The organism is Arabiibacter massiliensis (assembly GCF_902386925.1).
GTDB lineage: Bacteria > Actinomycetota > Coriobacteriia > Coriobacteriales > Eggerthellaceae > Arabiibacter > Arabiibacter massiliensis.
Genome location: NZ_LR698996.1, coordinates 2,290,246 through 2,387,222, shown reverse-complemented (window position 1 = coordinate 2,387,222; position 96,977 = coordinate 2,290,246). Strand labels below are relative to the sequence as shown.

Below are 96,977 nucleotides of genomic sequence, written 5' to 3'. Positions count from 1 at the left end.
CCCGCCGTCAACCGGCACCCCCCCCCCCGGCGCCCCCCAGGGGCGGGTCGCTCGCGTCCCTTTAAAAGATGACCAAAAGGGTTATGGAAAGATTTTGCGGCTGTGGCGCTCTGCGAGCGGGTTTTAGCCCCTCCGACGCCTCAAGCTCAAGCGTTTGCCCAGGTCGGCAAATTCGCTATCGTCCCCGCGCTGCCACAGCCGACGATTCTTGCCAGTTCGCGCCCGCCGCCTCTCGGCACACAGCGTGCGAAGGCGCTTCGTGCTATGATGCTCGACTATGGCCCGCCTTCTCCAACATACCGCGCGCCCGCTGTGGGCGTACAAGGGGTTCCTCCTGTTGGCGGCGGCTATTTGGGGCCTCGGCACGGTCGTGATCAAATCGACGGTGGACGCGTTCCCGCCCGCGTGGCTCGTGGGCGTGCGCTTCACCGGCGCGGGTCTCGTCCTGGGCATCGCGATGCTGCCCCGCTTCCGGCGCGCGCTCGACGCCGACCACCTGAAGAAGGGCTCGATCCTGGGCGTGTGGCTGTTCCTGACGTACTGGGCGAACTCCACGGGCCTCACCGACACCACGGCCTCCAACAGCTCGTTCCTCACGTCGCTGTACTGCGTGATCATCCCCTTCCTCGGCTGGGCTCTGCGCGGCGCGCGGCCGACGCGCTTCAACGTGGCGGCGGCGGTCGTGTGCGTGGCGGGCATCGGATGCGTGTCGTTCGCGGGCTCGACCGGGTTCTCGCTGCGCTTCGGCGACCTGATCACGCTGCTGTCCGCCGTCTTCGTCAGCTTCCACGTGCTGTACACGGCGAAATACGCGCGCGGGCGCGACATGACGCTGCTCACCGTCGTCCAGTTCTTCGTGGCCGGGACGCTGGGCTTCGCGGCCGGGTTCGTGTTCGAGCCGATGCCCGACTTCCCCAACCTGGGCGCCGACACATGGATGAGCCTAGTGTACCTGGCCGTGTTCGCCTCGTGCATCGCGCTGCTGCTGCAGAACGTGGCGGTGGCGCACGTGGATCCCGCGCCGGCCGCGCTGTTCCTGGCCACGGAGTCGGTGTTCGGCGTGACGTTTTCCATCCTGTTTCTGGGCGAGGCGCTCACCGGGCCCTTGTTCGCCGGGTTCGCGCTCATCTTCGCTGGCATCGTGATCAGCGAGTACCTGCCCATCCGCGCCGAACGCAAGCGCGCCGCCGCGGCGCTCGACGAGCCCGACGAGGCGCGGGAAACATGAGGCGCGGGCAGAGGGAAGCCGCATCGAGAAGGAGAGTTCCATGAGAGACACCATAGCCGCCTTCGATGGCCGTATCGCCAAGGTGCAGGGCCCCGCGCGCAGCGGCAAGACCGAGGCGCTCGTCCGCCGCTGCGCGCGCCTCGTTCGCGAGGGCACCGACCCTGCCGCCATCCTCGTGGAGGTGTCGAACGCCGTCGCCGCTCAGGCCTTCCGCCGTCGGCTGCGCCGTGCGCTCGGACCCGACCTGGAGCAGGCAGCCGCCCAGGTGCATGTGGAAACCGCGCTCGACACATGCGCGGCCGTACTGGACGATCCGGCTGCGCGCGAGGCCACGGGCCACATCCCGCGCCTGCTGAACAGCGCCGAATACGCGTTCTTCCTCGAGGACATGAAGGCGCTCGGCCAGCCCGTCCGCCGTCTGCGTGCGACGCTCGACCTCCTCTACCGCCAGATGGCCGACCTCGTGCCGCGCGGCGAATGGCATCTTGACGATGAGGGGAAGGCCGTGCTCGCGCATGGGGAGCGCGTGCTCACGTTGCGCGGCGCGATGCTCGCGCAGGAGGCGCCCGCGCTGTGCGCCCTGTTCCTGGAAAGCGAGGCCGGCTCCGCGGCGCGCGGGAGCTTCGCGCACGTGCTGTGCGACGACTTCCAGAACCTGAGTCGCGCCGAGCAGGCCTGCCTGCGCCTGCTGGCCGGCGAGCAGCTCATCGTGGCCGGCAACCCCAACGAGCAGCAGATCCTCCGTTCCGGCTTCCCCAGCCGCGAGGGGTTCACGCAGTTCGAGGCCGCGCACCCCGACGCGGAGGTCTTCACGCTCGAAGGCGCGTTCGGCAACCCGAGCGTTATCGCCTTCGCCGATGCGCTGTGCGAACACGGCGACATGGATCCCTCGTTCAAAGCCGGCGCGGCGCACGCGGCCGCGGACGAAGGCGGCGCGGGCGTGCAGTGCATCAAGTGGGCCACGCCGGAGGACGAGATCGACGGCATCGCCAAGTACCTGCGCGCGGTGCTCGATACCGAGGATGACCTGCGCGAAAGCCGCACTTGCGTCCTTGTGCCCAACAAGCGCTGGGCCCTCATGGCGGAGAAGGCGCTCAGACGGCGCGGCTTCTCCGTGAGCGCGGCCGGGGCGCTCTCCGGCCTGGGCGGCGACCCGCGCGAGAGCGCGCGGGCGCGGGCGCTCGTGGCGTTCACCAGGCTGAACCTGCTGGCCGACCCGTGCGACATGGTGGCCTGGCGCAGCTGGTGCGGCTTCGACAGCCCCCTCGTGAACAGCGATGCCTGGGCGGGCCTGCAGGACTTCGCCGAGGAGCGCGCCCTTTCGCTCTACGACGCGCTGGCGCAGGCGGGCACGGCGAGCGAAGAGCCGTTCCCGCGCGCGGCCGTGCTCGCCGAGCGCTGGCGGGCAGGCCAGGACTTCATCGCGCAAAACGCCGGACGCAAGGGCTTCAGCCTGCTGCGCGCCATCGGGGCCGACGGGCTGCCCGAGTTCGAAGAGGCCGCGCGCGCGTTCGTCGGCGACGAGGACGCCGCCGCGCTTCTGCGCATGGAGCGCGCGCAGGTAACCGATCCCGCCATGCCCGAGGACGCCCACGTGCTGCATGTGGCCACATTCGGCGCGCTCGTGGGCGTCGAATACGACAACGTCTTCGTCGTGGGGGCCGTCGACGGCCTCATGCCCCGCCGCGCCGCGTTCGAGGCGGCCGACGAGGAGGAGCGCGAGCGCGCCATGAACGAGGAGCGCCGCCTGTTCTGCAACGGCGTGGCGAAGGCGGGCAAACGCCTGGTCGTCTCCCATTTCAATAGAGCTCCGCTCGAGCTTGCCGAGCGCGCCAAGATGCAGGTGTCGCGCGTGAGGACCGAGGGCGGCAGTCGCATGGCCGTGGTGCGGCCCGTCTGCTTCCTCGCCGAAGCCGGCGACGCCTGTCCCGGCACGGTGGGCGGCCAGGCTCTTCTCGCCGAGCTCGGCCTGGCCTGACGCCCCCGCGTCCTCCTTTGAAAATTTTTCTTCAGGGGCCTTCTCAAAAGCGGTCAATGCCGTAGGATGATCCCCGATCGATTGACCGCCCGGTCAATCGGAAGGAGGGTCATGGACCGCATGCAGGGCAACCTGGAGAAGTTCGAGAACCTGCCCGAGGAGCGGCAGGAGGCCGTGGTGCGCGCCGCCGTGGAGGCGTTCGGCCGCTTCGACTACAAGAGCGCCTCCACCGAGGACATCGCGCGCAAGGCGGGCATCTCGAAGGGGCTTCTGTTCTTCTACTTCAAGAACAAGCAGCAGCTCTACCTCTACCTCACGAACCGCCTGATGGACAAGGTGGAGGCCCTGGTCGTCGACGAGGGATTCTACCGGATAGACGACTTCTTCGAGCTGTTCAAATACGCGGCCCACAGCAAGCGCGCGGCGCTGGACAAGTTCCCGTACCTGATGGAGTTCTCGGTACGCGCGTTCTACGCCCAGCACAGGGACATCAAGCAGCTCATGGAAAGCTGGACGCAGCGCCAGATAGACGCCATGTTCGCGCGCTACTTCCGGAACGTGGACTTCAGCCGGTTCCGCGACGACGTGGACCCGAAGCACGTGGTGAACATGATCGTGTGGATGGCCGACGGCTACATGCACCAGCAGCTGGCGCTCGGGCGGCGCATCGATCTGGACGAGCTTCTGGACGAGTTCGACCGCTGGTGCGTCATGTTCAAGGCATATGCCTACAAGGAGGAATACCGATGACTATGGCAGAAGGTCCCGTCATCGAGCTTTCGGGGCTCACGAAGGACTACGGGCGCGGGCGCGGCGTGTTCGACGTGTCGTTTGCCGTGCGGCGCGGCGAGGTGTTCGGCTTTCTCGGGTCGAACGGCGCGGGCAAGACGGTGACCATGCGCAACCTCATGGGTTTCATCAGGCCCGACGCGGGCGCGGTCCGCATCGAGGGGCTCGACTGCTTCGCCGAGCGGGCGCGCATCCAGCGGGGGCTGGGGTACCTGCCGGGCGAGATCGCCTGCATGGACGAGATGACGGGCACGGCCTTCCTCGAGTTCATGGCGCGCATGAAGGGCCTGCGCGACCGCAGCCGCATGCGCGAGCTGGTGGACTACTTCGAGCTGGACGCCGCGCGGCGCATCCGCAAGATGTCGAAGGGCACCAAGCAGAAGGTGGGCCTGGTGTGCGCGTTCATGGCGCGGCCCGACATCCTGCTGCTCGACGAGCCCACGAGCGGCCTCGACCCGCTCATGCAGAGCCGCTTCATCGACCTCGTGCTGGCCGAGAAAGAGCGCGGGGCCACCATCATGCTGTCGTCGCACCTCTTCGAAGAGGTGGAGCGCACGTGCGACCGTGTGGCGTTCATCCGCGCGGGGAGGCTCGCGGCCGTGGAGGACATGGACGACGTGCGGCGCTCGCGCAAGCGCGTGTTCACCGCGACGTTCGCCGACGCCGCCGCGTGCGGGCGCTACCGCGCGGCGCATCCGGGCGCGGCCGCCGCGGGCGAGGCGGCGGTGGAGGTGAGCGTGGCGGGATCGATGGATGCGTTCGTGAAGGACCTGGCCGCCTACCCCGTGGCCGACCTGGCCGCCCGCGAGCAATCGCTCGAGGAGCTGTTCATGCATCTGTACGGGGCCGACTCGTCGGAGAAGGGAGGCTCCCATGAATAAAACCTTGTTCGCGAAGGAGCTGCGCGCGAACCTGTTCGTGTTCACCGTCGTGTTCGCGGTGCTCGTCATGTACATCGCCGTGATCGTGAGCATGTTCGACCCCGAGCTGGGGCGGAGCCTGGACATGATGATGGCCAGCATGCCCGAGCTGTTCGCGGCGTTCGGCATGGCGGAGCAGGCCACCACGCTCACCGACTTCATGCTGAACTACCTGTACGGCTTCCTGCTCACCATCTTCCCGTTCGTGCTGATCGTGATCATGGCGAACAAGCTGATGGTGCGCTACCTGGATCGCGGCACCATGTCGTATCTGCTGGCCACGCCCAACAGCCGCACGCGCATCGCGGCCACACTCGCCGCTGTGATGGTGACGCTGCTGGCGGCGTTGGCGGTGCTGACCACGCTGGCCGAGGTGGGCTGCGCCGAGCTCATGTTCCCGGGAGACCTCGACGCCGAGGGCATCGTGCGCGCCAACGTGGGGGTGCTTGCGCTCTGGGTGTTCCTGGCGGGGATGTGCTTCCTTTCGGCCTGCCTGTTCGCGAACGCGAGCGCCGCTCTGTGGGTGGGCGGCGGCGCGGGCATCCTATTCTTCCTCATGCAGATGGTGTCGCAGGTCGGCGACAAGTTCGAGTTCCTGGAAAACGTGAACCCGCTCACGCTGTTCGACTACTACGGCCTGGCCGCGAACGAAAGCGGAGCCGTCGCCGGCGCGGCGGCGCTCGCAGCGCTCGGCCTCGCCCTGTTCGCCGCCGCTATAGCCGTCTTCGCCCGCCGCAACCTGAGCATCTAGCCGCAAATGTCCCAAACGGGGACAGTCCCCATTCGGGACATTTTGGCATAAAAGGGGACAGTCCCCTTTTATGCCATTTTGACGTCTCTGAACATGCCGGCCTCGACGGTCGCGACGAGGGAGAACGTCTTGTCGTTTTCGGGCGCTTCCCCTGGCCGCGCGTAGGTGAACGTCAGGACGGTTTCGCCGGAGCCTTCGGGCTCGTACGTGAAGATGGCCAGGCCGACGCCTTCGCCCTCAGGCGCCTTGCCGCTCAGGTAGTCCCCGGCCACGCCTTCGACGAACTTGACCGTCGCCCCATCCGCTTCGCACTCCCATTGATAGCCGCCGGCGACATCGGCTTCCAGCTGGACCTCGAGGCGCTTATCCGAGAACCGCGCGTAGCCGCCGTCGGTCACCTCGAAGGCGTCCCCCTTCCCCGACGCGCAGCCGGCCGCGATCAACGCCGCAACCGCCAGACACAAGCCAACCAATGCAAGACGCATAAGCTTCTTCATCGCCCGCCCCTTTCTCCGTGGCTCTTCGGTCCATTGTACACGCCGATCGCTCCCCAGACCCGGGCCAGGCAACAATTTCGGCGTTTCCGGAAAATAGTCGTTGACAGCATCGGGACTTACCGGCATAATAACTTTTGCTGTTTCCACGTGCGCCGTTACCTCAGCTGGATAGAGGGACTGACTACGAATCAGTACGTCGGGGGTTCGAATCCCTCACGGCGCACCATTTCAGCACTTTCATTCCGCAACGACTGGCAGCAGCACGTGCGGATTTTTTATTGGCCGTAAGGAAAGGGACTTTGTTGAAGGTTCGAAAATCGAAGCCTCACAGTAAGTAGTCCTCCTTCGGCTCCCCTGAGTCGGCGGTCGAAGGATGGCTGCGCCGCTCAGTAAGGGAATCATCATGCTGTATCTCTCTCAAATGATGGGCAAGCCCGTCATCGACTCAACCGGCGAGAAGGTCGGTACGATCTCCGATCTTGCCATCTCCACCGGCGAAGTGTTCCCCCGCATCACCAGCCTGGCCTTCCAAGGGCCGGGCAAAGTGCCGTTTATGATCTCGTGGCGCAAGTACGTCGACGAATTCGACGAGGACGGCATCAGGCTCAACGGCCCCGCGCACGACATCCGCTTCAGCTACCTGCAGCCCGAGGAGATCCTGCTCGCGCGCGATCTGCTGAACCGCCAGATCGTCGACACGCAGGGCATGAAGGTCGTGCGCGTAAACGACCTCAAGCTCTCCGTCTCCGGCTCGCAACTGCGCCTGCTGGGCGCCGAGGTGGGCGCGCGCGGCATCCTGCGCGGCCTGGCCCCGTGGCTCGAACGCGCTGTCGTGGCCGTGGCGAAGGCGTTCAACAAGAAGATCGACGAGCAGATCATCGCCTGGAACTACATGGACCTGCTCGACCGCGACCTCTCCGAGGTGCAACTCTCCGTCACCCACAAGCGCCTCGACGAGCTGCATCCCGCCGACGTGGCCGACATCCTCGAGCAGCTCGACCCCCAGCAGCGCGCCAACGTGTTCCAGCACCTCGACGACGCGCAGGCCACCGAGGCCATCTCGGAGATGGAAGACGAGTACCAGGCCGACTTCATCGAGGATCTCGACGACGCCCGCGCCGCCGGACTCTTGGGCAACATGGACCCGGACGACGCGGCCGACATCGTGCGCGACCTGTCCTACGAGAAGGCCGAGACGCTGCTGCGCCTCATGGGCATGGAGGACGCCACCGAGATCCGCCGTCTGCTGGGCTACAAGGATGGCACGGCCGGCGGCATGATGACCACGCAGTTCGTGGCCGTGCACGCCGACGACACCGTGGGCGAGACCATCGAGGTGCTGCGCGAGCTGGACGAGGACCACCCCACCGTGCACTACGTGTACGTGCTCGACGAGTACGACGAGTTCGTGGGCGTGCTGAGCCTGCGCACCCTCGTGCTCACCGACGACGCGAAGCCCGTGTCCGAGGTGATGTACGACGACGTGATCTCCGTCGCGCCTGACGAGACGGAAGAGGACGTGGCCGCCGACATCTTCAAGTACGACCTGCCCGCCATGCCCGTGGTGGATGAGCACAACATGCTGCTGGGCATCGTCACGGTCGACGACGCCTGGGACGCCATCGAGGAGGACGTGAGCGGCGACAAGACGAAGCTCACCGTGCTCAAGGGCGTGGGAATCGCCGTGGCCGCCGTGCTGTTCCTCGCGCTGTACACGCTCGTGCTGTTCCAGATCATCGGCTATTCCTGGAGGTAGCCATGACGCCCAAGAACCGCACCGAGCGCACGACCGCCCCCCGCGAGTGGGGCAAGTTCCAAATGGGCCGCATCGAGAACGCGAAGCGCGCGGGATCGCCCGAGGCCCCGGCCGCCGAGTTAGTGGAAGCGCCCGCGGCCCCCGCCGACGCCGAAGAGGGCGCGCTCGCCGTCGCGCCCGAGAAGAAGCCGCCGAGCAAGCTGTGGCTTTTGCTGGCGGCGCTCGGACCCGGCATCGTCACGGCCATGGCCGGCAACGACGCCGGCGGCATCTCCACCTACTCCACCGTGGGCGCGAAGTTCGGCTTCGCCACGCTGTGGGTGATCCCCGTCATGTGCGTGCTGCTCATCGTGGTGCAGATGACGGCGGCGCGCATGGGCGCGGTCACCGGCAAGGGGTTCGCCGCGCTCATCCGCGAGCGCTTCGGCATCCGGCTGACGGCGCTCGCCATGCTGGCCCTGCTCATCGGCAACGTGGCCACCACGTTCTCCGAGTTCGCGGGCATCGCGAGCGGCATGGAGATGTTCGGCGTATCGAAGTACCTTTCCGTGCCCGTGGCGGCCGTGGCCGTGTGGCTGCTCATCGTGGGCGGCAGCTACAAGCGCGTGGAGAAGGTGTTCCTGGCGCTGTCGCTCGTGTTCGTCACGTACGTGGTGGCCGCGTTCATGGCGCAGCCGAACTGGGGCGACGCGCTGCAGAGCACCGTCATCCCGCGCATCGTGCAGGACCAGAGCTTCGTGTCGCTCGTCATCGCCATGATAGGCACCACCATCGCGCCGTGGATGATGTTCTTCAACCAGAGCAACGTGGTGGAGAAGGGCGTGGGCGTGAAGGACTTCTTCTCGCAGAAGGTGGACGTGGTGGCCGGCACCATCGCCGCGTGCCTCGTGGCCTGGTTCATCATCGTGACCACCGGCGCCGTGCTGTTCCCGCAGGGCATCGAGATCGAGTCGGCGGCCGACGCGGCGCGCGCCCTGGCCCCGTTCGCTGGACACTATGCCGAGGCGCTGTTCGCCATCGGGCTGATAGCCGCGTCGTTTCTGGCCGCGTGCGTGCTGCCGCTGACCACGGCCTTCGTCATCTGCGAGGCGTTCGGCTGGGAGGCGGGCGTGTCGTTCAAATGGAAGGAAGCGCCGCTGTTCAAGAGCATCTTCACGTTCGTGATCGCGTTCTCGGCCGTGGTGGTGCTCGTGCCCAACATCGACCTCATGGGCGTGATGCTGACGGCGCAGTTCGTGAACGGCCTCGTGCTGCCGGTGCTGCTGGTGTTCATGGCCATCATCGCCGCGGACAAGCGGGTGATGGGCGCGTTCAAGTCGCGCCTGGTGTCGCGCGTGCTCATCTGGCTGACCGTGGGCATCGTCACCGTGCTGACTGCGGCGCTCTTGGTCATGCAGGTGCTCGGCATCGGCTAGGAAAGTGCCGGGCAATGGCGCGCTCGCGCCGTAGGGCAAGCAAGCCGCGACGGCCGGCAGCGCGGGCTAGCTGGCCTCCACCAGGCGGCGGCTCTCGTTCTCCAGGCGCTCGGAGAGGAACTTGCGGCTGTTGTCGCCGTTGCGCGCGCAATCCAGCAGCATCTGCACCGAGAGGCTGGCCAGATACGCGTCCATGCTCTCCTCGATGAGGTCGTAGGTCTCCTTGATGCCCTGCACCATGGCGCCGCCTTTGCGGGCGCTGCGCTTGGCGCGCGTGGACTGCTTTGCATCGTCGTCGAGCGCTTCCATGATCTCGAGCACGTTGATGTCGTTGGGGTCCTTGGCCAGCCGGTAGCCGCCGTGCTTGCCCGGGCGCGCCTCGATGATGCCCGCGTTGCGCAAAAGCTGGGCCAGCTGGATGAGGTAGTCGCGGGGGATGGACATGTCCTCGGCGATATCCTTCGAGGAGCACGTGGTTCCTTGCGCGGCCAGGTACAGGATGGCGCGCATACCGTAATCGGTCGATGCCTTGAGTTGCACTGCTGTCTCCTAACTCGATGGCGTACCGGGGCGCGAAACGGGCCGCTCGGTAAGCGATCTGATTATTCGCGTTCGCTTGTCATGCTGCCTTGATAAGGCGAAACGGCGCTCAATGCGCGGCGTCGTTTCGTCCGCGCGGCGCTTGTCGGCGCTGCGCGGCGATCCAAGGCGAACCCGAGTGTACCCAATGCGATTCGATTATATCAAGGTCAAAGATGGGTTTGCAGGTTAAATCGCATTGAAGCGGTTACGTTTGCGCTATCTGCACACACCGTGCACACCATCATGGAATCGCGGCGTTACATCGATGTTATACTGCGGTGCATGGAAGAGAAAACCGCCCTGAGAGAACAGGTGCTCGCCCGCCGCGACGCCATCCCCAACCACGAGCGCGCCCGGCGCAGCGCTGCCGCATGCCGCCGGCTGGAAGAGCTGGTCGAAGCCGCGTGCGCGCAGGATGCGCCCGCTGTGGCCGTGTACGCCGCCATGCGCAGCGAGGTGGACCTGGGCGCGTTCATCGATGCCCTGTGCGTGCGGGGCTGGCGGGCATGCTTCCCCTGCATGGTGCGCGATGCGGAAGGCGCGCCCGCGCGCATGGCCTTCTACCAGGTGCCGGCAGAGCGGCTCGAGCGGGCGCGGGAGGAGTTCCTCGACAAGCCCCTGCGCTGCCATGTCTGCGGCGAGCTGGAGGACGCGGGATACGAACCCGTCGCGCCCGAGGAACTGGACGCGGTGGCGGTGCCGCTCGTGGCGTTCGACGACGCGGGCCGGCGGCTGGGCTACGGAGGCGGCAACTACGACCGGCTGCTGCCGCGCGTACGCCCCGACGCGCTGGTCGTGGGCGTGGCGTTCGAGGAGCAACGGGTGGAGGCCGTCCCGTGCGAGCCGCACGACATGCCGCTTCCCCGCGTGGTGCGCGCCTAAGCGCACGAGGGCCGCGGCGTTCGCATGCCGCGGCCCCTCATTGGAGACCCCTGCGCGCTCCGTGCTACTTCACGGCTCCGTACTTCGACTTGTTGAGCACCAGCACGGCACCCACCATGAGCACGACGCCCACGACGAGCGAGATCCACGGGTTGCCCGTGAACCCGGCGATCACGTACCCCACCAGGCACACCACGGCAACGGCCGACGCGTAGGGCAGCTGCGTGGCCACGTGGCGCAGGTGGTTGCACTGCGCGCCGGCCGACGACAAGATGGTGGTGTCCGATATGGGCGACACGTGGTCGCCGTACACCGCGCCGCCGAGCGTGGCGCCGATGGCTACGAGGAACAGCGGGCTGTCGGCGGGGAAGACGCCGATCACGATGGGCAGGATGAGCGCAATGGTGCCCCACGACGTTCCCATGGCGAAGCCGATGAACGCGGCCACCACGAAGATGACGGCCGGCAGCAGTGCCAGCCCCACGCCGATGCTGTTCAGGAAGCCGCTCACGAACTCGCCCGTGCCCAGGAGGTAGCGGCACGTGCCGCCCAGGCTCCACGCCAGCACGAGGATCATGATGGCGCCCACCATGGAGCGCACGCCTTCCGAGATGCCCTCCATGTAGCCCGACAGCGTCATGAGCTTGCGCGGCAGGAACATGAAGGCGGCCACCACGAGCGACACGCACACGCCGATGCACAGGCCGAACACGGGATTCTCTCCCACGGCGGTGGCGAAGTCGACGCCTTGGAAGAAGCCGCCGGCGTACAGCATCCCTAAGATGGAGAAGATGATGAGCACCACGATGGGCACGATGAGGTCGAACACGCGGCCCTTCTCGGAAATGGCGATGCCCTTGAACTCGTCGACGGCCGCTTGGGCCGCCTCGTCCAGCTCGTCGCGTTCGGCGACGACCGTCTCCATGCCCAGCGGCGAGTCGGCGGCGAGGTCCTCGTCGGTGAGGCCGACGGTGGCCATGGCCTCGAGCGCGCTATCCTTCGGCGGGATGCGCAGCTTGATGCCCGTGTCCTGGAACTCGGCCTCGGCCGTGCGCATGGGGCCGAAGTCCTTGTTCGTGGCGCACATGAAGAACACGAACACGATGGTGAGCAGGGCGTAGAAGTTGTACGGGATGGACTGCACGAACGTGGTGAAGCCGCCCTCGCCCAGGTAGCCGCCCACGGCCACGGCCCATGACGACACCGGCGCGATGATGCAGATGGGCGCTGCGGTGGAGTCGATGATCCAGGCCAGCTTCTCGTGGCTGATCTTGAAGCGGTCGGTGACCGGGCGCATGACCGCGCCCACCGTGAGGCAGTTGAAGTAGTCGTCCACGAAGATGATGATGCCGAGCACCGCGGTGAGGATCTGCGCCATCTTCGCGTTCTTGATGTGGGTGGACACCCATTCGCCGTACGCGCGCGAGCCGCCCGCGCCGGCTATGACCACCACGAGGGCTCCGAGCAGCGCGAGGAACAGAAGCAGCGCGGCGTTGCCGGCCATCTGCTCGGCCATCATCTGCGGCACCATGGTGAACGAGTCCACCAACTGCTCGAATCCGGGGCCGTTCAGGTTGAACTGGTAGATCACCATACCGGCGAACACGCCGATGGCGAGCGAGGAGTACACCTCCTTCGTGATGAGCGCCAGCCCCAGCGCCAGAATGGGGGGAATGATGGACCACACCCCCGTGCTGATAAGGTCGAACCCTTCCATATGCGTCCCCCTTCTCTCAAGCGGAACGCATTCGCCCGGAGGTCCGGCAAGGACGCCCGCGCGGATGCGCAACGATTGCCCTAGTATACGGTACGCAGCGCGGTGCGGAAGCGGAATTGCATGCGTTTTTGTCGGCGAACCCGCGCAGTCGGCAGACGCGCCGGACGATTTTCGCTCCGAAAACACGCCTCGTGCGCTGAGGCATGTTTTCGGAGCGAAAATGAGGTTCGCGAAAGCCGGGCGGAGAACCCGTTAGTGCCCGATGAGCCAGAGGACAACCGGCGCGAGCCAGAGCAGGAAGATGACCACGAACGGCCAGCGGTGGGCGTTGCTCACGGCCACGAACTCGCGGATGAAGGCCGTCGACCAGAAGTAGCGCGCCGTCTTGGAGCCCACGCCATCGGCGGAAAGGCCGATCTTGTGGGCGTACTCGGCGGTGCGGAACACGTGGTAGTCGCTGGTCACAACTGCGGCGCGGTACTGCCCCGCGCCCGAGCGCGCGTCCATGATGGCCTTGGAGTTGCGCAGGTTCTCCATGGTGGTGGTGGAGCGATCCTCCTCGATGACGGCGTCAGCGGGCACGCCGCGTTCCTCCACGAGGTAGGCCTTCATAGCGGCCGACTCCGGCACCCGCTCGTCGGGACCCTGGCCGCCCGACGCGATGATGAGCGCGCGCCGCGCGCCGGCTTCCCACAGCTCCACGCCTTTGTCGAGTCGGCCCGCCAAGAGCGGCGTGGGCTTCGTGCCCGACAGGCCCGCGCCGTGCACGACGATGTAATCGTAATCGCAGCGCTTCGGCAGCCGGCGGTACAGCCAGGAATACAGCAGAAGCGCCGCGAACGTGAACGCCAGGTACGACCCCTCCATCACGGCCAGCAGAGCGAGCGCGACGAGCGGGACGGGAGCCTGCACGAGCACGAGCAGCGGCGCACCCACGCACACGGCCACGATGGCCAGCGCAAACAGCCCCGGAAGCAGATGCGCGAGCGAAAGGCCCTCGCGGCGCACCACCACGAACGTGTTCGCTATGAGGAACACCACGAGCGCCACCGTGCCGAACGGTATGGCCGCGAATCCCAGCAGGACGAGCCACGGCAGCTCGAACTGGACGGACAGCCCCCACAGCGCGAACAGGCAGAACGCGAGGAAGTACAGCGCATTGCGGAACTGGCGCGGCTCCTTGCGATAGTTGCGCAGGAAGAGCCACCCGAACACGATAGCGGGAAAGTATATGAGGACGAGCTGGAGGATCATGCGATCGCTTTCTACGGCTTGCAGGTACCGGAACAGTATAGCGTTCGCCGTCGAGCCGTCACCGAACTGTTCCCTTCCGCGCGCACGACCAGCAAAGCAAATGAAAAGCAAATGGCGAGCAAGTGAGAAGCACGTGAGCGGCGGCGCGAAACCCCTACGCGCCTTCCGCTTCCAGCTCCTGCTCATACTCGCGGTCGATGGCGCCTTCCACATGCGGCGGGTCCACCTCGAACTCCACGCGCTTGGTGAACAGGCTCACCACCGGCACGATGGCCAGCGACAGCACCATGGCCAGGGCACCGCAGTTGATGGGGCTCGCGATGAGCGGCGTGCCCACGAAGCCGGCGATCATGTTCCCCGTGGTCAAGCCCACGCCCACGATGAAACTGGCCCACACGGCCGGCCGCGACACGCGCTTGGAGAACAGCCCCCAGAAGAACGGGCCGAGGAACGAGCCGGCCAGCGCGCCCCAGCTGATGGACATGAGCTGCGCGATGAACGTGATGGACGAGTTGTACTGCACGAGCGCGAGCACCGCCGAGATCACGATGAACACCACCAGCAGCACGCGCATGTAGCTGAGCTGCTTCTTCTCGCTCATGTTCTTCACCAGGTTGTCCTTGATGAGGTCGAGCGTGAGCGTGGACGACGACGTGAGCACGAGCGACGACAGCGTGGACATCGACGCGCTCAGCACCAGCACTATGACGATGCCGATGAGCAGGTCGGGCAGCGTGGACAGCATGGTGGGGATGATGGAGTCGTACACCGGCGTGCCGGCCGCCGTCATTTCCACCTGGCCGCCGTAGAGCCGCCCGAAGCCGCCGAGGAAGTAGCTGCCGCCGGCCACGATCATGGCGAACACCGTGGAGATGATGGCACCCTGCTTGATGGCCGGGCCGCTCTTGATGGCGTAGAACTTCTGCACCATCTGCGGCAGGCCCCACGTGCCCAAACTGGTGAGGATGATGACGCCCAAGAGGTCGGGCAGGTTCGGCCCGAAGAAGCTCACGAACGGGCCGGCCATTTCCGAGCCCTCGGCCGGGATGAGCGAGAGCGTGGTGATGGCCTCGGTGAAGCCGCCGTTGTTCACCAGCACCGCCACGATAACGGCTACGATGCCCAGCAGCATGACGATGCCCTGGATGAAGTCGTTCATCACGGTGGCCATATAGCCGCCCAGCACCACATAGATGCAGGTGATCACGGCCATGCCGATGACGCACCACTCGTAGGGCAGCCCGAACGCCATGCCGAACAGCCGCGACAGGCCGTTGTAGACGCTCGCGGTGTAGGGGATGAGGAACACGAAGATGATGGCCGCGGCCGCGATGCGCAAACCCTTCGACTGGAAGCGCGCGCCGAAGAACTCGGGCATCGTGGACGCGCCCAGGCGGTGCGTCATCTCGCGCGTGCGCGGACCGAGCACCCACCAGGCAAGCAGGCTGCCGAGGATGGCGTTGCCGATGCCGATCCACGTGGCGGCGATGCCGTACTTCCAGCCGAACTGCCCCGCGTAGCCCACGAAGATGACGGCGGAGAAGTAGCTCGTGCCGAACGCGAACGCCGAGAGCCACGGCCCCACGTTGCGCCCGCCCAGGATGAAGCCGTCGACGGTGCCGGTGTGTCGTCGGCAGTAGATGCCCACACCCACCGCCACGCCCACGAAGATGAGCACCATGAGTATTTTTTCGATCATTGGAGTGTTCCTATCGTCTCATGCGGGCCGCTTCGCCCGCGTGTTCGCTTCCCTTGGAGTCCGGGCCGCCCTCCCCCGTACGTTTCACGTGAAACACTTGTCGCAATGTCCTGCGATTTGAGAACAAATGTTTCACGTGAAACATCGCACGGAAGAAGGGCCCGCGCGGTGGCGCACATGACCTTGCCGGCTGCGGACGCTCGACCGGGATTCGGCACGAGCGCAGCACCACGGGCAAACCCATGTGCTAAAGGTATCGATAGGAATAATAGGAGATGGCGCGGCAGGTTCCGCTGCCCTGCTGCGCAGCCGTGCGCTGCGAGGGCGCGGGTGCGAGGCATTCGGAAGCGCGCGGCGCGAAGGCGCGGCACGTGGCGGCGACGGCCAGCTCGAGGCGCCAGCGCTCGTCGACGACGATATGTCCCTTCGCAGAATGCATGCGCATACTCTACCACAGTGGAGCGCTTCCCCATGCGAAAAAGTGGGCGCCCCAGCCCTTTTATCCCACTGGTGGACAAATGTTTCACGTGAAACATCCTGCGAGCGAGGACCGCTCAACGCGGAAGAGCGCAAGAAGCCGGAGAAGGGACCGGCTCCTTGCGCTCGACTAGCGCCTACTCGCCAGCCAAGGCGCTGCGGGCTGCTATGCGCCCGAACACGCTGCACTCTCCCACATTGCCCGATCCTACGTAAAGATGACCCCAGATCGAGCCGAATTCGCCTGCCGAATACAAATGAGGAATTGGATTGCCGAAAGGATCGAGAATGCGAGCTTTCGCATCACGCACAGGCCCACCATCGGTGTTGAGCACGGCGGGGGCACATAGCATGGCGTAATAGGGTGCTTGCGAGATGGGCTGCAACGTTTCTGCAGGACGGAAGAACGCTTCATCCTCCCCCTGATCGCAATAGCGGTTCCACAAAGCAACCGTACGCGTCAGCTCCTCGGTCGGCACCTCGATGAGGGAAGCCAGCTCTTCGATGGAGTCGGCGGCAACGGCCCAACCATCCGCCACCACGTCCTGAGACACCTCCGGGTCCATTGCTCCGGCCTCAAGACCGTTCTGGTCGAAAACGAACCACGCCTTTTCGGGCATGGGAAGGTGCGTCCAGTTGCCGCCCCATTGAGTGATGCCGTGACGATAGCCTACGTTGCACGACATGTCGGAATCAGGCTTTGCCAACGCTTCGGCATCCTCGAGTCCGGCAAACAAACCGTATGCCCCGCACCCATCGAAGTCCTGGTAAAAGCGCCGCCCGTTTACGCCGACAGTAATGCCCCAACGCTTATTCGAATAGTTCCATATCTTGCTGATATGCCGCTTGTTCTCCAAATCGCGGCATGCCATCCAAAATTGAGCACCGCCGTGCATATGCCACATGTCGGCCCCGACTTTCATGCAAGCGCGATGCCCGTCACCCGTGTTTGCCTGGCCGCATATAGGCTTCACGCCTCGCACGCCCGTATGAGTGTACATGAGATCCGAATCGTTCTCGAATCCGCCCGTGCACATAATGACGCCTCGGCTCGCCTTGTAGCTCTTGCCCGCTGCCACTACGCCGACCACGATTCCATCAGCATCTTGAACCAGCGATTCCAAAGGAGTGGACGTCTTGTAATCCACCACATCGGCATATTGATCGATGACTTGCTCCAAAAACTCATGGATATGACCGGCGCCCCCAGCCTTGCCGGTGAATCCGAACGACGTGACGCAGTCATCGTTGGGCAGCTCGGGATACTCTCCGAGCTTAGCGGCATCCGGCTTCCACTCGCCTATGCGCATATCCCCTTCGTTCGCCCCGAGGCCCTTTATCCATGGCAAGCTCTCCGTTAAGCCATCCACGTACGCCTCTATCACGTCTTCGGGCGTGGCTGACCCGATGAGTTCTTTAATGTATACGAGCAACTCATCAGGATGCTCTGTGTACATTTGCATGCCCAAGCAGAACGGGCTGTTGCCGTTAGGGGCCGCGTCCTTCTCCAGCAGCAGGCACGTCGCGCCGTCGCCCTCGGTTGCAACCGTTGCGGCAGCGACCAAACCGGCTATCCCCGCGCCACACACCACTACGTCGTACTCTTTATCCCACGTCACGTCTTCCGCCGATGCCCTAGAGCCGATATCGGCTGAAGCGCTCTCATCCTTCGCTTGCGGCGCGCACCCCGTCACCGCCATCGCAGCTGAAGCGACAGCGAATACGCCTGCCCCTTTTAAGAACGTCCTTCGATCTTGCATGCATTCACCCATGATCTCCTCCTTTTGCGCCAGTCGCTTGAAAGCACCGACGCCTCCGTGCCTTCGCCTACGATGCGAAGCAGAAAGGCTCTTGTTCCGCCTCCCGCTCTTGCTACAAACCATGCCCCCGCAAGGGCGCAAGGCAATCGTACGAAACGGGCGAACAAGTCGTACATTACGGGTGATTTTTGAAAAAGGCCGGGTGAAGCGCCCCCTTCGCTATTGACGGACGGTATCTGCCAAACGAAAAAAGCTATAATGCGCTGAAAGGAGGAGTCATGAGCAACGAGGACAACGAGCAAATCCGGCGCTCTTCGACGCCGTCGAATTGGTTTGCCTGCAGTGGAGTTTGGCTCTTGTTCACATGGATCGTGCTGGCAAACACATACCGAAGCTCAGAGGCCGTCTCCTCGCCCCGTATTTTGTACATCGCGTTGACCATTTCGCTCTTGACCATCGCCGCAGTCGCTGTTTTCTCATCGCGCATCCGTTCACCCCGCGTCACCGCGTCCTTGTCATCCCGAAAGCGCCTGGTCGACTGCGGAGCAGCGGGGCTCATGGTCGTCGCCGGTTTCTGCTTGGCCTCCATGCACCACCTTGGTCTTGCGTCTGGCACGTTGAGGAACGTCGCCCTCGCGACAGGAGGCATCGGGCTCGGTTGGCTCTACATGCGCTGGGCGGAATTCTACACATTCCTCAATGTTCGCACCATGGCGGTATTCCTTTTCGCAGGAAGTATCCTCTGGGTGGTTGCTCAAGTCTGTTTTGAGCTTTCGCCCGACGCCGTGCGGTCCGTCGGCACGGTAACGTTGCCGTGCTTTGCCTTGCTCGTGCTTTGGCGGTCATTCGCAACCCTTGACCTGCGAAAAGCGTCCGCCAAGCCCAATCCCACGACAGGCTTGCGCGGTTTCTGGAAAGCATGGACATCCATCGTCGCAGTGAGCCTCATCACCGCCATGCTCATCGGCTCGCTGCCGAACGACCCGGAGGCATCGACGCTCTGGAGGCGCGTCCTTACCGTTGCGCTCATCGCCATCACCATGTGGGTTGTCCTCGATCCGCATCACAGCGTGGAGTTCTCTTCCGTATGGCGCGTGGTTTTCTTCGTGCTCGCCATAAGCCTGACCATGCTCATCGTCGACCAAGAATTGACTGCCGTCTCCTCGTTTCTCCGCTCATCGTGGCAACTGCTCATTCCGATAACTTGGCTGACCGTTTGCGACATAGCTCGACATACCACTCTCAACGTATATGTGGTTTTGGGTGCGGGCTTTGTCTCTTACTCCCTTCCCACCGCGCTAGGAGGAACCCTTTTCCATCAGCTCGCTGCCATCGTGAACCCTGTGACGATTTTCGCGCTTATGCTGTTCATTCTTTTCGCAGTTCTCGCATTGTGCTTGAGCACGCGAGACCCCGACACACTCCGCATTTTCGACGAATTGAAAGGCCAAGCGACGCCCATGCAAGAATTCGCGACTATCGATAGGCGATGCGAGCGGCTAGGAGAAAGCCGCAGCCTTACGCAACGCGAGATCGAGATACTCAAGATGCTTGGCAAAGGAAGGTCGCGTGCGTACATCGCCGAAACCCTGTTCATATCCGAGAACACGGTGAAGACTCACGTCGGCCACGTGTACTCCAAGCTCGGAGTGCACAGCAAACACGAGCTGCATATGCTGATCGATGGCGGTTTGGAACTCGTTTGAATCGTGAATGCTTCGGGCCTGAAGTACGAGCATCCGCTTCAGTCCCGAAGCGCGGCCCTTCGGCGTCGGGAAGTCCGCGGGCCGGAGGCCTGCGGGGCCCTAGTACCGGCTGTCGAAGATGCGCTTGGTTTTCTTCTCGCTTCGCGGGAGCTCGCCCATGGGGACGCCGAGGGCGTCGGGGGTGCAGCCGCACTTCGCCTTGAAGATGAGGGCCAGCTCCTCCTGGGCGCGTTCCTTCTCCTCGCCTTCCAGCGGGGTCTCGAACAGCACGGTGAGCACGTCCTTGCCGCTGATGTTCTCGATCATCACCTGGTATTCCGAGCTCGTGCCGTCGGTGGCGGCGATGACCTCCTCCACCTGCGCGGGGAAGATGTTGCAGCCCTTCACCTTGAACATGTCGTCGGTGCGGCCCGTCAGCGTGTCGATGCGCGGATGGCGGCAGCCGAAGCCGCAGGTGCAGTCGCCGGGGATGATGCGCGTGAGGTCGTGCGTGCGGTAGCGGATGAGCGGCGCGCCCTGCTTCCGCAGCGTGGTGAGCACGAGCTCGCCCACTTCGCCGTCGGGCAGCGGGGCGCCGGTGGCGGGGTCCACCACTTCCACGTACACGTAGTCGTCCCACACGTGCATGCCGTGATGCGCGCTGCACGAGATGCCGATGCCGGGGCCGTACACCTCGGTCAGGCCGTAGATGTCGAAGATCTCCACGCCCAGCTCGCCGGCGATGCGCGCGCGCATCTTGTCGCCCCAGCGCTCGGAGCCGATGACGCCCTTGCGCAGGCAGAGCTTGTCGCGGATGCCGCGCTCGGCGATCTCCTCCGCCAGCAAAAGCGCGTAGGAGCTGGTGGCGCAGAGCACCGTGGACTTGAGGTCCTGCATCATGCGCAGCTGCTTCTCGGTGTTGCCGGGGCCCATGGGGATGGCCATGGCGCCCAGCCGCTCGGCGCCCAGCTGGAAGCCGATGCCGGCCGTCCAGAGGCCGTAACCGGGCGTTATCTGGATGCGGTCGGTGTTGGTGATGCCCGCCGTCTCGTAGCAGCGCGCGAACTGGATGGCCCAGTCGGTCACGTCCTGCTGCGTGTAGGGGATGATGACCGGCGTGCCCGTGGTGCCGCTGGAGCTGTGGATGCGTACGATGTCCTCGTCCGGCACGGCCTGCAGGCCCAGCGGGTAGGCGTTGCGCAGGTCGTCCTTCTCGGAGAACGGCAGACGCTCGAAGTCCTCCTGCGTCTGCACGTCGACAAGGTCGATGCCCTCGAACTTGGCGGCGTAGAAAGGCGAGCGGTCTTTCAGCGTTTTGAACTGCTCTTTGATGAGCGCGAACTGGTCAGAGGTGAGCTGCATGGGGGTTCCTCGTTTCGTTGGATGGCTGGCGAAATTGCAGGAATGGCTTCAAGCCCGCGCGCAGCGGGTCTTGAAGCTAGCGCCATCGACCAGCCGCAACGCCCGCTGCGGCTGTGGGGAAGAGGATGTCGTTCTCGCGTGCCATGCGTCCATTCTAGGCGAACGCATGGCGATTGCAAAGTTGTTTTATTCGAGCGCGTTTCAAATGCAATCCGGTTTCAGAGGCAAATTGCATCCGGTTTCAGAGGATGAATGACTCGCGCTCGCCGCCGCGATAGCGCGGGCGCCTTCCTCGTATGCGGCTCTATCGGCGACGGCTGCCGGCCGGGCGGGCTTAACTTTTAATGACGATTGCGTAAAGGCGGGCACGCCCACACGGGGTTTATGGCAAGATGGAGCATTGCATAGTCATATGCGGGGACACACGACAGCGCATGTCGCACCCGGAATCCGAGGCAGGGCGCGCGCATAGCAATAAGGAGCAGCAATGGGCTTTCTTTCGAGGTTCGAGGGCAAGATGGAGGACACGTTCGAGGGCGCGGCCGATCGCATGGCCAACGCCCCCATCTCGCCCGTCCAGATTGCCAAGAAGGCCGAGAAGCAGATGAAGCGCGAGAAGATGGTGGGCGCGGGCAAGCAGTTCGCCCCCACGCTGTACACCGTGCTGGTCAACCCGGACGATGACCGCCGCCTGTTCGGCTACTACCCCACGCTGGCCGGCGAGACGGAGACGTACCTGGCCGCGAAGGCGTCCGAGCAGGGGCTCGTCATGGACGGTCAGCCGCTCGTGCGCTTCATCGTGGACGAGGGCCTGAAGCACGGGAAGTTCGACGTCATCGCCGAGGCCGTGGCGGCGCCTATCATCGCGCAGCTGCGCCAGGAGGAGATGCAGCGCTACGGCCTGGCCGTTCCCCACGGCAACTCCGGCTACGTCACGCCCGTCCCCGCGCCCGCCCCGGCCCCCGCGCCGGCACCCGCGTACGACCCCTATGCGGCTCCGGCGTAGGTTGTAGTCGTACGCCGGCACCCGCGTACGACCCCTATGCGGCTCCGGCGTACGACTACAACCAGGGCTTCGACGACTACGGCGGATTCGACGACTACGTCCAGCCCGCCCCGGCCTACGGCGGCTACGACCAGGCGGAGGATCCGGCCTATCTCCCGATGGAGGAGCTCGACCGGCCCATCGACTTCGACAGCTACTCCTACGAGCCGCCCGCGCCTACGCCTACCCCGGCCCCGGCCGTTGCGCCCATGCCCGCGCCGGCTGCGGCCCCCGTCGCCGCCGACACCGTCGTGTTCGCCGCAGGCGCTCAGGCCGCCGCGCCGGTTCCCGCCCAGGCGGCGGTGCGCGCGCGCCTCGTGGACACCACCAACAACCGCGCCTACGACCTGGCTGCCTCGCGCCTGATCATCGGCCGCGAGTCGAAGAACGACATCGCCGTGAAGGACATCAACGCCTCGCGCACGCACGCCGAGCTGCGCCGCGACCCGCGCGGCCTCTGGGTGCTCACGGACCTCGGCTCCACCAACGGCACCTTCGTGAACGGGCGTGAGATCTCCTCCCAGCCCCTCGCCGACGGCGACCAGATCGTCATCGGCGTGACGAACTTCCTGTTCACGCAGGCGTAAGCGGAATCGGAAGGACATCCTCGTGATCGACGTCGTGCTGCTCATCGTCCGCCTGCTGTTCGTCGCGCTGCTCTACCTGTTCCTGTTCGCCATCATGAAGACGGGCGTGGGGCTCGTGCGCGGCCAGCGCAAGAAGGAGCGCACGTGGAACCTGTCGGTGGAGCGCGGGCCGAAGGAGCTGCGCGGCGTGTCCATCGTGGTGCGCGGGCCCGTCATCGTGGGCCGCAATCCCGGTGCCGACATCGTGGTGGGCGCGGGCTACGTGTCCGGCCGCCACGCGCGCTTTTCCCTGATGGGGCAGAACCTGTTCGTCGAAGACCTCGGCTCCACCAACGGCACCGCCGTGAACGGCCAGATCATCGGCGAGCCGGTGGCCCTGCGCAGCAATGACGTGGTCAACGTGGGCGACGTCGCCATCCGCGTGAGGTTCGCCTGATGGCCGCCGATCGCGCCTACAAGTCGACGCCCCGCACGCGCAAGGGCGCGCTCACCTCGTTCGGCAGCCGCACCGACATCGGCTGTCTGCGCGACCACAACGAGGACAGCCTCATCGTCACGCCGCCGCTGTTCGCCGTCGCCGACGGCATGGGCGGCCACGCCGCGGGCGAGGTGGCCAGCGAGATAGCCGTGAACGTGCTCTCCGAGCTGGCCCCCGCGCACCCCGACGGCGAGGCGCTCGCGCACGCCGTGGAGGAGGCCAACCGCGCCATCATCAGGGCCGCGCACGAGGGACTCGGCCGCGAAGGCATGGGCACCACCATGACGGCGGCCATGCTGGAAGGCGAGCGCTTGGTGATCGCGCAGGTGGGCGACTCGCGCGCGTACCTTCTGCACCAGGGCAAGCTCCAGCAGCTCACGCGCGACCACAGCCTCATGGCCGACATGATAGAGGCGGGCCAGCTCACGCCCGAGGAGGCGCGCACGCACCCCAACCGCTCGGTGATCACGCGCGCGCTCGGCAGCGACCTGCGCCTGCACCCCGACATCTACGAGATCAACGTGGAGACGGGCGATAGGCTGCTCGTGTGCTCCGACGGCCTGTCGGGCATGGTGATGGACCAGGACATCGAGAACATCCTCTGCCGCATCCACGACCCGCAGCGATGCGCGTCGCAGCTGGTGAACGAGGCCATCGCCAACGGCGGCCACGACAACGTCACCGTCATCGTGGCGGACGTCACCGGGTTCGCCGAGGCGCGTCGCAAGAAGATGGCGCGCAAGACGAAGATCTCCATCGCCATCGTGCTCGTGCTGTTCGCCGCCATCGTGGCGGGCGCGGCCTGGGGTTCGAAAACCTATCTGGACACGGTGGCCTACCTGGCCGACGACAACGGCAAGGTGGCCATCTACCGCGGCATGCCGGGGTCGCTGTTCGGGCTGTCGTTCTCCTCGCTCGAGCGCACCACCGACGTGCCCGTCGACCAGCTGCAGCCCGGCGTGGCGAACCGCCTGGCCTCAGGTATCCGCGTGGACGACGTGGCGGCCGCCGAAGCGCTCGTCAAGGAGTACGAGGCCGAGGTGGCCGCGAAGCAGGGCGGTGACGCGTGACGCGGCGCAACATAGAGCTCGTCCTGCTGTGCGTGGCCGCGCCGCTCGTGGCGCTCTTGTTCGCCATGCTCGCCATCAACGAGGGGCAGGCGCTCAACGTGAACACGCTCGGGGTGCCTGCGGGCATCTTCGGCGCGTTCGTCATCGCGCACCTGGCCGCGCGCAAGTTCGCGCCGGGGGCCGACCCCGCGCTTCTGCCCATCGCGTTCGCGCTGTCGGGCATCGGCATCGCGTTCGTCACGCGGCTCGCGCCCGACCTGGCCGTCAACCAGCTGTTGTGGCTGTTCGTGGGCGTGGCCTGCATGATCCTCGTGCTCGTGATGTTCCGCAACCTCGACAAGGTGGCCAACTACAAGTACACGCTCATGATCGTGGGCTTTTTGCTGCTGCTCTCGCCGCTCATCCCGGGCCTCGGCCAGGAGATCTACGGCAGCCGCATCTGGCTTGGCATCGGCAAGTTCTCGTTCCAGCCGGGCGAGATCGCCAAGATCGTCATCGTGCTGTTCCTGGCGGGCTACCTCGCGCAGAACCGCGAGCTGCTCTCCGTGTTCACGTGGCGCGTGGGCCCGTTCAACCTACCCGACGTGCGCACGCTGCTGCCGCTCATCCTCATGTGGGGCGTCGCGCTCGTCATCGTGGTGTTCGAGAAGGACCTCGGCAGCGCGCTCGTGTTCTTCTTCGTGTTCCTCATCATGCTCTACATCGCCACAGGGAAGAAGTTCTACCTGGTCATCGGCCTCGGGCTCATCGCCATCGGCGCCGTGGGGGCGTTCCTCGCGTTCGACCACGTGCAGGTGCGCGTGAACACCTGGCTCGACCCCTTCGCCGACGCGCAGAACACGGGCTATCAGCTCACGCAGGCCATCTACTCCATCGCCGACGGCGACCTGTTCGGCGTGGGGCTGGGACGCGGCCTGGCCGAGCAGATCCCCGTCGTGGAGAGCGACTTCATCTTCGCCGACATCGCCGAGGAGGTCGGCCTTCTGGGCGCGGCCGGCGTGCTGCTGCTGTTCCTGTGCTTCGCCATCCGCGGCTTCGTGACCGCAGCGCGCGCGAAAAGCGACGTCAGCTCGTTCGTGGCCGTGGGCCTCACGTCCATCGTGGTGCTGCAGGCGTTCATCATCGTGGGCGGCATCACGCGCGTCATCCCGCTCACGGGCATCACGCTGCCCTTCATCAGCCAGGGCGGCTCCTCGCTTCTGGCCAGCTTCATCATCGTGGGCTTCCTCTTGCGCTGCGGCGACGAGGGCACGGGCGTGGGCGCGGAGATGGCGAGCGCCACCACCTCGCTGCACTCCAACAGCGTGCTCGGCCGCATCTCGCTCGGCAAGCGCCTGACCAGCGGCATGCGCATCTTCGCCGTGCTGTTCGCCGTGCTGGTGGCCAACCTCACGCTCATCATGGTGGTGCAGGCCGACTACTACCAGAACATGCCCGGCAACAACCACTCCATCGCCAAGGAGGCGCGCACCGAGCGCGGCACCATCTCCACCTACGACGGCACGGTGCTCGCGCAGAGCGTCATGGGCGACGATGGCTCCTACGAGCGCGTCTACCCCGCCGGCGACCTGGCCAGCCACATCGTGGGCTACGCGTCGCCGCGCTTCGGCACGTCGGGCATCGAGCAGGCGTACAACGACACCCTCAAGGGCCAGCAGAACTTCGCGTCGTGGACCGACGTGGTCAACTCGCTCGCCGGCATCGGCGGCGCGGGCAACGACGTCACGCTCACGCTGAATTCCAAGATCCAGCAGGCGGCGCAGGACGCGCTGGCCGGACGCACGGGCGCGTGCGTGGTCATGGACCCCGACACCGGCGCCATCCTGGGCATGGCCTCGTCGCCCACCTACGACGCGGCCGACTTCGAGCAGGTCATCGAGCAGGCCAACGCCAACCCCGATGACTCCACGCTCATCAACCGCGCCGTGCACGCCCTCTACGCGCCCGGCTCCACGTTCAAGATGGTGACGCTGGCCACCGCGCTCGAGGACGGCGTGGCAACCGAGGACACCGTGTTCTCCTCGCCCGGCACGCTGGAGATCGGCAACGCCGAGGTGAGCAACTTCGACGGCAACGACTACGGCGACATCACGCTCGCCCGCGCCACCGAGCTCTCGTCCAACACCGCGTTCGCCCAGCTCGGCGACGAGATGGGTGCCGAGAAGCTGGTGGCGGGCGCCAACGCGTTCGGCTTCGACAAGGAAATCGACTTCGCGCTGGGGCTCTACACCTCGCTCATGCCCGACCCCAAGGACATGACCACGTGGGAGACGGCCTGGGCCGCCGCCGGCGAGAATGTGGGCGAGAACGAGACGCCCGCCCTGGCTCCTATACACATCTGACGCTGCCGACGACGCCGTCAGGGTCACCAACAGCGCATACAGGTATCATGGAGGCCAAAGTTAACAAGAAAGTAGAGTAAGGGACAAGAGATGCGGCAGAGGGATAAGGCAGATAGACAAGAGTGGAGGCGAAGACTTAGAAGACAGTACTAAAAGTAAAAACGAATGTACAAAGTTATTCTTTTTTTTTTTTCAAGCAGAAGACGGCATACGAGATAGGAGTCCGTCTCGTGGGCTCGGCCATCGCCAACGACGGCGTCATCATGCAGCCCTACCTGGTGGACGGCATCTACAACGCCAACGGCGAGCGCAGCTTCACCGCCCAGCCGTCGAAGCTCATGCAGGCCGTGAGCGCCACTGTCGCCGGCCGTGTGCGCGACGTGCTGGTGGGCGTGGTGAACAACGGCACGGGCACCGACGCCGCCATCGAAGGCGTGCAGGTGGCCGGCAAGACCGGCACGGCCGAAAAGGTGGACTCCAACGACAGCTGGTTCGTAGGCATGGCGCCCGCCGAGGATCCGCGCGTGGTGGTGTCCCTCATCATCGAGGACGGCGAAGAGGGCGTGGGTTCGCAGAAAGCGCAGAATGTGTTGAAAACGGCCTTGCAAGTGCAGGGGCTTTTGTAAGTAAGGTATGCTGGTGGCTCGTATATCGACCTTGACACGACATACGGCCCCGCATGTAGCCTAAAGGAGCAGAAACGTGACCGGAAGCATGATAGGCAGGGTGTTCAACAACCGCTACCAGATCACCGAGCGCATCGGCATCGGCGGCATGGCGGAGGTGTACCGCGCCCAGGACAACGTGCTCGGCCGCCTCGTGGCCGTCAAGGTGATGCTGCCGCAGTACGCAGCCGACCCCAACTTCACCGCCCGCTTCAAGCAGGAGGCCGCCGCGGCCGCCAACCTGCAGAGCCCCTACATCGTGAACGTGTACGACTGGGGCCAGGACGAGGGCACGTACTACATCGTCATGGAGTTCGTGCGCGGCAGCGACCTCAAGACCGCCATCATCGAGCGCGGCTCCATCAACCAGCGCAAGGTGGCCGAGATCGGCTCGCAGGTGTGCCAGGCGCTTTCCGTGGCGCACGGGCTTGACATCATCCACCGCGACATCAAGCCGCAGAACATCATGGTGCAGCCCGACGGCAACGTGAAGGTGATGGACTTCGGCATCGCGCGGGCGAAGAACTCCGTCATGACGCAGACCTCCTCGGTGCTGGGCACGGCGCACTATATCTCGCCCGAGCAGGCGCAGGGCAAGGACCTCACCGCCGCGAGCGACATCTACTCGCTGGGCATCGTGCTGTACGAGTCCGCCACCGGGCGTCTGCCCTTCGACGGCCCCGACGCCGTGAGCGTGGCCATGAAGCAGGTGAACGAGCTGCCGGTGCCGCCGCGCGAGATCAACCCCGACATCGATCCGGCGTTCGAGGCCATCATCATGAAGGCCATGGCCAAGAACCCCTTCGAGCGCTTCGCCACCGCCAAGGACATGCGCCTCGCGCTCAACGACTACCTGGCCGGACGCCCCGTCAACCTGGGAGACGGCTTCACCAGCGCCGAGACGCGCGTCATGGGCGGCGTGGTGCCCCCCATCGGGCCCGCGGTGGCCGACGGCACGGCCGTCATGCCCGCCATGGGCGGTATGAAGCCGGCTCAGGGCAGCGGCGGCACGCGGGCGTACCGCTCCGACGACACCGCCCCGAAAGGCCCCAACAAGAAGACCATCGCCATCGTGGTGGCCCTGCTCGCAGCCCTACTCGCCGTGGGCGGCATCGCGTTCGCGCTCATGAGCGGCGCGGGCGCCTCGGGAGACCCCGTTCCCAACGTGGTGGGCAAGACGGCGGACGAGGCCGCCCAGCTGCTCGCGGACGCCGGATTCGAAGTGGGCACCGTGGAGAAGGTGTTCGACGACAAGGTGGAAGCCGACAAGGTGATCAGCCAGGATCCGAAGGCCGGGGACAAGCGCGAGAAGGGGACGAAGGTCAACCTCAAGGTGTCGCAAGGCGCCCAGGAGGTGGAGATCTCGGTACCCGACCTCACCAACATGACCGCCGACCAGGCGAAGAAGGAGCTCACGGCCAACGGCCTCAAGTACGTCGAGGGCGAGCCGGGCAACTCCGACTCCATCGCCAAGGACCACGTGTACAAGCAGGATCCCGCCGCCGGCACGAAGGTGCAGAAAGACGCGACGGTGACCGTGTACCTCTCGCTCGGCGACGGCGGCATCGAGGTTCCCAACGTGGTGGGCAAGTCGCTCGGCGAAGCCGTGACCATCATCAACAACGCCGGCTTCTACGTGGACGAGAACTACGAGTACCGCTTCGACGACAAGGTGCCCGAAGACCAGGTGATCTCGCAGTCACCGAGCGCCGGCGAGAAGCTCAAGCAGGACGGTACCGTGCACCTCGTGGTGAGCAAGGGCAAGGAGAAGTCCACGTTCTCGGTTGCGATCAACTCCAACGGCGGCGGGTCGGTTTCCTCCGACGTCACCTCCGTCGAAGAGGGCGGCCAGGTGATCATCAAGATCAAGCCCGACGACGGCTACGAGGTGGCCTCGGCGCGCGGCCTTGACGACGTTCCCTCCAACGGCGGAACGTTCACGCTGACGAACGTCTCGAGCAACATCAGCATCACCGTCACGTTCCAGCAGAAGCCCACCCCCACGCCCACGCCCACGCCCGATCCCGGGCCGACCGAGCCGGGAACGACGACCTCCTGATGCGATCGAGAAGCGCCCGCCAGTACGGGCGCTTCTTCGTTTCTGCCGCGGCCGTGCGCTCGCCGTTTGTAGTATTGGCGAGCATCGGGGCGCTTCGCTTCTCGCGGTGGTATGATGGACGATGTATCTGCTCAACATGCCCCAGGCCATCAAGGAGGTACCGCATGTCGGAGCCCGCCATCGCACTTTCCCGACGCACGTTCACCGGCGCAGCCGTCGTGAGCGCCATCGCCGCCCTCGCCTTCCCCGCTTCCGCGTTCGGCACGACCGCCGCTGAGAAGCAGGCCGAGGCCGACGCCGTCCGCAACCAGCTGATCGGCTTGCAGGCCGAGCTCGAGACGGCGGAGGGCAACTACCATCTGGCCCTCACCGAGCAGGAGGCGGCCCAAGAGGCCATGGCGGCCGAGCAGGTCAAGATCGACGAGACGTCCGCGCAGATCGCCTCGCTGCAAGAGCGGCTGGGAGCGCGTGCTCGCGGCATGTACCGCACCGGCTCGGCGACGTTCTTCGACTTCGTGCTGGGTGCCGCGTCGTTCGCGGAGTTCACCCAGAACTGGGACATCCTCAACCGCGTCAACGAGAGCGACGCCGCCCTCGTGGCCGAGACGAAGACGCTGCGCGAGGAGCTTGAGGCGTCGAAGGAGGAGTACGCAAAGCAGGAGGGCATCGCCGCTGCGAAGGCCGAGGAGGCGAAGGCCGTCCAAGAGGAGCATGCGGCGAAGGTGGCCCAGGCGAGCGCGCTCATGGAGTCGCTCGACGCCGAGGCGCGCGAGCTGCTGGAGCAGGAGCAGGCCGCTGCGGCGGCTGCGGCTGCGGCCCAGCGCGAGGCCGAGGAGCAGGCGGCGCGCGAGCGCGAGGCGCAGAACGCCCCGACGGGCGGCAACGGCGGCGGCGATACGCCCGACGTCCCCACGGGCAACGGCGTGGAGGTTCCCTCGCAGGGGTCCGTCGTGAGCTACGCGATGTCGCGCATCGGCTGCCCGTACATCTTGGGAGCGGCCGGTCCGGATGCGTTCGACTGCTCGGGCCTGGTGTGCTGGGCGTACGCGCAGGTGGGAGTCTCGCTTCCGCACTACACCGAGGATCTGCGCGCCGTCGCGCGCCAGGTGGTAAGCGTCGCCGAGGCGCGTCCGGGCGATGTGCTGTACCGGCCCGGCCACGTGGGCATCGCCGTGGGCAGCGGCGGCGTACCGTACGTGCACGCGCCCACCCCGGGAGCATACGTGCGCGACACCGACTCCATCGGGTGGTCCGAGTTCACCTGCGCGCTGCGCTTCTAGCAACGACGTTCGCCGCGCGGGCGCGGAGCCTGTGCTACAATATCGTCCGCGCCTCCGTAGCTCAGGGGACAGAGCACCGCTCTCCTAAAGCGGGTGCCGGCGGTTCGAATCCGCCCGGGGGCACCAGAGTAATACCAGGTCAGAGCGCATTTTGCTCTGACCTTTTTCTTTGCGTAGTGGCGTTGAGGCACCGCTTTGGGTCAAAAGGTGTTTTATAAAGAAGTCGCGAAGCGCTGCAAATGAGCCTTGGTCCCGAAACCGCACAACAAGATAGGTTCGCGACATGTTGAGTTTAGGGTGCGCGCATACTGCGAAAGCCTGCGCTCCTCCCGCTTCCCTTTGGCATCCGGTGCTGGCGACGCTATCTTCACCCCGAGTTTCTGTAAGTAATCCTCATCCATCGTTTGAACGATATGCGCTACAATCGCCACGAAATAGACGGATATGTCTACCTTATCGTATGATTGCCAAAGGGATGCCCGTACGATAACGAAGGCGGCAGGAAGAATCATGAATATATTTCCAAGGAGCCGCGTGCGCCCGTCTGCGGTCGAGCGCGGCGGGCCCCAATGCTCCGACCCGGCGGGGAAGCCTGATACGGCGTGTACCGTCTGCCGCGCGGAATTATGGCCCCGCTTTCGGCGGTGGGTACCGGCTTTTCATCGAGGCACTTAACAGCTACTTCGACCGCAAAGCAACTATCGAGAAGCTTGCAAAGGGTGCGCACCTCGAAGCGTGAGCGACCGGCAGCGACGGTTTCCCATCTTTTCCACTGGCTGTGGGATGCGCCTTGAAGCCTCTCTGCGAAAAGCCAAATGATGGTGCCAGGTTAACCGACATGAAAGGTGGGTTGTATGCATTGTCCAAAATGCCACATTGAAAACGACGAATCAGCCCGGTTCTGCTCTCAATGCGGAAGCTCTTTGACGGCTTCGGTTTGGGATAGCGAGCGCCAGGCGGCAGATCGGCGCGCGGAAATTGCAAACGAGATATTCAAAATATGGTCTCAATTTGAATGCCAGAAGCAAAACTACGACAAGATGACCGAGCTAGATCAAAATATCGACTACTGCAAGCGGAAAAATTCCAAAGTTTGGCCGCTTTTGGTATCGATCATCTGGGCCGCGATCTACTTGTATTTGGCTCAGTTTAGCACCAGCATTCCCAGCGGCGATTCTACGGTAGCATCTGCGTATATGAGTTTTGTTGCAACAGGGTTTTTGACAAGCATCGCCCTTCTGCCGCTCGTGATCGTTGTTGTCTTAAAAATAACGAGATCTTACGCGATCAAAAGGGACTCGAAGAAAATGGGCGAGCTGTACGACGACGTTTACAAACATTACTTAACCGTAAAGGGCAATCCCTTTGCTTTTGAGTACAGCGATCCATACAGCCTTTTCGCCCTTTACGAAATCGTACGGTTAGGGAAGGCCGATACGGCAAAAGAGGCGGTCAACGTCTTGGAGCAATCTCGTTATCAATCAGCGATGCTGAATATAGGAGGCCAAACCCTTGAGGCGGCCCAGGGTGCCAAGAATGCCGCTATAGCAGCAGCGATGTTTTCAGGGATAGGAGCTTTCAGGCGCTAGCATACCCTACCCCTAGGCATTACGACCCTCTCGCGTGCGTCGAGCTCTACGGAGACAGGCACGTGTGCTGGTCTGGATGCAGCTCGCAGCCAACGCGATGAATGGGAGGATAGATCATGAAGCGCCGATATTCCGTTCGGGCGTCGAAGGGCGGGGAACCGCTCCGCCTCGTCCTGCGAATCTCCGACGATGGCATGAGCGTGCGCGGGCGCGGCTTCGCCCGAAAGTTCGAGAACCCGAGCGTGAGAGTCGTGCGGAAGCTGGGCCGCAGCAGGAGCCTGTTCCGGGTCGATCAGAAGCCCGCCTGGTGGATCGTCAGCATCGCTGGCGGCTTGTTTGCGTAGAGGGCGGCGCGCTCTGAATGTTTCACGTGAAACATTCGCGTTCTACCTGGGGCGATAAGGGAAGACAGTCCTACTGGTACTCGCGGTGGGCACCGCCCACCAACATGAGCTTCACGCTGGTGCCGCTGCCCAGCTCGCTTTCCACGTCCATGTACGTGCCGGGGCCGAAGTAGCCGCGGATGCGGTCGTGCACGTTCTTCACCGCGATGCCCAGGCCCGACGACGACTCGGGATGCAGGATGTTGTTGCGCGCCTCCTCGGTCATGCCCACGCCGTCGTCGGTGACGCGGATAACCACGTTGTTGCCCTCCACCTCGCCCGTCACGGAGATGGTCAGCTTGCCCTCGGACGGCATGGCGTGGCGCACGGCGTTCTCGACGAGCGGCTGGATGAGGAACGGCGGGATGAGCATGTCGTCGACGCGCGGATCGATGTCCACCTCCATGGCCACGCGATCAGAGCCGAAGCGCGCCACCTCGAACGTGAAGTAGCGCTTCGTCTGCTCCATCTCGCGCGCGAACAGGATGAGGTCGGCCGAATCCTCCAGCGTGCGGCGGTAGAACACGGCGAACTCGCGCAGAAGCTTGCGCGCCGTCTCGGGATCGGTGCGGATGAGCGAGGCGATGGTGTTGATGGTGTTGAACAGGAAATGCGGGTTGATCTGGCTTTGGAGCATCTTCAACTCCATGCGCGTGGCGAGCTTCGTCTGCTCCTCGAGCGCGGAGGCCGCCATCTGCGTGGAAAGCAGCTGCCCGAAGCCCTCGGCGATGGACTTCTGCGTCTCGCTGATGTGGTTGGCGCGGCGGTAGTAGAACTTGAGGGTGCCGGCCACGGCGCGGCCGACGAACAGCGGCACGATGATGGCCGCCTTGATGTTGGACGACTCGCGCGGGAAACCGATGTCCTCGGGAGTGAACAGGATGCGCATGTTGCCGTCGGCGATGGTGGCGTGCGTGGCATGCGTGCGGATGTCGCTGCCCGCCGGGTTCTCGGCCTCCTCGAAGCCGGCGTATCCGAGGATCTGCTCCTTGTCGGTGATGGCCACGGCGATGGCCGCCGTCGAAGGCAGCAGCAGTCCGCAGATCTTCTGCGCGGCCTTGCTGTCCAGGCCTTCGCTCATGCAGGCGAGCGTCTGGCTGGCCAGCTTGAGCATGGCGTTCGACTGGCGCGCGCGCACCGAGTCGGGGTCCATGAGCAGCCGGATGACCACCACGATGGACAGCGTGAACACGGCTCCCGCGCAGAACAGCACCGCCAGGTTGCGGTCGGGCACGACGATGTTCCACACGAGCACGAGCCCCGAGAGCACCGTGACGGTGAACGTGAACATCTCGATCGTGAAGAAGCGCGGCCGGGCCGCCCGCGACTCGTTCCTCTCCTCCTGCATGATACCTCCCCGCTGGGCGTGGCGCCCGGTCTGCCGACGCGCGGTTCGCGGCGAGCCGCGGCGCGTGCGAATTCACGGCTACAGTATACCGAATTCGTTGAGCACGAGCAGGGCGGCGGCCACCAAGAGGAAGCCTCCGAAGATGAAGCGGAGCATGCGCTCGGGAACGATGCGCACGAGGCGCGCCCCGATGACCGCGCCGGGAATGGATCCCACTACCACGGCGATGCCGGCGGAGAAGTTGATGTTGCCGAGCAGCGCCTGCTCGACGGCCCCGGGGATGGCGAGGATCATGACCGCGATGAGCGACGTGCCCGACGCCTGGCGCATGGCGATGCCCACGAACGACAGCATGAGCGGCACCATGATGAAGCCGCCGCCCACGCCGACGTAGCCCGAGGCGAGTCCCGCCACGAGGCCGATCGCCACGCCGATGAGCAGCTGGCGGCGCGTGAGCTTGGTCGGAGCGGTATCGGCGGGCTCGGCGACGGCAGCGGAGGCGGAGGCGTCCTTCGGCTTCGACTTCATCTTGAACGCCTTGCCGAGCATCTTCACCGCCGACCAGCCGATGATAAGGGCCGCCGCCAGCATGATGGCCCAGGCGGGCGAGATCTGTGCGAGCCACACCCCCACCGGCGACGTGAGCGCGCCGCCCAGGCCCGCCGCGATGCCGAGCGAGGGCACGCAGGTCTTGTGCCGGATGTGGGACACGGCTCCGGAGACGGACGTGGGGATGATAGCGAACAGCGACGTGGCCGTGGAAACGACCGGACTCATCCCGAACGCAAGCCGGAAGATGGGCACCATGATGGTGCCGCCGCCCACGCCGAGCAGGCCCGACAGGATGCCGATTCCCACGCCGGCGACCGCCGGCAGCACGAAGAGCGTGAACACGTCCATGGGAGCAGATCCTTCCTTCCCGTGCAAAATCAATGCGCGGGACGCTTCCGTCCCGCGCGGTTGAGTCCACTGTAGTCGAACGCCGCTTCCCCGGCACGACGCGTCGGCAAGCGTCACGCAGGCGTTTCTGCGCGGAAGCACGGTGCCGCTCACCGGGCTATTCGGCGATGTTGAGCCTGATCTCGCTCGTCACGCCGGGGTCGATACCCGCCGCGCCCGCCGCCTGCGCCGCGCTCAGCCGGTCGGCGCCCATGGCGGCCTGGCGCTGCGCGGCCGACTGCATGAGGGCCGTGCGCAGGATCTGGTCGTTCTCCATGCGCGCCATGAGCTCGGGCCACACGAACTGGAACTCGAAATACTTCGCGCAGTTGCGCTGCGCGTACGTGGTGGCCTCGCCCGTGGCCGCCTTCGCGGCCTTGCGGTACGCCTTCTTGTCAGGGCGCGCGAGGCTGCGCAGAAACGCCGTCAAGCGGATACGCTTCGTGATGCCCGGCTCGAGGAACGGGCCCGGATACGGCTCGAGCGACGACGGCTTCACCTGCAGAAGGTCGATCTGCGTGCGGCTGTACTCCATCTTGCGGTACTCGTAGAGCCAGCGGAAGATGTCCTGGCGGAAGCGCGTGCCCTCGCTCTCGGTCTCGGGCGGGAGGTGGCGCAGGCTCCACTGGTTGTCGAGCCAGATGTCGGAGCCGTACATGCGCAGGTCGAGCATGTAGTCGAGGTCTTCGCCGCGCGCGATCCACGGGTCGAACGACAGGCGCTTGAACGCCTCCTTGTGCAGCGCGAGGCAGCCGCCGCACACGTGGTTCGACCGCGACAGGCGCGGGCCGCGCATCGACTTCGCGATCATCTTGTTGAACGCGCGGCCCTGCTGCCAGAAATGGTTGTACCACTTGTCCTGGCTCTTCGACAGGTACGAGCCCTCGGAGTTGAAGTAGAAGCCGGTCTTGGCCAGGATGGGGATGCCCTTCTTCGTGAGCTTGCCCAGGCCGTACATGGCCTTCTGCAGGAAGTCCGCGTCGTCGACCACCTCGTCATCGTCGAGGAACACCACCGAGTCGAAGCCGAGCACGTCGGCCATCACGAGGCCGAGGTTGCGCATCGCGCCGTAGCCGGACAGGCCGATCTCCTTCTGCAGCTTTCCCAGGCCCAGCTGCTCCATGCGCTGCTGGATGAGCGCGAGTTCCGACGCGCCCACCACGAGCGTGTTGAGCGTCGGGTAGCGCGAGGCGATGCTCTGCACTTTCTCGGCCGCCTGGCCCTCGATGGAGGGCTCGCTCACCACGAGCACGACGACCTGGCCGAGGCCGCGCACCTTCTGCAGGGAGGCGAGCAGGCGCGGCAGCTCACCGGGCTGCGAGATGGGCGTCGCATGGTCATAGGTGGTGAGCACGCTGCCGCCGTCTTTGCGTCGGCGCGCCGACACGAATGTGGGGATGACGATAACCGGGTTCAATGCACGTCCTTCATTCGGAGGCGGCCCGCAGGCGCGCCTTGTCTCATCCTGTGCAACCCCGTATTGTAGCCCTTTTGATGTGGTCGCCTCCCGCCCTCCACGTAAACAGCGAAGCGCGCGGATTTCGCCCGGCAACAGGCCTTACTCCGCGCGCACGGCCGGCGTGCGGACCACGCCGAAGCGCTTGAGGGCCGTGAGCAGCGGGAGGCCGAGCGCGTACATGACCAGCGCCTCGCCGAGGCCGGTGGCCACGACGCCGAACAGGTACATGGGAATGTACAGCCCGTCGAGCGCGATCGTGGTGAACGGGATGGTGTAGTAGCCGAGGCCCTGCAGCAGGATGGGCAGGTACGCGGGCACGATGAGCGCGTTGGCGATGACGGGGCCGAGCAGCGCCAGCTTGGGACGCTCGCGCATCTTCCAGCACCAGAGCGCGCCGAGGAACGTGGCCAGGCTGCCGAACACCACGTCGAGCAGGCCGAGCGCACCAGTGCCGTTGATGGCGAGCGCGATGAGGTTGGCGATGACGCAGCCCGCGGTGAGGCCCGGCACCGCTGCGGGGGTGAGCACCGCGAGCACGCACACCGCCTCCGAGATGCGGAACTGTACCGGCCCCCACGCCAGCCCCTGCAGCGCGAGGAGCGCGATGAGCGTGGCGGCCGCGTACACGGCCGCGATCATGCCCGCCTGGGCGACGTACGTCGTCTTCTTGTTCATGGGTATTCTCCTGTCTCCGCACGGCGTGGCCGCGGGCTTTGGGCAGCTAGTAATCCGCGAATGCAGGGCCCAACGATGCAAACGCGCAGTCTCCGCAGTATAGTGAGTCAAAGGAACGGGGTCAATGCCTCATCTCGCGCCGATCTTCGCTCCGAAAACACGCCTCACGCGCTGGAGCGTGTTTTCGGAGCGAAGATCGGCGCCTCGGCCGTCGTCAGGCGAGGGCCGCCTCGGGCACGTGATGACGGTCGATCACGGCGCGGCGCACGCGCAGCACGGCGTACCCCAGGAACACGACCGAGTACACGGCCACTCCCGTCTGCGCCGGCGCGCCGCCGAGCAACGCGGAGGGCAGCAACAGCAGAAGCAGGTGGACGTACACGAGCGCCCAGAACGGGTACGCCAGCTTCTGCACGCGCTTCCACGTCTCCTTCGCCATACGCTTCTTCACCACGTTGAACGAGGTCACGCCCAGCACCACGAGGAGCGCCAGCAAGGCGAGCGCCACGCCCAACGAAACGGCCACGTTGGTCTGCGGGAGGCCGGAGGACAGGCTGGTCAGATACGACGACAGGTAGAACGCCATGTGCCCGAGTGACAGCAGCCACGCGATGATGGAGAGCTCGGCGCGGATGGGGCGCAGGTACGTCGCCACGCGCGAATCGCGCTGGAACACGCCGATGTACATGACCACCGCGAACAGGGCCGTGGCCAGCGTGCACTTATGCAGCGTGAGGAACAGGATGTCGTACACCAGCGGCGGCAACCCGACGTACGTTCCCACCACGAACGCCACGTCCAGGACGATGGCCAGCGCGTAGAACGCCAGCGGACACGCCTTGATGGGCCGCTTGCACGCGAACGCGAACGCCACGGCGCCCAGCAACACCAGAACCAACTTCATGAAAGCACCCCCATAGCCGTCATCCCCAATGCGGCGAGCGCCCGATACGGGCCGTCGTCCGCAAGCTCCTGCGTACGCCGCATGAACGAGGGCAGCCACGCCCGCGCATGCTCCTCCTCGAACATGCGGATGCGCTCTGTCCACGCGGCCACGCTTTCGCCTTCACCGCAGTGTAGCGCATCGGCAAGCCGTGCGTACAGGTAGGAGAGGAATTCGAGCTCCTCGAACACGCTGTCGCAGGGCTCCTTGCGGTTGTTCTTCGCCTGGACGCCAGCTTCGCGCATCTGACGCTCGACGTCCAGCGTGACCGGCGTGCGGAACAGGGCGGGAACGCCGGGGAGACCACGCTCTTTATGGAGGAACGCGCTCTCGTAGGGGAAGATGGGCGCGCGCCCGCCCGGAGCGAGGTGGAGGCGCGTGTACGTCCGGCGCATCGCGTGGAGCAGCTCGTCCGGGCCGGCATCGGGCCAGGCGCGCAGGCCGTCAGCGGCAGCACGGGCAGACGCCTCGTCGCAGCCGGCGTCCACGAGGCAGGCGAGCGCGTCGTCAGCCAGCGAGCCGTCCATCAGGCCCTCCACGAGCCGCTCGTCAGGATACGCGAACGCGCACGACAGCAGCTCGCACAGGTCGGCCCTGCCCACGGCCCTTCTCACTTCGTCGATGCGCTCCATGCGCCCTCCCCTCGAAAGAGGCGGCGGCTGAGCGAGCCGCCGCCCTCCATGAATCTACTGCAGGTAGTACACGCTCGGCTTCGTGCCGGCCTCCTCGCGGAGGAACATCGTCTCGCGGCCCTCGATGGCCTTCGACACGTCCGACTCCGGGTCGTCGAGGTCGCCCCAGTAGCGCGCGCGGCCCGGGCACAGCTGCATGCACGCCGGCACCTCGCCGCGGTCGATGAGGTTCTTGCAGAACGTGCACTTCTCCACCGTGCCCGCCTTGTGCGGCGGCGCGTCGTACTCGCCCACCACCACATCAAGATAGTATTCCGGCGACGTGATGAGCGTGCGCACGCCCTCGTACGGGCACGCCTTGATGCACGACTCGCACCCGATGCACAGCTCGCTGTCCACCGACACGATGCCGGTGTCCGCGTCCTTGGAAGTGGCGCCAGTGGGGCACACGTCGAGGCACGCCGGCTCCGCGCAATGCTGGCATTGCACGGGAAGGAAGGAGAGCGTGCAGTTGGGGAATTCGCCACCAGCGTTGTCGTTCGCCATCGCACCACGCACTGCCGCGATTCCTAACGTATCGCGGTTGCTATCGTTTTTCGTATACACAACGTTATAGACGATGCCTTTCGGCAAATTGTTCGCCACCTTGCATGCCGCCTCGCAGGCGTGGCATCCAAAGCATCGATTGATATCTATCGCCATTCCATACCGAGCCATCTGCACCACCTACGCTTTCTCAATCGCAACCGCGACATCGTTAAAAGCCTGATTCGCGCAAACTTGATTGTATTGGTTCGTGGACAAAGCCGCGAAATGCCCTTCAATGAACTCCGTCTCGCGATAGCTTCGAGGACTTCCGACTATTCCGCGAGGATAGCCGGAACTTAACGTCGCGCGCATCACGACCGAGCCCCGATCGTTAAACAACTTCACCCGATCCCCTTCCAAAATTCCTAGCTCCTCAGCATCCGCAGGATTCATCCTAACGATCGGCTCGGGATCGTATTCTTTCAGGTAACCGACGTCGTACCATTGGCTGTGGGTTCGTGTGCGCATATGCTCGGAAATACAGTGGAAGGGATACTTTGCGCGAACGGCGCTCGCTTTGTCAGCCTCAAGTGTCGGCTCCCAATACAGACATATCTCTTTACTGAAATCAATCTCCTGGCCAACATTGTAAGCAGGCATAACGCTCTCCTTGTAAAGGCTCGCCCTACCTGTCGAAGTGAGGAAATGTCCACCCTCGAACGAAACATAAGTTTCACCCGGCATGAAGCGAACCGCACGCTCCTCCTTTAGTCGATTAACAGTCAGGCCCAAGGCCTTAGCCCCTTCGTTATTGAGACCCATGGAGATGTATTCTTCTTCGTTGAAGTCGAAGAAAGCCTCGTAACCCATTTTTTCGGCCAGCAGCTTGAAGATAGCGAAATCGCTCTTCGATTCAAACTGGGGTTCAATTGCTTTTTCCTGCCAGACGAAGTAGGGATGCGTGTGGCAATTGGTATGCATGTCGATTACTTCAAACCAATGGGCCACAGGCAATAGGATGTCTGCATATTGAGCCGTCTCCGTCATGGTAACATCGGCAACAACAATGAACTCAAGCTTCTTCAGCAACTCGACCGTTTTTGCGTGGTCTGCCCATACCGTCGCAGGATTCGTCGTAGCGATGTAGACGCTTTTTATCACAGCAACCTCTTCGCCGTATTTCCCGCTTTCCAGAATGCCGAGAATACTATTGGCTCCATAGGCCGGCCCCGCTCCCTGAGCAAGATTGCCCGCGGTGTCCATCGGTGCTGCTGACACCATAAAGTCGATGCAGTTGTTCGGCAGCACGCAGATTGGCCCACATGCGGCACCGGGCTTTCCAACGTTTCCGGTTATGGCCGAAATAGCATACATCGGCCAATAGTTGTAATGACCGTTGATGTAATGGTCGGCCCCCAGCTGCACGTACGTGTTGACCGGACCATCCTCAACATACACCCGAGTCAACTCACGGATATCCTCCGCCGATACGCCACATACTGAAGATGCCTTTTCGGCAGACCATACAGCCACATTATTCGCCGCATTCGCCCAAACGGTCTGGACAGCTATCCCATCAACCGATTTGATGTCTTTGTAGCCGGGCTTTATCGCACTTTCGAGAGCAACTGCTTTACTCGCCTCTTCATCCCAAACTGCAAAGGGGTCAATAACCGTCGGCTCTCCAGTCAGGGGATCGACACCCTGCTCGGGCTCCACGCCAAGATCGCTCATACGCAGAAAAGCACCATCCTCTTTGATCAGCAAAGGCGCTTCCGTGTGTGCGCGGACGAATTCTTCATCTTCGAGATTGCCTGAGATAATTTCGTTTAGGATGGCCATAGCCAGAACACCGTCTGTCGCTGGATTGATGGGAATGTACCAGTCTGCCTTTGCAGCAGTCGAGTTAAAGACCGGGTCTATGACTATGAATTTCGTACCATTTTCCTTGGCATCCATCATAAAGTGAACAATCTGCGGTTGGGAAACAGTCGGATTAGATGCCCAGTTGATAATGGTTTTGGAATTGACGTAGTCAGTCGGTTCATTATTCGCTTGAGCTTCGGTCATACCTCCGAATATCTTTGTTGCAGCAAAACCTTGAGCTGCATCGATGTCACCCTTGATAGAGGAGAAGCCCATTACAGCACCGAAACGTGGCATGATGCCGGCAAATCCCCCGCCTGTGCACGTGCCGAAATTTCCAGAGTTCATCCATGTAGCAATGGCGTGGGTGCCATATTCGTCGATAATGGCATTCCATTTTTGACAATCTCATCAATCGCCTCGTCCCAGCTTATACGTTCGAACTCGCCCAGGCCCCGCTCAGCCCCCTCGACGCGACGCATGGGATACTGCAGTCGGTCTGCGCTGTATACGCGAGCCGGCTGTGTCAACCCCTTGGAACAGATGCGATTGTACTCCTTATTGGGAAAGTCCCCCGCTGACGTACGCACAACCTGACCATCTCTTACATGAATATTGAGCAAGCACCCGCCAAAGCAGTTTGATCGGCATACTCCAGTAAAGATTTGCTCTTCGGGGACTTCTTGCTGCTTGGGGTCGGTCGCCTCGAGGTTCTCCGTCTTCGGGCTGCAGCCGACGAGTGCGCCGGCGGCGGTCAGGGCAGCTGCGCCCTTGATGAAGCTTCGACGCGTGAAACCGTGCGTCCTTTGTTCAGCCATGCCTTCTCCTCTCGTTCAGATGGCCGTCAAGGCCGATCGATCCTCGCATGTGCGGAGGAGCGGGAGGGAGGGGTCGCGCGCCCTCCGCCGATGCGAGTGGAGAAGCCTCGTCTCCCCTTGGCTTCTCACTGGCTCCACTCTACGAAGTTCGAGGGGTTATTGCGATAAATCGACCATAAGTTTCGGGTTAAAAAGTCCTTAACCGGAGATTAATGACGTGATTGATCAGCGGTTTTCTCAAGACAGGTTATCTATATCTTCCAACCACCTATTCACTTCGCCAACGGCGTCCTCCATCGACAAATCCAGTCGAGAAGTCGCCGCAGCGGAAGCATAATCGGCGTTCCAATGCGAATAGGCAATCACTCTGACAGGCCATGTTCGAATCGGCTTGTTCAATATGCGGGCTTCTTTCGCCCTCGACGAGAAGATGTCCAAAATCGCTGATCGCACATCGAGATTGGAGGGCGAACCAGTCGCTTCTGCAAGACGCTTCAAAAGGACGAGATCAACCACGTCGCGCGGTCGTTCATTGCGAAACGCAGGAGGATCGTGGGGATCGGTACATGCGTGAACTTTCTGGGCGATCTGATAGCTGAGAGCCATACCAACCAGAAAATCAGGCGTTGGCAAACCAAATCCTGCGAGATTCGGAGCGCCCAAAAGCTCTTGAGAGGATGCAGCTCTGCCCTCATCGGGCGATATTTCGACTTTAACACGCCGCCACACATCTCCGTGAAGCGACAGGATCATTTCGAATCTGAGAGGTTTCACCACTCGGGTCGACACCCGTATAACCTCGGCGGGCGTTCGATAAAATGCCACCGGCCCCCAAGGTATCTTCAACTCCGCATCGAGATCACGCAGGAATTCCTCGAGCTCGCCTTGTACGATGCCATCGAGATCTTTTGTAGCTCGCGCATCCAAACCTAGTCGATGCTGAAGGAGGGTTCCTCCCTTCAGCGAGAATCTGTCTCCCGTTGCAGAGATGACCTGCTGCAGCTTCGCCGTTGCAACCGTCGAAGCAACAAGCCAAGCAAGCCTACCACCCTGGCCGATTCCAAATTCGTTCTCCGCATGAGCGATCCACGAATCCAAAACTCGTACCGAGCGAGGCTCTTTGCTCTTCGGTTTAAGTGCGCCCAGTAGTTCACTCAGATTAGCTCTCGTGCCACCAGCTCCCACATCATCGGTATCTCCCATCAAGCTCCCCCTCCAGAATTCGCGCTTCTTCTGCTGTTAGTAGGCGGCTGCGCTCGCCGTTTTCAATCGCCTGCCGAATCAAGTACGTTGGCACGTCCGCAACGATGCACTGCTCTATCGCACAAGGCAATGTGACGATGGGGATACGATGCCACCAAGCCTTTTGGCTGGCATCAATGTCCTGACGGTGAAGCACGTATCCCTCGCCGCCCGCCTTTGCAATTCGGCGACCCTTACCCACTGTCACATGAATCTTCGTCGGGTTTATGTCGCACACTTCGTAAGCATCGAGGGCGGTATCGTGGCTCAAAACCGCTTCCGGTGCCCCCGTCCACAATATGACGCGCATGAATGCATCAAGGCGTGTTTCCGGCACCTGCGGGACGCGATACAGCCCATGGGCCACGCGCTCTAAACGCCCGCGCTTCGTCAAGGCCGCAAGAGAATGCCGGGTGACCCCTTCGTCTTCCGCCTGAGCGGTTGTGACGTAGCCATACTGGTCGATGGCGACCTCTCTCAGCTTTTCAGTGTCAGTAATCATTGCGAACATGCAAAAATGTTAACATAGTGTTCACTTTTTTGCAATCGATATAGCGGCGTCAAAAACTTAACACGGTGTGAATGTTTTGACGAACTCGCCAGCTAGCGCTGCGGGGGATCCTTCGACTCGCTTCGCTCGCTCAGGATGACAAAGGGCTCTCCACGCGGTCGGCCATTTTGTAGCCTACTCGCTGCACGGTGAGCAGGTACTTCGGCTCGCTGGGGTTCTCCTCTATCTTCTCGCGGATCTTGCGCACGAACACGGTGATGTTGTTGGTGGGCTTGCAGTCGGCGTCGGACTCGCCCCAGATGTACTCCTGAATCTGGCTGCGCGTGAACACCTTGCCGGGATGCGCCGCCAGAAACGCCACGATTTCGAACTCCTTGGTGGTGAGCTGCACGGGCCTGCCCTTCACGCGCACCTCGTACTCGCCGAAGCGCACCTCCAAGTCACCGATGCGCGCCACGCCCTCGCGGTTGCGCGAGCGCGCGAAATCCACGGTGTCCTTGTGGCGGCGGATGTTCGCCTCGATGCGCAGCAGAAGCTCGGTGGCGTCGAAGGGCTTCGTCACGTAGTCGTCGCCGCCGGCGCGAAAGCCGATGCTCTTGTCCACGATGTCGCACTTCGCCGAGAGGAAGATCACCGGGATGCGCCTTCCCTCCTCGCGGATGCGGGCGCACAGGTCGAAGCCGTTCGTGCCCGGCAGCATCACGTCGAGCAGCAGCAGGTCGGGCTTCTCGCGCGCGAGCAGCTCCATGCCCGCCTCGGCGTCGCGCGCGCCCAGGTACGCGTAGCCGCTCGGCTCAAGCAGCTTCTCGATGGCCTGGTGCAAGTTGGCCTCGTCGTCAATCAGCAGAACCTTATACATCGTCATCCCCCACGATCGCTTCCTTCGGCACGGCGATGCGGAACACGCTTCCCTCGCCGAGCTCGCTTTCCACCGTCACCTCGAACCCCTGCACGTCGGCGTACTCGCGCACGAGCGCGAGCCCCAGCCCGCTGCCGTTGTACTTGCGCGTCGATGTGCTGTCCACCTGCACGAACCGCTCGAAGATGCGCTCCTGATCCTCGGGCGCGATGCCGATGCCGTCGTCGGCCATGGACATCGTCACCGCGCGCGCCTCGGCATCGTATGACACGCTCAGCTCCACCGCGCCGCCGTCGGGCGTGAACTTGATGGCGTTGCTGGCCAGGTTCTCCAGCATGCGCACCGTCTTCTCGAAGTCGCCGTACACGAGCGGCACGTCGGAGGCCACCTTCGTGCGGAACGCCACCGCGTACTTCTGCGCGAGCGGCGCCATGGTGCTCCGCACGGACGCCGCCACATCGCCCAGATCCATCGGCTCGCGGGCCGTCTTGATGACGCCGGCGTCCGAGCGCGCGATGTCCAGCATGTCGTTGATCATCGTGAGCAGGATCTGGCTGTTCTTCTCGATCTCCTCCCACGAACGGCGGTCGCCCTCGTTCGCCGGGTCGCACGCTTCGCGCGAGATCTGGGCGAACGTGATGATGGAGGTGAGCGGCGTGCGCAGCTCGTGGTTCACCATGGACAGGAGGTCGGACTTGAACTGCGTCTCCTGCGCCAGGTCGGCGTTGAGCTTCTCCAGCGTGTCGCGCTGCTGCTCCAGAAGCGCGTTAGCCTCCTGCAGATCGCTCGTGCGCGCCGCCACCTGCGATTCCAGGTGCTCGTACACGTCGTGCAGCTTGCCGGCCATATCGTTGAAGCCGGCGATGAGGCGCCGCACCTCCTTAGCCGCGCGCCCTTCCCGCAGCGACGCGCCCAGACGGCCTTCGCGCATCTCGCCGAACGCCCCGTGCAGCCCGTGCAGCGGCCGCAGCACGAACACCGTGGTCGCGATGTACACGATGGAGCCGATGATGACGGTGAGCATGAGGAAGAACGCGATGTCGCGCACCACGTTGTCGAACACGGCTTGGCGCTGCTGGTCGACGGGGATGACGATGCTGATTGCCCCGCCCACCGACTCGAGCGTCCAGCCCTCCTTCGGCTTGCCCGTGATGTCCAGCTCGCCCGCCGGCTCGCCGTGGCATTCAAGGCAGCTCTCGTCCACCTCGAGCGCCTGCAGGTAGCGGAACCGCTCCTGCCCCTCGTAGGGGGCGATGCCGTAATGCTCGGTGACCGAGGAGTCGGCGTAGAACCGGTTGAGGGCCTCTTCCTCGAACTCGTCGGGGATGTCCTGCTCGCTGCGCGGGTTGAAGTTCGTGTAGCGGATGGCGTAGTCGCTGCCCGCCGAGAACAGCCGCCCCACGCTCTTGCCCACCACGGCGCAGTGCAGCCCCTTGAACTCGAACCCGCCTGCGTCTGAATTGTTGATGACGCTCTGCGAGTTGTCCATGAACTGCCACACGGCGTCCATCTCGCGGGCGAACGTGCGCGCCTCCTCCAGCAGCGCCGCCTCGGTCTGCTTCTGCTGCGAGTGCACATCGAACAGGGCGAATGCGAAGAACGACACGACGAAGGCCACCGTCAAGGCGGCCAGGTAGATGGTCTTCAGGCTGAACGAGTGCTTCCCCATGCGCGCCCCCTGCCCCTCTCCCCGTTGCGGTTGCGTCATCCGGGAACCATCGTAGCACAAGGGAGCGGCGCGCTAGCGCTTCTTGCTGGTGCCGCGGGGGATCCTTCGACTCGCTTCGCTCGCTCAGGATGACAAACTGCGCGCTAGCGCTTCTTGCGGGGCTTGGATTTCTTGCGGGAGTCGCTCGCTTTCTCGCCGCGCATGCGGCGGGCTTCCTCGCGGCGCTCGCGCAGATCGTGCGTCTCCTGCTTGAGGGCCTGGTAAGACGCATAGCGCTCCTCGCCGAGGTCGCCGGCTTCCACGGCGGCGCGCACAGCGCATCCGGGCTCGTCCACATGGCGGCAGTCGCGGAAGCGGCATTGCTCGGCCAGCTCCTCCACGTCGGAAAACGCGGCGCCGATGCCCGCGTCGGCCTCCCAGAGGCCCAGGCCCCGCACGCCCGGCATATCCACGATGAAGCCCCCGCCCGGCACGGACACCATCTCGCGGCTCACGGTGGTGTGGCGGCCCTTGCCGTCCTCGCGCACGGGCGTCGTCTCCTGCACGGCCGCTCCCACCAGCATGTTCACCATGCTCGACTTCCCCACGCCGCTCTTGCCGATAAGCACGGCCACCGTCCCCTCGGGCACCAGCTGGCGCACGGCCTCGATGCTGGCGGGGTCGTTCTCCGACACCACGAGGGTCTGCACGTCCGGGCCCACGAGCGCGCGCACGCGGTCGCGCACCTCGGCCACATGCTCCTCGTCCTCCGCGAGGTCGGCCTTCGTCAGCACCACGGTCACCTCGGCGCCCGTCTCGTAGGCCAGCACCAGCTCGCGCTCCAGGCGGCGCACGTTGACATCGGCCAGCGGTTGCGCCACGAGGACGCGGTCGAAGTTGGCGGCCAGCACCTGCGGCAGCGCTCGCTCGGTGGGATCCTTGCGCACGAACGCGCGCGTGCGCGGCCGGATGCCGTCGATGATGCCCTTGTCGTGCCCCTCCGGAACCGCCACGTCCACGAAGTCGCCGATGACCGCGCGCACCTCCTCGCCCTTCACCAGCGCCGTGGCGTGCTCGCAGCGCACGAGCGCGCCCGACTCCGTGCGCACGAGGGGATACCCCCGGTCAAGCTTGACAACCCGGCCTTTCTGCAAGCGCGGTCCCCTTTCCTAACGCTGCCGCTCGCGCAGCCAGTAGAACACCCCGAGCATGATAAGCCCCACCGCCACCGCCGCGATGCCGGGGACGAAGTCGTTGAAATCGAACACGTCCTCGCGATGCTCGCCGGGCGCGACCGCCGTCACCACCTCGGCGTGGAGGTCGGAGAGCCCCTCATGGTCGGGGCAGACGAGATGGAACGTCCCGCGCACTTGCAGCGTGGTGCCGCGCGTGCCGTACTTGCCGAACGCGTCGATTTTCGCGGCCTGCTCGGCGGTCATGTACACCGAGAGCGTGGACGAGTCGCCCTCGGCCGACAGCGTGATCCACCGGTGGCGGTTGCCCAGCCCCGAGCGGATGCTGTCGCCGACGGCTTCGCCCACCACCTGCACCGTCTGGTTGTCGTAGTAGGTGTCCGCGCTGCTCAGATCGGATATGGACGTGTCGTAGATGAACGAGCTGTCGGGCAGCTGCTGGGTGTTCACCGCGTTGTCGTCCTGCGCGGCGGGCTGATCGACGGGCTCGTCGGCGAACACCGTCGGCGCGAGCGCCAGCCCGGCCGCCAACGCGGCCGCGACAAGCGCGGCACGGGCGAAGCGGGGCGCTATGCGTGCGAATAGCCAGGTCATCCCTTCGACACCCGCCTTTTCAGATTGAGTGACACGATGATCTCCACCACGAGCGCGATAAGCGTCACGAACTCCAGACGGCCGGCCCACATCTGCAGGATGTAGAACACCTCCAGCGTCACGGGCATGCCGGACGTCGCGAGCGTCGAGACGATGCCGCCGTTGCTGGCCATCGACACCGACTCGAAGATGGCCGGCGCCGCCTCGAACCCGTGCGCGATGCCCACGAGGGCGCCCACCGCGTACGTGATGACGTACAGGACGAACACCGTCATGGCCTCTTTCACGATCTCGGGCGAGAGGATGCGCCGCCCCACGTGGTTGTACGCCACGACCACGCGGGCCGTGTCGGGAGCGAGCGCCTGCTTGATGGTGGACACCATGGACTTCGCGATGAGGCCCATGCGGTTGAACTTGATGCCGCCCGAGGTGGACCCGCCGCTGCCGCCCACCGCCATGAGCATGGCCAGCACCAGAAACGCGCCCGACCCGAGCAGCGTGGTCAGCTGGTTGGTGGTGATGTTCTGGAAGCCGGTGGTGGAGAACGCCGAGATCACCATGAACAGGCCGCGCCGCAGCATGGTGGGAAGGTTGGAGAACTCGCCGCTTGCGCTGAGCGAGGCCGCGAACACGCACGTCACCACCGCGAGCCACACGACCATCGTGCGGATCTCGAGGTCGCGGAAGAAGATGGCGACGCGGCCCTTCCACACCTCGGAGTGCAGCACGAAGTTGATGGAGCCCATGAGCATGAGCAGCATGAGCACCACCTCGACGGGGAAGGAGTGGTAGTACATGACGCTTTGGCTCATGGGCGTGAAGCCGCCGGTGGTGAAGCCCGAGATGGCGAGCCACAGGGCGTGCAGCACGGCGCGCAGCGGCTCCATGCCGAGGAAGAGGCACAGCCCCGTGAGGACGAGCGCGACGATGAGGATGAAACCCATGGCTATCTTCGCGATGAACTGGGTGGTCTGCACGACGTTGGGCACCACGTGCTCGCTGCGCCCCTCGGACATGTACAGGCTCGCGCCGGCGCGCTTGCCGAACAGGCCGAACGACAGCGCCACCACGATGAGTCCCAAACCGCCGATGAGGTGGGTCATGAACCGCCACATGTTGTCGGCGTTCGACAGGTGGTCGAGGTCGAGGATGACGCTCGCGCCCGTCGTGGTCATGCCCGACACGCCGTCGAACAGCGCGTCAAGGTAGGTGGCGTAGTGCCCGGAGAGATGCAGGGGCACGGCGGCGACGAAGGCGAGCACGATCCAGGCGAGACCGGTGACGGCGAGCGCCTGCTGCCTGTTGAGGCGGCCCGGCTCGACGCGCAAGAAGCGCAGGGCCGACCCCACGATGAGGGAGATGCCGATGGTCAGAAGGTAATGGCCGGCCGGCCTCCACTCGCCGCAAGCGACGGCCGTCACGAACGGCACGACGAGGGCGAACGTGGAGAACAGCACGAGCACGCCGAGGTAATGGCCGATGACCCGCACATCGTACAATGTGAACCGCTGCCACATGGATGCGCCCTACCCCTGTCCCGCGCCGGCCGAAGCGGCGTTTTCGACGATCGGACTCAACCCAGCACGACCCTCACGATGATGATGAGCGCCCACAGCGCCAGCAGGAAGCACCCCAGCGAGAGCAGCACGATGCCGAACCCCATGAGCGGAGCCTCGAGCGACTGTCGGATGTTCTGCGGCTTTTTTCGCATGCGGGTATTCTAGTACAAACGGCCGTTCTCCGATACGGGCGGCTTGTCAACACTCCAGAAGTCCCCAACCCGGCGCGCGGGGGCGAGGGCGCGGGGGCAGAGGCGCGCTCGCCGCAGACCGACCGAGGCAGCCGCTCGGCCCCTTCGATGGTTTCTCCCCAATGAAACTTTCCCCACGTCGTCACGAAAGAGCCGCGCGCACGGTATAATCCCCTCCATCTTGCTTGCTGCAAGGCCGCGACGTCGAGGAGAAAACGCCGCGAGGGGGATCGGCCTGCGGGCGACGCCGCAGGGGAGAAAGGACAATCATGGCTCCGGAAAACGACATCGACTATTCGTTGTCGCGCGTACCTGATGAAGCGAAACAGCCGTTCTGGCGGATTCTTTTCATCAGGATCGGCGCGATCTGCTGCGTGTCCCAGCTCATGCTGGGCGCGGCGCTCGGCTACGGCCTGACGTTCTGGGACGCCTTCTTGGCCACCATGCTCGGCTCGGTGCTGCTGCAGGTGGTCAGCTGGGCGCTCGGCACGGCGGCCGCGAAGGAGGGCCTGTCCACCAGCCTGCTCTCGCGCTGGGCGGGCTTCGGCAAGGTGGGCTCGGCGCTGTTCGGCGGCGTGGTGGCCATCTCGATGGTGGGCTGGTTCGGCGTGCAGAACGCCGTGTTCGGCGAGGGCATGACCAGCATCGTCCCGTTCACGGACTTCCTCGGCGCGTTCGAGTACCCCGTGTGGGCCATCATCACCGGCCTCGGCATCACGCTTCTGGTGGTGTTCGGCATCAAGGCCATCGCGAACTTCGCCACCGTGTTCGTGCCGCTGTTCGTGATCGTTGTCGTGGTGGCCGCGGCCATCATCCTGCAGGACCACACCATCACCGAGCTTCTGACCACCGCCCCTCCGGGACCGGCGCTCACGCTGGGCGCGGCCACCACGATGGTGGCGGGCGGCTTCATCGCCGGCGCCATCTGCACGCCCGACTACGCGCGCTTCCTGAAGAACGGCACGCAGGTGTTCTGGATGACGCTCATCGGCACGTTCGTGGGCGAGCTGGGCATGAACCTGCTGGCCGTGCTGCTGGCGCACGCCATGGGCACCGAGAACGTGGTCGACATCATGATGGGCACCTCGGGCGTCATCGGCGTCATCATCGTGGTGGCCTCCACGGTGAAGCTCAACGACATCAACCTGTACTCGTCGTCGCTCGGCCTGGCCACGATGATCAACGCGCTGTTCAACAAGAAGCTCAGCCGCAACGCGCTCGTGTGGGCGCTCGGCATCGTGGGCACGGCCCTGTCGGTGATCGGCATCATCAACTACTTCGTGGGATTCCTCTCGCTGCTCGGCGTGGCCATCCCGCCCGTCGCGGGCATCATGGTGGTTGACTACTTCGTGCTGAAGCGCAGCCGCGCGGCGCTCGACGAGTCGCGCGCCAAGGGCATGCTGCCCGCCACTGTGGAGAAGCTGAACCCGCTCGCCATCGTGAGCTGGATCGCCGGCTTCGCGGTGGGCGAGATCACCAGCATCATGAACATCGGCATCCCCGGCCTGAACTCGCTCATCCTGGCCGGCGTGCTGTACTGGGTGATCATGAAGGCGTACGCCGCCATGAAGAAGATGGACATCGTCGCCTTCGCTGAGACGGACCAGGTGCTCTAGCGCATCTGCCCGACCCGTTCGCCATCCGAGCCCCCGCTGTTTCACGTGAAACACCGGGGGCTTTTTCGTTGGCGTGCCTTATGGAAGCCTTGCTGCCACGTAACGTTGCCTCGAGCTTCTCGGCTTGTCGGGAATCGTCATACGCAACCGCCCCTCCTGAACCGCAGGCATGATGTACACGCGAGTTGCATAGGGGGTGGACGCAAGCCCGAGGAACTCGGCTATTTCCGCACGGGAGCGCGGCACGGAGCAAAACGCCGCGAGATCGGGCTCTTTCTCGGTGTCGTCGGCTTTCGCCTGCGCGGCAGGCGCTTTGCGCAACACGACCGTGAACGAATCGTGCGTGTCGACGAACTCCGGCTGCGGAAGGCCGGCTTGACGCATGAGTCTGAGAACGGTCGGAATGCCCGAATAGCGATTCTCCGTTAAACCGAGCGTTTCCATCGCGGTTGCGAGAGCGGGATTGCGCGTGTCGGGCTGCACCTTGCCCAGCTGATCGACGCGCAACCGTCCATACAATCCTCCGGGATTGCTCACTTCGATGCGGTCGGCGAACATCCTGATTTGGATAGGCATGCCTTCGGTGTGCACGCTGTAATCGCGATGGACAAGAGCGTTGAGCACGATTTCCCTGATCGCTTCCACAGGATATTCCGGGATATCCTGACGCTCGCCAGTGGCGGGATCGATGACCGTCTTCGTCTTCATGTTGCCCCTCACGAAGACAAGCGATTCCTTCAACATGTCGGGGATCGTCCCCTCGATGCGCCGGTTGTCGATGAAGCGCTCTCCTTCGGGCCCTGTCTCGCCCATCTCTTCTCCGGGGATCGAAACGGCGACGATGCAGAGCTGGGGAATGAACGCCTGCGGATACAGCCCGAACATCCACTCGGCATACAGCGAAACGCCCCCGTCGCGCGTCACGCCCATCAAATCGAGGATGCGATCCCGATCCAACTTGCCAAGATTCGGCTTGTTGCGCTTGAGCTTCACCAGATATTCTTCAAGCAGACCTTCGTCGAGGGAAGCGAGGTCGGCGTTCGGGACGACACGAATATCATCCTGGTATTTCTTCCGGAAGGATTCGTAGCTGTATATCTCATATTCCGTCATAAGCTCATCCGCTTCGCCAACGCGCTTGTACGATCCCTTCGTTTTGCCCTTGCCCTTGTAATAGCAGGGTCGGTCGGACAGATCGAGCGCCGGAATCTCGGCAGAGACGACGTACGAATCGCCAACCTTGCACACGCTGAACAACGGTCGCACGACGGGATCCATCTGGTTGCATTGCTCGGTCACGCTTTTCTGCAAATCCTGCACGTCGTACACTCCGACGCACTTATATGCGTTCGTCTCATCGAGCCCGAAGACGATGACGCCTCCCTCGTCTTGGTTCGAGAATGAAGACAAGGTGTCGAACAGGCGCTTCGGACAGCCGTCATGCGCCTTTTTGACTTCAACAGTTTGCATCTCCGCTTGCATTTCTTGAATGTTCGCTACCAGATGTTGGAGATCCGTTTCAAGCATGCAAACTCCCCCTCAAGTAAAAGTACGATACTCGTACAGTAAAAGTACAATACTGAAGCTAAAAGTACAATACTCGAAAGCGAAAGTACAAAACTCGATGAAAAAGTGTGATTCTTTCAAGTTGAAGTACAAAGTTTGCTTCAAAAGTACAATGTTGAAAAGCCGATGTACAAAGTTTCGCACCATCGACTTGCAAGAAAGCTCCCGCTGTTTCACGTGAAACAGCGGGAGCTTTCTTGTTGCGCACAAGTTTGGGCGCGGCTTTGTGCACGGGCTGGGCAGAAGTATCGCCGTCGGCTTCCTATACTGTCGGCATCGCCAATGCGAGGGGGAAGCAAGGGGAAGGCTCGGTGGAGTGCTTCCGCGTCGACGCGGCGGGACGCATGAAGGTGATCGACCGCTACAAGGCCGGCTCGTTCTTCGGGTTCCACATCCTGCGCGACAACTGCCTGCCCATGACGTCGGCGCGCTGCTGCGAGGACTGCTGCGTCCTGGCCATCCCCAAGGAGTCGTTCTTCAAGCTGCTGCACGGCTGCCCCGAGTTCGCCGACCGCACGGTACGCTACCTGTTCGGGCTGCTCTCGATGCAGACGAAGGAGGTGCTGAACTCGTCGTTCTACGCGACGAGCCAGCGCGTGCCGATGCTTTTGGCCGAGCTCGTGCAGGAGCGGCAAGGCGACGGCGATCCCGCGCTTTTGCCGTACAGCAACGTCGCGCTGGCCGACATGCTGGGCATCAGCCGCAATTCCGTGTCGACCGCGCTTTCGCGCCTGCATGCCCAAGGCGTCATCGAGAAGCGGCGCAACTGCATCCACGTCCTGGACGTGGAGAAGCTCGAAGCAATAGCTCGAATGGCATAAAAGGGGACTGTCCCCTTTTATGCCATTATGGGAGAAGCACCAGGTCGTAGAGGTCGGGGCGGCGGTCGCGCAGGTAGGGGCTGCGCTGGCGGAGGGCCGTCACGTCGTCGAGGTCGAGCTCCACGTGCAGCACGCCTTCGGCCTCCTCCTCAAGCTCGGCTATCACGTGGCCGCGCGGGTTGCACACCTTCGTGTGACCGGGCATGACCAGGTCGTCCTCCACGCCGTAGCGGTTGACGGCCGCCAGGAACACGGTGTTCTCGAGCGCGCGGGCAGGCGCGTTCACGTCCCAGATGTCCATGTCCTCGGCGCACCAGGCCGACGGGCACACGAGGATGTCGGCGCCCTGCAGCGCGAGCATGCGCGACACCTCCGGGAAGCCCAGGTCGTAGCAGATGAGCACGCCGACGCGCCCGAAGTCGGTGTCGAACACGAGAGTGTCGTTGCCGGAGCGGAAGTAGAAGCGCTCGAGCGCCCAGAGGTGCTGCTTGTCGTAGGTGCCGATCAGCCGGCCCTCGCGGTCGATGACCACGGCGCTGTTGAACGCCACGCCCGCAAGCTCGTAGGTGAGCGCGAGGCCCGCCACCACGTAGCAGCCGGCCTCGCGAGCGGCAGCTTGCAGCGCGGTCACCGTGGGGCCGTCGATGGGCTCGGCCAGCTCGGGCACGCGCGGGCCCACGACGTTCAGCTGGTAGCCCGTCGAGAACAGCTCGGGCAGCACCACGAGGTCGGCCCCCTGCGCACCCGCCTCGACGATCATGCGGCACGCCTTCTCGGCGTTCGCCGCCGGGTCGCACATCGTGCTCTCGAACTGGATGAGCGCCAGGTGGGCGGTTCGCTTTTCTTCGGTCATGAGTTGCCTCCCTTACAATTTGAGATCGCCGACGGCCTTCACGCGGATGCAGAGCGCGTCGCCCAGGTAGGCCATGGGGATGTCCTCGACGTCCACCACCTCCACGGTGGCGGGGTCGGCGCCGGCCTCGATGGCCTCGTCGCAGGCGCGCTGCTTCGACTCGGAGAGCGCCTGGTCGCGCGGCGTCTCGGTCAGCGAGAACACCTTCGCTATCTGGCCCGACACCTGCGCGATGGCCGAGCCCACGGCGTTCGCCACGCCGAAGTTCTCCGGACGCAGCACCTCGCCGGCACCTTCCAACGTCTCGGGAGCCAGGATGGATCCGCCGCCCACGAGGATGACGGTCACGTCGCCGGCCGAGGTCTTCATCGCGTCCACCGCGTCCTCGATGATGCGCGTGATCTCGGCGTAGGCCGCGTCCACAAGCGCGGGATCGAGGCCAGCCACCAGCGCGGGATCGCCCACGCCCTCGGCCAGTCCCTTCGCCACCACGATGTCGGTGGCCGTGAGCGTGTCGCCGCCGAAGCAGAGCGCCTTGCTTGTGACCAGGTAGCCCACGCTGTCGGGCCCCACGGTCACGCGGCCGTCGTCGAGCTGCCGCACGATGGAGCCGCCGCCGAGGCCCACGCTCACCAGGTCGGGCATGCGGAAGTTCGTGCGCACGTCGCCGATCTCCACGGCCACCATGCTCTCGCGCGGGAAGCCGTGCGCCAGCACGCCCACGTCGGTGGTGGTGCCGCCGATATCCACGACCACGGCGTCCTTCTCCTTCGTGAGAAACGACGCGCCGCGGATGGAGTTGGTGGGCCCGCACGCGATGGTGAAGATGGGATAGCGCTTCGCGTAGTCCACGGACATGAGCGTGCCGTCGTTCTGCCCCAGGTAGACGGCCACGTCGGTCAGCCCCTCGGCCGCGAGCGCCGCCTCGAAGCTGTCGGCCGTCGTGCGCGCCACGTCGTAGAGCGCCGCGTTCAGGATGGAGGCGTTCTCACGCTCGAGGAACCCGAGCGAGCCGATCTCCGACGACAGCGTGACGGGGAAGCCCTCGCCCAGCTCCTCGCGCAGGATGGCGGCGGCGCGCTTCTCGTGCGCATCGGACACCGGCGAGAACACGCTGGTCACCGCCACGGACTCGAAGCCCTCCTCGCGTACGATGCGTGCGACCTCGCGGATCTCGTCCTCGGAAAGCGGGCTGATCTCGCGGCCGTCGAACTCGTTGCCGCCGTGCACCAGGAAATCCTGCACGCGCATGGCGTCTTTCAGCTCGTCGGGCCAGTCGGCCATGCAGCTGACGGCGGTCGTGGCCGGCGCGCCCACGCGCACGGCCGCCACCTTGTTGAGGCGCTTGCGCTCCACGATGGCGTTCGTGCAGTGTGTGGTGCCCAGCATGGCGAACCCGATGTTCTTGGCGGCCTCGTCGGCTCCCACCTGCGTGATCACCTCGTGCATGGCGGCCTTGATGCCGCCCATCACGTCCTCGGTGGTGGGGCTCTTCGTGGCGGCCACCAGCTTGAGGTCGCCGTCGATGATCACGGCGTCGGTGTTCGTGCCGCCCACGTCGATGCCAAGACGCCAGATGCGAGTGGACGCCTTCGCGGCAGCGCGCTTTTTTTCCTGCTTCTTCGCAGCTTTCTGCTCAGCCTTCTTCAGCTGCTTTTTCGAGAGCTTCTTGTCCTTCTTGCTCATCGCGCGTTCACCTCCGCTGCCGCCATGCGCTCCTCCACCGGGATGTAGTCCACGTCGTAGCCGAACGCGCGCGGGCCCACCACGGCCAGGCCCTGCGGCGTGCGCCACTGCGGCGCGCAGGGCATGCCCACCACCACGACGCGCGCGCCGTATTTCAGGCCCTCGGTGGTCACGGGCGCGCCGGATTCCATGTCCAGCGACATGATGAGGTCGGGCGCGGTGGTCACCGGCTCGCCATCGCGCAGCGCGATGAGGTTCTCGTTCTGGAACTCGATGACCAGTTCGCTGCCCTTGTCCTGGTCAAGGCCGCTTACCACGGCGCGGCCGCGCACGAACATGCCGTCGGTCTTGCGCTCGACGTCCATCACCTTGCCGCGGAACAGGCGGAAGCCGCGCGTCACGCCCAGCACCGCGTCGATGGGGTCGGCGTGCTGCTCGCGCGCCTCGCGCAACGTGCGGCCGATCTCCTCGCACAGCGTCGGCGTGTCGGGGATGCAGAAATCCTTGAGCTGACGCCCGGTGCAAGGATACGACGCGAGGATGGTGTAGCCGCCCATCACCGACGTGGCCTGGCGCGCGATGCGCTCGAGCCACTTGTCGTCGATGCCGCGCACCGTCACCGTGTTGCCCTTCTCGTCGGCGAGCACGGCCGGCTGGCCCTTCACGCCGTTGATGCCGAGCGTGGTCATCTGCAGCTCGGGGAACGCGCGGCCCATGAGGTCGCAGTCCACCACGGGGATGCGACGCGTGGCCGCCAGGATGAACGGGATGGTGGAGTTCACGCCGCCCGCCTCCACGGCGTAGATGGCGTAGGGCTCCTGGCCCAGCTCGCGCACCAGCTCGTCGTAGGTGGCCATGGGCTCAAGGCCGCTGCAGATCTTCTCCACCATGATGGTGGGGGCGCCCATCATCTGCGACACGCACACCATCGCGTCGTCGGGAACCTCGTCGGGCGAGATGAGCTCCACCTCGCCGTACTTCCTGATGGCCTCGATGGCCATGAGCTTGCCGACGTAGGGGTCGCCGCCCCCACCCGCGCCGAGGACCGTCGCGCCGAGCGCCATGTCCTCGATCTCTTTGATGCCGATCATCCTTCTCATGATGAGTAGACCTTTCCGCTGTGGTTGCCGCTTGCCGCTATTATGACGTATCGCGCCCAGATCGAACACGGGGCATTCATCATTACATCTATCATTTAACTTTCTTTACATCATTTCACTTTTCTCTTCATCATTACAGCATCTCGCGTTATGATGCTGCCATGCACAGCCCGGCCCTTCATGCGAAACCACGCCGAAAGGATGCGGATTGGACTTGACGACTCGCTTCGATCTCGCTCGCCACGTGGCCCTCATGCGCTCCGCCGGAACCGACTTGCAAACCTGCGAGGTCAAAAGCGCCGAGAAGGAGTTCCCGAAGGACTGCATCCCCACCCTCTCCGCGTTCTCGAACGGCTCAGGCGGAATACTCCTTCTTGGGCTCTCAGAACGGGAGGGGTTCGCGCCTGTCCCCACGTTTGATCCGAGCCGCATGCAAGACGCTTTGGCCGATGCGTGCTCGAACAAGCTCATACCGCCCGTTCGCCCGGAGATCGCCTTCGAAGAGTTCGAGGAGAAGCCGGTGCTCGTCGCCAAGATCCCCGAATTGCCGCCGCGAGACAAACCGTGCTACGTCGCCTCCAAAGGCCTGTACGAAGGATCCTTCATCCGCACGGGCGACGGCGACCGGAAGATGAGCCATTACGAGATAAACCGTCTCCTCGAGGAGCGCGCCCAGCCGCGCCATGACGTGCGAATCGTGCAGGAGGCGGTCGTGGACGATCTGGATCGATCGCTCGTGGAGCCCCTGCTGAAAAAGGAGCGCTTTCTCCACCCGCGCGTGTTCGAAAAGTACGACGACCTCGCCATACTCGTGAGCCTTCGCGTGATCGCTGAGGACGACGGCGGCACACCTCGCCCCACCCTCGCGGGGCTTCTCGCGCTGGGAGAGTACCCGCAGAAGTATTTCCCCCGGCTGAACGTGTCGTTCGCGTCATATCCCGGAACGACGAAGGCTTCGACTTTCACGGGGCAGCGCTTCCTCGACTCGGCTGATTTCGTCGGGCCCATTCCCTTCATGATCGCCGACGCGGTTGCCGCCGTGGCAAGGAACATGCGGACGGCGTCGTTCGTGGAGGGAGCGTTTCGCGAAGACGTGCCCGACTATCCTCTCGAGGCGGTGCGCGAGGCGGTGGCCAACGCGCTCATGCACCGCGACTACTCCCCCGAGTCATGGGGAACGCAGGTGCAGGTGAACATGTTCGCCGACAGGTTGGAGGTTCTCAGCCCGGGGGGATTGTACGGCACCGTGACGGTGGATACGCTCGGAACGCTCGGCGTCTCCTCGACGAGGAACGAGTTCCTTTCGAAGATCCTTGGAAGCACGCCGTACCCGCACCCGCTTGGCAACGCCCAGTACGTCGTCGAGAACAAGGGGACGGGGTTCATCGAGATACGCTCGCAGCTGGCGGCCGCCGGCATGGAGCCTCCGCAGGTGTTCGACCGGCCCGGCTCGTTCTCTCTTGTTTTCAAAAAGCGCCCGGCGGCTTCGATCGAACGGCATGACTCCCCTCAAAAGGACGCCGAGCAGGCTATCCTGAACATGGCCAGGGAAAATGGATCAATCAGCGCCAAAGAGGCTGAAGCTGCGCTGCGCCTTTCCCGGGTCACCGTGCTGAAGCATATCAATCGCCTGATCGAAGAGGGCGTGCTTGAATCTTCGGAGCCGGCCACCAGCAAGAAGAGACGTTATCGGCTTTCGAATACGTAGGCAGTATCGCGATAGGAGTAAGAACCATGATCCTCAAGCAACTGATCGACTTGTACGACCTGTTGGACTCGCCGGGCGCGAGTGGGCGGGCGGCCGTGGACTACCTGCGCGGCATCGATCCCGACTGCGACGCGGAGACGTACGTGTTGGAAGGACCCAAGGGCTCGACCGACATGGTGCGCGTGCGCATTCCGGGCGAGCGCGGGCGCTCGACCGGCGGCGACGCACCGACGATCGCGCTTTTGGGGCGCCTCGGGGGCTTGGGCGCGCGACCCGAGCGCATCGGCTTCGTGTCGGACGGCGACGGCGCGCTCACGGTGCTGGCCTGCGCGGCGAAGCTGCTGTCGATGCACGCGCGCGGCGACGTGCTGGCGGGCGACGTGGTGCTGTCCACGCACGTGTGCCCGCACGCGCCGACGTCGCCACACGAGCCGGTGCCCTTCATGGGCTCGCCCGTGGCCACGGCGGACGTCAACCGCGAAGAGGTGGGCGGCGCCGACGTGCTAGACGCGGTACTCGTGGTGGATACGACGAAGGGCAACCGCATCATGAACGAGCGCGGCTTCATGATCTCGCCCACGGTGAAGCAGGGCTGCATCCTGCGCGTGAGCGACGACCTGGTGGGCCTCGTGGAGATCGCGACCGGCCGCCGCGCGCGCACGTTCCCGCTGTCGATGGCCGACATCACGCCCTACGGCAACGGCCTGTACCATCTGAACTCGATCCTGCAGCCGTGCACGGCCACCGACGCTCCCGTCGTGGGCGTGGCCATCACCACGGAGACGGCGGTGCCGGGCTGCGCGACCGGGGCGACGCACCTGGGCGATTTGGACGAGGCCGGGTCGTTCATGATCGAGGCGGCGAAGGCGTTCGGTGAAGGGAAGTGCTCGTTCTTCGACGCCGACGAATACGCCCGCTTCGTGGAGCGCTACGGCACCATGGCCCACCTCCAGACGATGGGCGAGCTGCCCGCAGAAGATCCGCAGGCGTAAGCCTTTGTCATCCTGAGCGGAGCGGCGGGGCGGCCCACCCTCTTGTCATCCTGAGCGGAGCGGCGAAGCCGCGAAGTCGAAGGATCCCGCGCGGTGCCAACCGTCAAATGTTTCACGTGAAACACTCGACTCTGACCAGCAATTATGAACTGAAAGGACTCGCGACGATGAACTTGGACGAGCGGGCGCGCACCATCATCGAGACGAACCTCGGCCTCGGCGAAGACGAGACGCTGCTCGTGGTCACTGACGATGCCACGCGCGAGGTGGGCGAGCTGTTCTACCGCGCCGCGCGCTCGCTCGGCCGACGCGCGCTCATCCTGCAGATGCCCGTGGGCCGCGTCGCGGGCGAGGAGCCGCCGGCCGCCGTGGCCGCCGCGATGCGCGAGGCCGACGTCGCGCTCTGCCCCACCGCCCAGTCCGTCACGCACACGAACGCGCGCATCGAGGCCGCGAAGTCCGGCACCCGCGTGGTCACCATGCCCGGCGTGACCATGGACATGCTGCGCGAAGGCGCTGCCTGCGCCGACTACGCCGAAGTTGAGCGCCGCACGCGCGAGCTCACCGAGCGCTTGACTCGGGCGCGCACGGCCCGCATCGAGAAGGACGGCCACATGCTGGAGCTTTCGCTCGACGGCCGCGCGGGCGTGGCGAGCCCCGGCATCTACCGCGAGCCGGGCGCGAGCGGCAACTTCCCCTCGGGCGAGGCCTATATCGCGCCGCTCGAAACCGAGGCCAACGGCAGCGTCGTCATCGACGGCTCGATGGTGGGCATCGGCACCCTGGCCGAGCCGCTAGTCGCCGTCATCGAGCGCGGCCGCCTCGTGCGCATGGAGGGCGCCGACGCGAACGGCCCCTACGCCGAGCAGCTCGCCGTGCTGTTCGAGCGACCTGAGAACGGAACCGTCGCCGAGCTCGGCATCGGCACGAACGAGGCTGCCAAGCTCTGCGGCATCATCCTCGAGGACGAGAAGCTCTACGGCACCGTGCACGTGGCCTTCGGCACCAACACCTCGTTCGGCGGCGTCACGAAAGCCGACTGCCACCTCGACGGCATCATCCTCCGCCCCACCCTCTACCTCGACGACCACCTCGTCATCCGCGACGGTGAGTTCGCCTAACGCGAAAGCGGCCCGCCGGGGTGGCGGGCCGCTGGTTCGCGGGCGTTTTGTCACAAAAGGGGACTGTCCCCTTTTGTGACATTATTTCTCGCCGTCTGTCAGGAGGTCGTCGATGGGGAAGGCGTCCAATTCGAGCGGGGCCTCCACGGTGCACTCGTAGTTGCCATCCTGGTCGATGCCGATGAGGACGTGGCTGCGGTCGCGCAGCTGGCCCTCCACCACCTTCTGGGCGATGCGGTCTACGATCTCGCGCTGGATGAGGCGCTTCAGCGGACGCGCGCCGAAGATGGGGTCGTAGCCGTCGATGGACAGGTGCTCCATCGCGGCCGGCGTCACGTCGAGCGTGATGCGGCGGTCGGCCAGGCGGTCGCGCACCTCCTCCAGCTGCAAATCCACGATGGGCTCGATGTTCGTCATGTTGAGCGCGTTGAACACCACCACGTCGTCGATGCGGTTGATGAACTCGGGGCGGAACGTCGCCCGTAGCGCGCCGTCGATGGCCTGCTTCATGGCCTTCTCGTCGTTGTGCTCGGCGAACTCGCGGATGAACTGCGAGCCGACGTTGCTCGTCATGATGATGATGGCGTTCTTGAACGACACCACGCGGCCCTGGCCGTCGGTCAGGCGGCCGTCGTCGAGCACCTGCAAGAGGATGTTGAATACGTCCGGGTGCGCTTTCTCTATCTCGTCGAGCAGCACCACGGAATACGGCTTGCGGCGCACGGCCTCGGTGAGCTGGCCGCCCTCGTCGTAGCCGACGTACCCCGGAGGCGCGCCGATGAGGCGCTGTACGGAAAACTTCTCCATGTACTCGGACATGTCGATGCGCACCATGGCCTTCTCGCTGTCGAACAGGTACTCGGCCAGGGCCTTGGCAAGCTCCGTCTTGCCCACGCCGGTGGGGCCCAGGAACAGGAACGATCCGATGGGCTGGTTCGGGTCGGACAGGCCCGCGCGGTTGCGGCGGATGGCACCGGCCACGGCCGACACGGCCTCGTCCTGGCCCACCACGCGCTCGTGCAGCTTCTCCTCCAGGTCCACGAGCTTGGCCATCTCGCCCTGCATCATCTTCTGCACGGGGATGCCGGTCCAGGCGCTCACCACCTCGGCGATCTCGTCGTCGGACACCTCCTCCTTCAGGATGGCGCCGTCTTGCTGCTTCACGTTGAGAGCTTCCTCGGCCTCGTGCAGGCGGCGCTGCAGGTCGGGGATGCGGGCGTAGCGGATCTCGGAAGCCTTCACCAGGTCGCCCTCGCGGGTGGCGCGCTCTTCTTCCAGCTGGGCGCCTTCGAGCTGCGCTTTGAGTTCCTGCACGTGAACGATAACGTCCTTCTCGTTCTGCCACTCGGCCTTGCGCTTGTCCAGATCCTCCTGCGCGGCGGCTATCTCGCGACGCAGCGCTTCCAGGCGCTCCTTGGAGGCGTCGTCCGTCTCCTTCATGAGGGCCTGCTCCTCGATCTGCATCTGCGTGAGCTTGCGGTCGGCCGCGTCCACCTCCTCAGGCATGGAGTCGATCTCGATGCGCAGGCGGCTGGCGGCCTCGTCCATGAGGTCGATGGCCTTGTCGGGCAGGAAGCGATCGGAGATGTAGCGGTTCGAGAGCTCGGCCGCAGCCACGATGGCGGCGTCGGTGATGCGCACGCCGTGGTGGATCTCGTACTTCTCCTTCAGGCCGCGCAGGATGGCGATGGTGTCCTCCACCGTTGGCTCGGTGACCAGCACCGGTTGGAAGCGGCGCTCCAGCGCGGCGTCCTTCTCGATGTACTTGCGGTACTCGTCGAGCGTGGTGGCGCCGATGGCGTGCAGCTCGCCGCGCGCCAGGGCGGGCTTGAGCATGTTGCCGGCATCCATGGAGCTGTCGCCGGTGGAGCCCGCGCCCACGATGGTGTGCAGCTCGTCGATAAACAGGATGATCTGCCCCTCCGACTGCTTCACCTCGCGCAGCACGGCCTTCAAGCGGTCCTCGAACTCGCCGCGGTACTTGGCACCCGCCAGCATCGCGGGCAGGTCGAGCGCGATGATGTCGCGGTCCTTCAGCGACGAGGGGACGTCGCCAGCCACGATGCGCTGGGCGAGGCCCTCCACGATGGCCGTCTTGCCGGTGCCGGGCTCGCCGATGAGCACGGGGTTGTTCTTCGTGCGGCGGGAAAGCACCTGGATGGTGCGGCGGATTTCCTCCGAGCGGCCGATCACCGGGTCCAGCTTGCCCTCGCGGGCCTGCTGCGTGAGGTTCTGGCCGTACTGCTCCAAGGCCTCGAACTGGGTTTTCTCCTGCGGATCAGTCACGCGGGTATCGCCGCGCAGCTCTTCGTAGGCGGCCTCGATGGTCTTGCGCGTCACGCCGGCCACGGTGAGGATCTTGCCCGCGGCGCCCTTATCCTCGGACAGCGCGATGAGCAGGTGCTCGCTCGTGGCGTAGCTGTCGCCCAGCTTCTCGGCGATCTTCACGGCGTTGTCGATGAGCCCCAGCAAGGCCGGGCCGGGCACGCCGCTCATCATCATGGGGCCGCTCGCGCTCACCTTGGGCATGCGCGCTATCTCGGCATCGACGTTGGCCAGCAGCTGGAACGGCTCGGCGCCGATGCGCTTTATGATGGCCGACAGGTTGTTCTCCTTCGACTCAAGCAGGGCCTTCAGCATGTGGATGGGCTCCGCTTGGGACGATTCGTTCTCGGAGGCGATGGTGATGGTCTGCTGCAGTGCCTCCTGCGCGGTCAGGGCCAGTTTGTTCAAGTTGCCCATGTTCATTACAGGTACCTCCTCATTATATGATCGAAAAGATCATCAAATGTTTCACGTGAAACATCGGGGCGCAATGCGCGGTCGCCCTCCTACGGCAGGCGTCGCAGGGCCGAGGGCAGGTCGGACACGCGGACAAGCGCGTTTACGCTCTCGCGCGTTTCCAGCTCGTGCACGCGGTCGGCCAGCCGACGCACCCGCTTGTGCAGGTCGTCCAGCTCCGAGTCGCGCTCGTCCAGCCGCCCCTGCAAGTCGAGGATGCGGATGACGCCGGCCAGGTTGATGCCCTCGCCCGTGAGCTCGTTGATAAGCTCCAGGCGCTCGATGTCGGCCTGCGAGTACATGCGCGTGTTGCCGCTCGTACGCTGGGGCGACACGAGGCCCTTCTGCTCGTAGGCGCGCAGCGTCTGGGGATGCACGCCGGCCAGCTGGGCGGCCACGCTTATCATGTACAGCGGGCGGTTGCGGTCGTTGCGGTCGCTCATCACCAGCTCCTCACGTCGTTGTCGGCGGTGGCGGCCAGGTAATCCTCCATGGCCTTCTTCTGGCCTTCGTTCATCACCTTGGGAACGACCACCTTGACGGTTATCTTGAGGTCGCCGCTGCCGTCGCCTTTCACCTTCGGCGCGCCCTTGCCCTTGACGGACAGGACGGTGCCGTCCTGCGTTCCCTTCGGCACCTTCACGCGCACCTTCGTGCCGTCGGGCGCGGGCACCACCACGCTGGCGCCCAGAGCCGCTTCGGCCACGCTCACCGGCACGTCCATGAGCACGTCGGCTCCCTTGCGGGTGTAGTGCGGATGCTCGTCGATCTTCGTCGTGATGAGGAGGTCGCCCGCCTCGCCGCCGTTCTCGCCGGGGCCGCCCTTGCCCTTGAAGCGCAGACGCCCGCCGTCAACGGCACCCGCCGGTATCTTCACCGTGAGCGTCTCGGACTCGCCGCGGCCGGGCACGCGCACGGTCACGCGCTTCTCAGCGCCCTTGAAGGCCTCGTCGAACGTCACGTTCAGCGTCACGTTCATATCCTGGCCCTTGCGCGGCCGCGGCTGGCGCGCGCCGCCTCCGAAGCCGCCACCTCCGCCGAAGTCCCATTCGGTGCCGAAGGCGCCTTCGCCGCGGCGGATGCTCTCCAGGATGTCGGCCCAGCTGCCGAAGCCGCCCGCGCCACCTCCGCCGAAGATGTCACCGACGTTCACGGAGCCGCCGCCCCAGCCCTGGGGGATCTGGTTCTCGTTCGCCGTGCCGTACTGGTCGTAGAGCTTGCGCTTCTTGTCGTCAGAGAGCACTTCGTAGGCTTCGTTGAGCTCCTTGAACTTGGCTTCGTCGCCGCCCGCGTCGGGATGGTGCGTGCGCGCGAGCTTGCGGAATGCTTTCTTTATCTCGTCGGCCGTTGCCGTGCGTGGAACGCCGAGCGTCTTATAATAGTCGGGAGTCGCCGCCATGCGCCCCACCTCCTTCTCGCGTTGCTCTTCTACGCGAAAGCGGGCCGTGTGCCCGCCCGCCTTCGTCGATTGCCTTTACTTTTCCTTCGCCTCTTGATCAGGCGCTTTTTCCCGTTTCGGGCCGCCGGTGCTGACGGTGACCATGGCGGGTCGCAAGACCTTCGTTCCCATCTTGTAACCTTTCTGGTACACGTCGGCCACCGTCTCGTCGGGAACGCTCGGGTCGTCCACCGTGGCGACGGCCTGCGCCTCGAGCGCATCGAACGCCTCGCCCTTCGGGTCGATCACCTCGACGCCGCCGGTGGTGAGCGTGTTGACGAGCTTGGAGTGCACCGCCTTCACGCCGTCGAACAAGCCGGCCTCGCCGTTGTTCGTGGCATAGTCGATAGTGCGCTCGAAGTCGTCGATCACCGGGAGCAGGCTCGTGACCAGCTTCTCGGTCGCGCGCGCTTTCTCAAGCTCGCGCTGCTCGGACGTGCGTCGGCGATACGTATCCCACTCGGCGTGCAGGCGCAGGTACTTGTCCTGCCACTCCTTCGCCTCGGCCTGGGCCTGGGCCACCAGCTCGTCGGCCGCCGGGGCGGCGTCTTCGGGCTCGCCTTCGAGCGGCTGCTCATCGGCGGGGGCGTCGCCCGCGGCCGACCCCTGGGGGTCTGTCTCTTTTTCACATCTGACGGTGCCGCCGCAGGCGTGGGGGGGGGTGGTCGGGGGTGGGGGGCGGGGTGCAAAGCGACAGGGCCCAGCAACACCACCATCAAAGCCATCGCAGCGCAGCTGAACAAAGACAACCGGCGCTTCTACGTCACCGGCATCGACAAGAAGCGGCGCTACGACGACCTGTCGCCTGGCTTCGACTGGCTGGCCAACGCAGCGTAGGGGGAGGGGGGTTGGGCGCTGCCGCCCGTGTCAGCGGTGGGAGCCTGCGGCCGGTCCTCGCCAGCCGCAGGACGTGCGTCGTCGATGGGGATCTTCTTCGCCTCGCCTTGAGCCGCGCGCTCCGGCGTGGGTTTGCTCGGCTGGGCCATGGCTATTACTTCCCTTCCTTGTTGTCGTCCTCGTCAACCACTTCGTAGTCGGCCTCGATGGTGTCGTCGGCCGGAGCCGTCTCGGCGGCTGCCGCGCCGGCACCGGCGGCCGCGCCCTCGGTGGAGTACACGACCTCGGCCAGCTTGTAGCCCGCCTGCTGCATCTTCTCGGTGGCCGTCTTAATGGCGTCGATGTCGGAGCCCTCCAGCGCGCTCTTCGCCTCGGCGATGGCGTCCTGTGCGGCGCTCTTCACGTCGGACGGGGCCTTGTCGCCCACCTCGGCAAGCGTCTGCTCGGTGGCGTTCACCAGCGCGTCGCAGTTGTTGCGAATCTCGACCTCTTCCTTGCGCTTCTTGTCCTCTTCAGCGTGCGCCTCGGCGTCCTTCACCATGCGCTCCACCTCGTCGTCGTTGAGCGCCGTGGAGCCGGAGATAGTGATCTGCTGCTGCTTGCCGGTGCCCAGGTCCTTCGCCGACACGTTCACGATGCCATTGGCGTCGATGTCGAAGGTGACCTCGATCTGCGGCACGCCGCGGCGCGCGGCCGGGATGCCGGAGAGCTGGAACTTGCCGAGCGTCTTGTTGTCGTGGGCCATCTGGCGCTCGCCCTGCAGGACGTGCACCTCGACCGACGTCTGGTTGTCGGCAGCAGTGGAGTAGATCTCCGTCTTGCGGGTGGGGATGGTGGTGTTGCGGTCGATCATCTTGGTCATGACGCCGCCCATCGTCTCCACGCCGAGCGACAGCGGGGTCACGTCGAGCAGCAGGATGCCCTCGACGTCGCCGGACAGCACACCGCCCTGGACGGCCGCGCCCATGGCCACCACCTCGTCGGGGTTCACGGACATGTTCGGTTCCTTGCCGGTGAGCTTCTTCACCAGGTCCTGCACGGCGGGCATACGGGTGGAGCCGCCCACGAGGATGACCTCGTCGATGTCGCCCGTCTTGAGGCCCGCGTCCTTGAGCGCCTGCTCAACGGGATGCTTCACGCGATCGAGCAGGTCCTTCGTGATGCGCTCGAACTCGGCGCGCGTCAGCGTGTAGTCGAGGTGCTTCGGGCCGGAGGCGTCGGCCGTGATGAACGGCAGGTTGATGTTGGCCTGCGTGGTGGAGGAGAGCTCCATCTTCGCCTTCTCGGCGGCTTCCTTCAGGCGCTGGAGGGCCATCTTGTCCTTGCGCAGGTCGATGCCGTTCTCGGCCTGGAACTTGTCGGCCAGCCAGTCGATGATGCGCTGATCCCAGTCGTCGCCGCCCAGGTGGTTGTCGCCCGCGGTGGACGCGACCTCGAACACGCCGTCGCCGAGCTCCAAAATGGACACGTCGAACGTGCCGCCGCCCAGGTCGAACACGAGGATCTTCTGGTCCTTGTTCGTCTTGTCCAGGCCGTAGGCCAGCGCCGCCGCCGTGGGCTCGTTGATGATACGCAGCACCTCGAGGCCCGCGATCTTGCCGGCGTCCTTGGTGGCCTGGCGCTGCGAGTCGTTGAAGTACGCGGGCACCGTGATGACGGCCTGCGTCACCGGGCCGCCCAGCTGCTTCTCGGCGTCGTTCTTCAGCTTCTGCAGCACCATGGCGGAAATCTCTTCGGGCGTGTAGTCCTTGCCGTCGATGTCCACCACCGCGCGGCCGTCCTTGCCCTTCTGCAGCTTGTAGCTCACGGTCTTGCGCTCTTCGGGCGTCTCGTCGTAGGAGCGGCCGATGAAGCGCTTGACGGAGGAGACGGTGTTCTCGGGGTTGGTGACGGCCTGGTTCTTCGCGGCCTTGCCGACGACGCGCTCGCCGTCCTTGCGGAAGCCCTCGACGGACGGCGTGGTGCGGTCGCCCTCCGCGTTCACGAGGATTTCGGGCTCGGAGCCCTCCATGACGGCCATGGCGGAGTTCGTCGTGCCCAAGTCGATGCCCAGAATCTTAGCCATTATCAGTTCCTCTCTTTCGGAGTTGTTACCTGGTTCGTTGCGCCGGAGTCGTTCGTCGTTGGAGAGACCGGATCCGCCTCACGCATGCGGACTCAATCTCTTTTCGATGTTTTGGAATATATAATCTAAGTCTCATGCTGTCAAGTTAGTTACCAAACTGTCATACAAGTAATGTCAACGAACGCAACTATAGAGAGGGAGGGGCGGCGCGGAGTGTGCGCGGGGCATCCGTTACGCCTTCTGCACGGGGCCGTTGAGCAGGCGAAGCCCCCACGAGAACGCAAAGCGCCCCCGCCTTCTCAGCCGGAAGGCAGGGGCGCTGTTTCGCTCGATGGCGTTTTGCGCGTGCGCGTTAGTCCTCGACGACCTCGGGGATGGCGCCCATGGGGCACTCCTCGACGCAGTCGCCGCACGCGATGCAGGCGTCCTCGTTCACGACCTCGGCCGTGCCGCCCACGACCTCGAGGACCTCTTGCGGGCAGGCGTCAACGCAAATGCCGCAGCCGATGCACTCGTCGGCTTCGATAACCGGGTGAGACATAACAAACTCCTTCTCGTCCAAAAGCATGCCGACGATCCGCGCCGGGCGCTTCCCCAAAAACTTTCTGCCCGCAAGATACCATTGTTCCCGTCGATTGCAATATGAAACGGCGAAATTCTCAGGGTGCGGCAGAAAATCCCTTTCGCCCGCCAAACGCGCCGGGTGCCCTTAGCAGATGCGCGGCAGCTGCTCGCCCACGAGCATGTCGAGGATGCGCGTGCCGCCGAACGCCGTGCGCAGGAACACCTTGGGGCCGCGCTCGGGCTGGGCGGCCACTACCTCGCCGATGATAGCCGCATCGGCGCCGTAGCGGTTCGCGCGCATGGCGGCCAGCGCGGCATCGGCCTCCTCAGGCGCCACGACGCACACCATCTTGCCCTCGTTGGCCACCTGCAAAGGATCGTAGCCGAGCATCTCGCACGCGCCGAGCACGGCCGGCTTCACGGGAACGGCGTCCTCCTCCACGGTGATGTCGGTGCCCGACTGGGCGGCCAGCTCGTTCAGCGTGGAGGCCAGGCCGCCGCGCGTGGGATCGCGGAAGCAGCGGGTGTGGGGGGCGGCCGCTAGCACCTCGGCGATGAGGTGGTTGAGCGGCGCGGCGTCGCTTTCCAGGTCGGCCGAGAACGACAGCGACTCGCGGCAGCTCATGATGGTGATGCCATGGTCGCCCAGCGTGCCCGTGACCAGCACCTTGTCGCCGGGTTTGCACTGCGCGCCGCCCAGCTCCACGCCGGGTGCCAGCACTCCCACGCCGCTCGTGTTGATGAACACGCCGTCGCCGTGGCCGCGGTTCACCACCTTCGTGTCGCCGGTGACCAGGTGCACGCCCGCCTCGCGCGCGCATTCGGCCATGGAGGCGCAGATGCGCTTGAGGTCGTCGATGGGAAAGCCCTCTTCCAAGATGAAGCCCACGCTCAGGTAGCGGGGCGTCGCGCCGCTCGTGGCCACGTCGTTTACCGTGCCGCACACGGCCAGCCGTCCGATGTCGCCGCCCGGGAAGAAGTGCGGCGTTACCACGAAGCTATCGGTGGAGAACGCCAGCCGCTCGCCCGGTGCCGGCGCGGGCAGCACCGCTGCGTCGTCGCCGCGCAGAAGCTCGTCACCCGCGTAGGCCGCGAAGAACACGTCGTCGATGATGCGCTTCATCATCGTCCCGCCGCTGCCGTGCCCCAACATGACCGTGGTGTCCATAAAAAGCCTTTCCATTCCGTCATCCTGAGCGACCGAAGGGAGTCGAAGGATCCCGTGCGAGGCCAACAGATGCATTTTCAGCTGACGCCGCGCGGGGTCCTTCGACTCCGGCGCTACGCGCCTGCGCTCAGGATGACATACCTATATATGCTGTCCGGTGGTGGTGACCACGAGGCGGCCGTTCTTCACGCCCTTCGTCCCCAGGATGAGGTTCGCGATGTCCTGCACGAGGCCCGTCTCGCCGCGCAGCACGATGACCTCGAGGCAGTGGTGCGCGTCGAGGTGCACGTGCATGGACGAGATGATGAAGCCGAAGTATTCGTGCTGGATGGCGTGCAGCTTCTCCTGCAGGTCGCCCGCATGGTGGTCGAACACGATGGTGAGCGTGCCCACCACCTCCACGCCGGGTGTGGCGCACTCGTCCTCGACCAGGGCATCGCGCACGAGGTCGCGGACGACCTCGCTGCGATTCTTCGCCAGGCCGCGGCGGGCCACCAGCTGGTCGAAGCGGACGAGCAGGTCCTCGGGCATAGCGACCGAGAAGCGCATGAGGTCGTTGCTCATGGGCGCCCCGCGCTACACCAGGCTGACGGTGACGTTCGAGCTTGCGCTGGCGTCGTCTTCGAGCGCGTCCTTCGCCTCGTCGAGCGCGGCGCGCACCTCGTCGAGCAGCGCCTGGGCGGCGTGCAGCTTCTCGGACACCGTGGCGAACCCGGCGTCGCCCGCCTGGTGCGCCAGGTTGTGGGCCCAGCGACGCTCGAGTTTCACGTGGTCGTCTATCTGCTCGATCATCTGCTCGAACTGGCCGGTGTTGACTCCATTCGTGCACATACGCGGTCCTTTCAACCGATTCTTGCTATTATTACGGTTATACGGCTAACCGCGACCGACCGCAAGGGACAGTGTGAAAAATTCCGCAAAAGGTAACATGTACGAGGTGGCGCTCGACGAGGCATGGGAGCTGTTCGGCGAGCAGCTGAGCGGCGCGCGCTCGGCGCTTGTGTGCGTGCTGAGCGAGAGCCCGCTGGACGAGCGAAGCCGGGAGGCGCTCAACAGCTCGGCGGAGGCGCTCGGCTACGGACGCGCCGCCTGCACGTTCGCCGTCGTGGAAGGGCTGGATGAACAGGCGCTCTTCTTGCTGATGGAGGGGCTTGACCCGCTGTGCCTGGTGGCCGCCGACCAGGGAGCCGCGCGCATGCTCGGCCGCGCCTACCGCTGCGACGTGCCGCCGGGCAAGCCGTCCCGCGTGTTCGGCCGCACGTGCGTGGCGTTCAAATCGTTCCCGAAGATGCTCGAGGACGCCCAGGACAAGCAGGTCGCCTGGGCCCTCCTCAAGAAGCTCCCGAAGTTCCCCGAGCGCTGAAAAATGGCATAAAAGGGGACAGTCCCCTTTTATGCCAAAACCACTTCGGCGGCGGCGTCAAGGAGGGCGCGCACCTCGTCCATCGTCTCGGCCTCGGCGTAGATGCGGACGAGGGGCTCGGTGCCGGAGGGGCGCATCATCACCCATGCGTCGCCTTCGAGGTAGAACTTCACGCCGTCGCGACGGTCGACGTCCACCACGCGCTTGCCGCAGATCTCGTCGGCCTCGTAAGCGGGCACGATGTTCGCGCGGAAGTTCGCCATCTGCTCGTCGGTGATGGTGAGGCCCTGGCGCTCGAACTCCAGCTTGCCCACCTTCTCGAACATATCGTCCACCAGCTGGCCCAGGCTCATGCCGCGCTGCGCCATGGTCTCGCACAGCAGAAGCGCCATCAGCAGGCCGTCGCGCTCCATCACGTGCGTGGGGATGCCGATGCCGCCGGATTCCTCGCCGCCGAGCATCACGTCGCCCTTCTCCATCTCGGCGTAGATCCACTTGAAGCCCACCGGCGTGCTGGTGAGCTCGAGGCCCAGGCGCTTGCACTGGCGCGCGAGCATGGCCGACGCGGTGATGGTGGACACCACGCGGCCGCGCTGGCCCTTGTCTTCGGCCAGGTGAGACACCAGCAGCGTGATGATGCGGTGCGGGTTCACGAAGTTGCCGTGCTCGTCCACCGCGCCGATGCGGTCGGCGTCGCCGTCGTTGATGAAGCCGGCGTCGAAGCCGAGCTCCGGCACCTTGGCGATGCAGCGGTCGACCCAGGGCGGGATGGGCTCGGGGTGCAGGCCGTCGAACGTGGGATCCTCGGCGTTGTTGATCTCGCACACCTCCACGCCCAGGTCGCGCAGCAGGTTCGCCAGGTAGAGGCGGCCGGCGCCGTAGAGCGGGTCCACCACCACGCGCAGGTTGGCGTTGCGGATGGCGTCGGCATCCACGCGCTCCTTCAAAGTGGCGAGGTAGGGCGTCATGAGGTCCGCGACCTCGTAGGAGCCGCGCGCATCGGTGGGCGCGTCGGGCAGCACGGCCTCCACGCGGTCGGTGAACTCCTTGCCCGCCGCGCCGCCATCGTCCATGCGCAGCTTCACGCCCAGGTATTCGGCCGGGTTGTGGCTGCTCGTGAGCATGATGCCGCCCACCGCGTCGGCGTCCTGCGCCACCGACCAGCACAGCGTCGGCGTGGGGCAGTAGTCCTGCGTCAGCTTCACGCGAAAGCCGTGCGCGGCGGCCACTTCGGCGGCCAGCTGGGCGTAGGCGTGCGCGTCCTGGCGGCAGTCGTGCCCCACGTAGAGCGTGCCGGGAGCGTCGGCCGCGCGCCCGGCAGCCGCAGCGTCCTCCTTGAAGATGCGGGCTGCCGCGTCCACGACGCGCACCAGGTTGTCGTTCGTGAAATCCTCGCCGATGATGGCGCGCCACCCGTCGGTTCCGAAATGAATGTCTGCCACGGTATTCCTTTCCGTCCGATGCCGCGCAAGCGGCCGTCCGTGAGTTGCCTGCTCCGTATTATAGTCAATGGCGAGCGATACCCCCACATTGACGCAAAAGCGGCAAACGCCCGAGAGGGGCCCCGATGTTTCACGTGAAACATTCGTTCTGACCCTCTCTTTAACGCACAATCGGCACCTCGGGGGGGGGAGGGGGAGCACGCGAATCGGGGCTGTCCGACACGAAAATCCTCGACGTGAAAGGATTTCAGCGATCCGCGCGTGCGTCGGGGTTCCGCGACCTGGGAAGACGCCGAGGGTCACAGCTCCGGTGAGCCGGTAGCCGCCCATTTTCGCCTTCGAGCCTTTCACGTCGGGGATTTTCGTGCGGAAGCGGTGCTATTCGCATGCACCCCCCCCCCCGGACGCTCAATTGTATGCTGAAACATTTGTACCATATTCGCATGTTATTGCGACAAGTGTTTCACGTGAAACATTTTGCCCGCCGAGCGGTGGGTGGCGTGCGCGGACGGGGAAGGTGTGAAGGCGGGTGGCGGCGGGTGGTGTGTGCGGGCGAGGAAGGTGCGAAGGCGCGGCGCAAGCGGGCTGAAAACGAGCACAGGCCGCGGGGGAGGCGGCCTGTACTCGGACGAGTGAAACGAGGAGAAACCTTTGGAGTCGGTTCGTTTCCACGTCTGAGATACTACCGTCTTGATTATTCTTTGTCAAGGATAATTTTCGCAACCGGCCGTCAGCGCGCCGGTGAGACGCGCGTTCCACGATGCGGGACGCCTGGCATGTGACTTTTACAACCTCGCACGCGATGGCCCGCTCGGGCTGCTACTATTACTGCAACGGCTTCAGGAGCCAGCGGGCGGGAACGCGCCTGCGGGAGAGGAGATTATTCATGGCGAACAAGAGCCTTGCTAAGGATCACGCGGACACCTGCGTGCTCGTGACGGGCGGTGCCGGGTTCATCGGCAGCCATACGGTGGTCGAGCTGCTGGGACAGGGATACCGCGTGGTGGTGGTGGACGACCTCAGCAACTCGAGCGAGGCGGCGCTCGAGCGCGTGCGCAAGATCGCGGGCATCGAACCCGACGACAACCGCCTCGTGTTCTACGAGGAGAACATCCTCGACCGCGCGGCGCTCGCGCGCATCTTCCAGGCGCACGACATCGACGCCATCATCCACTTCGCCGGCTTCAAAGCCGTGGGCGAGAGCGTGCAGAAGCCGCTCGAGTACTACTGGAACAACCTGGCCGGCACCCTCGTGCTGTGCGACGTGGCGCGCGATCACGGCGTGAAGAACCTCGTGTTCTCGTCGAGCGCCACCGTGTACGGCGAGCCGGAGCGCGTGCCCATCGACGAGAACTGCCCCAAGCACGACGCCACGAACCCCTACGGCTGGACGAAATCCATGCTTGAGCAGGTGCTCACCGACGTGTACGTGGGCGATGACGAGTGGAACATCGTGCTGCTGCGCTACTTCAATCCCATCGGCGCGCACGAAAGCGGCCTGATCGGCGAGGATCCCAAGGGCATCCCGAACAACCTGCTGCCCTACGTGGCGCAGGTGGCCGTGGGCAAGCTCGAGCGCGTGGGCGTGTTCGGCGACGACTACCCCACCCACGACGGCACCGGCGTGCGCGACTACATCCATGTGGTGGACCTCGCGCGCGGCCATGTGGCGGCGCTCGATTGGATGGGCGGCAAGTCGGGCACGGAAGGCGCTCCCCTCTCGCTCGGAGAGATAGCCGGCAAGCCCGCCGCCGACGGCACGCGCCGCGGCGTGGGCATCTTCAACCTGGGCACCGGCACCGGCTCGAGCGTGCTCGACGTGGTGCATGCCTTCGAGCGCGCCTGCGGCAAGGAGCTTCCCTACCAGATCAAGCCGCGCCGCGCAGGCGACGTGGCCGTGAACTTCGCCGCCTGCGACAAGGCGCGCACGGAGCTGGGCTGGACGGCGCTGTACGACCTGGACCGCATGTGCGCCGACGGCTGGCGCTGGCAGTCCACGAACCCGGACGGCTACGCCACCGCGTAGGGCGTTCGGCCACCCCGAGAATCGAAAGGGCCCCGGCAGGTTTTCTGCCGGGGCCCTTCTTCGTTCGCAGCGCCTTGTCAGGCGGCAGCTTCGGCGCCGCCCATGCCGCCCGTTCCGGGATCGACGTAGCCCGGGTCGACATAGCCTCCGTCAGAGGTGCCCGGGTCGACGTACCCGGGATCGTAGTTCGGGTCGTAATCAGGATCGTAGTTCGGATCGTAATTCGGATCGTACCCGGGGTCCACGGAACCGTTGTCGATCGGTTCCTCGTAGTAGGTGCCCCCGTTGCCTGCGGAGCCGCCTGACGACCCTTGGCCGCCCGATCCGCTGTACTGCGGATCGACGTACCCGGTCGCGACGACCTCGCTCGGATCGCCGCCCGCCTCCATCACCTTCATCATCTCCTTGGTCGCGACGGGATCGTTCAGCACGTACGACACGCCGTCGATGAGCTCGGGAGCGATGGTCGAAGGAAGCATGGCCGAGTAGATGGTCAGATCCCCCTCGTCCTTGAACTGCTGCGCGAGCGCGATGATGTCGTTGACGGAGAGGTCGGTGGTCACCGCCTTGGCCGCCCCTTGGATGACCCCGGGAAGCTCGGTGACCGGCAGCGCGAGCACCTTCTCCGCCAGCGCCATGATGAGCTTGCGCTGGTTGGCGGTGCGCGTGAAGTCGCCGTCCACGTACGCGCGGCTGCGGGCGAACACGAGCGCCGCCTCGCCGTCGAGATGCTGCTCGCCCTCCTCGATGACGATGCTGCCCGCATCCGGATCGTCTATGCGCTCGTCCACCACCACGTCGACGCCGCCCACCGCGTCGACGAGCTCGACGAGCTCCTCGAAGTTGACCTCGGCGTAGTGGGCTATCTCGATGTTGCATAGCTCCTTCGCCTCGCGGATGGTGGCGGCCGCCCCGCCGTAGTTGTACGCCGCGTTGAACTTGGCGCGGCCCACGTTGTCGATCTCGATCATGGTGTCGCGTGGAATGGATACCATGGACGCAAGGTTCTGCGTGGGATCGACGCGCACGACGATGTTGGTGTCGGACCGCGCGCCTTCGGCCGAGTTGTCCTCGCGGCGGTCGGAACCGATGAGCATCATATAGAACGGCTCCGTGAAGCTCTTCGTCTGCACCGGCGCGAGCGCGTCGGCGATGGCTCCCAGCTCCTCCTCGGTCTTCGTGCCTCGATTGAGCTGGTCGTTGATGGAATTGAACCATAGCGCGAACGCCGAGCCGCCGCCAATGGCCACCACGAGCACGGCCGCGACCACGCCGAGCGCGATCTTCTTTCCGCGGCTCATCCGCTTGGCTGACGCCTGCGAGTAGTTCGGGTTGGCGCGGGAGTATTGGCTCGCGGCCGTCTGACGGCTGTATGCCGAGTTCGCGCTGCGGCCCTGGCTGTTGGGCGTGTAGGCCGAGCGGTACGCCGAAGGGTCAGCATTGCTGTTGCGGGAGAACTGCGCGGCGGTGCTGCGCGAGGCTATGCGGCCGGACTGCGCGGCGCGGGCGGAACGGACGGCGCGGGCGGACTGGGGAGCTCGTGAGGAGCGGGCCGCGGGACGGTTCGTTCGAGAGTTTCTTGACGTCATATGTTCTCCTCGCAGCCTACCTGCAACAACGTTGCACAAGGTCGCACGCATAGAGTTCTCGCATACGAATTCATTGTAACATCGATGGGCGGCCACCATAAAATGGGCACGGCCTGGGTATAAAGCGCACATTTTCGGTTGGTTGCAAAAGTAGCTGCAACACTGCATGAGTTATCGCAACAGTTGCGGTTTCACGTGCAAAACAGGGGGAATCGCGTTGCGCTTGCCCTTGCAATCGGCGCCGATCCGCCTCAGACCGCCCTTTGCCCCACAGCATCTCGAGAGGATTCGGGCGCGCTCGCGCAGGCCCCCGCCTCGGAAAGTGCAGAGGAAAGCGCAACGCGCGGGGCCTTGGAATCTAGGATATGTTTACGCGCACTGCTTCCCGGGCTTTATCGAAGCGCGGCGGGCTACTGCTCCACCGCGTGGGCCATCAGATACGGTTTCAGCACGACCTCGTCGGCGGGCACCCGCTCGTAGCCCAGCTCGTCGAAAAGCACCCTGGGGATCAGCCCCTCGGCGACCTCGAAGGGGCACTTGCCCGACGCGCGGGCGAGCGGGTAGGAGTTCACGTGGCTCGCGCACACCGCCACGTCCCACACGCTGAGCGCGTCGAAGTCGCTGCGGTGCTTGGGCAGGATTCGCCTGAGGCGCTCGTGGTTGCGCTCCGCCTGGGCCTTCTGGTTGGACTGCATCGCGTCGCAGTAGAACACCCGGGCCCGGCGCGCGCCCTCCACCAGGCACGAGCGCTCCACGCCGGCCCAGTCGTCGAACTCGACCCCTCGGTCGAAGAGGAGGATTCCGAAGATCTCCTCGAAAGCCGCAGGCGAGCCCAAGGCGCGCTCTATGACGTCGAGCCATGCGACGACCGCCGCGGGGTCGCCATGGCGCTTCTTCAGGTAGAATTGGAAGGAGCGGGCGACGACGTGCAGGCTCAAAATATCCGTGGCGTTTCCCTGATACCCCTCCACCGAGTCGCCCTGCACGACGCGGACGCGCTCGGCGAGGGCGAGCTCGAGGAAGTCGGCGTAGGCGCGCCCCGCGCGGTCCACCCTCTCGCGGGGCGCGTCGGCGTCCCCGCCCTTCCCATTCGGCTTCCGGCGCGGGAGCAGGCGCGCCTTGCGCGGCATGTCGAGGCTCGTCAGGCCGACCTCTCCTTTCGCCTGGTAGTTGTAGGCGCTGCGCACGCACACCGGCAGCTCGGCCGCATGCGCGGCCCAGATCGCCTCGAAGCTCTGCCCCTGCTTGGAGAGGGGGACGACGATGGCGTTCATCGCGTCGAGCTCCTCTTGCGAGATGCAGATGCCGCTCCTCGACGCGCTCAGCGTCCCGCGGTACGCCGCGTGGGCGTCGCCCGCGTCGTAGGAGCACTTGGGGTAGGCGCACCACCCGCGCTTCGGGCAGCCCTCGGGGCAGACGTAGGGCCACTTCTGCGTGGTCGGGCACATCTTGGGCTCGAAGTCCGGGCACGCAAGGACGCACGGGCGCGTCTTGCACCTCTTGCATGCCGTGAGCGCGGTCGAGCACCTCTTGCAGGCGGTGCCGCTCGCCTGGCACGACTGGCTTTTGGCGCACCTCGCGGAGGCGTTCTCGCCCCTCGACATCTTCCTCTGCCTCACGGTCCTGTGCGCCCTGGCCTCGCGGGTCACGGTCGAGGGGCTGACGTCGATCCTCTTGGCGATAGCCCTCGCCGAGTCGCGGCTGCGGATCCCCTCCTCGATCACCTCCCTGTTCTCCTTCGTGAGATGCCTTCCCTTCGATTCAGGCATCGCCTCCTCCTTCCCGCCCGGGAAACCTGCACGGGAAAGATTGTAGAAGAGAAGGGAAAAGCCCCTTTCAGCGGCAGGCCTTACGACCTACGCGCTGAAAGGGGCTCCAGGCTTCGCCTGCAAGAGCAAGCGCAACAGCGTTGCGTTTAAAAATTCAACCTACCAGCGCACATTTTCAGAAAAGGCATTGAAACGTATCCGTGCGGTTACAGGCTTCGCCGCGCGCAACGCTAGGCTATCTGCCATGGAGCTCGGACGTGGACATACCGGCGTTGACGAGGGCAACCTCGATCGGCACCGCTGCGCCCCGATCCTCGCCGAGAACGTCAAGCGCCTTCGCAAGGAGGCGAAGATCAACAAGAAGAGGTTCGCCCTGATGGTGGGCATCGGGCGGCCGTTCCTCAACAAGATAGAGGACGGCACCGCCAATCCGCGCCTCGACGTCATCGTGCGCATCGCCGACGCCCTCGAGAAGCGCCCCGAGGAGCTGCTGGTCAGACAGGACGAGCAGCGTCCGAAGCCGCTTGCCGAGTCCCGTTCGCCCGAGGCGCGGCACGCGAGGCTGTTCTAGCCCCTGCCCCGCTTCGCAAGGCCGTTCAACCCGAGATACGCCAGCCCCGAGCCCAAGCTCGCCCCTAAGGTGTCGACGAGCCAGTCCGCCGGGTCGCACATGCGGCCGGGCACGAACAGCTGGTGGAACTCGTCGGTAACGCCATAGAGGCTCGCGCAGGCGATGGCCGCGAGGCATGCGCGGCCCAGCGGCATGTGGCGGCGCAGAGCGTTGGCCAGAAGCGCCCCGAACACCGTGTACTCGCAGAAATGCGCGATCGACGACAGGACGTCGACATCGGGGCCGAGCAGCTGCGCCTGAACGTCCTTCATCGCCTGGTAGATGCCCGAGAAGAACCCGAGCCCCTCGTTGAGGCCGGTGTCGGTGTTCGACGACATGAAGAAGATGAAGACCGCCCACAGGGCGACGAGCGCCCATGATGCGGCGACGGTTCGGCGGGAAGCCTGAGTATGTTCCATGGTGAAGAGTCCTTACGATGCGTGCGGCCGTGCGCGTGGTTGTCGGATGAAACTATTCCACAAAACCGCACGTCCGAAGGCGCTTCGCATAATTAATCCGCATAATCCCCCACCTGTACCGGCTTCGCCCCACGCAGAACGGCATATTCCACTGTGCTGTGGAGATACTGAGCCTCGGCTGGTTCGTCGAGGGCAGGACCCCGTGGAGCGCCTGTTGGCGAGAGATGAAAAAACTGGTGGAGGGGGGTGTCGTAGTCGCCCAAGGCTCCACGAGCGATCGATGACGGCTGCAGGCCTGTTTCACGTGAAACATTTGGCGAATTTTTCTTGCGGTTCGCACGGGTAGAATTGTTACGCTATAATTCGTTCTCATGCGGGTGTCGCCAAGTGGTAAGGCCCGAGCTTCCCAAGCTCGTATTCGCGGGTTCGAGTCCCGTCACCCGCTCCACCGCACCCAACGATCCAAGCTTCGGCTTGGATTTTTCATTTGAGGGAAAGGAAGCGCCATGGGGGAATCGCACGCGCCGAAGCTCGAGGCGTTCGTGTTCGACCTCGACGGAACGCTGCTCGACACCCTGCCCGACCTCGTGCTCCTCACCAACGCGGTGCTGCGCGAGTGCGGCTATCCCGAGCGCACGTCCGCCGAGATCCTCAGCTTCGTCGGCAACGGGGTGAAGGCGCTCATGTACCAGGCCGTTCCCGAGGATGCCGACGCCGCCGACGTCGAGGCGGCCATGCGCCGATGGAAGGAGCTCTACCCGGCCTACGGCCACAAGCTCACGAAGGCCTACGACGGCATCCCCGAGACCGTGGCCGAGCTCAAGCGGCGCGGGGCGCGGCTCGGCGTGCTGTCCAACAAGTTCGACGGCGCGGTGCGCGAGGTCATCGGCTCCTACCTGCCCGGCCTGTTCGAGGTCGCGCACGGCGAATGCGCCGAATTTCCGCGCAAGCCCGATCCGGCGGGCCTGCTGCGCACCATCGATGAGCTCGGCGCCACGCCGGCCACCACGGCCTACGTGGGCGATTCCGCCGGCGACATCGCGGTGTCGCGCAACGCGGGCGCCTTCGCCATAGCCGTCGCCTGGGGCTATCACGAGAAGGGCCGCCTTGCGGAAGCGCGGCCCGACGCCCTCATCGGGCGAGCGGGCGAGCTGCTGCGCTTCGCGCCGAGCGCATAAGAAACGGCCCCGAGCGCGTCGCCCGGGGCCGTCGTCTTCTCTGCGTTGAAGAGAGGGTTACTTCGCAGCGCCGATGCGGCAGATGGTGGTCCCGCAGTCGGGGCACTTGCCCTTCGTGATGGGCTTGCCGTTCTTCGTCGTGCTCTCGACCGGGTCCTTCATGATCTTCTTGGCCTTGCACTTCACGCAGTATGCTTCGATAGACATGGCTGCAAAAACACCTCTCTGTCCTGTTCCTGAGCGAGGCGCGAAGGCCCCGCGGCTTTTGAGCGCACGCTGGGCGACGGCCCTGCGCACGGAGTTCCCATTATACGCCAGGGTCAAAATGCGCCCCCGGCGATGCCTGCGAGCGACTAGATATTCTTCAACAACTCCATAACAAAGTCGGCGTTGGCGGTGAGCGTCTCCTCGTCGATGTTCTCAAGCACGTCGTTGGCCTGGGCGAAGAAGGCGGGTTTGCCGCCGTCCATGCCCACCAGGTGCATCGCCTGGTACCCATGCCTGATGGCGCACGACGCGGCGCTGTTCATCCAGGGAAGCTGCGCGGCGCCCACGTCCAGCCCGGTGGCCTGCGACGCCTTCTTCACGTAGCGCTTCATGCGCGATGAGGTTTTGACCGAACGGTACTCGCCCTCGCGCTCGATCATGCACAGCTCGCCCGCGCCGAGCGCGTCGAGGTCTACGATGATGGAGCCGCGCAGATCCTGCTGATGCTCGGTGAGGAACGCCCTCATGCCGCCGTTCTGGGAAAGCTCCGAGCCCAAGGCGACGAACCAGACCTCCGTGTTGATATCGGGGTTGCGGAATTGGTACACGTGCTTGAGCTCCTCCGGAACGCCCGGCTCGGCCCAATCGCCCGTGGCCGCTTCGGATTCCTCGGCAAGGGCCGCCGAATCCATATCCGCGCGCTCCATGCGGCGCGGCGAGAACGCCCCGCCGTTCCACGGGCGGCGGCCGGTCGCGTCATGGTCGACAGGTGCGTCATCGTAATAGTAGTCCTCGTCGTCGTAGCCGTCGGCCGCGGCGAAATCCATCCGCGTCGTCGCGCCGGGGTCGAGCGACTCCCCCTCCTCGTCGCGGAAGCTCTCCCAGCCGCCGCGCTCGGCGCCGACGGAGCGGGCGTCGAACGTCTCGTCCACATCGAGCCACTCCTGCGGCGTCGGCTCCTCCTCATCCTTCTTGCGGCGGAACCGGTCGAACAGGCGATGGACGCGCGACTTGGGCATCTCGACGTAGCCGGGGCCCGCGAAGGCGCCCGTTTCGGTGAAGTTCTCGTCGTAAGCCGAATCGTCGGCGTCGTCGACGTAGATGTCGCTCGGGTCGATGTTCTGCAGAAGCTCGTCGCCAACCGGAGCGAACGTCCCCGTCGCACCGGCGGGCGCGAACGACCCTGCGGCGCTCACGTTGGACGGACGGGCGTCCGCGGGCGCGTCGGACCGGGGCAGGGAGCCGGAAAGGGACGGCAGCATGGATTGGAGCGCCGCCTTCCTGCCGCCGTCGGACGGTGCGGCGGAGGCCTCCCCCTCCGCGCCCGCAGCGGACGCTTCGGCACCGGCCGCCCCGCCAAGGTCGATCGCGGGAAGCATGGTGAGCAGGCTCTTCGCCGCCGTCTTGCCCGAAGTCTCCACTTCGGCCAGGGGCGCGCGCTGCTTGGGGAGCTCCGTTATGGGCGCGAGCTTGCCGGAGAGCCCGATGTCGGGCAGCACGATGGGCCGGCGGCGCGCCGCCTCGGCGGCTTCCGTCGGCACGGCGCCGGACGGCACCGAGCCGTCGAGCGGGTAATCGATGCGCCCGCTGTCGCCGATGGGGACGCCCGTGACGTCGACGCGCCTGTCCGTCCGGCGCGCGTCCGCAAAGGCCGACTGGGCCTCTTCCTGCACCTTGCGCGGATCGAGGAACGCAGGCAGCGAGGGCTCTCCCATGGGCGGGACGTCGTCGAGGCCCAGGGAGCTCACGTCGAGCGGCGGCATCGCCGTCGTGGAAGACGGATCGGCCGGAGCCTCCGGCTCGGGAGCGGCGGCGTCGGACTGCGGGGCCGAATCGTCGGCGGCTTCTTCGGCGGGCGGGGCCCATTGCGGTGCCTTCACCTCGCGGATCTCCTCGCGGCCCGTGTCGAGCGAGCGCTCGAGATCCTCTTCGACGATCCTGTTCGCCTCGGCGAAATGCCCGGCGCTCTCGGTCACCGCGGCGTCGAGCGCGCTCGCGTAGCGCGAACGCTGCACGGGCTTGTCGGCGTTGCGCGGCTTCTTCGCCTTCTCCTGCGCCTTCTTGAACCAGTCGGGCACCCCGTCCGCCCCTTCGTCGGGCTGGGTCGCGGGCCGATACGCCTCCATGACACCGGCGGCGACGGAGACGGCGGATTCGGCCGCTTCCTTCGCTAGCCCGGCTGCCGCCGCCTCGGCGTTGGCGAGGGCGGCTTGCATGGTCTCGGGAGGAAGGGTGCTCAGGGCCTCGCGCGTCTCGTCGTGGAGCTCGCGCAGATCTTCCTCCGTCGGCTCGGGAAGGGGCTGCTCCTTCACCTGCACGAGGTTCTGCGCGATGTCGCTCGCATATGTCCCGCTCACCGGCTTGCCGGAAAGCGCGGCGATGGCGGCTTTCGCGGCGGCGAGACGCGCCTCCGGCGACTGGGGGGCGGGCTCGGGAGGCTTCACGTTGGCGGCCTCGTACACGAGCTGCGCGCCTTCGGGAACGAGCCCCGCGGCGCGGGCCGCCTCCTCGCCGTGGACGGCCGCTTCGCTTCGCTCGGCAAGCTCGGCCTCGCTCACGCGGCCTCGGCCGACGCGGCGCGCCATCTCCAGCAGCACCGCAGTGCCGGCGGCGTTGCAGTTGGCCCCTTCGTTGTACGCCGCTAGCTTGTGCAAAAGCGCGACGACCAGCGGCAGCGCTGCGAACACGAGCGCGATGACGGTGAGCGCGTTCAGGACGACGGCCACCGCCCCTTCGGCGTTGAGGAACACCACGTTGCGCAGGATGAGCAGGAAGGGCAAAAGCACCATCGCCCCGAGCGTGCCCCAGTTCAAGATGGGCAGCACGGGCAGAAGGGGCTGCGCGAGCTCGGAGCGGACCTTGCCGCTGTCGTAGCGCGCGACCACGATCACCTTGCGGCGGCGCGTCCCCCCCGCTTCGGCCGAGTACCCGGGCTCGTATTTGGCGACGACGTTCTGGCTCACGCCCCGCGCGAAGGCCTTCGAGAGCACCGGGCGGTCGAGCGCCTCGGCCGCGAAAAGCGCGCCGGCGATCAATGCGACCACGATGGCGGCCACGCCGACCACGGGCAAGAACAGGGACACCAGGGTGAAGACGAGGGTGAGCGCGCAGCAGATGACCTTCGGCATCTCGGAGCCCGGGGCCCCGCTGAAGTCCTCGATGACGGCCGAGAGGCCCGCATCCTTCTGCATCTGCTCGGTGATGTACAGCGCGGCCTGCTGTTCTTCCTCGGTCCCCGCAGGCCGGGGCCCGATCTCCTGCGACAGGTAGGCGACGTGGTCTAGTATTTCAGGCATACGCTTTGCCTTTCGTTCCTTGGCGATTCTACAAGGCATACTGGATGCAAGTATACGCTATTTGATCTCCGTACCCAAATAATCACGAATAAAAGCGTCTGCCGCGCCCGCCTGTAAACGCGCTGTTGAATAGGCCTTAGCGAGATCCTCGACCGTTGTTTCGTACGCCTCGCGCACCACGCTCGCGGGGTCGGGGGCAAGCTCCTTCGCAAGCGCCGCCGCCTCGGCGTCGGCGACGTTGTACGCGTCGTTCTGCGCGGCGGCCTCCTCCTTGTCCTTCGCGAGGATGGCGTCGTCCGACGCGACGGCGTGGCCGAGCGCCTCCTGCCGTTTCGCGATGTAGCCGGCGTACCCTCCGAAATCCGCCGCGGGATAGGCAGCCTGCGCCTCGGCGAAGGCGGCCTCGGCCTCGGTGAAGGCGGCGAGGGACTCGTTCGTCACGTCCTTGGAGGCCTGCACGTTCTCGGGCGTCGTGTCGGCGACGAGCGCGGCGGCCTTACGGGCCAGCTCGTCTGCGCGGATGACCTGGTCCCATGCGGCTTCGGCCATAGCCATGGCCGCCTGCGCCTCGTCGGCGGCCGTGAGTATCTGCATCCCCTGGTCCGCCAGCGTGCGGCGCGCCGTAACCGCCGTCACCGCCTGCGTGGCGGCCTCCTTGTCCTCTGCCTGCCGCAGCTCGACCAAGGCCGCGCGCGCCCTTTCATCGGCGGCCGCCAGCTTGTCCTCCACGGAGGGAAGGCTCTCCTCGACGGCGGCGCGCTTGTCCGCCGACCCCTCTCCGAAAGGATCGGACACCGCCTCGTTGAGGTCGAACAGGATGCTGTCCGTGTCGGCTATCAGGCGCAACGCCTCGTCGAGCGTCGCGACGTTGCTCTGCTGGACCTGGTGCTCATGGTACAGGTAGCCCGCACCCGCCACGATGAGCGCCACCGTGGCCACGGCCACCACGCCCACGGCCGCTATCCTGCTCAAGCGGCGGCGTGCTTTCCGGCGCGCTATCTCCTCCTCGGGGGACCTCTTCGGCTTCGCAGGGGCGGGCAGCGCGGGCGCCGGCCGCTCCTGCGCAGGTTTCGCCGAGCTGATCGGGACTTTCGGCGGGGCGGGCGCCGGATCCTCGACGGAAATGAAATCCCCGGTCGACAGCGGCAGGCCGCTCTCCTTGGTCGGAGTTCCCGCGGGCTTCTTCCTGCGCCCCGGCAGCGTGAACAGCGAAATTCGGCCGAAGCGCGGCAGGCTGTCCTTCTGGTCGTCGCCATCCAGGGCGTTCTTGGCCGCGTCGAGGACGCTGAACGATATCTCGTTCGACGTTCCCACCGTATGCCGTTTTATATGCGCGGCATGCGTCAGCTTGTCGTCCCGTTTCGCCATGGGCAGCCTGCTCGCGCGCTCAGCGCCCGTTGGCGCGGGCCAGTTCCTCGGCGATGGCCGCTGCGGGCATCACCTTGATCGTCCTGCTGGGCAGCGAATTGAGGAATGACTTGCCGTACCCCTTCGTGACCAGCCGTTTGTCCGCGAGGATGAGCACGCCGGTGTCGTCGGCCTTCCGGATGAGGCGGCCTGCGGCCTGCTTCGTCTCCAGCACGGCGGCCGGTAGGACGTAGCGCCGCCACGCCTGGTCGTCGCGCGCGGCGCGCTCGCACGACAGCGGGTCGGTGGGCTTCGCGAACGGCAGCTTGGGGATAACGACGCCCTTGAGCGTGGCGCCCGGCGCGTCGAAGCCTTCCCAGAAGCTTTTGAGCGCGAAGAGCGACAGGTGCTCGTCCGCGAGGAAGTCGTCGCGCAGGCCCTTCACCGACACGCCCCATTTTTGGCAGACGACGCGCAGGTCATCGGCCTTGAGCTGGGGCTGCACGGTTTCGAAGCACTTCTCCATCTCGCGGCGGTTCGTGAACAGCGTGAGCATCGAGCCCTGTTGCGCGCGGTGCACGTCCACGAGCAGGCGCTGCAGCGCCTCCAGATAGCGCGGGTCGTTCGGCTCGGGCATGTCGTCGGCCACGTATACCGTCATGTGCCCGTCGAAGTCGTAGCTCGAGTCAAGGCGGCACGCCCGGCACGTCGAGAATTCCGAGGCGTTGAGGCCGAGCGCCCCCTCGAATGCGTCGAAGCGGTCATCCACCGCCAGGGTGGCGGAGGCGAACACCACCGAATGGGTTCGCGCGAACAGCGTCTCGTTCATGGCCGCGCCGACGTTGACGAGCAGGGCCTCCAGCTTCTCGGTGACGCGGTCCTTCTTGCGGTTGAGCGTCGCCGCGTAGGCGTAGGCGTCGTCGGCGGTGACGAGGATGACCTCCGCCGCGCGCAGCTGGTCCTTCAGCTCCATGGCGATGGAGGCGATCTCACGCTGGATCTCGGCCGCGCCGTCGACTTCCTCCAGGTAGCCCACGAGCTCCTGGCAGACGCTCACCAGCTTCTCCGCCTTGTCGGACATGAAGCAGCCCAGCTCTTTCACCTGGGAAAACGTCGCGCTTCTCCGAATATCCTCATTGATCCACAGCTCGACCGTCTCGTAGCCCTTGCCCTTTTTGTTCTGGTCGAAGAAGAGCAGATCCTTCATATGCGCGACGAATTCGCGCGCCGCCTCGGCGTAGGCCGCGCCGGCGACGCGGGCCTTGGCCGTGAGCGCGTAGAACAGCGTGGACCCCTCCTCGGCTCCGGGGATCACCACCCGGCGCTCCGCCCTGACGAACACGTTGCGCGACGCCTCGTCGGCGCTCACGCGGTTCGCCAGCCGCACGATGTCCTCGGCCGAAAGCGCGAGCGAGAACGCGCGGCGCGCCTCGGCCTCCGCGCCATGGGCCTCGTCGACCGTCCAATAACGTATCGGAGGGAGCAGGCCGCCGTCAGCTGCGAGATCGCAGAACAGCAGGCTGTGGTTCGTCACCACGATGTCGGCGGCCTCCGCACGGCGCCGCGCCCCGTGGACGAAGCAGGTTGTCCCGAAATAGGGACACTTTCGGCGCAGGCAGTCATGACTCGTCGTGGTGACCATGCGGCGGGGAAGCAGCCGGTAGTCTATCTTCAGGCTGTCCATGTCATCGTATTCGGTTTGCTCCACGAACGAGAGCAGCGCGGCGAGCGCCGGAGCCTGGGTCTGCTCCGTGCCGCCCACGAGCCGCATCTGCGGCCCTTCCTCGACGAGCCGGCCGATCTTGCGCAGACACGGATAGTGTGAGAACCCCTTGAGCGGTGCGTACGTGAGCGGCGGCCGTGCCGGGTCCTGGGCGCGAAGGGCGTCCGAGAGCGCCGGAAGCTCGTGATACACCAGCTGGTCGAGCAGGGCGTTCGTCTTCGTCGCCACGCCGACGGCGATGTTGTTCGCCTGGGCCGTCAGCGCGGATGGGACCAGGTACGCCATCGATTTGCCCACGCCCGTGCCCGCCTCCACCATGAGGTTCTCCGAGCCCGCGAAGGCGCAGCGCACCGCCTCGGCCATGTCGAGCTGCTCCTGACGGGGCTCGAACCGGTCGTACAGCGAGCCCACCAGCCCCTGGTCCGAGAACGCCTCGGCTATCTGCTCCACCGAGGGGAACACGAGCGACCTCGCCGGATCGGCGGCGATATCGTCCGCGTCGATCTTCGCGGCGTGTTCCACCTTTCCCAGGCGATCGCGCCGCAGCCCGCGCAGCGAGAACTGCAGATCGTTGGGACGCACGCCTTGCGAGAATGTTTCACGTGAAACATTCTCGTCTTTCGCGAACAACGCCTCCGTCAACTCGGCGCTGCGCTCGTACGCGCGTGCGAACTGATCGAACACCACCTGGGTCGGCCATTGGTCCGGCGTCGCCATCCGCGCGATCTCGCGCACGAGCGCCGGGGGCATCGCCGCCACGCCCGCCAGAAGGATGCGGAAGACGGCGCAGGTCGCCTCGACGTCGGCATCCGCGCGATGCGTCGAGAGGGGCGCGCCGAACGCGCGCACCAGGTCGAGCAGACGGTGGGACTTCAGACGCGGCACGGCGATGCGCGCCAGATCAAGCGAGTCGATCCACGTGTTCTCCAGCAGAGGGTACCCGCTCGGATGGCGCGTAGTGAACGTGCGGTCGAACTCGGCGTTGTGCGCCACCACCTTGGCGTCGCCCACGAATGCGACCAGGTCGGCGAGCGCCTGCTCGGGCGAAGGCGCGTCGGCCACGTCCTCGTCGTGTATGTCGGTGAGATGGGCCACGTCCTCGGGGATGGGCTTGCCGGGATTCACGAACGTGACGAACCACTCGACGATCTCCCCGCGCTCCATACGCGCGGCGGCGATCTGCGTCAGCTCGTCATGGTTGAACGAGAAGCCGGTGGTCTCGGTGTCCAGAACCACGATATTGCGATCGAGGTCGCCGAAATCGGTGCTCGCGGCCCGTGACGGAAGCGACGCGTATCGGGCTCGCACGGCTTCGGGCGTTCCATCGCTTATGAAACTTTGCAGGGCATCCTGCGTGGGCGCATGTTGTTTATCCATACCGTTCAGCCTATCATCTATCATAGAATGTTACAAATTGAAAACGCGGCAATCACATGCTCATCATGCATGACTGGAGGAGATCAGATGCAGGCAGAACGGTACTTCGGCACGTACGCGCGATTCGAGACCGCATCGAAGAAGGACGCCGCGCCTTTGCTCGGCGCCGACAACCTGATCGGCGACGAATTCGACATCGTCTTCCAAACCGAAGGCGGGACGGCCTCCGCGTGGATGAAGAACCGTTTCGGGGCCCTGATCGGCTTTTTCGATCCGTCCGTCACCCGCCAGCTGCAGCTCCTCTCCGCCCGGGGGTGGAAGTTGAAGGCCCTGCTTTCCTTCGTCGCCTACACCGACAGCCCCGATCCGGGCTTCTATTGGGGAGAAGCGGCCCTGATCTGCTACGATCCTCAGTGGGACAAGGAGTTCTCCCTGTATGCGAGCACTCTCGGCAAGCGCATGGGCGACGGCATCCGACCCGACGTCGAGCTCGGCGAGCAGGGCGTTGACCAGGTCATTGAGAGCGAAGGCGCGTGGACTCCCAAAAAAACATGCCCGCTTCCCGAGAAGAAAGCGGGCACGGTTATCCTCAAGAACCGTCGGAAGCTCTCGGAGAACCTCATCGAGCAAGGCCGGAAGGGGAACAAGGGCTGCTACTTCGTTAGCTGGGCGTTCCTCCTCGCACTCGTCGCCGGTGCGCTGTTCGCGTTGAAGTCCTGCGGGGCGTTCTAAGCGAAACTCCCGGAATGTTTCACGTGAAACATTCGGATCAGCCTTCGAGCGCGTATCCCACCAGTCTCGTGCAGAGCTCCGGGAAGGAGATGCCGGCGGCACGCGCCGCGTCGGGCAGCAGCGACGTGCCCGTCATGCCGGGGATGGTGTTCGTCTCGAGAACCCAGCAGGAGCCGTCCTCCTCCAAAATCAGATCCGTCCGGGAGACGCCGCGGCAGGAGAGCGCACGATGCGCGCGGATCGCAAGATCCTGCACAAGCCGCGTCGTCTCGTCGGGAAGCGGCGCGGGGCAGATATGCTGCGACCCGCCGGGAGCGTACTTCGACTCGTAGTCGTAGAACTCGCTTTTCGGCACGATCTCGATGATGGGGAGCGCTTCGAGCTCTTCGTTGCCGATGACCGCCACGGTGAGCTCGGTTCCTTTGATGTAGCGCTCAATGAGGGCCTCGCGGTCGATCTCGAATACCTTGCCAATCGCCGCCGCGACCTCGTCGGCGCCTTCGACGATATACACCCCGAGCGCGCTTCCTTCCGTCGCCGGCTTCACCACGCAATGCTCGCCCAGCTTCTCGACGATCTCGTCCACATCGTGAGAATCGCCCACGCGCAACGTCACCGACGGAGGAGTGGGGATGCCATCCCGCTCGTAGTAGAGCTTCGACTTCACCTTATCCATCGCCAAGGCGCTCGCCCACACGCCCGAGCCGATATAGGGCAGGCCGATCGTCTCGAGCAGCCCCTGCACCGTCCCGTCTTCGCCGTATTTACCGTGCAGACACAGGAACGCTACGTCGAAGGGGCCGTCGATGAGCGTTTTCAAGTCCTCCTTGCATGCGGGATCGAGCGACACGACGTCGAATCCCGCCTCTTCAAGGGCCTCGCGCGCGCCTTCCCCCGAGGCGAGCGACACCGCGCGCTCCCCGCTCTTTCCGCCTGCAAGCAGCGCGATTCGACATTTCCGAGGATCGAAGCTCTCAGACATGCACCCTTCTTTCATCAGCTTTGACACGATTCGAGCAGTATAGCAAACCAGGATGCCGGCGCACGACGTTTGAAGCGTAGCGCCGGAATGTTTCACGTGAAACATGTATAATAGCCGTATGAATAAACCAATCAAATCATATTCCCTCCCTGAGCTGCAAGACGTCGTGAAAAGCCTCGGGCAACCGGTGTTCAGGGCCGGGCAGCTCTCACAATGGCTCTACGTGCATCATGTCGACTCGTATGGCAAGATGACGAACCTTCCCGCCGGCCTGCGCGAGGAGCTTGCGAAAGAGCATCCCCTCCATACCGCGCGAATCGTCGAGCGGCGGGTGTCCGACGACGGCACGCGGAAGTACCTCGTCGAATTCCACGACGGCGTGTGCGTGGAGACCGTCGCCATTCCCTCGCGGGGAGAGGATCGCCTGACCGTATGCTTCTCCACCCAGGCCGGATGCCCTATGCAGTGCGCTTTTTGCGCCACCGGGCAAGAGGGCCTCGAGCGGAGCCTCGTTCCCGGGGAGATCGTCGACCAAGTGCTGATAGCGCAGGAGGATATGGGTAAGCGCGTCACGAACGTCGTAGGAATGGGACAAGGCGAGCCGTTCCTGAATTACGACAACACGCTGGCAGCGCTGCGCATCCTCAACGACGGCAAGGGCCTGGCCATCGGCGCGCGGCACATCAGCGTGTCGACGTGCGGGATCATCCCCGCTATCGAGCGATTCTCGCAGGAACCCGAGCAATTCACCTTGGCGGTGTCGCTGCATGCGGCGCGACAGCCCGTGCGCGACCTTCTGATGCCGAAGGCGTCGCGTTATCAGCTCAACGAGCTCAAAAAGGCCCTTCTCTCGTACGTCGAGAGCACGAACCGCCGTGTGACGCTCGAATACATCATGATCGAGGATGTGAACGACCGCGAACAGGACCTTGCTGCGCTCAACAAATTCTGCCAAGACCTTCTCTGCCACGTGAACCTCATACCCATCAACGCCGTCAAAGGCTCGGCGTTCCAGCCGAGTTCCCCTTCCACCGTGCAAAAATGGGTGGATTCCCTGCGATCTCGGGGCAAGGAGGCAACCGTGCGCGATTCACGCGGCGCGGACATCGACGGAGCGTGCGGACAGCTGAAAAGCATGCGAAACCGCTAAACCGCCCAAATGTTTCACGTGAAACAAAACGGGAACCTGCGCGAGGTTCCCGTTTTTCGTTCCCAGATGTTTCACGTGAAACATTATGAGGCTGCGGCGATCAGCTCCTCGAAAAGCCGCTCAAGGTCATCTTCATCCTTGAACTCGATCTCAATCTTATTCTTCCCCTGAACGGACTTCACCTTCACGTTCGTGTGCAGCACGTCCCTCAACGCGCGCGCGACGGTCCTGAACGTCTTCGGCAGCGGCTCTTTCGTCTTGGGGGCGTCGCTGCGCTTCCCGGAGAAGAGCCGCGCGATCGCCTCCGCCTCGCGAACCGTGAGCTTCTCCTCTTTCAGCTTGGTCGCGAGCTTCTGCCGCCCCTCTTTCGTGGGGATGGAGAGGATGGCGCGCGCATGGCCGGCCGTGATCTTCTCCTCGAACAGCATCTGCTGCGCGTCTTCCGGAAGTTCGAGAAGTCGCAGGGCATTCGCCACCGTCGAGCGGCCCTTCGACATGGCCTGCGCGACCTCCGACTGTGTCAGATTGCGGCGCTCCATCATGCGGCGATATCCGTACGCCTCTTCGATCGGGTTGAGATCAGAGCGCTGCACGTTCTCCACCAGGGCCAACTCGAGCGCAAGGTCGTCGTCGGCCTCTTTGATGCGCACGGGGACGGTGGGCAAGCCCACCATCTTGCATGCCTGCCAGCGGCGTTCTCCTGCGATGATCTGGTATTTCTGCGGTCCGATAGGCCGGACGAGAATCGGCTGCAGCAAGCCGTCCTTCGCGATCGAGGCGGCGAGCTCCTCCAGCTCGTCCTGCTTGAAGTTCGTGCGCGGCTGATCGGGGTTGGGGCTCACGGAGGCGATAGGCACCTCGTCGGTACGGCGCTGGACGACGCTCTTGATCGTCACCTGATCCTCGGCATCCACCACCGTCTCCTCTTGACCAGGCGTTTCCTCAAATTCCACCTGCTGGCGCTCGGAAGCCTCCGCATGGTGCACCGCAGGCGCCGGCTGCTCCTCCTGCTGCACCAGAACGCGCTGCGGGGTGTCCTCTATGGGCGTCGCCTCCTCGTATGCGCCGCCGAGCAGCGAGTTCAAACCCCGGCCCAAGCCGCTTTTGCTAGATTTAGCCACGCTGTATCACTTCCTTCGCCAAATTCATGTACGATTGAGCGCCCTTGCCCGTCGGATCGTACTGAGTTATCGGCTGACCGAAGCTTGGGGCCTCAGAAAGCTTCACAGTACGCGGTATAAGCGTCTTAAAGACCGTTCGACCGAAATATCCCTTCACTTCCTCAACCACCTGCTTAGAAAGCGTTGTACGGCCGTCGTACATAGTGAGAAGCACGCCGAATATATCGAGCGACGGATTCAGGCGCGTTTTGACACGTTTCATCGAATCAAGAAGTTTTGTCACGCCTTCCAGCGCGTAGAACTCGCACTGGATGGGGATGAGGAGCTTGTCCGCCGCGACGAGCGCGTTGACCGTCAGAAGGCCAAGCGACGGCGGGCAATCGACGAATACGTAGTCATACTTGCCGCGAAGACTACCGACAGAGTCTTTCAGACGGTTCTCACGCGCCATCTCGGAGACGAGCTCCACCTCGGCACCGGCCAGGTTGATGGTCGCGGGAACCAAGTCCAAACCCTCGCACACGTCGGGGATGATGACGTCCTCGACGGGCACGTCGTTGAGCAGCACATCGTAGACGCAGTTCTTAACCCGGCTCTTCTCGATTCCCAGGCCGCTCGACGAGTTACCCTGCGGGTCAAGGTCCACCAAGAGCACCTGCTTGCCCAGCTCGCCGAGTGCGGCAGCGAGGTTGATGGCTGTCGTCGACTTGCCGACGCCGCCCTTCTGGTTGATGATGGCCATGACCTTCGTCTGGCCCACCACATGCTTGACCGGAGCCTTGTCTTTGATGGTCTTGAGAGGCGTCGGCTCGACTTCCTCTTCCTGAACCGGCTTGGCCTCGCGCTCCACCACCTCGATATGCTCGATGGCGATTTCGTCTTCGACAACCTGCTCGTTTTCCTGATTGACAGTCTCGGCTGGTTTTTTGTCTCGTTTGAGACTATCGAATAGCCCCACAGGGACCCCCTTTCAATAACTCTGCACCAGTATACCTTGTTTGATGTTTCACGTGAAACACTGTCGGTAGAAAAGCCGGGATTCCCGGAATGTTTCACGTGAAACATTCCGGATGCTTGATTCTCGCTTGATTCCAGCTGGATTTCCGCTTGGGTTGCGCTTGATTCCCGCTGGAACTGCGCTAGATATCTGCTGGAACCGCAATGGATCCGGACGACTTTCTGCTGGAAACGTGCCATGGATCCGCTGGATCCGACGAGTAGTATATAACGAGACGAGAAAGGAGAGGCTATGAATCGTGAGAGAAGGCGATTACTCGCCCAAAGGGCAGAGGACATGCGCAGGAACATGCCATTCGCCGAGCGGCGCCTGTGGCTCTCGTTCCTGCGGGAGTATCCGATTCCGTTTGTGGCTCAGAAGGTGATCGGCGAGTACATCGTGGATTTCTACTGCAAGCGCGCACGCTTGAGCATCGAGCTCGACGGCGACAGCCATTGTTCAGAGAGCCAGGAGCGCTACGATCGAACGCGCACGACGTTCTTGGAGATGCTTGAGATAAAGGAGCTGCGCTTCACCAACGAGGAGGTATACGAGAATCTCGAAGGCGTGTGCGAGGTTATCCATAACGAAGTGGAGAAGAGGCGCACCGACACCTCGTCGGGACTCTTCCAAGCGCTGAAAAGCAAATCATAATGTTTCACGTGAAACAATTAGCAGCGGTGTTTCACGTGAAACATTCCGGAGTGTTTCACGTGAAACATTTAGGGGAGGAGGGGCTTCTTCTGGGCGAGGCCGGTCTTACGGGGGAGTTTGACGCGCGGCTTGCCGAGCTTCTCAAACACGATGATTCGGCGCACCTTGTCGTCGAGCGGGACCGTGCGGTCGGATACCATCTCCATATTGAGCTTATGCTGTAAGGCGAGGGCGTTCCCCAGCTCCTCTTCATTGACGAGCGCCTTATAGCACACCAGGCGGCCACCTTTCTGCAGAAGCGGGCTGGCCAGCTCCATGAGCACCGAGAGCTTCGCCAATGCACGGGCGGTGACCACCGCGAACTCGCCGGCCCGCTCCCGCGCCAAATCCTCGATTCTCCCCGTATACGTGCTGACGTTCTCCAAACCGAGCTCGCGCACCATACCGTCCAAAATAGCCGTCTTCTTGCCGACGGAATCCACGAGCAGCGTCTCCCGGCCCGTCTCTATCGCGAGGGGGATCCCCGGATACCCCGCACCTGAACCAAGATCAGCATAGCGTCCCTCCGGCGCATCCTCCACTTCCGGCAACCCGATCAGCGAGTCCTGCACATGCAGGAGCATTCCCTCCTCCATGCTCGCAATGCGCGTGATATTGGTGGTCTTATTCGCGTCGATGACCAATTCGAGGTGGCGGCGCAGCAGGTCTTCGTGCATAGGGCCCCTTCCGTTGGAAACGTCCATCAGTATAGTCGAATGTTTCACGTGAAACAAAACGAAGCCCGCACCAGTGGCACGGGCTTCTCATTCTGAGCGAGTTGAAAGGCTAGCGGGGGAGGATCACCACATGTCGCGCGCTGCCTTCACCTTCGGACGCCGTCTCCACGCGGTCGTCGTCGCGCAGCGTGATGTGCACGATGCGGCGCTCATACGGCGTCATCGGACGCAGCTTGATGCTGCGGTTCTGGCTGGCGGCGCGGTTCGCGGAAGAACGCGCGATGGACTCGAGCTTCTCGCGCTGGCGCCCCTTATACCCCTCGACATCCACGATGACGGGGTAGCGGAAGCCGATCGTGCGCACGGTGATGGCGGACACAATGAACTGCAGGGCGTCGAGCGTCTTGCCGTGGCGCCCGATGAGCACCGCCAGATCGTCGCCCGTGATATCGAGGATGAGCTCCCCTTCATCGCCCTCGTACTCGTCGATGGTCACTTCTCCCACGTCGAAGTACTTGAGGATATCCTGAAGCGCGCCGATCGCCGTGTCGGCGATGCGGTCGAGCTCCTCGTCAGTCAGCTCCGTCTCGCCCTCGGGCTCCAAGGTGGCTTCGTCTTTCTCCAGCAATTCATCGGCCATGGCGAACTCCTTCAATCAGCGCTGAGATTCCCAGAATGTTTCACGTGAAACATTCTGCTACCTCTTTTTCTTCGACGTATCCTTCTTGGTCGGGCGCGGCTTCTTCACCTTGCGGGTCACATCGACCTCGATGGGCTTCACTTCGATGGTCTGCTCGGCTTCGGCATCGCGCTTCTTCATGATGCGCATGGAGATCTGCTGCTGTGCAACGCCGATGAGCGACGACGCGCCCCAGAACAGGAGCACGCCGGCGGGCGAGCCCCAGCTGATCCACAGCATGAACAAGCTCATGACGCCCGACATGATGAGCGTCTGGTTGCGCTGCGGGTTGTCCTTGTTGCCCAGCTGCATCAGCACCATAGGCAAGAACGTGGCCCCAGCGAAGATGATCATAAGCACCAGATAGGGAACAAATGTTCCAAAACCCTGGGCCATAGCCTCGGAAGGCTTCATAACCAGGTTGGGCACCAGGTTGAAGAACTCGTAAGTGGAACCTTCCGTACGCGAGCCCATCTCCGAGAGCACCTGGAACAGCGCCATGAAGATAGGCATCTGCAGCACCATGGGCAGGCAGCCGGCCAGGGGGTTGAACTTCACCTCGGCGTAGAGCTTCTGCATCTCCTCGGTCTGCCGCTGGGGATCGTCAGCGTACTTGCGCTGGATCTCCTGCATGAGCGGCTGCACCTTCTGCATCTGAAACGACGATTTCGTCTGCTTGTGCATGAGCGGCGAGATGAGGATACGGAAGATGACCGTGACGATGATGATCGCGAGGCCCCAGTCTCCGCAGAAGTTGTAGAAGAACTGGATAACGTCGAATATCCAATCCTTGAAGACGTCCCACATTGTATGTTGTTCCTTCCTCTATACCAAAAAGGCCCGCCGGCCGATCCGTCAGGGGACGGGATCGTAGCCGTGAGGACCTCCCGGACGACAGCGGAGCACACGCTTGACCGTGAGCTTGAGCCCCTTGACGAACCCGTAGCGCCGAAACGCGATGAGGCCGTACTCGGAGCACGTCGGGGTGAAACGGCAGCAAGAAGGGAACAGGGGAGAGATGGCGGCGCGGTAGAAGGTTATGAGAAACACCGCTATCGTGCACGGTATGCGTTTCAGGAAATCCCTCACCGGCTGCACCCTATCGAATCTCGGCGCGTTTCAACGTCTCGTCACATGCTGCTAGCACTTTACTATAAGTGCACCGCGTGAGGCTCGACTTCGCAAGAAATATTACATCGTAGCCCTGCCACGGCCCTCCGAGCTCCCGGCACACCGCCCGCATGCGCCGCTTCGCGCTGTTGCGCCACACCGCGTTCCCCAGCTTCTTGCCCGCAATAAAAGCAACACGACCGCGCGGGCCGTGCTGCTTTGCGGGTAACACTATGAAGGTAAGGTACGGCGTATGCAGTCGCTTGCCGCAAGAGAACAGATCGGAGATATCCGCGCGGGATTTGATCGTCTCCAACCGTCGGCTCTCTTTACACGCAGAGGCGCTTGCGTCCCTTTGCGCGGCGAGCAGCCAGCACCTTGCGGCCGCCCTTGGTCGACATGCGAGCACGGAAACCGTGGCACTTGGCCCTCTTACGAGTGTTAGGTTGGTACGTGCGCTTCATATTATTTCCCTTTCGTGATTTAGAGCAACCTGGAAAGTATAGCTCACGTTGCCCGGGAGTCAAGGAAAACCCATAAATAACTCCTGCGGAAACGCCGTCGCGAACTCTGCGGGCGCAAGCGGGCCGCGGGCATGCCGAAGGCGCCGGCTGCGCCGCGTTCTCCCAAGGCCCAGAAAGGGGCGCCGGGGAGGGCTCGCACGCATTCCCAGCACCTCCGTGGAAAACCTTCCCAGCGGCTTTTCGGCGAAGTTTTCCCCAAAACGAAGGAGAGGAGAATGTGGAAAATGTTGAAAACCTCGGTTTCATTCGTGGGAGCCTGTGGAAATCCCAATCGCCACCGTTTTGTCAAGCCCTAATCCAATTATTTATATCAGGCTTCCCACCAGGCCTTAGAGTAAAATCAAAACAAACTTAGGCTTCTGAACTGGTATTTTGTTTATCGAAGATTTTTCGTA

87 protein-coding genes, 3 tRNA genes and 2 pseudogenes are annotated in these 96,977 nt (G+C 64.5%); 37 read left to right on the top strand and 55 right to left on the bottom strand.

Annotated elements, in window-relative coordinates; translation table 11 throughout:
• The first annotated feature begins 277 nt into the window (after window positions 1–277).
• The 5 genes from FX134_RS10185 (at window position 278) to FX134_RS10165 (ending at window position 5,666) form a co-directional block, all read left to right on the top strand.
• Window positions 278–1,228, top strand: coding sequence for a DMT family transporter (locus FX134_RS10185; protein WP_080801277.1), 951 nt, complete (start codon window positions 278–280; stop codon window positions 1,226–1,228).
• 40 nt (window positions 1,229–1,268) lie between these two features.
• Window positions 1,269–3,206, top strand: coding sequence for a 3'-5' exonuclease (locus FX134_RS10180; protein WP_232050913.1), 1,938 nt, complete (start codon window positions 1,269–1,271; stop codon window positions 3,204–3,206).
• Between the two features lie 111 nt (window positions 3,207–3,317).
• Window positions 3,318–3,956 (top strand): TetR/AcrR family transcriptional regulator, encoded by a 639-nt coding sequence (locus tag FX134_RS10175; RefSeq protein WP_232050912.1) that lies wholly within the window; start codon window positions 3,318–3,320, stop codon window positions 3,954–3,956.
• A gap of 2 nt (window positions 3,957–3,958) precedes the next feature.
• Window positions 3,959–4,876 (top strand): ABC transporter ATP-binding protein, encoded by a 918-nt coding sequence (locus tag FX134_RS10170; protein WP_232050911.1) that lies wholly within the window; start codon window positions 3,959–3,961, stop codon window positions 4,874–4,876.
• A complete protein-coding gene (locus FX134_RS10165; RefSeq protein WP_080801270.1) occupies window positions 4,869–5,666 on the top strand; it encodes an ABC transporter permease subunit in 798 nt (265 codons plus the stop codon). The genes FX134_RS10170 and FX134_RS10165 overlap by 8 nt, the downstream gene beginning before the upstream one ends.
• Window positions 5,667–5,734: 68 nt before the next feature.
• Here FX134_RS10165 and FX134_RS10160 read toward each other — a convergent pair whose 3' ends face one another.
• Complete coding sequence (locus FX134_RS10160) at window positions 5,735–6,163, bottom strand: protease inhibitor I42 family protein (RefSeq protein ID WP_172623453.1); 429 nt, start codon at window positions 6,161–6,163, stop codon at window positions 5,735–5,737.
• Between the two features lie 149 nt (window positions 6,164–6,312).
• Between FX134_RS10160 and FX134_RS10155 the strand changes: the two genes are divergently transcribed.
• From FX134_RS10155 to FX134_RS10145, 3 genes are all read left to right on the top strand, one after another.
• Window positions 6,313–6,389, top strand: a tRNA-Arg gene (locus FX134_RS10155).
• A gap of 177 nt (window positions 6,390–6,566) precedes the next feature.
• Complete coding sequence (locus FX134_RS10150; protein ID WP_080801262.1) at window positions 6,567–7,919, top strand: magnesium transporter; 1,353 nt, start codon at window positions 6,567–6,569, stop codon at window positions 7,917–7,919.
• 2 nt (window positions 7,920–7,921) lie between these two features.
• The gene (locus tag FX134_RS10145) at window positions 7,922–9,334 is read left to right on the top strand and encodes an Nramp family divalent metal transporter (protein ID WP_087881560.1); all 1,413 of its coding nucleotides are present in this window, start codon (window positions 7,922–7,924) and stop codon (window positions 9,332–9,334) included.
• A gap of 66 nt (window positions 9,335–9,400) precedes the next feature.
• Here the strand turns inward: FX134_RS10145 and FX134_RS10140 are convergent, their stop codons facing one another.
• Window positions 9,401–9,874, bottom strand: coding sequence for an Rrf2 family transcriptional regulator (locus tag FX134_RS10140; RefSeq protein ID WP_080801259.1), 474 nt, complete (start codon window positions 9,872–9,874; stop codon window positions 9,401–9,403).
• 324 nt (window positions 9,875–10,198) lie between these two features.
• Between FX134_RS10140 and FX134_RS10135 the strand changes: the two genes are divergently transcribed.
• Entirely contained in the window at window positions 10,199–10,798 is a 600-nt protein-coding gene (locus tag FX134_RS10135; RefSeq protein WP_232050910.1) for a 5-formyltetrahydrofolate cyclo-ligase, read from the top strand.
• A 64-nt stretch (window positions 10,799–10,862) separates the two neighbouring features.
• Here FX134_RS10135 and FX134_RS10130 read toward each other — a convergent pair whose 3' ends face one another.
• The 5 genes from FX134_RS10130 to FX134_RS10110 form a co-directional block, all read right to left on the bottom strand.
• Window positions 10,863–12,515, bottom strand: coding sequence for a Na+/H+ antiporter NhaC family protein (locus FX134_RS10130; RefSeq protein WP_080801253.1), 1,653 nt, complete (start codon window positions 12,513–12,515; stop codon window positions 10,863–10,865).
• A 252-nt stretch (window positions 12,516–12,767) separates the two neighbouring features.
• Window positions 12,768–13,769, bottom strand: coding sequence for a YdcF family protein (locus FX134_RS10125; protein WP_080801250.1), 1,002 nt, complete (start codon window positions 13,767–13,769; stop codon window positions 12,768–12,770).
• 154 nt (window positions 13,770–13,923) lie between these two features.
• Window positions 13,924–15,468, bottom strand: a complete 1,545-nt coding sequence (locus FX134_RS10120; protein WP_080801248.1) for a sodium:solute symporter family protein — start codon at window positions 15,466–15,468, stop codon at window positions 13,924–13,926.
• 247 nt (window positions 15,469–15,715) lie between these two features.
• The gene (locus tag FX134_RS10115; protein ID WP_143412176.1) at window positions 15,716–15,907 is read right to left on the bottom strand and encodes a hypothetical protein; all 192 of its coding nucleotides are present in this window, start codon (window positions 15,905–15,907) and stop codon (window positions 15,716–15,718) included.
• A gap of 175 nt (window positions 15,908–16,082) precedes the next feature.
• Window positions 16,083–17,717: an FAD-binding protein gene (locus FX134_RS10110; protein ID WP_080801243.1), complete on the bottom strand. Its 1,635-nt coding sequence runs from the start codon at window positions 17,715–17,717 to the stop codon at window positions 16,083–16,085.
• A 266-nt stretch (window positions 17,718–17,983) separates the two neighbouring features.
• Here FX134_RS10110 and FX134_RS10105 point away from each other — a divergent pair, with 266 nt between their 5' ends.
• A complete protein-coding gene (locus FX134_RS10105) occupies window positions 17,984–19,411 on the top strand; it encodes a helix-turn-helix transcriptional regulator (protein WP_080801240.1) in 1,428 nt (475 codons plus the stop codon).
• Between the two features lie 99 nt (window positions 19,412–19,510).
• Here the strand turns inward: FX134_RS10105 and FX134_RS10100 are convergent, their stop codons facing one another.
• Window positions 19,511–20,752: a phenylacetate--CoA ligase family protein gene (locus tag FX134_RS10100; RefSeq protein ID WP_080801237.1), complete on the bottom strand. Its 1,242-nt coding sequence runs from the start codon at window positions 20,750–20,752 to the stop codon at window positions 19,511–19,513.
• On the opposite strand from FX134_RS10100, the gene FX134_RS10095 reads away from it, so the two are divergent.
• The 13 genes and pseudogenes from FX134_RS10095 to FX134_RS10045 all read left to right on the top strand — a co-directional run bounded on the left by FX134_RS10095 (window position 20,751) and on the right by FX134_RS10045 (window position 32,211).
• Window positions 20,751–21,008 (top strand): hypothetical protein, encoded by a 258-nt coding sequence (locus tag FX134_RS10095; protein ID WP_143412175.1) that lies wholly within the window; start codon window positions 20,751–20,753, stop codon window positions 21,006–21,008. The genes FX134_RS10100 and FX134_RS10095 overlap by 2 nt on opposite strands.
• Window positions 21,009–21,239: 231 nt before the next feature.
• Window positions 21,240–21,758, top strand: coding sequence for a DUF3662 domain-containing protein (locus FX134_RS14595; protein ID WP_172623452.1), 519 nt, complete (start codon window positions 21,240–21,242; stop codon window positions 21,756–21,758).
• A gap of 158 nt (window positions 21,759–21,916) precedes the next feature.
• Entirely contained in the window at window positions 21,917–22,384 is a 468-nt protein-coding gene (locus FX134_RS14590) for an FHA domain-containing protein (protein ID WP_080801235.1), read from the top strand.
• Between the two features lie 22 nt (window positions 22,385–22,406).
• Entirely contained in the window at window positions 22,407–22,820 is a 414-nt protein-coding gene (locus FX134_RS10085) for an FHA domain-containing protein (RefSeq protein WP_080801232.1), read from the top strand.
• On the top strand, window positions 22,820–23,932 hold the full coding sequence (locus FX134_RS10080; protein WP_080801230.1) for a Stp1/IreP family PP2C-type Ser/Thr phosphatase: 1,113 nt from the start codon (window positions 22,820–22,822) through the stop codon (window positions 23,930–23,932). The genes FX134_RS10085 and FX134_RS10080 overlap by 1 nt, the downstream gene beginning before the upstream one ends.
• Window positions 23,929–26,274 carry an FtsW/RodA/SpoVE family cell cycle protein gene (locus FX134_RS10075; RefSeq protein ID WP_232050909.1) on the top strand — a complete coding sequence of 782 codons (2,346 nt, stop codon included), beginning with the start codon at window positions 23,929–23,931 and terminating at the stop codon, window positions 26,272–26,274. Before FX134_RS10080 ends, FX134_RS10075 begins: the two co-directional genes overlap by 4 nt.
• Window positions 26,275–26,504: 230 nt before the next feature.
• Complete coding sequence (locus FX134_RS10070) at window positions 26,505–26,900, top strand: penicillin-binding transpeptidase domain-containing protein (RefSeq protein WP_080801226.1); 396 nt, start codon at window positions 26,505–26,507, stop codon at window positions 26,898–26,900.
• Window positions 26,901–26,988: 88 nt separating this feature from the next.
• Complete coding sequence (gene pknB / locus FX134_RS10065) at window positions 26,989–28,998, top strand: Stk1 family PASTA domain-containing Ser/Thr kinase (RefSeq protein ID WP_080803984.1); 2,010 nt, start codon at window positions 26,989–26,991, stop codon at window positions 28,996–28,998.
• A 164-nt stretch (window positions 28,999–29,162) separates the two neighbouring features.
• The gene (locus FX134_RS10060) at window positions 29,163–30,278 is read left to right on the top strand and encodes a C40 family peptidase (protein WP_080801223.1); all 1,116 of its coding nucleotides are present in this window, start codon (window positions 29,163–29,165) and stop codon (window positions 30,276–30,278) included.
• A gap of 50 nt (window positions 30,279–30,328) precedes the next feature.
• Window positions 30,329–30,404 (top strand) — tRNA-Arg (locus tag FX134_RS10055).
• A gap of 728 nt (window positions 30,405–31,132) precedes the next feature.
• Window positions 31,133–31,198: pseudogene (locus tag FX134_RS15060) on the top strand (zinc-ribbon domain-containing protein); the annotation flags it as partial.
• A 3-nt stretch (window positions 31,199–31,201) separates the two neighbouring features.
• A complete protein-coding gene (locus tag FX134_RS10050) occupies window positions 31,202–31,867 on the top strand; it encodes a hypothetical protein (protein WP_232050908.1) in 666 nt (221 codons plus the stop codon).
• 116 nt (window positions 31,868–31,983) lie between these two features.
• Window positions 31,984–32,211, top strand: coding sequence for a hypothetical protein (locus tag FX134_RS10045; RefSeq protein WP_080801217.1), 228 nt, complete (start codon window positions 31,984–31,986; stop codon window positions 32,209–32,211).
• Between the two features lie 70 nt (window positions 32,212–32,281).
• On the opposite strand, the gene FX134_RS10040 is transcribed toward FX134_RS10045, so the two are convergent.
• The 17 genes from FX134_RS10040 to FX134_RS14585 form a co-directional block, all read right to left on the bottom strand.
• The gene (locus tag FX134_RS10040; RefSeq protein ID WP_080801215.1) at window positions 32,282–33,598 is read right to left on the bottom strand and encodes a histidine kinase; all 1,317 of its coding nucleotides are present in this window, start codon (window positions 33,596–33,598) and stop codon (window positions 32,282–32,284) included.
• Window positions 33,599–33,676: 78 nt separating this feature from the next.
• Window positions 33,677–34,498: a sulfite exporter TauE/SafE family protein gene (locus FX134_RS10035; protein ID WP_080801212.1), complete on the bottom strand. Its 822-nt coding sequence runs from the start codon at window positions 34,496–34,498 to the stop codon at window positions 33,677–33,679.
• 157 nt (window positions 34,499–34,655) lie between these two features.
• On the bottom strand, window positions 34,656–35,954 hold the full coding sequence (locus FX134_RS10030) for a glycosyltransferase family 2 protein (protein WP_080801209.1): 1,299 nt from the start codon (window positions 35,952–35,954) through the stop codon (window positions 34,656–34,658).
• Between the two features lie 141 nt (window positions 35,955–36,095).
• On the bottom strand, window positions 36,096–36,671 hold the full coding sequence (locus FX134_RS10025) for a QueT transporter family protein (protein WP_080801205.1): 576 nt from the start codon (window positions 36,669–36,671) through the stop codon (window positions 36,096–36,098).
• A 214-nt stretch (window positions 36,672–36,885) separates the two neighbouring features.
• A complete protein-coding gene (locus tag FX134_RS10020) occupies window positions 36,886–37,575 on the bottom strand; it encodes a ferric reductase-like transmembrane domain-containing protein (protein WP_080801202.1) in 690 nt (229 codons plus the stop codon).
• On the bottom strand, window positions 37,572–38,246 hold the full coding sequence (locus tag FX134_RS10015; protein ID WP_080801201.1) for a TorD/DmsD family molecular chaperone: 675 nt from the start codon (window positions 38,244–38,246) through the stop codon (window positions 37,572–37,574). The genes FX134_RS10020 and FX134_RS10015 overlap by 4 nt, the downstream gene beginning before the upstream one ends.
• Window positions 38,247–38,300: 54 nt before the next feature.
• Window positions 38,301–38,963 carry a 4Fe-4S dicluster domain-containing protein gene (locus FX134_RS10010; RefSeq protein WP_080803982.1) on the bottom strand — a complete coding sequence of 221 codons (663 nt, stop codon included), beginning with the start codon at window positions 38,961–38,963 and terminating at the stop codon, window positions 38,301–38,303.
• 9 nt (window positions 38,964–38,972) lie between these two features.
• Window positions 38,973–40,937: a molybdopterin-containing oxidoreductase family protein gene (locus FX134_RS14965; RefSeq protein ID WP_172623451.1), complete on the bottom strand. Its 1,965-nt coding sequence runs from the start codon at window positions 40,935–40,937 to the stop codon at window positions 38,973–38,975.
• Window positions 40,938–40,984: 47 nt separating this feature from the next.
• Complete coding sequence (locus tag FX134_RS14960; protein WP_080803980.1) at window positions 40,985–41,458, bottom strand: twin-arginine translocation signal domain-containing protein; 474 nt, start codon at window positions 41,456–41,458, stop codon at window positions 40,985–40,987.
• Window positions 41,459–41,695: 237 nt separating this feature from the next.
• Window positions 41,696–42,661, bottom strand: coding sequence for a nucleotidyl transferase AbiEii/AbiGii toxin family protein (locus FX134_RS09995; protein WP_080801195.1), 966 nt, complete (start codon window positions 42,659–42,661; stop codon window positions 41,696–41,698).
• Window positions 42,645–43,211, bottom strand: a complete 567-nt coding sequence (locus FX134_RS09990) for a type IV toxin-antitoxin system AbiEi family antitoxin domain-containing protein (RefSeq protein ID WP_080801192.1) — start codon at window positions 43,209–43,211, stop codon at window positions 42,645–42,647. The genes FX134_RS09995 and FX134_RS09990 overlap by 17 nt, the downstream gene beginning before the upstream one ends.
• Before the next feature lie 130 nt (window positions 43,212–43,341).
• A complete protein-coding gene (locus tag FX134_RS09985) occupies window positions 43,342–44,070 on the bottom strand; it encodes a response regulator transcription factor (RefSeq protein WP_080803977.1) in 729 nt (242 codons plus the stop codon).
• Entirely contained in the window at window positions 44,063–45,739 is a 1,677-nt protein-coding gene (locus FX134_RS09980) for an ATP-binding protein (protein WP_080801189.1), read from the bottom strand. The genes FX134_RS09985 and FX134_RS09980 overlap by 8 nt, the downstream gene beginning before the upstream one ends.
• Window positions 45,740–45,882: 143 nt before the next feature.
• A complete protein-coding gene (gene rsgA, locus FX134_RS09975) occupies window positions 45,883–46,872 on the bottom strand; it encodes a ribosome small subunit-dependent GTPase A (RefSeq protein ID WP_080801185.1) in 990 nt (329 codons plus the stop codon).
• A gap of 15 nt (window positions 46,873–46,887) precedes the next feature.
• Window positions 46,888–47,505: a hydrolase gene (locus FX134_RS09970; protein ID WP_080801181.1), complete on the bottom strand. Its 618-nt coding sequence runs from the start codon at window positions 47,503–47,505 to the stop codon at window positions 46,888–46,890.
• Entirely contained in the window at window positions 47,502–49,022 is a 1,521-nt protein-coding gene (locus tag FX134_RS09965; protein ID WP_080801179.1) for a TrkH family potassium uptake protein, read from the bottom strand. The genes FX134_RS09970 and FX134_RS09965 overlap by 4 nt, the downstream gene beginning before the upstream one ends.
• A 56-nt stretch (window positions 49,023–49,078) precedes the next feature.
• Complete coding sequence (locus tag FX134_RS14585; protein ID WP_172623450.1) at window positions 49,079–49,216, bottom strand: hypothetical protein; 138 nt, start codon at window positions 49,214–49,216, stop codon at window positions 49,079–49,081.
• A 308-nt stretch (window positions 49,217–49,524) separates the two neighbouring features.
• On the opposite strand from FX134_RS14585, the gene FX134_RS09960 reads away from it, so the two are divergent.
• Window positions 49,525–50,871 carry a purine-cytosine permease family protein gene (locus FX134_RS09960; RefSeq protein WP_080801176.1) on the top strand — a complete coding sequence of 449 codons (1,347 nt, stop codon included), beginning with the start codon at window positions 49,525–49,527 and terminating at the stop codon, window positions 50,869–50,871.
• Window positions 50,872–50,949: 78 nt separating this feature from the next.
• Here FX134_RS09960 and FX134_RS09955 read toward each other — a convergent pair whose 3' ends face one another.
• The gene (locus tag FX134_RS09955) at window positions 50,950–52,398 is read right to left on the bottom strand and encodes an ATP-binding protein (RefSeq protein ID WP_080801173.1); all 1,449 of its coding nucleotides are present in this window, start codon (window positions 52,396–52,398) and stop codon (window positions 50,950–50,952) included.
• Window positions 52,399–52,748: 350 nt separating this feature from the next.
• On the opposite strand from FX134_RS09955, the gene FX134_RS09950 reads away from it, so the two are divergent.
• Entirely contained in the window at window positions 52,749–53,258 is a 510-nt protein-coding gene (locus tag FX134_RS09950; RefSeq protein WP_080801169.1) for a Crp/Fnr family transcriptional regulator, read from the top strand.
• Between the two features lie 25 nt (window positions 53,259–53,283).
• Here the strand turns inward: FX134_RS09950 and FX134_RS09945 are convergent, their stop codons facing one another.
• From FX134_RS09945 to FX134_RS09935, 3 genes are read right to left on the bottom strand one after another with little or no spacing between them, the layout of a single operon-like run.
• Window positions 53,284–54,111: a nitrilase-related carbon-nitrogen hydrolase gene (locus tag FX134_RS09945; protein WP_080801166.1), complete on the bottom strand. Its 828-nt coding sequence runs from the start codon at window positions 54,109–54,111 to the stop codon at window positions 53,284–53,286.
• Between the two features lie 12 nt (window positions 54,112–54,123).
• Complete coding sequence (locus tag FX134_RS09940) at window positions 54,124–55,797, bottom strand: hydantoinase/oxoprolinase family protein (protein ID WP_232050907.1); 1,674 nt, start codon at window positions 55,795–55,797, stop codon at window positions 54,124–54,126.
• Complete coding sequence (locus FX134_RS09935) at window positions 55,794–56,897, bottom strand: DUF917 domain-containing protein (RefSeq protein WP_080801162.1); 1,104 nt, start codon at window positions 56,895–56,897, stop codon at window positions 55,794–55,796. Before FX134_RS09935 ends, FX134_RS09940 begins: the two co-directional genes overlap by 4 nt.
• A 208-nt stretch (window positions 56,898–57,105) precedes the next feature.
• Here FX134_RS09935 and FX134_RS09930 point away from each other — a divergent pair, with 208 nt between their 5' ends.
• The 3 genes from FX134_RS09930 to FX134_RS09920 all read left to right on the top strand — a co-directional run bounded on the left by FX134_RS09930 (window position 57,106) and on the right by FX134_RS09920 (window position 60,718).
• The gene (locus FX134_RS09930; RefSeq protein WP_232050906.1) at window positions 57,106–58,605 is read left to right on the top strand and encodes an ATP-binding protein; all 1,500 of its coding nucleotides are present in this window, start codon (window positions 57,106–57,108) and stop codon (window positions 58,603–58,605) included.
• Between the two features lie 26 nt (window positions 58,606–58,631).
• A complete protein-coding gene (locus FX134_RS09925) occupies window positions 58,632–59,597 on the top strand; it encodes a DUF1177 domain-containing protein (RefSeq protein WP_080801160.1) in 966 nt (321 codons plus the stop codon).
• 167 nt (window positions 59,598–59,764) lie between these two features.
• Window positions 59,765–60,718 carry an aminopeptidase gene (locus FX134_RS09920; protein ID WP_080801157.1) on the top strand — a complete coding sequence of 318 codons (954 nt, stop codon included), beginning with the start codon at window positions 59,765–59,767 and terminating at the stop codon, window positions 60,716–60,718.
• Window positions 60,719–60,799: 81 nt separating this feature from the next.
• Here the strand turns inward: FX134_RS09920 and clpB are convergent, their stop codons facing one another.
• The 4 genes from clpB to FX134_RS09900 all read right to left on the bottom strand — a co-directional run bounded on the left by clpB (window position 60,800) and on the right by FX134_RS09900 (window position 65,672).
• Entirely contained in the window at window positions 60,800–63,460 is a 2,661-nt protein-coding gene (gene clpB / locus FX134_RS09915; protein ID WP_407641853.1) for an ATP-dependent chaperone ClpB, read from the bottom strand.
• A gap of 89 nt (window positions 63,461–63,549) precedes the next feature.
• Complete coding sequence (locus FX134_RS09910; protein ID WP_080801149.1) at window positions 63,550–63,942, bottom strand: heat shock protein transcriptional repressor HspR; 393 nt, start codon at window positions 63,940–63,942, stop codon at window positions 63,550–63,552.
• A complete protein-coding gene (locus tag FX134_RS09905) occupies window positions 63,942–64,898 on the bottom strand; it encodes a DnaJ C-terminal domain-containing protein (RefSeq protein WP_080801146.1) in 957 nt (318 codons plus the stop codon). The genes FX134_RS09910 and FX134_RS09905 overlap by 1 nt, the downstream gene beginning before the upstream one ends.
• A gap of 75 nt (window positions 64,899–64,973) precedes the next feature.
• Window positions 64,974–65,672 carry a nucleotide exchange factor GrpE gene (locus FX134_RS09900; protein ID WP_080801143.1) on the bottom strand — a complete coding sequence of 233 codons (699 nt, stop codon included), beginning with the start codon at window positions 65,670–65,672 and terminating at the stop codon, window positions 64,974–64,976.
• Here FX134_RS09900 and FX134_RS09895 point away from each other — a divergent pair.
• Complete coding sequence (locus FX134_RS09895; RefSeq protein WP_143412174.1) at window positions 65,589–65,774, top strand: hypothetical protein; 186 nt, start codon at window positions 65,589–65,591, stop codon at window positions 65,772–65,774. The genes FX134_RS09900 and FX134_RS09895 overlap by 84 nt on opposite strands.
• Window positions 65,775–65,928: 154 nt before the next feature.
• On the opposite strand, the pseudogene dnaK reads toward FX134_RS09895, so the two are convergent.
• The 5 genes and pseudogenes from dnaK to FX134_RS09870 form a co-directional block, all read right to left on the bottom strand.
• A pseudogene (dnaK, locus tag FX134_RS09890) lies at window positions 65,929–67,866 on the bottom strand (molecular chaperone DnaK); the annotation flags it as partial.
• A 325-nt stretch (window positions 67,867–68,191) separates the two neighbouring features.
• A complete protein-coding gene (locus FX134_RS09885; protein ID WP_080801133.1) occupies window positions 68,192–68,380 on the bottom strand; it encodes a 4Fe-4S binding protein in 189 nt (62 codons plus the stop codon).
• 168 nt (window positions 68,381–68,548) lie between these two features.
• Window positions 68,549–69,571, bottom strand: a complete 1,023-nt coding sequence (gene hypE / locus FX134_RS09880; protein ID WP_080801131.1) for a hydrogenase expression/formation protein HypE — start codon at window positions 69,569–69,571, stop codon at window positions 68,549–68,551.
• 141 nt (window positions 69,572–69,712) lie between these two features.
• The gene (gene nikR / locus FX134_RS09875) at window positions 69,713–70,135 is read right to left on the bottom strand and encodes a nickel-responsive transcriptional regulator NikR (RefSeq protein ID WP_080801128.1); all 423 of its coding nucleotides are present in this window, start codon (window positions 70,133–70,135) and stop codon (window positions 69,713–69,715) included.
• 12 nt (window positions 70,136–70,147) lie between these two features.
• Window positions 70,148–70,402, bottom strand: coding sequence for a dynein gamma chain protein (locus FX134_RS09870; protein ID WP_080801125.1), 255 nt, complete (start codon window positions 70,400–70,402; stop codon window positions 70,148–70,150).
• A 97-nt stretch (window positions 70,403–70,499) separates the two neighbouring features.
• On the opposite strand from FX134_RS09870, the gene FX134_RS09865 reads away from it, so the two are divergent.
• Window positions 70,500–70,934 carry a hypothetical protein gene (locus FX134_RS09865; RefSeq protein ID WP_172623449.1) on the top strand — a complete coding sequence of 145 codons (435 nt, stop codon included), beginning with the start codon at window positions 70,500–70,502 and terminating at the stop codon, window positions 70,932–70,934.
• A gap of 29 nt (window positions 70,935–70,963) precedes the next feature.
• Here FX134_RS09865 and FX134_RS09860 read toward each other — a convergent pair whose 3' ends face one another.
• Window positions 70,964–72,376, bottom strand: a complete 1,413-nt coding sequence (locus FX134_RS09860; protein WP_080801119.1) for a phosphohexomutase domain-containing protein — start codon at window positions 72,374–72,376, stop codon at window positions 70,964–70,966.
• Window positions 72,377–73,262: 886 nt separating this feature from the next.
• Here FX134_RS09860 and galE point away from each other — a divergent pair.
• Window positions 73,263–74,402, top strand: a complete 1,140-nt coding sequence (galE, locus tag FX134_RS09855; RefSeq protein WP_080801115.1) for a UDP-glucose 4-epimerase GalE — start codon at window positions 73,263–73,265, stop codon at window positions 74,400–74,402.
• A 77-nt stretch (window positions 74,403–74,479) separates the two neighbouring features.
• Here the strand turns inward: galE and FX134_RS09850 are convergent, their stop codons facing one another.
• Together FX134_RS09850 and FX134_RS09845 are read right to left on the bottom strand one after the other, a co-directional pair.
• Complete coding sequence (locus FX134_RS09850; RefSeq protein WP_080801111.1) at window positions 74,480–75,991, bottom strand: LCP family protein; 1,512 nt, start codon at window positions 75,989–75,991, stop codon at window positions 74,480–74,482.
• A 410-nt stretch (window positions 75,992–76,401) separates the two neighbouring features.
• On the bottom strand, window positions 76,402–77,760 hold the full coding sequence (locus tag FX134_RS09845; RefSeq protein ID WP_080799179.1) for a helix-turn-helix domain-containing protein: 1,359 nt from the start codon (window positions 77,758–77,760) through the stop codon (window positions 76,402–76,404).
• Window positions 77,761–78,004: 244 nt separating this feature from the next.
• Between FX134_RS09845 and FX134_RS09840 the strand changes: the two genes are divergently transcribed.
• On the top strand, window positions 78,005–78,331 hold the full coding sequence (locus tag FX134_RS09840) for a helix-turn-helix domain-containing protein (protein WP_232050904.1): 327 nt from the start codon (window positions 78,005–78,007) through the stop codon (window positions 78,329–78,331).
• On the opposite strand, the gene FX134_RS09835 is transcribed toward FX134_RS09840, so the two are convergent.
• Window positions 78,328–78,789 carry a VanZ family protein gene (locus FX134_RS09835; protein WP_080801107.1) on the bottom strand — a complete coding sequence of 154 codons (462 nt, stop codon included), beginning with the start codon at window positions 78,787–78,789 and terminating at the stop codon, window positions 78,328–78,330. The two genes, FX134_RS09840 and FX134_RS09835, sit on opposite strands and share 4 nt — an antisense overlap.
• A 373-nt stretch (window positions 78,790–79,162) precedes the next feature.
• On the opposite strand from FX134_RS09835, the gene FX134_RS09830 reads away from it, so the two are divergent.
• Window positions 79,163–79,237 (top strand) — tRNA-Gly (locus FX134_RS09830).
• A 58-nt stretch (window positions 79,238–79,295) separates the two neighbouring features.
• Window positions 79,296–79,967 (top strand): HAD family hydrolase, encoded by a 672-nt coding sequence (locus tag FX134_RS09825; protein ID WP_080801104.1) that lies wholly within the window; start codon window positions 79,296–79,298, stop codon window positions 79,965–79,967.
• A gap of 57 nt (window positions 79,968–80,024) precedes the next feature.
• Here FX134_RS09825 and FX134_RS14580 read toward each other — a convergent pair whose 3' ends face one another.
• The 4 genes from FX134_RS14580 to FX134_RS09810 form a co-directional block, all read right to left on the bottom strand.
• Window positions 80,025–80,174: a DUF5679 domain-containing protein gene (locus FX134_RS14580; protein WP_172623448.1), complete on the bottom strand. Its 150-nt coding sequence runs from the start codon at window positions 80,172–80,174 to the stop codon at window positions 80,025–80,027.
• A gap of 146 nt (window positions 80,175–80,320) precedes the next feature.
• Window positions 80,321–83,470: an aminopeptidase gene (locus FX134_RS09820; RefSeq protein ID WP_232050903.1), complete on the bottom strand. Its 3,150-nt coding sequence runs from the start codon at window positions 83,468–83,470 to the stop codon at window positions 80,321–80,323.
• 57 nt (window positions 83,471–83,527) lie between these two features.
• A complete protein-coding gene (locus FX134_RS09815) occupies window positions 83,528–84,838 on the bottom strand; it encodes a hypothetical protein (protein WP_080801101.1) in 1,311 nt (436 codons plus the stop codon).
• Window positions 84,839–84,857: 19 nt separating this feature from the next.
• Window positions 84,858–87,917, bottom strand: a complete 3,060-nt coding sequence (locus FX134_RS09810) for a helicase C-terminal domain-containing protein (protein WP_080801096.1) — start codon at window positions 87,915–87,917, stop codon at window positions 84,858–84,860.
• On the opposite strand from FX134_RS09810, the gene FX134_RS09805 reads away from it, so the two are divergent.
• Complete coding sequence (locus FX134_RS09805) at window positions 87,879–88,649, top strand: hypothetical protein (RefSeq protein WP_232050902.1); 771 nt, start codon at window positions 87,879–87,881, stop codon at window positions 88,647–88,649. The genes FX134_RS09810 and FX134_RS09805 overlap by 39 nt on opposite strands.
• Window positions 88,650–88,686: 37 nt before the next feature.
• Here FX134_RS09805 and FX134_RS09800 read toward each other — a convergent pair whose 3' ends face one another.
• Window positions 88,687–89,631, bottom strand: a complete 945-nt coding sequence (locus tag FX134_RS09800) for a D-alanine--D-alanine ligase family protein (protein ID WP_172623447.1) — start codon at window positions 89,629–89,631, stop codon at window positions 88,687–88,689.
• Between the two features lie 103 nt (window positions 89,632–89,734).
• Between FX134_RS09800 and rlmN the strand changes: the two genes are divergently transcribed.
• The gene (rlmN, locus tag FX134_RS09795) at window positions 89,735–90,781 is read left to right on the top strand and encodes a 23S rRNA (adenine(2503)-C(2))-methyltransferase RlmN (RefSeq protein ID WP_232050901.1); all 1,047 of its coding nucleotides are present in this window, start codon (window positions 89,735–89,737) and stop codon (window positions 90,779–90,781) included.
• 83 nt (window positions 90,782–90,864) lie between these two features.
• Here rlmN and FX134_RS09790 read toward each other — a convergent pair whose 3' ends face one another.
• A complete protein-coding gene (locus FX134_RS09790; protein WP_087881610.1) occupies window positions 90,865–91,857 on the bottom strand; it encodes a ParB/RepB/Spo0J family partition protein in 993 nt (330 codons plus the stop codon).
• A 37-nt stretch (window positions 91,858–91,894) separates the two neighbouring features.
• Window positions 91,895–92,860, bottom strand: a complete 966-nt coding sequence (locus FX134_RS09785; protein WP_325063574.1) for a ParA family protein — start codon at window positions 92,858–92,860, stop codon at window positions 91,895–91,897.
• A gap of 291 nt (window positions 92,861–93,151) precedes the next feature.
• Here FX134_RS09785 and FX134_RS09780 point away from each other — a divergent pair, with 291 nt between their 5' ends.
• The gene (locus FX134_RS09780) at window positions 93,152–93,553 is read left to right on the top strand and encodes an endonuclease domain-containing protein (RefSeq protein WP_080801083.1); all 402 of its coding nucleotides are present in this window, start codon (window positions 93,152–93,154) and stop codon (window positions 93,551–93,553) included.
• Between the two features lie 68 nt (window positions 93,554–93,621).
• On the opposite strand, the gene rsmG is transcribed toward FX134_RS09780, so the two are convergent.
• The 6 genes from rsmG to rpmH form a co-directional block, all read right to left on the bottom strand.
• The gene (gene rsmG / locus FX134_RS09775) at window positions 93,622–94,269 is read right to left on the bottom strand and encodes a 16S rRNA (guanine(527)-N(7))-methyltransferase RsmG (protein ID WP_080801080.1); all 648 of its coding nucleotides are present in this window, start codon (window positions 94,267–94,269) and stop codon (window positions 93,622–93,624) included.
• Window positions 94,270–94,378: 109 nt separating this feature from the next.
• Window positions 94,379–94,909: a Jag family protein gene (locus FX134_RS09770; RefSeq protein ID WP_080801077.1), complete on the bottom strand. Its 531-nt coding sequence runs from the start codon at window positions 94,907–94,909 to the stop codon at window positions 94,379–94,381.
• Window positions 94,910–94,966: 57 nt separating this feature from the next.
• Entirely contained in the window at window positions 94,967–95,755 is a 789-nt protein-coding gene (locus FX134_RS09765; RefSeq protein WP_080801075.1) for a YidC/Oxa1 family membrane protein insertase, read from the bottom strand.
• Window positions 95,756–95,803: 48 nt separating this feature from the next.
• A complete protein-coding gene (yidD, locus tag FX134_RS09760; RefSeq protein ID WP_080803962.1) occupies window positions 95,804–96,037 on the bottom strand; it encodes a membrane protein insertion efficiency factor YidD in 234 nt (77 codons plus the stop codon).
• 10 nt (window positions 96,038–96,047) lie between these two features.
• A complete protein-coding gene (gene rnpA, locus FX134_RS09755) occupies window positions 96,048–96,374 on the bottom strand; it encodes a ribonuclease P protein component (RefSeq protein ID WP_080801072.1) in 327 nt (108 codons plus the stop codon).
• A gap of 13 nt (window positions 96,375–96,387) precedes the next feature.
• Window positions 96,388–96,522, bottom strand: a complete 135-nt coding sequence (rpmH, locus tag FX134_RS09750; protein ID WP_013981168.1) for a 50S ribosomal protein L34 — start codon at window positions 96,520–96,522, stop codon at window positions 96,388–96,390.
• Between the last annotated feature and the right edge of the window lie 455 nt (window positions 96,523–96,977).

Excerpts from the sequence above, each read along its gene's own strand:
- FX134_RS10185 (WP_080801277.1), top strand. The coding sequence starts at position 278 with ATGGCCCGCCTTCTCCAACATACCGCGCGCCCGCTGTGGGCGTACAAG.
- FX134_RS10180 (WP_232050913.1), top strand. The coding sequence starts at position 1,269 with ATGAGAGACACCATAGCCGCCTTCGATGGCCGTATCGCCAAGGTGCAG.
- FX134_RS10175 (WP_232050912.1), top strand. The coding sequence starts at position 3,318 with ATGGACCGCATGCAGGGCAACCTGGAGAAGTTCGAGAACCTGCCCGAG.
- FX134_RS10170 (WP_232050911.1), top strand. The coding sequence starts at position 3,959 with ATGGCAGAAGGTCCCGTCATCGAGCTTTCGGGGCTCACGAAGGACTAC.
- FX134_RS10165 (WP_080801270.1), top strand. The coding sequence starts at position 4,869 with ATGAATAAAACCTTGTTCGCGAAGGAGCTGCGCGCGAACCTGTTCGTG.
- FX134_RS10160 (WP_172623453.1), bottom strand. The coding sequence starts at position 6,163 with ATGAAGAAGCTTATGCGTCTTGCATTGGTTGGCTTGTGTCTGGCGGTT.
- FX134_RS10150 (WP_080801262.1), top strand. The coding sequence starts at position 6,567 with ATGCTGTATCTCTCTCAAATGATGGGCAAGCCCGTCATCGACTCAACC.
- FX134_RS10145 (WP_087881560.1), top strand. The coding sequence starts at position 7,922 with ATGACGCCCAAGAACCGCACCGAGCGCACGACCGCCCCCCGCGAGTGG.
- FX134_RS10135 (WP_232050910.1), top strand. The coding sequence starts at position 10,199 with ATGGAAGAGAAAACCGCCCTGAGAGAACAGGTGCTCGCCCGCCGCGAC.
- FX134_RS10130 (WP_080801253.1), bottom strand. The coding sequence starts at position 12,515 with ATGGAAGGGTTCGACCTTATCAGCACGGGGGTGTGGTCCATCATTCCC.
- FX134_RS10125 (WP_080801250.1), bottom strand. The coding sequence starts at position 13,769 with ATGATCCTCCAGCTCGTCCTCATATACTTTCCCGCTATCGTGTTCGGG.
- FX134_RS10120 (WP_080801248.1), bottom strand. The coding sequence starts at position 15,468 with ATGATCGAAAAAATACTCATGGTGCTCATCTTCGTGGGCGTGGCGGTG.
- FX134_RS10115 (WP_143412176.1), bottom strand. The coding sequence starts at position 15,907 with ATGCATTCTGCGAAGGGACATATCGTCGTCGACGAGCGCTGGCGCCTC.
- FX134_RS10110 (WP_080801243.1), bottom strand. The coding sequence starts at position 17,717 with ATGGGTGAATGCATGCAAGATCGAAGGACGTTCTTAAAAGGGGCAGGC.
- FX134_RS10105 (WP_080801240.1), top strand. The coding sequence starts at position 17,984 with ATGAGCAACGAGGACAACGAGCAAATCCGGCGCTCTTCGACGCCGTCG.
- FX134_RS10095 (WP_143412175.1), top strand. The coding sequence starts at position 20,751 with ATGGGGGTTCCTCGTTTCGTTGGATGGCTGGCGAAATTGCAGGAATGG.
- FX134_RS10100 (WP_080801237.1), bottom strand. The coding sequence starts at position 20,752 with ATGCAGCTCACCTCTGACCAGTTCGCGCTCATCAAAGAGCAGTTCAAA.
- FX134_RS14595 (WP_172623452.1), top strand. The coding sequence starts at position 21,240 with ATGGGCTTTCTTTCGAGGTTCGAGGGCAAGATGGAGGACACGTTCGAG.
- FX134_RS14590 (WP_080801235.1), top strand. The coding sequence starts at position 21,917 with ATGGAGGAGCTCGACCGGCCCATCGACTTCGACAGCTACTCCTACGAG.
- FX134_RS10080 (WP_080801230.1), top strand. The coding sequence starts at position 22,820 with ATGGCCGCCGATCGCGCCTACAAGTCGACGCCCCGCACGCGCAAGGGC.
- pknB (WP_080803984.1), top strand. The coding sequence starts at position 26,989 with ATGATAGGCAGGGTGTTCAACAACCGCTACCAGATCACCGAGCGCATC.
- FX134_RS10060 (WP_080801223.1), top strand. The coding sequence starts at position 29,163 with ATGTCGGAGCCCGCCATCGCACTTTCCCGACGCACGTTCACCGGCGCA.
- FX134_RS10045 (WP_080801217.1), top strand. The coding sequence starts at position 31,984 with ATGAAGCGCCGATATTCCGTTCGGGCGTCGAAGGGCGGGGAACCGCTC.
- FX134_RS10040 (WP_080801215.1), bottom strand. The coding sequence starts at position 33,598 with ATGCAGGAGGAGAGGAACGAGTCGCGGGCGGCCCGGCCGCGCTTCTTC.
- FX134_RS10035 (WP_080801212.1), bottom strand. The coding sequence starts at position 34,498 with ATGGACGTGTTCACGCTCTTCGTGCTGCCGGCGGTCGCCGGCGTGGGA.
- FX134_RS10025 (WP_080801205.1), bottom strand. The coding sequence starts at position 36,671 with ATGAACAAGAAGACGACGTACGTCGCCCAGGCGGGCATGATCGCGGCC.
- FX134_RS10020 (WP_080801202.1), bottom strand. The coding sequence starts at position 37,575 with ATGAAGTTGGTTCTGGTGTTGCTGGGCGCCGTGGCGTTCGCGTTCGCG.
- FX134_RS10015 (WP_080801201.1), bottom strand. The coding sequence starts at position 38,246 with ATGGAGCGCATCGACGAAGTGAGAAGGGCCGTGGGCAGGGCCGACCTG.
- FX134_RS10010 (WP_080803982.1), bottom strand. The coding sequence starts at position 38,963 with ATGGCTCGGTATGGAATGGCGATAGATATCAATCGATGCTTTGGATGC.
- FX134_RS14965 (WP_172623451.1), bottom strand. The coding sequence starts at position 40,937 with ATGCCACGTTTCGGTGCTGTAATGGGCTTCTCCTCTATCAAGGGTGAC.
- FX134_RS14960 (WP_080803980.1), bottom strand. The coding sequence starts at position 41,458 with ATGGCTGAACAAAGGACGCACGGTTTCACGCGTCGAAGCTTCATCAAG.
- FX134_RS09995 (WP_080801195.1), bottom strand. The coding sequence starts at position 42,661 with ATGGGAGATACCGATGATGTGGGAGCTGGTGGCACGAGAGCTAATCTG.
- FX134_RS09990 (WP_080801192.1), bottom strand. The coding sequence starts at position 43,211 with ATGTTCGCAATGATTACTGACACTGAAAAGCTGAGAGAGGTCGCCATC.
- FX134_RS09985 (WP_080803977.1), bottom strand. The coding sequence starts at position 44,070 with ATGTATAAGGTTCTGCTGATTGACGACGAGGCCAACTTGCACCAGGCC.
- FX134_RS09980 (WP_080801189.1), bottom strand. The coding sequence starts at position 45,739 with ATGGGGAAGCACTCGTTCAGCCTGAAGACCATCTACCTGGCCGCCTTG.
- FX134_RS09970 (WP_080801181.1), bottom strand. The coding sequence starts at position 47,505 with ATGACCTGGCTATTCGCACGCATAGCGCCCCGCTTCGCCCGTGCCGCG.
- FX134_RS09965 (WP_080801179.1), bottom strand. The coding sequence starts at position 49,022 with ATGTGGCAGCGGTTCACATTGTACGATGTGCGGGTCATCGGCCATTAC.
- FX134_RS14585 (WP_172623450.1), bottom strand. The coding sequence starts at position 49,216 with ATGCGAAAAAAGCCGCAGAACATCCGACAGTCGCTCGAGGCTCCGCTC.
- FX134_RS09960 (WP_080801176.1), top strand. The coding sequence starts at position 49,525 with ATGGCTCCGGAAAACGACATCGACTATTCGTTGTCGCGCGTACCTGAT.
- FX134_RS09955 (WP_080801173.1), bottom strand. The coding sequence starts at position 52,398 with ATGCTTGAAACGGATCTCCAACATCTGGTAGCGAACATTCAAGAAATG.
- FX134_RS09945 (WP_080801166.1), bottom strand. The coding sequence starts at position 54,111 with ATGACCGAAGAAAAGCGAACCGCCCACCTGGCGCTCATCCAGTTCGAG.
- FX134_RS09940 (WP_232050907.1), bottom strand. The coding sequence starts at position 55,797 with ATGAGCAAGAAGGACAAGAAGCTCTCGAAAAAGCAGCTGAAGAAGGCT.
- FX134_RS09935 (WP_080801162.1), bottom strand. The coding sequence starts at position 56,897 with ATGAGAAGGATGATCGGCATCAAAGAGATCGAGGACATGGCGCTCGGC.
- FX134_RS09925 (WP_080801160.1), top strand. The coding sequence starts at position 58,632 with ATGATCCTCAAGCAACTGATCGACTTGTACGACCTGTTGGACTCGCCG.
- FX134_RS09920 (WP_080801157.1), top strand. The coding sequence starts at position 59,765 with ATGAACTTGGACGAGCGGGCGCGCACCATCATCGAGACGAACCTCGGC.
- clpB (WP_407641853.1), bottom strand. The coding sequence starts at position 63,460 with ATGGGCAACTTGAACAAACTGGCCCTGACCGCGCAGGAGGCACTGCAG.
- FX134_RS09910 (WP_080801149.1), bottom strand. The coding sequence starts at position 63,942 with ATGAGCGACCGCAACGACCGCAACCGCCCGCTGTACATGATAAGCGTG.
- FX134_RS09905 (WP_080801146.1), bottom strand. The coding sequence starts at position 64,898 with ATGGCGGCGACTCCCGACTATTATAAGACGCTCGGCGTTCCACGCACG.
- FX134_RS09885 (WP_080801133.1), bottom strand. The coding sequence starts at position 68,380 with ATGTCTCACCCGGTTATCGAAGCCGACGAGTGCATCGGCTGCGGCATT.
- hypE (WP_080801131.1), bottom strand. The coding sequence starts at position 69,571 with ATGGACACCACGGTCATGTTGGGGCACGGCAGCGGCGGGACGATGATG.
- nikR (WP_080801128.1), bottom strand. The coding sequence starts at position 70,135 with ATGAGCAACGACCTCATGCGCTTCTCGGTCGCTATGCCCGAGGACCTG.
- FX134_RS09870 (WP_080801125.1), bottom strand. The coding sequence starts at position 70,402 with ATGTGCACGAATGGAGTCAACACCGGCCAGTTCGAGCAGATGATCGAG.
- FX134_RS09865 (WP_172623449.1), top strand. The coding sequence starts at position 70,500 with ATGTACGAGGTGGCGCTCGACGAGGCATGGGAGCTGTTCGGCGAGCAG.
- galE (WP_080801115.1), top strand. The coding sequence starts at position 73,263 with ATGGCGAACAAGAGCCTTGCTAAGGATCACGCGGACACCTGCGTGCTC.
- FX134_RS09850 (WP_080801111.1), bottom strand. The coding sequence starts at position 75,991 with ATGACGTCAAGAAACTCTCGAACGAACCGTCCCGCGGCCCGCTCCTCA.
- FX134_RS09845 (WP_080799179.1), bottom strand. The coding sequence starts at position 77,760 with ATGCCTGAATCGAAGGGAAGGCATCTCACGAAGGAGAACAGGGAGGTG.
- FX134_RS09840 (WP_232050904.1), top strand. The coding sequence starts at position 78,005 with ATGGAGCTCGGACGTGGACATACCGGCGTTGACGAGGGCAACCTCGAT.
- FX134_RS09835 (WP_080801107.1), bottom strand. The coding sequence starts at position 78,789 with ATGGAACATACTCAGGCTTCCCGCCGAACCGTCGCCGCATCATGGGCG.
- FX134_RS09825 (WP_080801104.1), top strand. The coding sequence starts at position 79,296 with ATGGGGGAATCGCACGCGCCGAAGCTCGAGGCGTTCGTGTTCGACCTC.
- FX134_RS14580 (WP_172623448.1), bottom strand. The coding sequence starts at position 80,174 with ATGTCTATCGAAGCATACTGCGTGAAGTGCAAGGCCAAGAAGATCATG.
- FX134_RS09820 (WP_232050903.1), bottom strand. The coding sequence starts at position 83,470 with ATGCCTGAAATACTAGACCACGTCGCCTACCTGTCGCAGGAGATCGGG.
- FX134_RS09815 (WP_080801101.1), bottom strand. The coding sequence starts at position 84,838 with ATGGCGAAACGGGACGACAAGCTGACGCATGCCGCGCATATAAAACGG.
- FX134_RS09810 (WP_080801096.1), bottom strand. The coding sequence starts at position 87,917 with ATGGATAAACAACATGCGCCCACGCAGGATGCCCTGCAAAGTTTCATA.
- FX134_RS09800 (WP_172623447.1), bottom strand. The coding sequence starts at position 89,631 with ATGTCTGAGAGCTTCGATCCTCGGAAATGTCGAATCGCGCTGCTTGCA.
- rlmN (WP_232050901.1), top strand. The coding sequence starts at position 89,735 with ATGTATAATAGCCGTATGAATAAACCAATCAAATCATATTCCCTCCCT.
- FX134_RS09780 (WP_080801083.1), top strand. The coding sequence starts at position 93,152 with ATGAATCGTGAGAGAAGGCGATTACTCGCCCAAAGGGCAGAGGACATG.
- rsmG (WP_080801080.1), bottom strand. The coding sequence starts at position 94,269 with ATGCACGAAGACCTGCTGCGCCGCCACCTCGAATTGGTCATCGACGCG.
- FX134_RS09770 (WP_080801077.1), bottom strand. The coding sequence starts at position 94,909 with ATGGCCGATGAATTGCTGGAGAAAGACGAAGCCACCTTGGAGCCCGAG.
- FX134_RS09765 (WP_080801075.1), bottom strand. The coding sequence starts at position 95,755 with ATGTGGGACGTCTTCAAGGATTGGATATTCGACGTTATCCAGTTCTTC.
- rpmH (WP_013981168.1), bottom strand. The coding sequence starts at position 96,522 with ATGAAGCGCACGTACCAACCTAACACTCGTAAGAGGGCCAAGTGCCAC.